This window comes from Corynebacterium sp. HMSC074C01, assembly GCF_001814605.1.
Lineage (GTDB): Bacteria > Actinomycetota > Actinomycetes > Mycobacteriales > Mycobacteriaceae > Corynebacterium.
In genome coordinates this window covers 1-89,590 of sequence record NZ_KV817279.1, presented here as the reverse complement: position 1 = coordinate 89,590, position 89,590 = coordinate 1, and the positions used below count along the sequence as shown (strand labels likewise).

Sequence of the window (89,590 nt, the reverse complement as noted above, 5' to 3'; positions counted from 1 at the left end):
AAATCAACGCACTCTAAAACCGGAAGGGCCGCTTTACTCCGATAAACCAACCTAAGCGGACGCTATCTGAATAGGCCAAAACAGGGTCAGATACGGATATAAGGTTCGCTTGTGCGGCTCTAGCCATTCCGTCGCCGATAAGAACTGGGAAAGTGGAATTCTTCGTTACGGAGGCATGGAAAAAGACTAGCGTTGTTGCTGCCCCTCGGTCTTTAATAAGGAGATCGATTAACAGGTTTCCAGCCTGAATTGTATGAAGTCCACCAGTTACTGGGCTTGCTAGAAATTCCTCCTTCGAAGGGTATAGTTTCCCGATTCCGTACCTTTTCGTATTGCGAATACGCATTGGATTCCTTAACCACTTTTTGGGGTGCGCGTTTTCTGTGTCATCTATTTATATCCTATCTTTTCCTCTTTTGGGCTAGGTATTTTTACATAGAATCTGCAACTCGTATCTGAGTCCTATACAAAATTCTGCTCCATTTTTTCAGTCTCCAAGGTGCTTCGATAGGAAATGAAGTTTCTCTACCCTTACGAACAAAGCTTTGAAGAGGGAAGCGGAGAAGCTATGCGGCGTAGAACCTTATTGTAGAATCGCCTTTATGAGGAGAAGAGACACGGAGAGATGGGGCATCAGTAAGATGTATCCATCCCCTCGCTTCTGGTCACGTAATGAAGTTGTCGATGGACTGCATACCATTCAGATCGGAAACCAGTTTCTTGACATTCTTATTCGAGACCGAGGGTCGGACACCACCCTGGTGACATTTCAACACCGTGTATCGGTTAGAACGGCCTACCCGATGCTGGTTGGTGAAAGCTTCACGCGTGAGACAAACGTGAATCTCATCGCGATTGCAGACCCTAGCGTTAGCTTGTCCAATGATGTCCGTCTAGGATGGTACCTCGGAAATCGTGCAATTGGCCATCTAAAGCCAACTCTTGTTCCCATTCTTGTGGAAGCTGTCGCAGCTTTTGAACCTCGGCGGCTTATTTTCTTTGGTACTTCGGGTGGGCGATACGCGGCTATGAATTACGCTGCAGAGTTCACTGATTCCATTGCTTTTACAGTTAATCCCCGCCTCGGATTTGGGAATCGGCAAGATGCTGATTGGTCGGTATATATGTCAGAATGCCATCGCGTCCAAGGAAGGACTCCTTATAACAGGGTGAGCGCTGAGTACGGTATTGATCTCCGCATGTCTATTCCATCAGGATCACCGTTCTATGCGGCCATGTACCATAACATTGGTGATGCCCGTTACTACGAAGCGAACCATAAACCATTTGTAGATAGCCGAGCTAGCGACTTGCGTATATTTCAGCGCCTCGATTTTGACGGGTCGGGGCATGTACCGATCCCAAGAAGCAAGCTGGTTGAGATCGTCCGTTCATTGTCCGACTTGTCATTATCGTCTGCGAGCGCTATACGCAATGCTGGCTTTCTTTGCCCAACTTAAATGCAATTAACAGTGGCTTGCTGCGCTTGGTAGGTTCAAATGCTATTGGGAACAGTGAATTAATAGTGCACTTTTCGGTTTGCAGCTATGGTTAGACGCTACGATTGCACGGCTTCCATAGCTAATCGGTTTAGACAGATTTTGTACTTTTCTCTTTTTCCGAAAGACTTGGCCCCTGGTTTGTTCGCCTCGGCTGAGTCATTCGTCGCCGCATCCAAGTGAATCAGGTCCATGCAAACAGGTATTGCGTGAATACGTATACTCATACCTAGCACTAATCATCATTGAATAGAGGGAATATGAATTCAACAACGCACGTTGCTTTTGTCGGCCTAGGTTATATCGGCCTGCCCACTGCGGTTGTTATGGCAAACTCTGGTCTTAGGGTCACAGGAGTAGACGTTAATGCTGAAAACGTTGAGAAAATTAATCGCGGCGTAGTAACGATAGTCGAACCTGGTTTGGAAGAGGAGTTAGCCAAAGCACTTTCGTCAGGAAACTTCTCTGCAACAACTGAGCAAGTCCATGCAGATGCATATATTATTGCGGTGCCCACACCATTTACCGATGACCGCAACGTGGACATGAAGTTCATTTACTCTGCAGCTGAGGCAATAGCGCCACTACTAGAAGGAAATGAGCTTGTAGTTCTAGAATCCACGTCTCCACCGCTTACGACGAAAAAAATGGCGGATCGGATACTCGAACTACGCCCCGATCTACGTGCCGATGTTTCTGAGGAAGAAGCCGACGATAAGACGCTCTTTTTTGCGCACTGCCCGGAGCGCATTCTCCCAGGAAAAGCTATGGCCGAGTTGCGTAGCAACGACAGAATTATAGGAGGCCAGTCAGCGGAAGCAACGCGCAGAGCCACAGCAATATACGCCCATTTCTGTCAGGGTGAATTGTTGCCTACCGATGACGTAACAGCCGAGATGGCAAAGCTTACCGAAAACTCCTTTAGGGATGTCAATATCGCTTTCGCAAACGAGTTATCTATCATCTCAGATAAACTTGGTATCAACGTATGGGAACTGATTGACCTTGCAAACCATCACCCAAGAGTTAACATTCTGCAACCAGGGCCAGGGGTCGGGGGACACTGTATTGCAGTCGATCCGTGGTTCATCGTTTCCGCAGCGCCAAATGAGTCTCAGCTAATCCACACCGCTAGAGTGGTTAATGATAGTAAACCGCAATGGGTTCTCGACCAAGTTAAAGAAGCTGCTCAGAGGAGTTCGTCAAGGACTATTGCCGTACTCGGACTTGCTTTTAAAGCCAACATTGATGACCTTAGGGAATCGCCCTCCTTAAGCATTGCCATAGACATTGCCCAGACTTTCCCTGGAGATGAAATCCTAGTTGTAGAGCCGAACGTAGCAGAACTCCCGCCGTCACTCGGCTGCTTCTCCAACGTCAGGCTTGCAAACGTTGATGAAGCACTTGCAACTGCGAAAGTGGTAGCACTTCTGGTCGATCATGATGAATTTAAGTCAATTGACCCAGAGGCGCTTAAGAGCAAAGAGGTGATTGATACAAAAGGGATCTGGGGCTAAGCATTTTGGCGCTCTCTCCATGGAGTTTTGGAGCGTGAATTAGTCAGTTCCGTGCTAGCATGCCCAAGGCGATGCACCGGCAACGGATAGTACAGCTCGTGGAGGCATCGTCATTGCATCACCTATTGGGCCGCAGTGGTCCCCAGAACCTTGGAACCAAGACCCGCACCGTACACTAGTCACGAATGTAACAAGATTGAGCACGAGTCATCTTACGAGCGCACCTAATCAATAATCTCTAGACTTGCCAGAAACACGCGCTGGGATCGCCCGCAAGGTCCCCGCGCCTAAGGTGCCTTGTCTGGAGTGAAATTAGATGTCGGAGAGCACAGCCCTGCAGAAAACTATGAAGCCCTCATGGGGTTTCGCCATGGCGCTCGGCGCGGCAATCGGATGGGGCGTCTAAATCTTGCCCTTCGACTGGATGTAGGAGGCAGGGCTTGCTGGTATGGTCATCGGCTTTGTCGTTGGTGGACTGATGATTGCCATCACTGGTTTGAGCTACGGCTTTAGTATTCGTGCGCTGCCGTTGACGGGTAGTGGGGTGGCTTTCGCTATGGCGACGCTTGGCCGGACTCATGCGTTTATCGCCGGGTGGACCATCTATCTGCCCGAAGTTGCGATCTGCTCGTTGTTTCATCATTGTATTCGCGTGGTTGAACTCTAAGGGCGCAGCGCTTTCGGGCCTGTTCCAGTTCTTTGCCGTAGTGTGCATGATTGTGGCGGTGGTGGTCATAGTGGCGGCGATGGTGATTTATTACGTCGACAAGCGCCCGGAGCTTGCACCAGCTTTCCCTGTCGACGTTGCGCCGGCGGCAGCGATGGCGACCATCATCGCTTTTGCCCCGTGGGCCTACGTGGGCTTTGATTCCATTCCGCAGCTAGCGGGCGCGTTCAATTTCTCGCCGAAGAAAGCGCTAGGCCTTCTGCTGTGGGGCATCATTGCGGCGACGTTGATCTACTTGGCGATGCTGCTCGCAACCTCTATCGCTGTGGGAACGCATCACGATGCTTATGAAGGGGAGGCATGGCCGCCGGCGGCAGCTATCAGCGAGGTGATGGGGCCTGCCGGTTTGGTGCTCATGGTCGTAGCTGTCAGCGCCGGAGTTCTTACTGGGTTGAACGGATTCTTCACAGCGGCAAGCCGAGTCTTGTTTACTCTTGGCCGCGCCAACCTAGTCTCGAGTCGGCTGGGTGAGCTAAATGGTAAGCAGCGCACCCCGCGCAATGCGATTGTCTTGGTGTGTGCGGTGTGCCTGGTTACCCCGTGGTTTGGGCGCGCGGCTTTGACGCGGATCGTCGACAAGTCCAGTGCTGGCATCACGGTGGCGTATTTCTATACGTGTTTCTGTGCATGGAAGATTGCCCGTACCGGGCAGGTTCCTGGGATGCCTAAGCCGATTGCGCCGAACAAGTTCTATGAGTACTTCGCGCTGGCCGGGTGCATTCTCTCCGTCGGGTTCTTGGCGCTGCTCTTTGTACCGGGCTCGCCTGGCGTGCTGGGAACGGCTCCGCTCATCGCGCTGGTGGTCTGGATTGTGCTGGGGCTGGCGTCGTGGGCCATCAAGAGCCGTCAGTTGAAGGATGTGCTGCCGGAGGAGACGGCGGCGTTGATTTTGGAATAGCCAAATGGTTGGTTGAGAACTGGATCTTGGCGAGTCTTTCAAGAAATCAGGCTGTTATCGTTGTTGCACACGCGGAGCAATGGTGATTCCGCTTTTAAAGAGCGAAAGAGGTGGTTAGCGCAATGGAAGCCGACTTTCTACGCATTGGAGCTGATGACTCAATAGGGAAGGACATACTTTCCAGGGAAAAACTCGTCGATCACGCCTGTCAGACGATACGAGATGTGCATTCGGAGGATAGCAGCGCTGTAGTTTGCGTAGTAGGTGCTTGGGGCTCCGGAAAACTTGGCTGATGGAGCGAGTGGCTCAAGAACTTGAGTCCAATGAAACGGATCCGTGGAAGATCGCTCGTTTTACCCCGTGGGCTGTTGATAGTCCAGAGGACTTAATTGGCGAATTCTATCAGTCATTAGGGGAGGCGATAGATTTAGGTGGGAATGAAAAGTTTCAGAAAATGGCTGCGCGCGGCGTGCGATTTGCAGGCTTGTTCGCTGGCATGGTCCCCGTTGCAGGCGGAGCTATCACTGCGACTTCGGACGCTGTAGCTGACTTTTTGGAGAGGCCTAGGTCGTGGAATTCACTGTTTAATGATGTCTCGGAAGTGGTCCGCGAAAAAGGATATAAAGTTCTGGTCGTTGCGGATGATATTGATAGGCTGCAAAAGTCTGAACTCTATTCTCTTCTTAAAGTTATTCGGTTGCTGGGAAGGTTCCCAGGGATCACTTTCCTGCTCTCAATGGACGCTGAAGCTATCGGGCGTGGTGTTGGGGCTGATATATCTCCTGACCCAACCGGCGCTGAGGCTCTCGGACTCCAATATTTAGAAAAATATATACAGTATCGAATTACCGTTCCGCCGCTCACTGAGTTCCAAAAAACAAAACTAATTCATTCAGTGCTCTCTTATTGTGAGGTTGGCTCGAAGTTCAAGTTCGACCTTTCAAGCTATGAGATTTACACGTTTATCCAGAATTGGCTTCGGTTGCCCATAACCATTAGGACCGCACAGCGATTTGGGCATCAGCTTCGCTCGACGTTGACACAGCTTGACCCTGTAGAAGTTAGCCTAATCGATGTTTTGAATTTGCAGCTCTTACAAACGGTCTACCCCTATGTTTACGCCCGGCTTCCCAACTATAAGAAGGTCTTAACCAACTCGGAGTGTATTGCGGAGGAGGACCAAGCGTTTTTAATAAAACGTGTGATAGAAGGGGTTCCGGGATTTAACACCTGGGTACAAAGGCGACCAAATAGGGATCGTCATCTGTCTAATCTACACAGCAGGAGATCGGAAGCGGAGGTGGTTGCTAGTGTGTTGCAGGAACTTTTTCCTGCGCTTGACAGGCTGAAGAGTGCGCAAGGGGCAGGTTCTGAAAGAATTTCTGATCACAGTCATTTCGATCGGTATTTCACACTGAGTATTGGCGGTGACGATTTTTCGGAGATCGAGGCTGAACGCGTTCTGTTCGATGCGTCGAAGGGGGAGAGCTTCGAATTCGAAGAGCTACTGAAGTGCGAAGAAGCTACTTTGCGGTATGTGATTGCAAATCGACTTGAGCTCAGCTTCAAGCGTTTAGAGCCCGAACTTAGCCCAGAAGAGTGTTCGAGTGTACTTATGGCTGCAATTCACGTACTTAGCACTCGGGGTAATTTGCTTGACCAGGGCAACAGCTGGGTTTTCTGGCTGATAGTGGATCTAATGACTACAGCCCGTCGAAAACTGGAGGAGCAATCGATATTGCGACTTTTGAAATTCGGAGAGCGTCACAAAGATGTCGGCCCACGAATTGCCCGCAGAGTCCTTGAAAAGAGTTGTGGCGATTTACCCCCTGAGATGGTTAAAGCATTTGCAGAATATGGCAAACTGCTTGTCTCTTCCCTCGTTGAAGATATGGCTAAAGGAGATCGTGCACCGATCAGAGTCTTTTGGAGGATCGATAGTTTCATTTTTCTCTATAAGCTTTGTGAGGACCGTAGAAACTTCAATTTAAGCTTTGATCCTAGAGCCGAATTTCGGAAAGCGTTCGAATCTGAAAAGTTTTCGGCGGAAGACTTCGCATCTAGGTTTGTTTCGGTAGATCCTCTAGCCGTTGCAGATAGTGGCAAAGATGAGTACAGAGTTGACACTGTTTTGATGAACTATTTTCGCGACTTCGACGATTCCTTTTTCGAGGCTCCCACCAAACGCGATGAAAGCGTGGATGCCAATACCTGGGATGAGCGCAAAGAGTTTGTTCAAGGTCGATGTGGCAAAGGAACATAAAAGAGGGAGGGACAGCAAGGAGAGTGCCTGAGGTCCGTGAAGAATATTCCCCTCCAAGCCCTTAAGTTTTAGCCCTGGGACAAAGCAAGGTTCGGTGTGTGCAAATGAGATACTGGTTTTAGCAAGAAGCATTAGACCCACTAGACTCTCCAAACGTGCCGCCCAACATTAACAAGAAGAACTATCGTCTGGCAGACATGAGCATGTCGCCAGACGAGTCGGAGCCATACCCAGACCCTGACGAAGCTGCTGAAATCATCGAGGACAGCATTGACTTGGGCGAACTCGGAACTATTGTGCATGTTCGAGAGTGGCAAGGCCCCGACAACGTAATAGAGCAGTACGCCCTCATGCTCAATGTCACCCCCGCGCATGGCGCATATACACGATGCAAGCAACTCAAGGGTGGACAAGCTAACTTTGAGCAGGTGAGGCGTACCGACACGTGGCACAGCACTGTGCACAGCCACCAATATTTCATTGACTGTGATGACTGCGAACGGCAGATTCATGAAGAACTTGCCGGGGGTAGTCAAAAAGAAAAATCCCGCCGTGTCGTTAACGGGACTTTCAAAACGCACTACTATCAAATGTTGTACAACCCGTTTGACTACCTAGACCGTTGGGAGGCAGGTAAACCATGAACGAGCAGCAAAAGCGACACTACCGTGCGCGTATGGCGGTTGCACAGTTATTCCGTTCTTTCCTCAATGAGGATGGCGAGCGTGCCCGCCTAATGGAACGTCTCGGCGTTGAAACCATGCCGGTCATTATTCCCGCATTCGGCGATACCTTGGCGTCTAATATTCGAGAAACAGCCAGCCGCCACTTCGAAGCAGGTGCGGAGCACGTCGTTGTCCCAGTTTGCTTGCCAGTTCATGACCCTGACGGTATTAAGCTCTGTGTGCTTATCATCTCAACACACGATGCTAAGACCTTCTGGCAACTGGATATGAACGAACTTCATGACAGTGTTGAAATGGCACAAGTTGTTGAAGCGCTGGACGCTAGTAAGAAATGGGAAGTTGAGGAACTCGACTCCCAGCACCAGCAAGAATTGAAGAACTTAGCGGCCTCGCTCTAGTTGGCGATAGATTGATATAGAACACCACCCGGCACCCAAATGTGAACCCCGGGACGGTGAAGTTTTAACGCTGAGGTCGGCCTCTTGCCTCGTCGAGTTATGTGCCGGAGTCGGGGCCCACCTTGCTCGTAGCCAAGGCCGAGACTCGTCCATTTGAGGTTACCCTCGTTTAGTGGACACCCTATTTGTACGGATCTTGTGTCCGTGGGAGAGGATGTTCATTGTGAGTCAACAGCGTAAGAAGTGAAGTACACGCCGGAGTACCGGCGTGAAGCCGCGAACCTGGTAATGTCGGAGCGGCCGATCGCTCATGTGGCTAAGGAGATCGGTGTTTCCGCCGGGCTTTTAGGCCGGTGGGTCAAACTCGAGCGGAACGCCGAGGAGCTTCAGATGGGATGAGTGAGGCTGATCTTCGTGCTGAGAATGCTCGCCTGCGCCGTGAGTTGGCTGAAGCCAAGATGGATAACGAGTTTTTGTCAAAAGCGACAGCCTTCTTCGCCGCAAAGCAACGCGAGCAGAAAAGTTCGAATTAATGCAGCAGGAGAAGGCGAACTACAGCATCAAGCGCATGGCACGGCTATTAAAAGTGTCTCGGTCTGGATACTACAAATGGGCCCATGCGCAGCAGAAACGGCTATCCGGCGAAGATGATCGTGCTGCATTTTACGATGATGTTGACCGTAAGATTTACCAGATTTGGAAAGACTCCGATGAGGTTTATGGTGCTCCGCGGATCACCGCAGAACTTACCGAGCACTACCAGATCGCCTTGAATCGCAAAACAGTGGCTAAACGGATGCGCATGATGGGCATTGAAGGAATTTCACCACGGGCCTTTGTTCCAGTGACAACAATTCAAGCCAAGCGTAAGTCCACACTTCCTGACTTGGTCAAGCGCATGTTTGATACTGGTGAGCTCAACCGAGTGTGGATGTCGGATATTACCTACCTGCGCACCGGCCAGGGCTGGCTGTATTTGTGCGCGGTCCGCGACGGCCATTCCCGCAGGGTGCTGGGCTGGGCTATGGATAGCGTGCAAGACACACACCTGGTCGAACGGGCCCTGCGGATGGCGCATACACTGCGCGGTGATGTTCCTGATGGGCTGGTGTTTCACGCTGACCGCGGAACGCAATTTACCAGTGAGAAGCTCTGGGAGGTCTGCAGCAGACTGGGCATTGCTCAGTCTGTGGGGCGTACTGGTGTGTGCTTCGATAACGCGATGGCCGAGTCGTTCTGGTCGACGCTAAAGACTGAATTCTACGACCGTAAGCGATGGCCTACCCGTGATGCTGCACGCAAGGCCGTTGCCTACTGGATTGAAGTCGTCTACAACCGTCGGCGCCGGCACTCTGCACTCGGAATGGTCAGCCCCGTCGACTTCGAGAACCACACCGGCGCAATCAACAGCAGAAAAGAAATAGCTGCCTAACCACTAGGTAGCTCCACTACGTGTCCACGATTTGCCGGCAACCCCAGGAGGGCTTGAAGGATTCGTGTGGACTCCAGTGCGTGGTCGCACAGTGACCATCCCCACAGTGGAACTAGCTTGTGGCGCGATGCTGTTGAACGCTATGGTGAACTTTGTACGGCGCGAAACATCGCCTGGTACCCGCTAGGGCTGTCATCCCCATCCCAGGGGAGCGAAACCTGGTCGGCTTTAGTCATGCATGGCATGGCTGGAGTCGGACCAGGTTTTTGTCGTTTTAGCCCCAGCGCAAAAAGAAAGGAAGCAAGTCAATGTCCACCAAGATTGACTACCAAAGCCTGGGACAAGACGTCCTGCGGCTGTGTGGTGGAGAAAGCAACGTCAAGACAGTCTCCCACTGCGCGACCCGCCTGCGCTTCGTACTCAACGACCGCACTAAGGCTGATGACGAGGCTATTAAGCACCTGCCCGGCATCATCACGGTTGTGGAGTCCTCCGGGCAGTTCCAGGTCGTTGTCGGCAATAACGTGCAGAAGGCCTTCGCGGGCCTGCCGGCTACGCTGCGCGACAATACGAAGAACGTTGACGAATCCGCGCAGACATCCTCGTCGGGCGCCCTAAGCAAAGTTGTCGATGTTGTCTCCGCTATCTTTGCACCGTTGCTCGGCACGATGGCCGGCGTCGGCATCTTGAAGGGCCTTTTGGCGCTCGCAGCGTCTTTCGGCTGGGTGTCAGCTACATCCACGACCTATCAGATCCTCTTCGCCGCGGGCGATGCCCTGTTCTTCTTCCTGCCAATGCTCCTCGCTGTCACCGCAGGCCGCAAGTTTGGTACGAATATCTTCACCTCGCTGACCTTGGCTGGTGCGCTGCTCTACACGCAACTGCAGGCCGTAAACCTGGGCATCATGGAGGACGGTGAGGCTGTACCGATGACACTGAAGGCCTTTGCCGCCGCCGGTCACGACGTGAACTTCTTTGGCATCCCCGTTGTTCTGCAGAACTACACGTCCACAGTCATCCCGATCATCGTCGCCGTGTGGGTGCAGTCCCTGCTGGAAAAGCGCATTGAGAAGGTTCTGCATGAGTCCATTCGGAATTTCATCGCCCCGATGCTTGTCCTGCTCATCATGGTCCCGTTGACCCTGATGACGCTTGGCCCGGCAGGCGTCGCCGTCGGCAACTTCCTCGCTGATATCCTCACCGGCGCTTTCAGTTTCTCCCCGCTGCTCGCTGGTGCCCTCGTCGCCGCCCTGTGGCAGATCATGGTCATTTTCGGCGTCCACTGGGGCATCGTCCCGGTTTTCATTAATAACCTCGCAGTCAATGGGTTCGACCCCGTCAAGTCCGCTTGCTTCCCGGCCGTCCTGTCCCAGGCTGGCGCCGCCCTCGGCGTGTTCCTGCGCCTGAAGTCCAAGCAGGACAAGGGCCTAGCGATGTCTGCCACCCTCGCTGGCATCTTCGGCATCACCGAGCCCGCCGTTTACGGCATTACCCTGCCGCGTAAGCGTCCGTTTGTCATCGCCGTTATCTCCGCGGCCTTCGGCGGTGCCCTGATCGGCGCGACCGGAACAAACGTTTACGGCACCGGCGCCCCGGGCCTGCTGACCCTTCCCATCGGCATCGACCCCTCTGGCCAGGTGCACACCATTAAGTGGCTCATCGTCGGCACCGTGCTGTCCTTTGTCCTCGCTACCATCGGAACCTACTTCTTCGGTTTCTCCAAAGAAGACCTTGTGCAGGATCGCGCCAAGGCAGATGCTGAGAAGAACGCTTCCGGTGTCACCGTCGCTGACGAATCCGGTGCAAATTATGCTGCCGATGCTGCCGTCACCCCTGATTTTGTCCCTCGTGAGCTTACTGCCCCTGTCGCTGGCAACATCATCCCGCTCGGCGAGGTTCAAGACAAGGTCTTCTCTTCCGGCTCGATGGGGGAGGGTGTGGGCTTCCTGCCCGCCGATGGCCGAATCGTCGCCCCGTGCGACGGTGTCATGAAAGTCGTCATGAAGTCCGGTCACGCCTATGGCATCCGCACCCCGGAGGGCGCTGACATCCTCATCCACTTCGGTATCGATACTGTTGGACTGGGTGGCGAGGGCTTCGAGGCCCTAGTCAAGAAGGGCGACATCGTTAAGGCTGGCGACGTCCTCGCCGAGGTCGACATGAATACCATGAGGGAGAAGGGCGTCGACACCACGACGGTCATGATTGTCACCAACTCCAATAAGTTCAACGTCGTCCGCTCCGCCGGCGGCTCGGTTGAAGAGGGGGCCGCAGTCCTGAGCGTCGAACCGCTCAGCTCCACCGATCCCGAGTCCGGAGCTGAGGCCGCACGACCGGTCCTCAACTAATCCGCATAGCGCTGGTCCTAGAGCCAGCGCAACAGCCTATCCGACCCTCAGTCGAACACCACCGTAGAAACACAAGCACAGACAAGGAACCACATCATGCAGTACTCCACGTTGCCTGACTTCCCCTCCGATTTCCTGTGGGGCGCCTCCACCTCCGCCTACCAGACGGAGGGGGCTTGGAACGAGGACGGCAAGGGCCTCTCGGTAATCGACATTCGTACCGACTTCCCTGAGGGCACCTGTGACTACACCGTCGCCACCGACACCTATCATCACGTCGAAGAGGACGTTGCTCTTTTCGCCGAGTTGGGTCTGAAGGCCTACCGTTTCTCCATCGCCTGGTCTCGCGTCATCCCGGACGGCGACGGGGAGGAAAATCGGCTTGGAATCGCCTTCTACCACCGCCTCATCGATGAGCTACTCAAGTACGGCATCGAGCCCATCATCACGATGTACCACTTTGACCTCCCGGCCGCGCTCGCGCAGAAGGGCGGTTGGTCCAGTCGGGCTACCGTAGACGCGTTCGAACGCTACGCGAAGATCCTCTTCCGCGAGTACGGCGCGAAGGTGAAGTACTGGCTCACCATTAACGAGCAGAACATGATGATCCTGCACGGCGACGCCCTGGGCACCGCCGCGCCGGGCGTCGACAACACCAAGAAGGGGGTGTACCAGCAGAATCACCACATGTTCTTAGCACAGGCGAAGGCCATGATCGCCGCGCACGAGGGCTTCCCAAACATCAAGATCGGGCCGGCCCCGAACATCTCGCCGACGTACCCGGCATCGTCGAAACCGGAGGACATCATCGTGGCCGAGGACTGGATGGCTATCCGGAACTGGCTGTACCTCGACCTCGCGGTGCGAGGCGAGTACAACGACTTGGCCTGGGCATACCTCAGGGAGCGCGGCTGGGAGCCAGAGATTGCTGACGGCGACATGGAAATCCTAAAGGCCGCGAAGCCGGACTTTGTGGCATTCAATTACTACAACTCGCAGACCGTCGCCGCCATCAAGGAGGGCGAGGCCATCAACGATGGCAAGGGCGACCAGCAGATCGCGAAGGGAGAGGCCGGCCTGTACAAGGCTGTGACCAACTCGCACCAGGAGCTTACGAGCTTCGGTTGGGGCATCGACCCGCTAGGCTTCCGCACGGTCATGCGCCGCATTTGGGACCGCTACCGACTGCCGATGATCCTCACTGAGAACGGCCTGGGCGAGTTCGATCAGCTCACCGAAGACGGCAAGGTCCACGACCAGTATCGCATCGAGTACCTGTCCAAGCACATTGAACAGATTCAGTACGCGCTCGCCGACGGCGTCCAGCTCTTCGGCTACTGTCCGTGGTCCGCCATCGACCTGGTCTCCACCCACCAGGGTGTGGCCAAGCGCTACGGCTTCATCTACGTCGACCGCACCGACAGCGATCTGCGTTCCCTCAAGCGCTACCGCAAGGATTCCTTCTTCTGGTACCAGGAACTCATTCGCGGCAATACCCTGCCGCACGCATAGCGGTGTGCGCTCCGCTTAGGATGAATAGCTATGGAAGCCACGTCCTGGAAGATCCTGCAGGTCTTCAATAACAACGTCGTGCTCGCGCACTCCCGCGAGCACGGTCAGGCGGTGTTGGTCGGCCGCGGTATCGGTTACGCGATGAGCGCCGGCGATTTCGCGGACCCTGCCAAGATCAAGGACGTGTTTGCTCCCTCCAGCTCGCAGCCAAATGAGCAGTTGGCTGCCCTGCTGGAGGAGCTTCCCGAGGAACTCCTGGCTCTCTCTCGTGAGCTTGCCGATGCCGCGGCCCTCTTCTGTGGCCTCTGTCCCACCGATTCCTTCGTCATTCTCTTGGCAGATCACATCAAGGCCGCCATTGCTCGCGCCATCGCCGGCCAGCATCTACCGAACCCCATGCAGTGGGAGGTCAAGCATCTCTATCCGCGCGAGTATGACTTCGGTAAACGAGCTCTGACCATGATTAAGCAGGCTACCGGCGTCGGTCTTGAGGACGCGGAGGCCACTTCGATTGCTCTCCACGCCGTCAACGCCCACTTCACTGGCGGCGATTCTGCCAAGTCCGACTCCTTCTCTGAGACCCTCCGCATGACAGAGTTCATGGCGAAGGTCCTCAACATCGTCGAAGTCGCCCTCAGTGACAAGGCCTCCGACGCCAGCAACCCCGCGACCACACCGAGCTCTCTCGACACGAACTCAATGGCCATGGCTCGCTTCGTCGTCCACCTGCGTTTCCTGCTCCGCCGCCTTATGGGGGAGCGTAACCGCCCGCACTCCCCAGACCCCGCCATGCTCGCAATGGCCGACTCCATGGTCGGCCAGTACCCGCAGGCCTACAAGCTCGCCGGCACCATTATCTATACCCTTGAGATGGACCTCGATACCAAATGCAGCGAGGACGAAATTCTGTATCTCACGCTCCATGTGGCGCGGTTAATGATGAAGGCGTAGACGAAGTTTCTTCTACCACCTCAAGCCGAACCAGCAAGTGCTGCAAGAGGCCCAAGACCAGCCACCAACCTTTTGCCGAGTCGTGGGCATTGTCCGGCAAGTACGCCACCTACATCCTCCTGCGCGCAGGCCATCTAGTAGCTGCGGTCCCGGATTTGGCGGCTGTTGCCCTGCCTTCATCGCCGCTTGCGCCACCGTAACAGCCGTATCTGAGTTCACTGTCTGCAGTAACGCTTCAGGAATTCCCAGAAGCGAGAGAATGTACCTCGACATTTGGTTGCAATCGGTCATGAATGGGGCAGCTCTAACTGCTGTTGCGAGTGAATCCCTGCTTGGCAATGGTCGAGCTTCTCTTTCTGAAGGCCGAGGCGAGGGCAGGGACGTTGGCATCGAGAAAATCGTGGACGGTGGCAGAGATGCTCTCCTTGTCATCGGTATCGCGAGTGACTCGGCCAACCTGCTGAATGACAACGCCGCGGAAGCTTACTGGTGCGGCCAGCACAAGAGTATCCAGCGCGGGAAGATCAATGCCTTCGCCAGCCACCTGGGACATGGCTAAAAGGACGAAATGCGGTGTTACGGCAAGCTGGTCACGGACGGCTTGCCTCTCGCTTGCCTTCTGACCGCCGTGTAGTTGCAGGACGGGGAAGGGAGCGTCGGTAAGCAGGGCGTTGAGAGCAGTGAGGTGTTCGCGTCGTTTCACCAGGACGAGGACCGTGTGGTCCTCCTGCGCTGCTTGTGTGATGACATCGGCGATGAGGCGGTTGCGGGGCTCATCCGCCGCCAGAGCGGTGTCGAGGTCGGACCAGAACAGGTAAGGGGAGTCGTACGTGAACTCGGTGTTGTGGACTACGTAATCGCGGCGTCCGGGGCGTTCGAGCTCGACGGTATGGCGGATAGGGCCGCAAATGAGGGGAAGTAGTTTATCGAGGCCGTCGGAGCGGTACGGTGTGGCGGTCATTCCGAGCATAAAGCGAACGTTGAGATGTGCGAGGACGTTGGTTAAACCCGCAGCGCCGACTCGGTGGCATTCGTCAACGATGATGTGGCCATAGCTGGAGAGAAAGTCAGTCATGGAATCGCTACGGCTGATGGACTGAGCTGTGACAATATCTATCTCTCCACTGAGCTTCTTCTTGGTGCCCGAGTATTGCCCAACCTGAACGTCTGGAAGAAACTGCTTGAGGGCTTGGCGCCATTGGGTAGCAAGCTCCCTGGATGGAACAATCACCGCAGTGGCAACTTGACGCTGGGCGATAATTGCACATGCCATGACGGTCTTTCCGGTACCGGGAGGGGCAATGAGCATTCCAGACTTGTGCTTGAGCATCTGTTTGACGGCGGAATGCTGGTAGGGGCGTAGTTCACCGGCAAATGATGCATCGATGCGCTGAGGTTTGGGCGTACGCCCGCGACGTGTGACGGTATATCCGGCAGTCTTCAAGATGTCGATGACGTCATCGAGCGTGCCACGGTCGAGCGTGAGGGCTTGGTCCTTCTCATCAAAACGTACGATGATCCGTGGAGTACCGAAAGTGGAGAACCGCTGAGCCTGCTTGATATAAAACTGTGGATTGGCAATAGCGCCTAGGTGCCGCAGGGCCGTACGAGTGGTGGCGTCGATCCCTGATAAATCGACGTGGACATGTGAATCGTGCGTGACGTGGACTTTTCCCGAGGCCTTGAGCTTCTTTAGTTCTGCGCGGGTGGGTGCCTGGGGAAGGGATGTTTCGGGATCGGGCTGAAGCGCAGCGTAGATTTTCTTGAGCTCGGAAAGCGTTGACTTATTCGTTCTTGCCAAAGCTTCGAATTGGTCTGGCAAAGGTTGAAAGTCACTGTCGACGAAGACTGTTGTGCCTTCGGATCGATGGTGGCCTGCTAATGGGAGGGCAATCAGGTTGCCGAAACCGCGGCCTTTCGCTGGCAGCGTGTCTTGGGATGGAAAGAACCGGTCGAAACTGGAGAAGTAAGAATCCGGGCTAGCTTTGGCAAGAAGTCCGATGCCAACTGAACGAGCGAGGCTGGCGGGAATGGGCTCGTCGAAGAAGAGCCAAACGTGAGCTCCGTTCCCTGATCGTGAAACCTCGATAAGCGGATCGAGGCCGTGGTCCTTGCATTCCTCTGCGTAGGCGCGGGCGGCTTGCTTGAAGTCTTCATAATCAAAATCGCAAACCAACAGCCGGCAACTGTCATCTGTACACAGCGGATAAAGGCCAACATGAAAGCGGTTGTCCCGACGCAAATGTCCTTCAATCACCTTTGGCGTCAGGGGCTTTAGGTCGGGATTTCTTCGATCATAGTAGCCATTGCTGGCCGGGTACCAGGCCTTCTTTCCCGCAGTATTTTTGGCCACTGCGTAGACATCTGTCCTTCCTGCGAAGTAATCCATGAAGAGCGCAATCTTCTCTTCCGGTGAGCGTTTATCAGAGTGAACACTCGGCGGCGGTGTGCCTGCAGCACTAGGCCGCGAAGGAGCATGACCGAGGGCCTGCAGTAATTGGGCTACCTGGGACTCCAATTCACTAACGCGAGTTTCAAGTGCTTGGAGGCGTTTCTGTTCAGTCATGGTGGGTGTTCTTTGTGCGTCGGAACTAGTTTATCGGACGGTGAGCGGCTAAGAGCCTTGTAGGCATGGCGATGTATTGCTTAGAATAATCGCACGACGAGCCGGCTACCGGAACGTTGTCGCCTGGAGCCGCGAAGGCTCCAGAGCTTTTTGGAGGGCCTCCTAGGCGCAGAGATGGAGTGCATTTTTAACAGACAAGCCTTAATTCTGGCAGGTGTGCCGGATATACGCAGCAAGTGGAGCGTTGAGGTGGCCTCTAGGCATTCGCACACAACTCGGTTGTCCTTGAGAAGAGTCTCACTGCTAGGCGAAAGACGCTTCAGGTGTAAGTGTCATGCTGGGAAAGGAGGGATTAAATTGACAAAGTCGACCGTTTCAAAACCTGACCACAGTAATACTTCTGTAACTCAGGTCCAAGATATGGATGAGGAAGACCGTCGCCGCTACGTCGAGTGCTTAGGGCGGGAAATTGCCAATTGGTCCGCGGATCTTAACCGCCGTCTAGCATGACCATTTATCCTGACGAAGGGAAAGTCTTAATCGAAGAGGAATTGGCTTGTATGCCCCTCTGCAAATCCGTGCTTCCAATCAGTTTAAAGCAAACGTAAACCGGCCTATGATTGTTGAACTGGAGGAAGTCAAGTAACGCCGTATGCCATCCGTGAGACGCCCGACAAGCTATTGGAGTCTGATGAAATACCGGTTCGCGTTGAGTATCGACGGCGGCGCCGGGGAGATGACATCGTGCCTCTTGACTGAATTGGGCTGAATAAGGCATACTCTCACACAGGGGCAGCCCTACATTACGTACAGCTGCTCGACCCTCACCGAGGCTACTGGCAGGTGGGGGTCATTTAGTTTTCTCTTGGAGCTTGCGCAGGCTTAGGCTTCGGTAGCACCGTCAAGATTTGGCAATGTTCTGCCAGATATTTGTTGAACCATGCTGTGCTCTGTCCGCCGTGAGTTAGCGTTCGTCGATACATATAGGCCACAAGGTCTGGTATCCAAAGGCACGTTTCGTCGGCTGGGCTAACCCATGCGGCGGGAATTCCTTGTGGAAGGACGTTCAACCTTCGCAAACGCTTTAGCGTGTTTCTATCTTTGTCGTTATCAGATTGGGAATACCGTTCCTCGAAAATGATTCCGTTGAGCGAAAAGTCTTGCTCGGTGATAGTGGTGATCAGCTTCTCGAGGCAGTCTTGGCGAGCGTGCTCAACATCGTGGTCCTGCTGAAGGAGCCTGACCCCCCGGAAAGTAGACGCGTCGGGGGTTTGAGGAACAGCTACTTGTGACATGAGATTTTGCGGGAGTTAGTGTTGCTTCAAGTAGTCGTAAAAGCAGGAACCGGTTTGAGACAGATGATCCTTCTTCGTTTCTAGCATTCTTCTCAAATCAGTTCGCCCGTCGAGGACACTGTATATTTCCATACCCGTAACAACCATAAACGGACTTTGCACAGAGTAGGTGTCCAACGTTGTCGAGGCGATGCCGGCCTGAGTGATCAGAAGTCCCTGCGTGACGCGGCTCCTGCGCTCTATCTTGGCCCGAAAAATATCTGCAATATCTCGGCCGCTTCTCTCTTGCTCCCATTTCACTTCAACAATAAATCCAAATCGATCTATTTGAACAAAGCCATCTATTTGCTCACCCGGCAGATTGTAGGGTCGCTCAGGATTAAGATCATGCAGATCGAAAAGGTCATATATGAGGTCTTCAAAATCTCTCCCCCGTTGCTGCGGATTATCCGCCTGATGCATATCTAGCAGACGCTGTTTCATATCCCCTAACCGCAGCCTGAACAGGCGTTTTCTTTCTCGCTGGGACTCTTCCTGCCTCCGTTCTTCTTCTATACGGGCCCTTTTCTCCATCATTTGCTGAAATGGTTGCGTAAACCTCGTCAAGCCTTCGACTGACAGCTGCGCTCTTCTAAGATTCTCAGATCTTTTTGGCTCCTCTAACCCTTCGATATCTGGAAACTCAACCATTTCCGACAAAGATAAGAGCAGATCGATGATGGTATCTCGAAGGCGATCTTCTTTTACTTGCAGAGCCTCGACGACCTTGTCGGCATTCTGTATCTTGAATCCGCTGCTAAAATCGATCAAGTGGAGCCCAGCAGTTTCGAAAGCTTCGCCCCCGAGGTGGCGAAGCAACAGTGAACGCTGCGCATTCTTGTAATACGTCGTATACGCTATAGCTTGCTTGAGCGCTTCATAAGCATGCGGATCAATCCGCTGACTTGTCCGAGGGTTTCCAAAAGTCGTCACATGAACAGGATAGATGACATCCCCACACGGCCATCAGTTAGCTAGCTTCCAAGGTTTTCATCTGGCTGCTTTTCACCGTCGGTAATATCTTTCTTGGTTCCCGTGGATTCCTTCGTGGTTACGGAAGCCTGCCAGGCCCGTGCGACCTCCCCCAGCTGGCCGTCGATGTACACACGCTGACCAACGCCGCGGCGTATCTCCATCGCATCATCATCTTCGAAGCGTGCGAGAAACGCATCCAGCGAGCCGAGGCGAGCCTCCGCGCTACGGCTGTCTTGGAAACTCCGTTGTTGAATCGAAGCCTGTCGGAAGAGGTATGTGGCTAGAACTCCTGCTCCCACACCCATGATCGCCCGCAGAATGCCACGAACAACATCTGCGCTAGATACCACGTCTTCCAAGGCCGTCCGGCCTGCAAAATAAAGCAAACCCGCGCTAATGATTGTGACAACTCCTGCTGTTGCCGTAAATCCAAGCCACAGTTTCTTAGCTTCTTCAGCCCGCTCCCTGAACATCCGTGCCATGGCATCTTCAGCCACGTATCCCGAGACAGCCTGGGTGTCTTCGATCAAATCATCGAGCTCTGCTTTTCGCGTTCGGATATGATCCAGCATCGTGTCGAGCTCGTCGTTCGCCCTCGTCTTCTGCCTGTCAATCTCAGAATTGTACTGGCTCTGGAGTGTCGTGATCTGATCGTCGATACGCTTCTTCCCGGCCTCAACGCCGTCGTTGATCTCCTCCTCGAACCTGTCAGCTACCTCGTCGATTTGCTGGCGCAGTTCGTTGAGATCTTTCTCTGCGGTCTGCTTGTTCTCTGCAATCGCAGCGGCGAGGCGCTCCCTTTCACTCTCCAGCCGCTCGACAGCTGCCTGACTCCTGTCGAGAAATCCAACGACCCGCTCACGCTCATTCGCGTCAGCCTCCTGCTGCTGTTCGATGAATTGAACCGGCCGAAATCCCGATCTGTGAAGGGTGGAGAGCAGATCGTCTGCAGCCGTGTTCGCCTTAGCAAGTTCTTCGTCATAATCAGCTTCGTCGTCCCACTTGATCGACTGCAGCTGGACCAAGATGGAGTTTAAGGCCGTCTTCAGCTCATCAAGGAGAGGGCGACTGACCAGTTCCTTGGGCACCATGCCCAGATAGAGCCTCGTAACATTGACGACCAGCTCAATCCTCCTGATGATGCTGCTAGCCAGATCGGGCAACCCTGCGTATGAGGGATCGAAGGTCTTGCTTAGCTCTGACAACCACTCATCGATGTCCCCCAGCTCCGCCCACAAGGGATGATCGTCGAACATATCGGTAGCGGTATCACTCAAATCGAACCCCTCGTTGTCACTGAATCCTTGGAATGGGCTTACGTACGACCCTAAACCAACCGGTAGAAATGTCGAACGTAAGTACTATTCTACCCTTTCGCGAGGCCCGAGCCAACCACCTACAGTCCCCGAGGGGATTCTTCCGGATTTTTGAGGGGATTCCCCCCTTCGTGCCTGACCTCTACCGAGGTTAGGCCAATAAACCGACACCGTCTCATGAGTCACGGCATGCTTGACAGGTGAATCGCGACATCGTTGACAAACCGGCATCTCAGTTTCTTTTTGTTCTGGGATGCCAGTTTCGCTTTGTCTAGAGCACTGGATGGGTCGAGCCTATTTCTGGGGGACGCATCTTGCCGGAGACGTGCGTGTGAGCGAGATGCATCAGGAGAATCAGACAAAAGGACGATGGTACCAAGGCGGTGATATGCGCAGAGATTCTGGGCACTGTGACAACAATGAGGCCTTTGCCCACTTTGCCGATGGCGAGGTTGCGGTTGGAGATGTCCGTGGTGTCAAGAATGCCCCGACTCACCTGTTAAGCATCATCCCGCACGGTAAGGGTGGGCTAAGTGTCAAGTTTGTCGCGACTCACCTATCAAGTATCAGGACTGCCTTTGCGGGAACAAGGTGGCAAAAATGTCGTAAACTCAGACAGAAATCAATATGTGTCGTGTGCGGAACCACTCCCGGAGTGTCAAAGATGTTGCCGAAAAAAATTAGGGGTCGCGGCCTCGCCTATCTTGGGCATCCAAGCGGGCGAAGGCAAACGGCAGAATGGGAATCTCCAAAACCATGACAAAGTTTGAGCATTGCCTCAACCCTTTCTTGACCTTCGCTGGTTTGCATTGATTCAGTCGTATGCCAATAGGGGGACTGTGCGACTTCTTTCAGGTAGTCCCGGGTGTCGGCAAGATGCTTGAACTTAATGGCGGTTGCGACCAGTGCGTAAAAGGAATCGGAAAATTCCTCACCGGGGGCTACGTAGCTCTCGTCGATAAAAATAATCGTGTCTTCGGGAGAGGCTTGTTGGAAGATGCGAGATAGAGAAGGGTGGAGGCGGTGGGGCAAAAGCTATACCTCAATTCACTGTAGATAAAGTGTTCGATAATAAAGCTAGTATACCTATCGCATAGAACATGCTTCTTAAGCATGAGATGCGGTGAAGGGGCAGGCTTCATGCGGGTTATAGACCGTTGGTCGCACAATTGTTCGTTCGGGAACCTCTTAGGTCTCTTTCATTGGACAGAACTCTTGCCGAACTTGGACACTCGCATATGCAAACGGAATCCGCTCCTGCTCAATGCGCAGCCTTCCTTTGATGTAAAGCAAGCGGTAGGCGCGTTGTTCTTCGGTGGTGAGGTGGGTGAGGGTGGCGGAGCCGTCGCCGGGGTCGGGGACGGCGAGGTGCTGGAATTCGGTGACGGTGGCGGGGTCCATGAGTAGTGATGTGGTGTGGGGGAAGTGGGAGCGCACGGCGTTGAGGATGGCAAAGCCGGCGGCATCGAGGTCACCCCAGTAGATGATGTCGGCTCGCTGCAACCAGCCCAGTGCCTGGAGTTGGTGGGCGGCGGTGCCGGAGCCGAGGATGGCGATGGTGGCTGGGGAGGCGTCGGCAAGCGTGGGAAGTGCTAGGAAGGTTTGTTTGTTCTCCACGATGAGCACCCGGGGCGGGGTGTCGGGGAAGAGCCTGGCTGCGTCGGTGAGGGGGATTTCGATATCGGAGAGTGCTGGTGCGTGGTTGAGGTAGCGCAGGCGCAGGCGGGCATCACTGCGGCGCAGGCCCAAGTCCGTGATGCCGAAGGGAGCAAGGAGTGTCAGGAGCAGGCGGCGGTGGGTGCCCATCCATTTGCCGTCGACGCCTTCCACCGGCACGGCGCGCTCCCATTCGCCGGAGTGGGGGTTGGCGCGCAGCCAGGTAAGACACGGTCCAAGGCAGTGTAGATCGTAGGTGCTTAAGCCCTTCCACTGGTTGTACGTGCGGCGGACGGTATGAGTGAAGTCCGGGGAGTCCGGAAAAATGGCGGCGATGTCCTGGGCGCGCTGGAGGGCCCGGTTGTAGTCGGACATCAGGCCCGCGGCGGCAGCGATGCGCGCGGCACCGGTGAGTACTACGCGTGTGGGAACGTCGTTGGTACCAAGGCCCGCGCGGGACCAATTGCGTGTTTCATAGATGACCTCTTCCTGGTGCGGCCAGCGCTGCCAGGCGCGGATGAAGTCCCTCGTGGTCTTGATATCGCGGGCGGCGGACGTAGCTGTTGGCGGGTGCAGCGGCCAGTCCAGGTTGAGCGCAGCGGGCTCGGCGAGCGCTTCGGCGAAGTGGTTGCGCAGGTACTTGGCGGCATGTCCTTGCAGGTCTTTAGGAGTCCGCATCGTCGGCGTCCTTGGGGTCGGGTTGTTGGGGGTCGTGGGTGGTGGAGGCGTCGATAAGCTTGTAGCCCGTGCGTGCCTGCGGGCGGCCGTCGATGGTGGGCTCGTCGTAACTGACCACGATGGTGCCGTCCACATAGGGCGAGAGAGTCTGGATGAGCTTGAACGGCGTGGCCAGAATCATGTGGAATCCAAAGGACGCGAAGACGGACATAGCGGTGCGGGTGAAAGTGGGGTCCGCGCGGTCAAAGGCCTCATCCAAGATGATGGACCCATAGGTGGGCACGTCCTGGTCCGGCTCCGCGAGGCGGAAGCGCAGGGCCGCGGCCAAGCAGAAAAAGACGAGCTTCTGAGCCTGGCCGCCAGAGAGCGAGGCGGAGTCCTGATAGGTGTTGGCCGTCGTGCCATCGGGGTAGCACTCGCGGCAGACAAAGCTGACGTGCCGGCGGGTATCCAAAACCACGTTGCGCCAGCGGATATCCTCCGGCTGGCTGGAACCAAGGCGGCTTAAGATCTTGTCCAAGGCGTGGTAGCGCGCAATGGCTGCCGCTGGATCATCCTCGGTGACTTCCGCCAGGCTGTGGGAGGTGGCGGCATCGAGATCCCGCTGGAATTCTTGGACCACCTGGCCGCGGGCGTCCTTGACGTCGATGCGCAGGGTGCGTTCACCGTTGAAGGGTGAGCGCTCTAGGGATTTGTTGATGTAGTTCATGCGCATCTCAATATCGCTGCGGGCGCGGCGCAGATCCGTGGCCAGGTGGGAGAGGTTGCGCACCGTTTGGCCGTTGAGTAGCTCTAGGAAGCGGGCACGGAAATCAGCCAGACGGTCCGCCCGGAGGAACTTGAGCTTCTCGATGCCCTCGCCGGCGAAGCTGGCCTGCGGCTCCAAGTCGGCGGCCTCCGCCGGCCACTCGGATAGGTAGGCGTGCAGGACGGAGACTATCTTGTCGTTGGCTTCCTCGATGCGGCGCGCGGCCGTGCGGGAGGTTGCTTGCAAACTGGCCTGGACTTCATCGCGGCGGGCATCGATGTCATCGATAGTGAGACTGCGCTTGCCTTTGTGCAGGGCTTCAACGACTGCTGTCTCAATGTCCTTGTCCGCGATGTCCGGCACGGGGCCGATGCCGCGGCGGCGAGTGGTGGAGCGATCGAGCTCGCCTTCGACGTTGCCCAGGTGTTTCTGCGCCTCGTTGAGTTTGGTGCGGGCGGCGTTGAGCTTCTGCTTGGCCTGTGCGTGCGCGGCGGCCAGCGCCTGGGCCTCCGGGGAAGAGGCGAGCGAGTCATATTGTTCTTGCAGATCACGCTTGCGGGCCTCGGCGGAGGCGGTGTCGATGTCCTGGAATGAGGTATCCAGCACCTGCTGGGCCTTATCGCGTTGGGAGCGCAGGATGTCTATCTTCCGGTTGAAGTCCTGAACACGCTTGGCCGTAGCGCGGGCGGTGGCCTTGGCTTCGGTGAGCTGGGAGCGCAGCAGTTCAATCTTGGCGGTGTTGGTGGAGCCCACCCGGTACCAGGCGGTGCCGCTAAAACGCGTGCGGTCATCCTTGATGAAGCGCGTTGAGCCGTCCTTGTCCTTGGGGCGGCTCTCCAGGCCATCGCGGGTAATGGCCGGGTTCTTGGTGACCTTTTCCAATTCCGCTACGGAGTCCACACATTCGTAGTTGAAGCGGCGCGAAATGTGGTGGCGTACCCAGCTCGCCATGGCGTGATCTTGGAACTCGAGTTTGTGGATGAGCTGCCGCGGGCTGCGCGCGGCTGCCGGTGCCGGGGCAAACTCTGGGATGGTGCGGTATTCCAAGCGCGTGCCCACGTTGCGGGAATTGACCCACTGGTTGATGGCCTCCCGTGCGGCTTCGGGCACGAGCAAGGTGGCGGCGAAATTGTGCAGCAGCTTCTGGATCACCGGCTCCCACTCGCTCTGGTGAGGGCTGATATCGATGAGCTCGCCGGCAAAGGGGAGCTCGGACTCGGCATAGCCGGTATCGCGGGCCAGTTGCGAGCGCAGCTCCACCAAGGTCTTATCGATGTTGGTTCTCCGCGAGCTGAAGGAACGCAGCTCGCTGTCCAACGTGGAGCAGGCGGTGGCGGCGTCGCGGGCGGCCACGCCGGCTTCCTGTTGTTGATTGATAAGGTCCTCGAAATCGGCCTCGAAGTCCGCGATTCGGATTTTCGCATTGGCCTGTAGTTGGGCGAAGCCATGCGGGCTGAGCTCGTAGTGATCAGTCCACTGACCGGCCGCTGCACTAAGGCGCTGGAACTCCTTCGTGCGGTGCTCAAACTCCTTTTCGGCGGTTTCTATCTTGGCCCTTAAGGTATCGAGCTCACCCGAACTGAGCTGGGAGACGGCCACTGCGGCGAGGCGCTCTGCGTCATCGAGGTGAGCAACATCGGCCTCAAGCGATGCGGCCTGAGACTGGGCTTCGGCCAATTGCGCCGAAAGGGCCCGAATGCGAACGTCCAGTTCTTCAGCCACCAAGCGGGAGCGTACAGCTGGCAGCGCCTCAGTCATGGCTTCCGCTTGTGCTTTGTCCGCCTCCGCGCCTGTGCGCTGGGAATGCAGCTGGGGCAGGGGAGCGAGCGTATCAATCTGGGCCTTGACGTCTTCGACCCTTAAGTAAGCTTGGCGCAAATCCTCAAATTGCTCGACGGCCTCATCCGTTTTCTCAAAGGTAGCCGGACGGTCCAGCATGTAGTCCCTGAAGAGCTGGTCCAAGCTGGAGAGGGACTTCGCGGATTGCGTGCGGTGGAGAAGGAGCTGGCCCTCCACATTCTTGATGCCTAGGCGTTTGCGGAAGCGGTTCGCGAACGTGGTGTAGGTCGGCGTGAAGGACGCGCCGGGGCCTTTGTACATGGCCTTAATCTTGCGGGTGTCCAGGCTGCGGGTGAGCAAGGGGCTGAGCTTGTCGATGTCCTCGTCGCCCGGCACCAGCCCATACAACTTCTTGATCTGGCTCACTGAGTTCTCACCGCCGTTGAGGCGGAAGATGGCGATGAGGGTGTGCTGCTTGCCCGCGCCGTTATCGTAGGTCAGCGCCACGACCGAGTTGGTGGCGCCCTCCCGCAAGTACTCGGGGGCGATCTCACCGGTCTGGGCGTTCTCTCGCTGCCGCCACGCGCCGCGCACATAGGAGACGAGGTTGCGCCCGTTGTGCCGCCCGAGGTCTTGTTGTGACGCCGCGTTGAATTTCACGTGACTTTGCGGAACTAGCACTGCAGACATGGCATCGAGCAACGTGGACTTGCCGGAACCCGAGCCGCCTGTAATGAGGAAGCCCTTGCGAGCTACCGGGATGGAGAAGTAGCCGTGGAAAGTGCCCCAGTTAATCAGCTGGATGCGGCTGATGCGGAATTGTCCGGGGCAGAGGGAGGTGTTCTTAGTCATCGGAGGCAACCTCCTGCTCTTGGAGCTGCTCCGGTTCCTGCTCATCCTGGTCTTCCGCCTGCGCCAGGCGGGCGTATTCATCCCGAATAGCGGAGACCGTGGAGGCGTCGAAAAGCTGGCGCAGCACCGGGGAAACCTCAAAGCGGCCCTCGGTCTCGGTGGCGCTGATGAGGGAATAGTCATTCTGTATGCGTTTCATTGCCGCGTTGAAGCGCTTGGTGAAGCCGGCCTCGTCGCGGTTATCCACCGCACGGACATAGCCGATGCTCTCCCGGAGATCCTCCACGTCCACGATGACGCGCTCGCCGGGCAGGGTGAGGCCCAGCTCCTGGCGCAGGTTCAACAAGATGGCGGTGTCGATGTGCTTAAGCTTGTCCGTGCGCAGCACCTGCGGGATGCTCAAGCTGTCTTCCTCCACCATGCGGGTGAATGCGAAGCCTTCGGTCTCATCCACGACGAGCTCCAGGAACACCTCGTGCAACCGGGCGCGTAGATTCTCCTCGTCGGAGATAATCGCCGCCCACAGTACCGGTTCCTTCTGCGCGCGAATGAGCGGGCCCTGCAGCAGCTGCACCAGGGCGCGCCGCGAATGGTAGGTCAGCGTTCCTTTATCGTGTTCCCACAGCGGCGGCTCGTGCGCGGCATCGACGCGGGGGCTGTTGACGGCGGTCACTGTAGCTCCTTAACGGTGGTGTGATCGAAATACATGGTGGGGATCTGGGCACAACGCACGGTACCGTCTTCCTCGGTCCACGTGACTGTCTCGTGTGCTTCTTTTAACGAGGGCAACGGGTGGGAATCCGCGATATGTACCAAACCCACTACGCTGGCTAGACCTTGCGTCGGGGGATAGGCCTGCAGCACCTGGCCAATAGTGCAGGGGCCGGACTTGGCGACGGCCATGCGTACCGCCTCGTGCAATTCCTCGAAGTCGATTTCTGATTCTCGCACCAGCTCATAAAGCGCCTGCGGGTCTTCCGTGCCGGGCTGGTAGGCCACTGGTGTCTCCTCCACGACTTCCCGCCCGGGGTTGGCCAGGCGGATGCGGGAGACCGAATGAATCGACATGCCGATGCGCTGCAGTGGTGTGTCCATCCGGTGAAAGGCCTTCAGTTCGGAGTTCTGTGCGGCATCAATGGCCATGCCGCGGGCCTCGCGCAGCAGCTCAATCATGCGTCGGTCCTCCGCGAATTGCTCGGAGGAGACGTAGTTGCGCAAACTGCGCGCCAGCCCGGTCATGGTCTGGTTGACCTCGAAGCTGGTTTCCTCCATATCGCGAAAGAGGCTGCGCAGCCGCTGCCTCTTGTCCGGGGCGAGCTGCTGCCCGGGCTCGCTTTCCAGAACCTCCTTGATCCATTGGTCCAACCAGGCGCTGCGCTCCCTATCCATCAGGAGGGAATAGAAGCCGCGGAAGCTGCGCCCGGCCTCCGATTCCGCAATGTGGTCCACGCCGTTGAAGATTTCCTCCAGCACTTCGCCGCGGTAGCCCTCCGGATCTAAGAGCTGTCGGCGAAGCTGGTGGTTGAGGGCCTCGAGCTCATGGCGAACCCGGGCGAAATCACTCGGCACGGCCATGGCCATGTTCAGGACGTCTTGGACGCGCTCTTCCGTCTCCGCGGAGGTGAGGCTTTCAAACTGCCCGAGGTGTGCCTTTTCGATCTCGCGGTCAATGCGATCACGTTCTGCTTCCAAGCTGGCCACGCGGCTAGCGATGTCCTCGTTGGTATCCCGTGCCAGCCTTTGCAGCGCCGAGCTGATCGATTCCACCCGTGAGGCCGTCACCGCAGTCACCGGTGCTTCCCAGCGTTCGATGGCCTCGAGTGCCGAGAGAGCATCTTCACTGGGCTCGAGCGTTTCACCGTGGGAGCTCTTGCCGGACTTTCTAATTAACCAGCCTGCCTTGACCCAGTCATTGCAGTAGTTCTGTGGCGTGCGGGGCATGGAAAACTCGCTGGCCAAAACCTCGAAATCGGTGACCATGAGCTCGTATACCTCTGCTGCTGGGCGCGCCCGAGTGCCGCGTGGGAAGTACTCCGCAATCAACGCCAGAATCACGGGCGCGTTGTCCGCAGCCAGGAGCCGGATTGCGGCGGAATCGCGCATCAGGCGTCGGAGCGAGAGGGCGCGTGCTTCAACAGACATGTCTTGATTCTGACAGGTGTGCCGGACATGCGCAGTGGAGCGGGGCTCAGATTTTCGAAGCCCTCTGCCTGGTGCATGTCCTACAGAGCACAGATCGAAATAATTACGCCCATGGAGGCGGGGCCATGAGTGAAGCTTTAGGCTGCGTCCACCTGGTCGTCTTGTACCTCAACGCGGCCCATGAAATACCGTGAATGCGACTTTTTCAAGGATTCCAGGGAAGGCGCTGAAATATGGGCGATCTCAATATCAGGATCGTCGATCGCTGCTTCGCGGCGGAGGCGTTCCTTAAGCGCTTGAGTCGAGTCCGAGAATTGTTTGATGAAAGACTCACCTGAGCGACGTTTGTAAGTGATTATGAAATCAGTCATTAATCTGTTCGCTTTCGATTGGCGGGCCAGTAAGGGCGTCTTGTAGTTTTCTCAGCGCTTTGAGGGTGTCATTGTTGTTTTCAGCAGTGTCTGCTAATTCTAACTCATAGTTTGCCATGTGCATGTAGAACTTAGCCCGGTCTCTATGTACATGTGGATCTACGGGGATGGCCCTTGATGTCGCGGTTATTGACTGCAAACCATTCTGCGCTGATTCGTACCCCTTTTCCAGACTAGTCTCCATGTTGTAGAAACGGTCAGAGATTTCGAGCAAGTTTGCCCTCAAAGATTGTAAGTCGGGGTGCGCTGGACGGTACTCGTCTTCGTAGCGAATTCGTCGGCCTGTAAGGTCTGCCAGTTTTTCAAATGTATTTGCCCATTCGGCTTGGAGCTGGGTGCGCAATTGAATCTCCACGCGACCGGTAGGTTTGCTGGTAATCCATACATGCACCGCACGGTATCCACGCTGGGGATTAGAGAGGTAGTTCTTGATGGTTACTTCCGCATTGACTTGCTTGACTAGAACCTCGATAGCCTTGGCAATATTTAGTAGGACAGAGTGAGTCGCGCCCAGATCGAAACGTACACCGGCGAAGTCTTGCATCGCCGATAAGCGGGATCCTCTGTTTAATTTGTCTGCGATGGATGACCTAGTCTTGACTCGGGCAGATTGTACTGCCTCGAAAGGCCCTCGACCGTCAGCGTCTATGGATTGAACCGCAGACGAAACGAGCTTCGTAGTTTCGTCTTTGAGCCATTCGTACCAAGCGATGATTTCTTCTTGGCAATCGGGCGGTGTACTGCGCTTTCCTACATAGAACTCCCCCAACTTATCAATTTGTGAATTTGAGAAGGGACGCTTTTTGCAAAGGAACGTGGCGTCCGTACTTGTTTCATTGCTCACTTTTAACCTTTCCCCCGAGCAGAGCACAATGAATTCAGTTGTGCTCAGCCTCTAATCTAGTAGCAATCAGTCAACCATGGGGCCGTTCTAATCGTTGTCGGGAGTGAGTCCCTGCTTTTCATCGGTATCGCGAGTGACTTGTCCAACCTGTTGAATGGCAACGCCTTGGAAGCTGACTGGGGTGGCTAGCGCAAGAGCGCCCGGTCCCGTTGTCACGTAATGTTCAGCGATTGATTTCCCAGGTCTTGACGTCCGTTGCGCAACGAGGAGAAGTCACAATCTCTCGCATTCCTGAGGAGCTCACCAGCACGGTAGCCGCCGAGCTGCTAGGTGTTTCGCGCCCAACGCTCATGAAATGGGCAAGGGACGGAAAGATAGTTACCCACAAGCGTGGAACGCATACGAGGTTCAAGCGCGAAGACGTATTGCAAATGAGGCGCCAGCGTGCCAAAGAACGTGTGATGGCGTTCCAGGAATGGCGTGCATTCGAAGAGGAGAATGCGCATTTGTTCTGAGGGGACACGTCGCCAAGCGCCCGCCCCTTTCATGCACCGTCCGTGACAAGCTCCCGCAGCGCAGTCAGCGCCTCGCGTGAGGCGGTGCCGTAGCGCTCGCGCAGGAAGTGGTGGGTGGCGTCGGGGTTGCCCAGGGAAACGGGCACGTCGCTGAGGTTGTGTAGTTCCGATTCGCCGGCGGAGGTCTTCTCCACGGACCAGAAGCTTTCCGGGCGCAGGCCCAGCTCGCCGGCGCGCTCGAGGACGCTGAAGGTGTGGGAGGCAAAGATGAGCTGCGCGCCGTGGACGTTGATGTCGGGCTCGCGGAAGGCGTGGATGATGAAATCGAGAAGAGCTGGGCGCAGGGCGGAATCTAGTTCATCGGCAACCAGAATCCCGCCGCGGCGCAGGGGGTCCAGCACCAGGGGAGCGGTGGCCATCCAGTTCTGCGTGCCGCCGGATTCATCGGTCAGCTTCAGCTCGTAGAAGGAATCATCGGTCTTGTGTTCCACGATGATGGCGTGCAGCAGGGATTCAATCTCCGCATCGGAGTAGGCGCTGAACTCGTCGGGGCGGCGGAGCCGTGCGCTACTGCGGCTGAGCGCGTCGATGACCGGGCGCATCTGGCGGAAGACGTGTTCCGGGATGCGGTCTTGGTTGAGGCGTACGGAGTGGATTCCGGCATCGGCCGCGCGAAGTAGGGCGGCAGCCTCATGCAGGTGCAGCTTGCCGGTGCGGATGAGGCCGGTGATGCGGGAGGCGGTGCTCATCGCGGTATGCCCGTGCGGCAGGTAGGCCACGTCGTACACTAGGGCGCGGGCCAGCGGGGCTAGCACAGGGTGCCCGTCGCGCAGGCCGGCGGAGAGGATCAGCTCGGTGTCTGTTACGGGGCCGAGCTTGGCGATGTCCCCCTTATCCATAAAGGAACGCGTCCACTGCACCTCCTCACCGCGGGTGCGCACGAAGCAGGGGCTCCACCTGGTCGAGGGCACGCGGCTGAGCCACTCGGCATGCACGCCGGTAAAGCTCCACTGGAAGCCGTAGAGATAGCGCACGCCGTCAAGCTCGAACTCCAGCTCAAAAGTGCTAGGCAAGCGCTGCGTTTTGGGGTCGAGGCGGTACGGGGCGTGGGGGAGTTGGTTGGGTGGGGCGTCGGCAAGCCAGGCGGTGGCAGAGGATTCGATAGCAAGCAGGGCGAAAGCGAGGGCGTTGAGGACGCTGCTCTTTCCGGAGGCGGTGGGGCCGATTAGGACGGTGATGGGATCGCTGACCTGCTCCCAACCTTCCTCCGGCGCGGTGGAGTGCTGCCAATGGTGGTACAGCGAAAGCGTCTGCGTGGCGCGGATGCTGCGGAAGTTGGACACGCTAAAGGAAAGGAGCCTCATGCTCGCAAGACTACAAGCTCACCACATAAATCGGGCCTAAGTTCTGGCGCTGAGATTCGTTTTCCTCCCATGCCTTAACCCAGTGGACGCTGGTAGCGTTTTAGTACACACCGCAAAAGCAATCACAGGAGGCCACATCCTATGCACGGGGATACTACTGAGCTGCTCGTGTGTCTCGGGTTGGTGGTTGTCATGGTTCTCTACTGGACCTATTACATCCGGAGCGTGCGAACAACTCCCAGATCAGAAAGATGGTACGACACAGCCGATGCGGAAGGCGCCGAAAGTGATGGCGTGCTCTTTATTTATCCCTATGGCACGCTAATTATGGGCGCTGCCGGTGCCACAGGGCTGGTCGCAAATATGAACCTCCCAGAGCCCGCCGAAACGGTGCTGCTTGTTCCGATCATGGCAGCTTTCGTCATCGGAGTGATTGGGTTTACTGGAGCGATTGGGATACCGCTTCCGTGGCCTTTTGTTCCGCGTTGGGTCGTGGACATCCGCAAGGCAAAGCGTGCTCGAAGGCGTGAGCGCAGGCAAGCCAGAAAGATGAAAAAGAAGGAATAAGCCTGGCAGCTTACCCAGCGTCTAGAGCCCAGCCCGGCCAAAAGTGAGCAGGGCGGAAGACGCTGCTGAAGTTCAGGCAGCGATTTCAGGGGCCTAAATTGCCGTTTTCCGGGCCTGCCGATTAATGTTGCTGGGAGCGGATTCGCTGTTTGCATCGTGCGCTGGTTGAGTACTGGTGTTCTTAGCAGGCAGGGATACGCGGGGCTATAGCTCAGTCGGTTAGAGCTACGGACTCATAATCCGTTGGTCCCGGGTTCGAGCCCCGGTGGCCCCACTTTTGCTCAGCACCCGATACGATGACCACCATGAGCGTTGTCGAAATGGACCCATTGATCGAGTCGCTGTACTACTGGTCCGACATCATTGGTGTCCTCCTCATGGGCATGATTGGCGGCACCATGGCCCGCCAGCGTGGCTATGACATCGTGGGTTTCTTCTTTATCGCGATGTTCTCCTCCCTCGGCGGCGGCATGATCCGTGACGTGCTCATCAACCGCGGCACCGTCGCCGCGATGAGCCAGCCGGAGTACCTCTACCTGGCGTTTACCGGTGCCATTATTGCCCGCTTCGTCTACTTCAAGGGCAAGACATGGGACTACGTGCAGTCCCATGGGGATGCGGTGGTCTCGGCGCTGTGGGCGTCGACAGGCGCGCTCAAGGCCATCGCCTATGGCCTGCCGCTGATTCCCTGCATCATGATGGGCGTCTTCACTGCCACGGGCGGATCCATGATTCGTGATATCGCTATGGGGCGCGAGCCAGCCGTCTTCGGGGATAACACTCCCACCGTGATCCCCGCGGTGGCCTGTGCCCTGGTGGTGCTGGGTGCGGACTCCGCCGGATACTTGGCCTGGGGAGTCATCCTGGGCCCCATCGTCTCCTTCGTGATGACAATGCTGGGTATTTGGGCCGGGTGGCGCGTGCCCGCCCGCCAGGAGTGGGCGCCGGTCAATGACACCGCGGCCTACGTCATGGTGATGGCGCGCAAGGCGGAGAGTAAGGGCAGGGCCGTGGGGCGTCGCCTAGAGCCCACCAAACTCCGCTCCTGGCGCCACAACCAAATGGAAAAGGCACTGCAGCGCCGTATTGAGCGCGAAGTGCGCGCCGGCAAGCGACGTGCGGAAGCGGCTATCGACGCCAACGAGTTCCTCGACTCCTTCAATGAGGAAGTCGCGGAGATGTCGGAGCTGATGGAGCCCGCCGCCGCGGAGGTGGAAACCTCCGACTTCGGCGTGGATTTAAGCGGTGACTCCTATGAAACCCCGAGCGCTGATGAGCCCTCACCGCGCGAGCTTCTGGACCGCATTTTGGCCGATGACCAGCTCACCGATGAACTGGTGGAAAGGCTCATGCGCCGCTATGAAAAGAGGGATGAATAGATCCTCTAAAGTATGGGTGAAAGCGAGGTGATGAACGCGTGACGTCGAGGCGTTCTTTTCTGGGCCTGCTGGGGATGCTAGCGGTGTCGGGGGCAGTGGCACCCACGGTGGTGGGCTGCGCCTCGGAGCCCGGCAGCGTTGATACCTCAGGCTTAGACCTCATCACCACTGATATTTCTGAGCCGCAGCGCACCCTCATTCCGGCTGATTCCAACGATGTGCCGGGGCAGACCATCATCAACCTGGTGTATTCCGGATTGATGTATTTGGATGAAGATGGTGATACCCACTATGACATGGCGGAATCCATCACGCAGGTCGATGACACCACCTATGACGTGGTGATCCGTGAGGACGCAATATTCTCCGATGGATCCAACGTCACCGCTAAGGACTTCGTCGAAACATGGAACACCGCGGTAAGCCAGTCGCTGCTCTCGGCACACCATTTTGAACCGATTCTGGGCTTTCATGACGGCAAGAAAACCATGCGCGGTCTGACAGTCACGGGGCAGAAGTCCTTCCGCATTGAGCTCTCACGCCCCACGGCGGGGTTCTTGGAGAGGCTGGGTTATTCGGTCTTTTTCCCCATGCGCTCCGAAGACCAAGACAAGTTGAGCGAGCGCGGAATGGAGCCCATCGGCAGCGGACCGTACATGCTGGCCTCTTGGGAGCGTGAGAAGGCAGTGACCCTCGTGCCAAACCCGCGCTATACAGGCCCGCGCACCCCGCAGAATGAGGGCATTAAGTTCGTTGTCTACTCCTCGGAGGAGCAGGCTTATAAGGATCTCGTCGAAGGCCGGCTGGACGTGCTCACGCGCATCCCGTCGGAGAAACTCGGCAGCTTCGAAAAGGAACTGGGGGAGCGTGCGCTGACTACGCCAGGTGGCTCCATCATGGAAATCACCATCCCCGCCAATGACGCGAATTTCCGCGGTGAGGCGGGGCGCCTGCGCCGCCGCGCTTTGTCCATGGCGGTGGACCGAGAAGAAATTGCTCGGGACGTCTTCCACGACAGGGTGCTTCCTGCTACTAGCTTCGTCGCGCCGCTCTTTGGATCCGCCCCGCCCGTCCCGGAGGGAGCCGACGTGCTGACCTACCAGCCGGACAAGGCCCGCGAGCTGTGGGAAGAAGCCGAAAAGCTGAAGCCCTTCGAAGGCACATTCAGCATTGGCTATAACGCCGATGGCGGCCACAAGACGTGGATTGACGCGGTGGCGAAACAGCTGACGGATGCCCTCGGTATTCCCGCGGAGGGCCAAGAGTTCGCGACCTTGAAGGAGCTGCGCAAAGAGGTTACTGCCCGCCACATCACAGGGGCCTTCCGCACGATCTGGCAGGCGGAGTTCCCGGAGGAATCGACCTTCTTGGTTCCCTTGTATGCCTCTTTCTCCTCAGAAAACGAGTCCGGCTTTAGCAGCCGTGAATACGATAAGTTGCTGGAAAAGGCTGGCCAGGTACAAGACCACGAGGAAGCCCAGAAGTACTACACCGAAGCGCAGAGCTTGCTGCTGGAAAAGATGCCGGCCATCCCGCTGTGGACCACGAAGGCTTATACCGCTTACGGCGCAGACATCGTCCCCGCCGGCTTCACGTGGAAGCCCACCCCGAACTACTATCTCATCCACCGCGCTTAAGACTCCAAGGGTTCTGTCAGGCTGAAAGAGTAACCTCGGCGGAATGCTGAAGTACTACATGTTCGCCATCTGGCAGGCCATCGTAGATCATGGTTTGCCGCTGTTGGGAATGCTTCTGTTGGGCATTCTCATCCCGCGTATCGGCCGGCTGGCTGTGCGGGTTATTGAGTCCCGTCTGGATGAGAATCAAGAATCCACCAAAGCGCGCCTAGCCCTCGCCGGGGCGCTGGTGTACGTGGCGCAGGCGGTGGCATACTTCCTGCTTGTACTGGCTGCGCTGTCCAACCTTGGGGTGCCGCCCCTTGGCGCGGCGATTCCGGCAACCGTCGTCTCGGCCGCCGTCGGTTTCGGTGCGCAGTCCATCATCGGTGATTTCCTCGCGGGCTTCTTTATCCTGTCGGAAAAGCAGTTCGGTGTGGGTGACTACGTCAGCTTCGACGGTGTGACGGGCGTGGAAGGCACCGTTGTATCGCTGACTCTGCGTACGACGACTGTGCGCACGCCCACCGGCGAAGTCGTCATGGTGCCCAATGGTTCTGCGGGCGTGGTCACGAACTTCTCCCAAGAGTGGTCCCGTGCGGTGGTGGATATTGCCATCCCGGTCCACGAGGGCGAGTCCTTGCCGGAGATCACCGAACAGGTGGAAAAGATTTCACAGCACGCGCTTGATACCCCGGATATCCGCGCGGATGTGGCCGGCGAGCTCGACGTCCTGCCCGCGACCGGGCTTACAGCGCCCACTGCGGCTGGCCAACCCTGGCAGGTGCAGTACCGCGTCTTGGTGCAGGTGAACCCCGCCCGCCAGTGGGCGGTGGAGCGCGCTATCCGCTCAGCCCTGCTGTCCTCCTTCTGGGATCTATATAAGATGCCCACGGCAGAGGGCTTGCCGGGCGATGCCCCGCAGGTGCTTGACGACGCCCCCGATACCAACACCCTTGATGCCAGCACCCCCACCACCGTCATGCCGGCGACAGGGGCCGCTTCGACCTCGCAGCACAGCGCGACGTCGGATAGCGCGGCTGAGGCGCAGACGGAGGTCATCGCCACGGAAGCTGTGGCCGATGCCGCTGAGGAGCCGCAGGAGAACATGGATGACGGCCCCGGCCGTCCGGCGTATTCGGCCGAACCCGAGGAGGAAGAGGAGGACGACTATCAGCGCGGCATCTGGCGCGCAGATAAGCCGGGGAACAAGTGGCAGTACTTCTGGACACTCGGCGGGCGCGTGCGTGCCTCTACCACGGGGCTCATCGCAGGCCTCGGCGTGGTGGGCCTGCTGCTGCTTTCCTCCGCTAATCCGGATGGGGTGGATGCTGGGTGGCTTTCGCCTTCGCGCTGGATGGGGGATTCAGAAGCAGCTTCCGAGTCCGCGGAACCGTCTGAGCCATCGGTTGCGCCGAACACCACGCCGCAGGGCGCACCGTCTACTGATTCCACGGACCAAGAACCGACGGATGCCGGTGAAGCGGTGACGCCGACCGATAGAACTCCGGACAGTGAGGCCACGTATGTGCCGGCGGATCCGCAAACTCCTGAATCCCAAGCTCCGGTCGAGGAACAGTACTCCGAAACGGCCGCACCAACCGTGAATGAGCAGCCCACCGCGAACGCCACGGAGGGTGCTGCGGAGCCTTCAACCTTGATGTAGGTCCTGCAAAGCCCGGCAGAGTTGGGAGAGTGTTGCCGAGAGACAGCAATACAGTGCTGTTCTCAGGGGCAGCGCTGAGGATGTGCTGCCGGGAAACGCTTGGAGAGGGCGCATAAGAGATATGAGTGATAGGGAAGTGCAGCGGCGCAATGCGCTACACCTTGTGTATCGCCATGGCGGGGGCATCCGTTAACGAAGTATTGGCCGGGGGCATTCCAGCTCCATCTCGATGCGCAATTTCCTGCGGGGAAGAACCGCGGGATATAACTTAGGTTTATGACCAAGTTCTCTCGCGCGGTTCTCGCCGCCTCTGTCTCTGTTTCTCTCTGTCTTTCCGCCGTTGTTCCCGCACAGGCGGAGACCGCCGCCCCGGGGGTTGAGGCTCCTGCCAGTGACTCTTCTGCTGCTGATGCTGGTGCCGATCTGTCTTCTGATCAGGATGCTGCATCTTCTAGCCAGGATGCTGAATCCTCTGACCAGAGCTCTGACTCTTCCAGCGCGGAAGATGACGCCGAATTTCAGCAGTCTTCCCAGGGTGAAAAGATTGCTCTTGGCGTGGGCATTTCCGCAGCCATCCTCGCAGCTATTGCGGGTGGCGTGTACTGGGCCGTGCAGCAGCGCATCATCCCGAATCCGCTTCCGGGCGTGATTCCGTCGCCGCCGGCACCGCAGCCCGCACCGGCACCTGCTCCGGCCCCACAGCCTGCGCCGGCTCCCGCACCCGCACCGAAACCAGCTCCAGCACCGGCTCCCGCCCCGAAGCCTGCACCAGCGCCTGCTCCCGCACCGGCGCCGAAGCCGGCACCGGCGTCCTTCACCCGCTGCGCTGATGTGTGGAACGCGCTGGGCCGCCCCATCTATGCGGGTGAGCCGGGTTTCCGCTCCAAGTTCGACCGCGATGGTGATGGCGTAGGCTGTGAGCGCGATCCTCGTTAAGCCCCGTTAAGCTGGAGCGCATGAGCGCTTTTTCTTCTCTTGAGTCCTGGCCAGTCGATACCGTTGCCGCCGCCTTGCTGCACCGCGGCGAGGTGGTAGACCAGCTGGGGGATACCTCCCGCCGCTTCCCGGTGGCCTCCGTGACCAAGCTGGTGGCCGCCTATGGGGTGATGGTGGCCGTGGAAGAAGGGGCAGTGGAGTTGGACCAGCCCGCGGGTCCGGAAGGCTCCACGTTGCGCCATCTTTTAGCTCATGCCTCGGGTGTGGGCTTTGATTCTCGCGAGCCGCAGAAACCCGTAGGGGAACGCCGCATCTACTCCTCGGCCGGCTATGAGTGGGCTGCCGAAGAGGTGGAGAAGGCCACCGAGATTCCCTTCGCCGAGTACCTCACTGAGGGCGTGTGCACCCCGCTGGGGATGCGGGCCACCTCCATGGAGGGCTCAGCCGGACACGGACTGGTCTCCACTGTGGAGGACCTCGCTGCCTTTGCTGCCGAGGTATCTTCGCCCAGCCTGCTCGATCCGTCGACTGTGGAGGAGATGCGCAGCGTTCAGTTCCCCGGACTGCGGGGTATTGTGCCCGGCTATGGCAGCTTCAAGGACTGCACGTGGGGGCTGGGTTTTGAAATCCACGGCGAGAAGCAGCAGTGGATGGGTGGCTTGCCTGCCGATGCCGTGGGGCACTTCGGCATGAGCGGTACCTACCTGTGGGTGGCTGGTGACTGGGCCATGGTTGCGCTCACTGACCGTGATTTCGGCGAGTGGTGTAAGCCGCTGTGGGCAGAGAGCAACACGGCCATCTGGCAGGAGTGCCAGGCGCGCTAGTCACGATTGCGCGGCAACGTTGAAGCTCGTCGCACCTGGCCACGCATGCGGCGACGGGGGTAGCAGGGGTGACTGTGGCGACAACGCGCGCGTGTTGCGCGCGTTTTCTTCTGTGGCTTAAGTGATTGGTGGGGCGAATTTTCGGATGGAAGTCTCAAGTTCTTGTTGAGACTGTGGGGGGCTTAAGTGCAGGTTGAGGGTTGTTGTGGCCCAAGTGGCGGGGGAAAATTGTGGGCACACAACGACGCACCGCGTGGCCACATACTGAGGCCGCACCAGGCGGTGTTCGCGCCTCGGCGCGAGTGACGTGATGAAGACAAGTTCGTAGGGGAAGACGAAGCTCGTCTTGCGTCGGCGTATGCCGGCGTGCCATCACTCGCACGTCAAAGGAGTTTAAGGAGTGAATCAACGCGTTCACCCGCAGCTAGCCGGTGCCGCCGCGCCGGCCGCTTCAGCCACCCCACTTGGCAGCCCGGCGGATAGTTGGCCCAACCGCGCCTGCGGTGAGGTCTGCACTGCCGTGCTGGAGATTTCAGGCATGCCGCGCAGCCTGCGCCCTGCCATCGAGCGCGCCATGGCGCGCTGTATTCGCAGTGAAAGCGAATTCATTGTGCCCGGCGATGATCCACTCACCGCCCAATGGTGCACCCGCTGGCGCCGCGATTCAGTATGGGATCCGATGAGCGGCCGCGCTCTCGGTAGCGCGGCCGCCGCCAACGCCGGTTGCGCCGGAATCGGCTGCCAGCAAGTGCTCACCGGAACGCCCAGCGAATTAGAAGCGCTGGGCCGCGCGGTCGAGATGCTGGCGGGGGAGTATGGGTTTCGGGGCGTCGTCAAGCGTGCGGTCTAAGCCCTAGTCCTCGAAGGGATCGAAGATGCGCTCCGGCAGGTCCGCCACGGAGTCAATGATGCGCGTCGGGCGGAAAGGATAGCGCTCGATGATGCGGTCATCGCTGATACCTGAGCGCACCAGGATGCTGCGCATGCCGGCCTCCAGACCAGACTTGACGTCGGTATCCATGCGGTCACCGATCATGACGGTATTCTCCGAGTGCGCGCCGATGTTGTTCAACGCACTGCGCATCATGACCGGGTTCGGCTTGCCCACGTAGTAGGGCTCGCGGTTGGTAGCTGCGGTGATGAGTGCTGCGACTGCACCCGTGGCCGGGAGTACGCCCTGCGGTGCCGGGCCCGTAACATCCGGGTTTGTGGCAATGAACCGCGCGCCGTTGCGGATGAGATTGATAGCCGTGGTGATGGCTTCAAAAGAATAAGTGCGGGTCTCACCCAAGACCACGAAGTCCGCGTCACGGTCATTGAGAATCCAACCGGCCTCGTGCAGCGCGGTGGTCAGGCCAGACTCGCCCACGACATAAGCCGTGGACAGCCCCGCTTGGTTGGAGAGGAAGGCCGCCGTGGCCGTCGCCGAGGTCCAGATGCGCTCCGCCGGGATGTCCAGGCCGGTGTTCTTCAGACGTGCGGACAGGTCCCGAGGGGTGGACATCGAGTTGTTGGTCAGCACCATGTACTCGATGTTGTTATCCTTCAGCGCCTGGATGAATTTATCCGCGCCGGGAATCATCTCCCCTTCTTTGATGAGGACGCCGTCCATGTCCGAAAGATAAGAAATCACGAGTGTTCCTCCAAGTACTCGGCAAGCTCGCCCACCGTGGTGACGGAGAGCATGGTTTCTTCGTTGAGGCGGACCCCGCAGGCTTCCTCGAGGCGCACGGCTAATTCGATGCGCTCGAGTGATTCAACCCCCAGGTCCTCCAAATTCGCTTCGCGCTCCAGGCCTTCCTCCACGCCGGTCACCTTAGTGATGAGGCGGGTGAGCTCGCTGTATGCGTCCCCGGCGGGTGCAGAGTCCTGCTCTTCTGCCGGTGTGGAGCCGAAGCGGGCTTGGAGTTGCGCTGAAAGGTCATTAGCCATGGGGCCCAGTCTAGTATTGAAATGTCATGGTTATTCGAGCACGTTCCTCCGCCATCGCCCGCAGCTGGTCGCGCCGGGCCCGCCCCCGCATGCGCGCTGTCGAGCATACCGTCCACAACGAGCTGCATGATCTCACGACAGAGCCGGGCCTGACTGGGGTGACTGACTCCGGTTTCGTGGATAACGACGGCGTGCGCGTGGCGTGGTATGAGGTGGGCCCGCAGGATGCGGAGGTCACCGCGGTCTTCATCCATGGCTACTGCCTGTCGGCTGAGAGCTTCTACTCCCAGGTCAACGACGTGCGCAACAACTACCCATCGGTGCGCTGCTTGCTTGTCGACGTCCGCGGCCACGGCCAATCCACCCACGTCGCCCCCGCGCAGTGCACGGTTCGGGGCGCGGCCGATGATGTGCTGGCCGTCATTGCCGAGCGCGCCGCCGAGGGGCCCTTGGTGCTCCTCGGGCATTCGATGGGCGGGATGATTGCGCTGAATCTTTTGCGCCGCGCACCGCGGGATGTCTTTGAGCGCGTCGAGGGAATGGCGCTGGTGGCCACCTCGATGCAGCGCTTTGCAGCCGAGGGCGTGGCGCGTGTCTTGGAATCGAAGACGCTGGGCATGGTCTACCGCGCCTGCCTGAAGCTGCCGAATCGGCTCAACCGCGTGCGCTTCGAGGCAGCGGCACTCATCGCCCCGGCCTTTGCAGCGTTGCTGCAGGGCTTCCCGCAGATGGACAAGCTGCAGTTCCACGTGGCGATGCTGCTGGATACCCCGATGTCGAGTTACGCGGGCTTCTTCGATGACTTGGTGGAGCACTCCGAATTTGGTGCTACGGCCCGGTTGCGCAGCGTGCCGGGGGAGATCGTGGTGGGCGAGCATGACATTGTGACCCCGCACCGCCAATCAGAGGTCATTGCCCGCCACTGGCCGGACTCCACCCTGACCGTCATCGACGGCGCCGGCCACATGGTCATCTTGGAAGAGCCCAGCGAGGTCTCCAAGGCTTTGGGCCGGGTCCTCGATCGCGTGCTCGGCAGCTAGTCCTCGCTGCTGGTGGCTGCTGGGCCTTGTATTAGCGTTGACTGGGCCTCCTGTGGTGGTCGAACTGCCCGTCCTGCCAAAGTTATAGGCTCTGATTCAAGATCTGGGCAGAACTTTGGCAACAACGACAGTTGGCTCCTGGACTTAAAGCAAGAAGAATGCCCCTCCTGCCCGAGGTGGGGCAGAAGGGGCTGGAGGGCTTGGGGCTTTGACGCTCTAAGCCTTATTCCTCGTCAGACTTAGTCCTCATCGGAGGACGTGGAGGTGGTGGCCGTCGGGTCATCGAGCTTCAGCTCGCGAGCTGCCTTCTCCACGGTGCTGCGCTCCACCTTGCCCTCGCGGGCCAGGCCCTCGAGAACGCCGACGACGATGGACTCGGCGTCGGTGTTGAAGTAGCGGCGGGCGCCCTCGCGGGTATCAGAGAAGCCGAAGCCGTCTGCGCCTAGGACGATGTAGTCACCCGGGACGTAGGGGCGGATCTGCTCCTGCAGGTCCGTGGCGAAGTCGGAGACACCGACGAACGGTCCCTCGAAGCCCTTGAGCTGGGAGGTGGCGAATGCCTCGGTCGGCTCAACGCCCTTGCGCAGTGCTTCCTGGTTGCGGGCGGCGCCGTCGCGAGCCAGCTTGACCCAGGAAGTGACGGAGAACAGCGAAGCCTTGACGTCGTAGTTCTCAGCCAGGATTTCCTGTGCGCGCAGGGCCTCGTACATGCCCACACCGGAAGCCAGGATGTTGGCCGGGATGGAGCCGGACTCGGCGGTGTTGTAGTGGTAGATGCCCTTGTGCAGGCCCTCGACGTCGAGGTTCTCCGGCTCGGCAGGCTGCTTGACCGGCTCGTTGTACACGGTGATGTAGTACATGATCGGCTCGTTGTCCTCGCCGTACATGCGCTCGATACCGCGCGGAACCAGGTGGGCAATCTCGTAGCCGAAGGCCGGGTCGTAGACCTCCACGGCCGGGTTGGTCGACGCCAAGATCGGGGAGTGGCCGTCCATGTGCTGCAGGCCCTCACCGGTCAGGGTGGTGCGGCCGGCGGTCGCACCAATGATGAAGCCGCGGCCCAGCTGGTCGCCGGCAGCCCAGAAGGCATCGCCGGTGCGCTGGAAGCCGAACATCGAGTAGAAGATGTACAGCGGAATCATCGCCTCGCCCTGGGTGGCGTAGGACGTCGCTGCTGCGGTGAAGGACGCTGCAGCACCAGCCTCAGAAATACCCTCGTGCAGAATCTGGCCGTCGGCAGCCTCGCGGTAGGAGAGCATGAGGTCATGATCCACCGGGACGTAGTTCTGGCCGCGCGGGTTCCAGATCTTGAGAGTCGGGAACCAGGAGTCCATACCGAAGGTGCGGGCCTCATCCGGAATGATCGGAACGACGCGCTTGCCCAGCTCCTTGTCACGCATGAGCTCCTTGAAGGTACGCACCAGAGCCATGGTCGTGGCAACGTCCTGCTTGCCGGAACCCTTGCGAACCGAGCGTAGCTTGGACAGATCCGGGGCGGTGAGAGTCTCGAAGTTCTCACGGCGCTCCGGCAGGAAGCCGCCCAGCTCTTTACGACGCTCCAGCATGTACTTGATCTCCGGAGCATCCTTGCCCGGGTGGTAGTACGGCGGCAGGTACGGATCTGCCTCGAGCTGCTCGTCGCTGATCGGGATGCCCTGCTTATCGCGGAAAAGCTTCAGATCCTCCAGCGTCAGCTTCTTCATCTGGTGGGTCGCATTGCGGCCCTCGAAGTTGTGGCCCAAGCCGTAGCCCTTAATGGTGTGGGCCAGGATGACCGTCGGGCGGCCGGTGCCTGCGTAGCTCAGCGCCTTGTCGTATGCGGCGTAGATCTTGCGGTAGTCGTGGCCGCCGCGGCGCAGTGCCCAAATCTCATCATCGGACATGTCCTCCACCAGCTTGAGCGTGCGCTCATCGCGGCCGAAGAAGTGCTCGCGCACGTAGGCGCCGTCGTTAGCCTTGAAGGTCTGGTAGTCACCATCAGACGTGGTGTTCATGATGTTGACCAGGGCGCCGTCCTTATCGGCTTCCAGCAGCTTGTCCCAGCCGCGGCCCCAGACAATCTTGATGACGGACCAGCCGGCACCGCGGAAGAAGGACTCCAGCTCCTGAATGATCTGGGTGTTACCGCGCACCGGGCCGTCGAGACGCTGCAGGTTGCAGTTGACCACGAAGGTCAGGTTATCCAGCTCGTAGAGGGAGGCCATCTGCAGCAGACCGCGGGACTCCGGCTCATCCATCTCACCGTCACCCAGGAAGGCCCACACGTGCTGCTTGGAGGTGTCCTTAATTCCGCGCTTCTCCAGGTACTTGTTGAAGCGTGCCTGGTAGATGGCGTTGATGGGGCCAAGGCCCATGGACACAGTGGGGAATTCCCAGAAGTCCGGCATCAGACGCGGGTGCGGGTAAGAAGGCAGGCCATTGCCCTCACCGCGGGAGTGCTCTTGGCGGAAGCCATCGAGGTCCTCCTCGCTCAGGCGGCCCTCCATGAAGGCGCGGGCGTAGACACCCGGGGAAGCGTGACCCTGGAAGAAGACCTGGTCACCGCCGGAGGGATCATCCTTGCCCTTGAAGAAGTGGTTCAGGCCCACCTCGTACAGCGGGGCAGCGCCCGCGTAAGTAGAGATGTGTCCGCCGACGCCGATACCCGGGCGCTGTGCGCGGTGCACCATGATGGCCGCGTTCCAGCGGATCCAGCGGCGGTAGCGCTTCTCCAACTCCTCATCGCCCGGAAACTCCGGCTCCAGGGAGGTGGGGATGGTGTTGACAAAATCCGAGGACGTCAGGGACGGCAACGGCACGCGCTTTGCGGTAGCGCGCTCGAGAAGACGCAGCATGAGGTAGCGTGCGCGCTCCGGATCGGAAGAATCGAGAAGACCGTCGAGGGAGTCCATCCACTCGCGGGTCTCCTCTGGGTCGGAGTCATGCAGGTATGCTGCCACGCCATCGCGAACGATGGGGAAGTTGGAGTCGCCGTTGTGGGCGTCCAAGTCGGCCATTAAATCCTCCTGGTTCGTAGTACAAAGATCTTTCTCTAGGATACGCGCCCCTTTCAAGGTGGGTCACTCGGAGGCCCCCACGGGTGGTTTTATGGGGGAAAATGTCCACCTCTGGGCAAGATCGGGGGCGGTTCGACGCGAAAAAGTGCACCGTAGACGTTAAAATACTCTGCATGACATCAACGACTTCATCGGAAGGAACTCAGCGAGTGACGGGATTTGCAGCCAAGCTCGGTATCGAGGAGGGCCAGATTGCCCTGGAACTTGGCTGGGACGAGGACTGTGACTCCACGATTTCTGAGTCCATCGAGGACGTGTTGGGGGAGGACTTCCTCGAGGAGGAGACCGACGAGCTGTGTGACCTTGTGCTGCTGTGGTGGCGCGCGGAGGACGGCGACTTGGTCGATGGGCTGGTGGATGCCACCCGTCCCCTGGGTGATTCCGGCCGCATCTGGCTGCTGACCCCGGGCGCTGGAAAGCCGGGCAACCTGGAGCCGGGTGAGATCTCCGAATCCGCACAGCTGGCCGGCCTCGTACAGACCAAGGCCGAGCGCCTCGGCGAGTGGCAGGGTTCGTGCCTTGTGGCCCGTGGCTACACCAAGAAGCCCTAAGGAATAATCGCAGGATATACCTGCTCAGGCGACATTCGCAGCGGCGAATCATACCCCGATTTGTTGCTGCGGGTGCCTATGGGCTAATCTTGTTCGAGCACACCAAGTGCACTGCGGCTTTAGCTCAGCTGGAAGAGCAACTGGTTTACACCCAGTAGGTCGGGGGTTCGATCCCCTCAGGCCGCACAAAATGAAACCCCTTTCCGTTAAGCCGGAGAGGGGTTTCGTCGTGCTCGGAGGGCGCCCGCGGGTGCTCTAGGGCGAAGGCCGCTTTGGTGGTCGGTGCAGATGAGGACTGCTCCGGCTGCTTTGAGTCGGGTGTGTTGGCGTTCGGGGGGGTGGTCAGGGTTTAACCCTAGCGAACACTTGGTATGGTTCCGGAATTAGTGTTTGGTTAGGGTATACCTCAAAAGTGAAGCTTCCTAGAACAATAGCCGAACGATGTAATCCGGGTGGGGGAGAAGACTAACCACACAAACCCGCGCTAAAACAGCAAACATGTATTGAGGAGGATGGCATTGATGCGTAAACAGAAAAGCGCGGCTTACTGGTGGAGCGTTACTGTCGTTGTAGTGCTGTTCATCGCAACGCTTGTAATCAATTATCTAGCAGGACTAAGTGCTGATGAATCATACTTTGGAGCACATTGGTGGCATCGTCTGGCGTGGGTTACGCCACTGTTGTTCTTGGCTTCTTTGATTTGGGCCTGGTTCGAGCACAGGAAGGTGCATCGGTATCCGCATTGACCCGTATTTAGTAGCGTCGGGCGTGAATGAGAAGGAAGCCTTTGCGCTTGGGCGAAAGATGCTTTTTGCTCTAGTGGGGAGTGTCGATCGGGCCTAACCTCCCCCCCGACGCGTCTACTTTCCGGGGTCAGGCCCATGTCTTCGTCCCAGTTGAGAAGGCAGTTCTCAGCGGTGCAGCCAGCGGCTTCAAGAATACTGTCGGAAATCTCGGTTTCGGTCGCTTCTCGCGTCCGTGTAATCGCGTTCATGATCGTCCCCTTTGGGGGCCGAGGCTAGTAGCGCTCCTGACCGCGCTCACGGATCCTCTCGTAGAAGTCCGGCTTGGCGGAGCCATAGCGTGAGCGGGAGCGGCGCGAAGGCTGCGTGGCAGCCGCAGGCGTCGTAGCATCAGAGTGCTCGCCGGAAGGCTCCTCGTGCTCAGAGATATCGGCGTCCGCGGCCGCATCGGGGGAGCCGGCGCCTGTGCCAATAGCTGCCGCAGTGGCCTCAGCCATCAGGGCTTCCTCCTCGCGGGCGCGTCGGCGCTCCCGAATCTCTGACCACACGAAGTACGCGAAGCCCAGCGGCGCCATCACGCCGAAGGCGATCCACTGGTAGCCGTAGGAGAGGTGATTGCCGCGGTCCAGCTTCGGCACCGGCAGCGCATTCAGCTCACCGGGTTGCTCGGGGGAGAGTTGGAGGTAGTCGTGGGCGAGGGGGACGTCGACAAGCTCTGCTATCTGCTCCGTATTGATGGAGTAGACCTGGGTGTATCCCTGCTCCTCAATGGGGGAGGAGGAGTGCTCGCGCTCGTTGTAGCGCGCCATGCCCACGATGGTGACTTTGTCGTTGGGGGCCGGATCGATTTGGGGCACGGAATTGCCCTCATCCGTGGGCACCCAGCCGCGGTTGACCAGGAAGGTCTCACCGGATTCGGTTTCAAAGGGGACCAGTGACTGGAAGCCCGGGGCGGACTCCACCGGGCGCAGACGCAAGAGGACCTCATCCTCCGGAAGGTAGTGGCCGGTCAGCTCCGCGCGTTCCCACTCCTTGTGCAAGGAGCCATCCTCAGCAAAGACCTCGGTGACCGGCTGGGGCTCGGCCTCATAGGCTTCCTCAATGAGGTGGTTGCGCTCCACAATCTGGTCGTCTTTATTCAGCTGCCATGGTGCCAGCACCGTGAAAGAGAAATAGGAAAAGGCGACGACGAAGATGAGAAAGAGCACCCACCCAGGCTTGAGGAATGTCTTGAGCATGATGATCAGTCTAGTAGCCGCAAAAAATTATCTAGCCGTGGTTCGTCTTAATCCACTCGAGTAGGCCCGGAACGGCGGCATCAATCTCCTCGCGGGTGCGGGCGAAATCCTCTTCCGTGCCGTAGAAAGGATCCTCCACACTGGCATCTTCCGGGGAGCTCGGATCGAAGCTGCGCATGAGGCGCACCTTCTCCTGCGGAATGCCGCGATCCAAAAGGGCATCGCGGTGGCCGGCGTCCATGGCCACGAAGAGGTCTGCGTCCATGTGCTCTTCGCCCAGTTGGGCAGCCTGGTGGCCGGCACCATCGTGGCCGCCGCGGCGCAGCTCAGCGACGGCGCGCTCATCCGCGCCCTGGCCCACGTGCCAGCCACCGAGGCCGCAGGAGTCCACGCGGGCGAGGAGATCGAGCATGTCAGTCTCCATGGCATCGCGGGTAATGATTTCCGCCATGGGTGAGCGGCAAATGTTGCCCGTGCACACGAAGACGATGTGGAGCTGGTTGTCGTTCTCCGGAGGCGTCATGCAAAGTCTCCTTAAGCTAGAGGGGTGCGCTGGCGAACGAAAGCTAGGATATAGCAGCGACGCGACTGACGTGAAACCTCAAGCCGTATAAGGAGCAAACGAGATGGCAGAACGAACGACCGTTGGCGAGATCCGCCGCGTGATCCACGAGGCCTACCCGCCGCAGCTGGCCGAGCCCTGGGATGCCGTTGGCCTGGTGTGCGGTGACCCCACGGACGAGGTGAATACCGTGGCCTTTGCCTTGGACTGCACCCAGGAGGTGGCAGACAAGGCCGTGGAACTCGGCGCGCAGATGCTCGTGGTGCATCACCCGCTGCTTCTGCGCGGGGTGACTTCGGTGGCAGCGGATACACCGAAGGGCAAGGTCATCCACACGCTGATTCGCAACGGCGTGGCCCTGTTGGCCGCGCACACCAACGCGGATAAAGCCCGCCCGGGTGTCAACGACAAGTTGGCTGAGCTCGTAGGGATCAAGCCCGGCCGCCCCATCGTCCCGGTGGAGCCCTATGAGAATCTCGATGAGGCCTTGGGGTTAGGGCGCGTGGGCGAGCTGGAGGAGCCGGTGACGCTGCGCGAATTCACCCAGCGGGTGGCCGATGCCCTTCCGGAAACTGAATGGGGAGTACGCGCGGCCGGCGACCCGGAGCGCATGGTGAAGAAAGTGGCCGTCTCCAGCGGCTCGGGGGATTCCTTCCTGGACCAGGCGGCCGCGCTCGGCGTGGACGTCTATGTCACCTCCGATTTGCGCCACCACCCGGTAGATGAGCACCTGCGCGCCGCGCACCTGGCTAAGCCGGAGGGCCCAGCCGTGGTGGATACCGCTCACTGGGCCAGCGAGTTTCCCTGGACTGCCCAGGCGCGCGATATTGTGGAGGACGCATTGCGCGTGAACACCGAGATCATCGATGTCCGCACCGACCCATGGACGATTTCTGCGCATAAGGAGAACTAAATGAAACTGCCACAGGACCTGCAGAACATCCTGCTGGAGCTGGCCACCCTCGAACGCTCCCAGGCACACGGTGGAACTCCCACCATCCCGGAGCAAGAGGAATACGAGAAGGCTCAGGCTGCACACGCCCGGCTTGTCGACGCCTCCGGCTCCGCCCAGCTCGCCGTCGATGACATGGAGATGGAAATCCTGCGCATTCAGGCTGATGAGCGTAAGCTGCGCCAGCGCGAGCGCGATGACAAGGCACAGCTTGGCGCCGCGACCGATCCGGAGACCCGCAAGGACCTTGAGCACGATCTCTACGCGGCTAAGTCTCGCATTGCGGATCTCATGAGCGAGCTGCAGGAAGCCCACAACGAAATCCACGCACTGCGCGCCAACCTGGACGTCCACGGCGCGAAGGTCTCCGATTCTGAGCGCAAGCTCGAAGTGCTCAAGCGTGCGGCCGAGGCTGCCCAAGAGGCCGCGGCGAACCGCCCGGACCCGCAGGTGCGCATCGGCGAGCTGCGCGAGCAGCTGCCCGCGGATGTCTTGGAAGAATACGAGACCGTGCGTGAAGAAAACGGTGTGGGTGCCGCTGCTTTCACCGGGCGCGGTTGCGGCGGTTGCTTCATCATTCTGCCGCCGGCCGAGCAGAACGCGGTGCGCAACGCGGCGGCCGACGAACTTCCGCAGTGCTCTGATTGCGGCTCCTACCTGGTGCGCTCGGCCTCATGAAGCTAGTCATCTTTGCTGATGGCGGCTCCCGCGGCAACCCCGGGATAGCCGGTTCTGGCACGGCGGTCTACAACGAGGACCGTTCGCAGCTGCTCAAGGAAATCGCCTACGTCGTGGGCCAGAAGTCCACCAATAACGTGGCCGAATACCACGGCTTGCTGCGTGGCCTTGAGGCAGCGGTGGAACTGGGCGCAGACGAGGTGGAGTTCTACATGGACTCCAAGCTCGTGGTGGAGCAGATGAACGGGCGCTGGAAAATCAAGCACCCGGACATGCAGAAACTCGCCATCGAGGCACGCCGCCTGCTCAACCAGATTCCGCGCTTTAGCCTCGAGTGGGTCCCGCGCGCCAAGAACTCGGTGGCCGATGAGCTTTCCAACGTGGCCATGGATGCCGCCGCGAAGGGCGAGCCCGTGGGTGTCGTAGGCGGCTCGGATAACGCGCCTGAGCCTGCAGCCGCTGGCACTGCGGCTGAGTCGGAGGCCGGAGACGAAGAGACGTCGCCAAGCACGGCGTCCTCAACCTCGGCTGACTGGCGCTCCGAATGTGGCCCGGCCACCCGCTTCATCCTGCTGCGCCACGGGCAGACGGCGATGTCCGCCGCCAAGCAGTACTCCGGGCGCGCAAACCCCGAGCTCACCGAGCTGGGCAAGAAGCAAGCGCTCGCCGCCGCCCAAGCCTTGGCCGATACCCACATCGATGCCGTGGTGTGCTCGCCGCTGCGCCGCTGCCAGCAGACGGCCGCGGCCGTGGTGGAGGGCCGTGACCTGCGCGTGGAAACCGTCGAGGACCTTATCGAGGTGGACTTTGGGCGCTGGGAAGGCAAGACCTTCGCCGAAGCCGATGCCGCTGACCCCGAGCTCCACGCGCGCTGGCTGAAAGATACCTCCGTGGCCTGCCCGGGAGGGGAGTCCCTGCGCGCCGTGCACCGCCGTGTCAGTGCTGCGCGCCGCAAGCTGCAGCAGCGCTACGAGGGGCAGACCGTTCTCGTGGTCTCCCACGTCAACCCCATCAAGTCCTTCGTGCGCCAGGCCCTCGATTCCGGACCGCAAACCCCCAACCACCTGTTCCTGGAACTAGCTTCTGTGAGCGAGGTCGAATTCTTCGACGGCGGCAGCACCCTGCACCGTTTCAACGATGTGGGGCATCTGGGCGCGCTGCGATAAACTAACAGGCGCGAATGAGCCGACCGGGCAAACGCGTTCCGTCGAACCGGTCCCGTTATGGGACTAGGCGCGGGCCGAGGAAAGTCCGGACTCCATAGAGCACGGTGGTTGCTAACAGCAACCCGGGGTGACCCGCGGGAAAGTGCAACAGAGAGTAGACCGCCGCGTGCCTCCACTGCGTTTCGGCGCGGCGTGGGGCACGCGGTAAGGGTGAAAGGGTGCGGTAAGAGCGCACCAGCACCGTCAGTGATGGCGGTGGCTGGGTAAACCCCACTGGGAGCAAGGCATCACGGCCCGCCACGCTAGCGGGCCCGATCAGGCGTTAGTAGGTTGCTCGCCGAAGCCTGAAGGTAGCTGCTTGAGCCAACTGGCAACGGTTGGCCTGGATGGATGTTTGCCACCGCGCTGCGTGCGCGGCACAGAATCCGGCTTATAGGTTGGCTCATTCGCGCCCTACACTTTTATTTTTTTGGAACAATGGGGCGGCATGAAACTATATGCCGCGCCCCTGGACTTTCGGCCCATCGCTGAGGAGTTTTCCGTTCCGACCGACTTTCCAAAGGAAGTCGCCGCCCAAGCAGCGTCCGCGCAGGACTGCTATGCCGAGCAGCGCCGCGACGCCCGGGACATCCCCCTGGTGACCATCGATCCGGCCGGCTCCAAGGACTTGGACCAGGCCGTCTTCATTGAGGCGCGCGAGGGCGGTTACCGCGTGCTTTATGCCATCGCCGATGTTGCCGCTTTTATCGAACCGGGCTCCGCGCTGGAGACCGAGTCCCTGAAGCGCGGCCAGACCATCTACTTGCCGGATGAACCGGCGCGGTTGCACCCGGCGGAGCTCTCGGAGGACAGTGCTTCGCTGCTTGCCGACGTTGACCGGCCCGCCGTCCTCTGGACCTTCGACCTCGACACTGCGGGTGAGGTGGAGGACTTCTCGGTGGAGCGCGCACTCGTGCGCAGCCGCGCCCGGCTGGACTATGACCAGGTCCACGCGGACTTGGAGAATGGCACTTTGCATTCCTCGATCGCCTTGCTGCCGGAGGTGGGAAAGCTGCGCCAGGCTTCTTCACTACGCCGCGAGGCGATCAACTTGCGCATTCCCTCGCAGCGCGTATCCGAAAGCAGCGATGGGGAGAAAGGCCACTACGAGCTGGTCATGGAGCCGCGGCATGAGGTGATGGATTATAACTCGGAGATTTCCCTGCTCACCGGAATGTGCGCGGGGAGGCTGATGGAATCACGTGGAGTTGGTTTCCTGCGCACCCTATCGGCGGCAACCCCGGAGGCCGAGGCAACTTTTCGCTTGGAAGCGGAGGCCCTGGGCTTCGAGCTGAGGGAGCGCAGCATCTCGGAATTCCTCCATTCCGTGGATGCGGATTCACCGCGCGGGATGGCCGTGATGCGTGAGGCCCAGCGGCTTTTGCGCGGCGCGGACTACGTGTGGCTGGAGGATGGCCAGGCGGACGTGCACGCGGGAATCGGCGGCTACTATGCGCACGTGACCGCCCCGCTGCGGAGGCTTGTGGACCGCTTCGCCACGGAGGTCTGCTTAGCACTCAGCGGCGGCTACGAGGTTCCGCAGTGGGTGCGCGAGCGCGCTGGGGATGTCATTTCCACAATGCGCTCGACATCGCAGCTGGCCTCCCAGGTGGATAAGGCCTGTTTGAACCTGACGGAGGCGACGGTCCTGGAGCCGTGGGTTGGCACCAACTTCGAAGCTGTCGTGGTTGATGGTGGGATAAAGCGCGAGAAAGCACGGCTCTTCGTGCTAGACCCACCGGTGATGGGGCAGGCCGTGGGCCACCCGGAGACCGGCAAAGAAACGATGGTGTCCTTGGTTAAGTCCGACGTTGAGGAGCGCGATGTGCTTTTTGCGTGGCCGGCGGACTAGTCCTCGGTGATTGCTGGGCTTCCGGCAGTAAGCGGGACGACAAGAAGGCCGTCCTCGGCCAAGTCGGCCGCGAAGTTTGTGGCCTTGGCACTTGGCACGTAGGCGATGACCGCGGAGGAAGTGCCGGCGTGAGCAGAGCGTGAGGCGACGGCACCGCGGGCGGTGGCCAGCTGCGCGAGCTTCTCTGCGGAGTTGAAACCATAGACGGTGGCCAAGGCAGACTGCGACTGCGTGAGAAGTGGGAAAAGCTCGGTGCCGCGGCGGGAGCGCAAAGCACGAGCAATGCCTTCGGCGCGCTCAGTTTCCTCCGAGTAGAAGGTCAGCCATGCCGTGGCTTGGGCGATGGTCGGCTGGTTCTCGGTGCCGTGCACCTTGTGGACCGCAGCCAGCCACTCGAGGACGCGCTGGGGCGCATCCGGCAACAAACGCAGCGACGGCGTGCCGAAGGCGCGGCAGGCGGCGTCGATGAAACGCTCGCGGGCGCGAATCTCCGTCACGGCCTCAGCGGAATCAGCATCCCCTGGCACGGCCAAGGCGAAAGCCGCAATGTCCTTGTTGATCATGTGGGGCGCCTGGGTCACGGAGCCGTCGGCGTAGTCGATGATGGTGATGGACTCACCTGCGCCGCGCAGGGCAGCGGAGTGGCGAGCGCGCAGTGCGGGGAATCGCGCGAAGGTGCCAACGGCTTGGGAACAGACCTCTGCGATGCGGGCACGCAGCGGGGCGTCATGCAGATCATCCGCGGTGCCGAGCAACGCCAAAGCGGTGGCGATGTCGATGGCTGCGGCGGCACCGAGACCGGTTGAATCGGGGATATCGTTGACCACGGTGATATCGGCACCAGCTGTTTCGCGGGTAAGGAGCTGGCGGTTGATCATGGTGTAGATGATGCCGCCGAGGCGCGCAGCGATGGCCCCTTCGGGTGCAGGGGGGTCGATGGGCTGGCCTTCGGAATCGACGCTGGGCTGCTGCTGCGCGGCAAGAGCAGAAACCTGTTCGAGGGAAATCTGGTCTTCAACGGTTTCGCCGTTGGTGTGCTCTAGGCGAACCTTGACCAGTCCGTCGCTGCGGGGGCTGACAGCTGTTGCCGCGCGGATATCGGCGAGTCCCATGATGGCGATGCCGTCGTAGTGGTCGATGTGCTCGCCGATGAGTGCCCAAGTGGCGGGGGCGCTGGCGACATGCGCGGAGTCAGCACCCACGTTTTCGCGGTGTGCGGCGCGAACGCGGTCGACGGCCGGGGTCGAAGGGGCAGTCCACAGGGGCATCGGGAAGGTTCTCCTTTGCTGGTGGCGATGTCCTGCCTAAAAGTAAAAGCAGGACTAAGTGACCTATCTATTCTAACGGGCGTTGCCTGCAGGCGGTCTGTAGTGTGGGGTGCACTGAATGAGAGCTTAAAAGAATGGAGAAGATTATGGCTGAAGCCGACAACAAGTGGTTCTATGACCCGTCAACCGGTGAAGTATCCCAGGGCAAGGTGTCTGGTTGGGAGAACCGCATGGGGCCTTATGATTCCCGCGAGGAGGCCGAGCGCGCCATTGAAATCGCGCAAGCTCGTACCGCTGCTGCTGATGCTGAGGACGCCGCCGAGGACGATTACTAAGCACCATACTGCGAAGTCCTAACAGGCCAATGTTGAAGCCTGCTTGAGAATTCCGCTAATAGCAACGGCCCACACCACCGCATAGGCGTGAAGGTGTGGGCCGCTTCTGATCGCTGCCTTGCAACACGGGAAGGCTAGCGGAGCAAAACCAGCCGGCTAGCGCAGCTTCTTGCGCAGCGGCTTGAACGCAGACTTGATGGCCTTGAAGCTATCCGAGTAGGCATTGAGTGTTTCCAACCCGATGACGCGCTCACGCTGGTAGAGAAGGCCGTAACCGAAGGTGTCTTCACCGCGTCGGCGTGCGGTTTCTGCCAACTCGAGCAACTTATCGCGAGAGGTTACAGAATCCTGGAAGTCACCCAAGACTGATTGCATATGCTTGCAGGCCTTGTAGAGGTTCTTCGTCTTCAACGTGGTGGCGGATCCAGCAGCTTCCGCGGCATAGCGCAGCTTCTTTGCTGCCTTGCGCATGTCGTGGAAGTACTCTTCACGCTCATGCAGCGTCAGCTCGGTGTTATCCCAGTTGGAGACGGCCTTCTTGTGGCGCTTGACCAACTTGTCATAAGCCTGCTTCAGGTGCAGAGCCATCACCGTATCGAGATCGTGGGGCTCGTCTTCCGAATCCGGCTTGGCGTGCTTCGGCTCGTAGTCCTTTGCTGCCTCGTGAGCCTCAGCGGGCTCTGGGGATGCCGTATCGATAGTTGCAGCATCTTCCGCCCCGCTATCTGCAGACGTGCTATCTGCGTCAGCGGATGCGTCCTCCCCGGCAACCGGTGGATTGGCAAGGAAAGCATCCAGCGCATCGAGCAGAGCCAAGTACTGGTCGGAATCAAGTGCAGCGATAACGCGACGATGCGCACGGCGGTAGGCGCGGCCCATGTCGTGAGCAATGTGCTCGCGGGTAGCTTCATCGAGAACATCGGAGTCCTCTGACGCGAGGAGGTTCTGCCAGCGTTCTTCCACAACCTCGGCGTCACGGGCGACGCCCAGCATGGCCGCAAGTTCCTTCAGATCTGACTCAATGCGCTCGATTTCGGGGCCCACCACAATGCCGTGGAAGGTCTGCAAGTGGCTGCGCAATTCACGGGTAGCCACGCGCATCTGGTGCACCGAATCCCATTCATCACGGCGAACGCGCGGATCAAACTCGACGAGTTTGTCTCGGTTGGCCTTCAACGCCTCCACGACTGCCGCCGCGGGTGAGCCCGGCTCCACGTTTGATGCAGCAAGCGCTGGGGGAAGCTCGACGTTGTTGATGGAATCTCCCAATGCAGACTTCAGCTTGGACGGCGAGGAGGAAACCCGAGCCCCAGAACTGATCAGTAGGGATGTGGCATGCCGTAGCAGTTTGCTGCCTGCTTTAGTACCCGGCAGTTCCCCGGCAAGCTCTACTTCCCACTCACGCCACGTGCTCTGGGAGCCGCCCGGCAGGAAGGAGAATGCGGTGACATGGTCATCGCAGAACTCAGCAACTGGCTGCTCATCCGCGTCAACGAGAAGTAATTCGGTGCGGTTGTTATCCACCTGGGCGATGGGCTCAAGTGGCTGGTTGCGGACCACTGAGCGGACCTGGTGGAGCAATTCATCCGGAACCTCGTACTTGCCGTCGACGGGCTCACCCAGTTCCGCGCGGATTTCAGTTCGTCCCTGCGCGCCGGGAATCTTGATGTGCCATCCATCGTCATTTCCACCGGTGCGTCGCCGCAGCGTGATCTTCGCATGGGTAAGGCGGAGATCCTTGGTGTCGTAGTAAATCGCGGACAACGAGTGGTGGCGGGTTTCTGCAACACGGGCGACCTCATCGATGTGGGTGAGATCCGGCATGGGGGTGGTCTCATCCACAGCGAACTTGGCTTCGATTTCAAGGAACGTCTTTGGAGACATGTACACACCTTCGTCGGGGGAGCGAAATTATAAAAGAGGAGGAATCAAACCTCAGTACTGCCTTCTAGGTTACCTGGCTATTAGCGTAAAATGTGCCAGCTGATGATCGCCTCTAGCGGGTGAGTTGGCGGCGTCCTTTAAGCCCCGAGGAGTCACCTCCCAAGTGAGACTTTTCTGCAGCTGATGCGCCGGCAGTCATTCCCGTGTGGCTTCGTACAGCCAAGGACATTGTGCGTGCATTCGGGAAGAACCTATCGGTCACTGCTTCTGCTTTGCGTCGGCGTTCTTCCACGGCTGATAGCGATTGCTGTGCCAGGGCTACTTCGTCTTGTCGTGCGTTGCAGCCGCGTGATGCCGAGCCTTTCGCTTCAGCTTCGTGAGACTCCAGCGTCGCGTTTGCTTCCTCTAAGAGCTCGCCGATGCGGGTGGCATAAGACAGGATGAAGCTTCGGCGAAAGGAAGCTACATTGCCATGCTGACGCGCGCTTTCGGCGTGCTCACCGTGGTGCATGTGCCATTCGCACTGCCGCAGGAGTGAAGCGAAAAGTTCGGTGACGTGGCGGACGTCCTCCTCAGCGCCAATGACGGCGACGATCCCTTTGTGGTGAAGCTGGAGGGCAGTGCATCCGTTCCTATCCGCGATGACGCTGAGGAGCGTGGTCTTGTGGTTGATATAGGGCGCGTTGATATGGATTCGGGTGGACACCACAGTGCCCGAGGAGTCGGTGAGTGTCCCTTCCAGGCGGTGCCGCTGTTGAAGGCTCTGGGCTTTGGCGATGAGCGCGCTGGCTTCTTCTTCGTAAGGGGTGGATTCTGCTTTTCGCAGAAGATGAGTGATTTTGTCGCGGATTCTATTCTCCTTGCTGCCGCGGGATGTCTGAGAGTTCTTTCTTTGTGCTGCCAACACATCAACGTCCCGAAGGGGCGGCAGGAAGCTGATTGCTTCAATAAGTTGCATGAGGTCATCAGCAGACATGGTCATTGAGGCAGGCGGAGTGATGCTCAACCATTCCTTGCGCAGCGCAGTGGAACTAATCTGTGCGGGAACATGAGGGGCGGCGCGATAAATGAGTGGGTGGCAAAAGCTACCCACGACGTGGAGCAGGTCCTTAGGCGACCATCCTTGCTGGGCTGCTTGGCTAATGAGCTCGATTCCTCGTTGACTCAGGGTTGCGTGGTGTGTGTTCATGGCTGTTCCTCATCATTCTTTATGGGTACATCTGTTCGGTTGTGGGGCCATTCAAGCACGTGATGCAGACAGGGGTCGGAAGAGTCGAAAAAATTTGCCCCCGAGATACTCTTGCCAACTGGGCTAACAATTCGCAGTGCGGGGGCAAAAGAAGAAACTTTCTCCGTGGCTTCGGCGCGCGGCGGTAGGGTTTAAAGCATGAACAGCCAACACGAATTCGTCCTTCGTACAGTTGAAGAACGCGATATCCGCTTCATTCGCCTCTGGTTCACTGACATCTTGGGGGCGCTGAAATCGGTGGTAATGAGCCCCTCAGAGTTGGAATCCGCCTTCGAGGAAGGTGTTGGCTTCGACGGCTCTTCCGTGGAAGGGTTCTCCCGCATTTCGGAGGCGGACACCATCGCAATGCCGGACCCTTCAACTTTCCAGATCATGCCCTTTGACAAGGAGGAACCCGAGCTCCTTTCGGCGCGCATGTTCTGCGACATTACCCAGCCCGATGGGCAACCTTCCTTGGTGGACCCGCGTCACATCTTGCGCCGTCAGGTCACCGAGGCGGCCAATGAAGGATTCACGTGTAAAGCTTCTCCTGAGATTGAGTTTTATCTCCTTGAAGACGCCCGCGATATCAACAAGCTCATTGCCACTGATAACGGAGGCTATTTCGACCAAGCCACGCACGATAATGCTCCAAGCTTCCGGCGCCGGTCGATGTACGCGCTGGAATCCATGGGAATCGCCACAGAATTTAGCCACCATGAAACGTCACCTGGCCAGCAGGAGATCGATCTGCGTCATGCTGACGTGCTGTCCATGGCAGACCACATCATGACGTTCCGCTATCTCATCAAAGAGGTCGCCTCACAGCAGGGCGTGCACGCGACATTCATGCCCAAGCCTTTTGAGAATCGCTCGGGCTCGGGCATGCATACCCACTTGAGCCTTTTCGAGGGAGACTCCAACGCCTTCCATGACCCTGATGATGAGATTTCTCTGTCCAGCACAGGGCGGCAGTTCATCGCCGGCATTCTCGAGCACGCAGTGGAGATGACGGCGATCACCAATCAGTGGACCAACTCCTATAAGCGCCTGATGTTTGGCAGCGAGGCCCCAGGGTCAGTGACGTGGGGAATTTCTAATCGCTCTGCGCTGGTGCGAGTGCCCACTTACCGTCTTTCCAAGGAAATGTCGCGCCGAGTTGAAATCCGCTCGCTGGATTCAGCGATGAACCCCTACCTGGGATACGCGGTGCTCCTTGCCGCTGGTTTGCGTGGAATCAGAGAAGGCTATGAGCTAGGGGACCCTGCTGAGGATGACGTCCACCAGCTGACCCGCCGCGAACGCCGTGCGATGGGGTATAAGGATCTGCCCAGCAGCCTGGACCAAGCCCTCCGAGAATTCGAGCGCTCCGAGTTTATGGCGGAGGTCTTGGGCGAGCACGTCTTTGAGTACTTCCTGCGCTCAAAGTGGGACGAGTGGCATGAGTACCAGCAGCAAATCACCGCATTCGAATTGCGCAACAACCTGAACTTCTAGGAGAAGCATGCGTCCAGCATCAGTACCGTCCCCAGCTACTCTTGGTCTGACCCGGCCCACTGCTGCGGAGGATCTGTCCAAGCTCGGGTGGGACAATCCGGAGTCCCTTGAGCTGCTGTGGACATTGGCCGGTGCCGGTGATCCCGATATGGCCCTCAACACGCTGATGAGGATCGTCGAGGGAGCGCCTGAGATTGGCCCGGCGATGCGCGAGGACGAAACATTTCGGGTGCGGCTCATCGCCCTGCTGGGTGGCTCCTCGGCGTTCGGTGATCATCTCGCTGCGAATCCAGAAACCTGGCAAGAACTGCAGCGGCCATTGCCGACGCCTACCGAAATGCTGCACACACTACTCACAGAGGTCGAGGCGGAACCTGCGACATACGTTGAGCAACCAGGCCAGCCTGACACCGCCAGCCCCGACCTGACGTCTCCCGGCACCTACCGGGCAGCACCGGGGGACCACAAAGCATCGCTCAAAGTGGCCTACCGGACGCTGATGATGCGCATTGCCGCCCATGACCTCGCAGGTACTTTCCACTCGCGCAAGGGGCAGTCACGCCCACAGCCGCGAGTAGGTTTCCGGGAAGTCACCAGGCTGACGACGGCCCTCGCAGATGCCGCCTTGACGGCAGCACTCGCCGGTGCGGTCCGGGTGGTCTATGGGGACGAGGCACTCGATGCGCAGCTGGCCGTCATCGCGATGGGCAAGTGCGGCGCGGGCGAATTGAACTACATCTCCGACGTGGACGTGATCTTCGTGGGCTCGGAGGCCACGCCACGGATTACCCGTCTAGCATCAGAATTCAACCGGATTGGCTCAGCCTGCTTCTTCGAGGTTGACGCCAACCTGCGCCCGGAAGGCAAGTCCGGCGCCTTGGTCCGAACTCTGGATTCGCACGTGGCCTATTACAAGCGGTGGGCAGAAACCTGGGAGTTCCAAGCGCTGCTGAAGGCACGGCCGCAAACCGGCTATTTGCCCTTGGGTAAGGACTACCTGGAACAGATCGGGCCGATGGTGTGGACTGCATCGCAGCGGGAGTCCTTCGTGGAAGACGTTCAAGCTATGCGCCGCCGCGTGCTGGATAATGTCCCAGAGGAGATGCGCCTTCGCGAGCTTAAGCTGGGGGAGGGCGGTCTGCGTGACGTGGAATTCGCCGTCCAGTTGTTGCAGTTGGTACATGGACGCTCGGATGAATCGCTGCGCACGCTTGCCACGGTCGATGCACTCGCAGCATTGGTGCGCGCCGGGTATGTGGGACGTGAAGACGGCACCCAGCTTATCGAGGCCTACGAATTTTTGCGTTTGCTTGAGCACCGCCTCCAGCTGGAGCGCTTCCGCCGGACTCATACGCTGCCGGAGAAAGACGACAGCTCAGCGCTTACATGGCTGGCTATCAATGCAGGATTCCACCCGCAGGGGCACCAGTCGGCAGCGGACCGGATGAATATCCAACTGCGGAAGATTCGACTGCTTATCTCTGAGCTCCACTCGCGTTTGTTCTACCGCCCGCTGCTCAATTCCGTGGCCTCGATGTCGGCGGACGAACTCAAACTCTCCCGCGAAGCGGCACTTCTGCAGCTGGCGGCGTTGGGCTATCGCCACCCGGACCGCGCCTTCGAGCATCTCACCTCCCTGGCAGCGGGGCAGTCGCGCAAGGCCCGCATTCAGGCCATCCTGCTTCCAACGCTGATGGAGTGGCTCTCCAACACCGCTGACCCAGACATGGGCCTGTTGAATTACCGCAAGCTTTCTGAGGCAGCTTATGACCGGACGTGGTTCTTGCGCATGCTTCGCGACGAAGGCGTTGTCGGCCAGCGCCTCATGAAGATTTTGGGCACCTCGCCTTTCACATCGGAGCTGATTATTCGCGCGCCGGACGTCGTCAAGCAGCTCTCCGATGGCGCGGCAGGGCCCAAGCTGTTGGAAACCAAGCCCGAGCAAGTGTCCTCTGCCTTGATTAATTCCACCAAGCGCCACGCTGATCCGGACAAGGCCGTGTCGGTCGCTAGAGCCCTTCGCCGCGTAGAGCTGGCGCGGATCGCCGCTGCCGATTTGCTGGGCTTCCTGCCGGTTCAACAGGTGTGCTTTGAACTGTCCACCATCTGGAATGCTGTGCTGGAGGCCGCGCTGCGTGCCGAGGTCAGAGCATGGAGGCTGGGCAATGACGATGCCGAACCACCAGCCCGCATCGCCGTGATTGGTATGGGCCGGCTCGGAGGCATGGAGCTGGGCTTTGGCTCCGACGCCGATGTCATCGTGGTGGCGGAGCCAACCGGAGAAAACGCCGAGGAGGAAGCACTGCCCTGGGCCATCGGCATCATTGAGAAGCTGCGCCGCCGTCTGGCAAAACCTTCCGGGGATCCGCCCTTGGACGTGGACTTGGGTTTGCGGCCCGAGGGGCGCTCAGGAGCAGTTGTGCGCTCGATCGAATCCTATGAGCGCTATTACTCGCAGTGGGGCGAGCCTTGGGAGATGCAGGCTTTGCTCCGCGCGGCCTTCGTGGCGGGGGATGAGGAAGTCGGTACACGTTTCCTCAGCATGGTGGATGCTTTCCGCTACCCGCCGAAGGGCGTGAGCGAGAAGACCATTCGTGATATCCGCCGAATGAAGGCGCGCGTTGATAACGAGCGCCTCCCGCGCGGCGCCGACCGCAATACCCACACCAAGCTGGGGCGCGGCGGACTGACGGATATCGAATGGACCGTCCAGCTGCTTCAGATGATGCATGCCCACGAGGTTCCGGCACTGCATGATCCGTCCACGCTGCGGGTGCTGGATGCCCTCGAGGACAATGAGGTTATCCCTGTCGAGCAAGTACAGGAGCTGCGGGAGGCCTGGCTCTTGGCCACCGATGCCCGCAATGCGCTGGTGCTGGTGCGCGGCAAGCGCGTGGACCAGCTTCCGGCACCGGGCCCGCAGCTGGCGCAGGTGGCCGGCGCGGCCGGGTGGGAACCTGAGCGCAATCAGCAATTCTTGGAGCACTACCTCAAGGTGACCCGGCACGCGCGGAAAATCGTGGATGAGGTGTTCTGGGGTGAGGCAGAGTCCTTCGAGCATGACTAGCAGAAGGCAGTTGCTTTGCCCCTGACCCGCACCCTGAGCTCACCCGGATCTTTCCCTGACTTTGGAGCGAGCCCCTGTTCTATCAGGGGAGCAGCCGATAGCCTTAGGTGGCAGTGAACAAACATAGTTCCCACGCCTCGAAAAGGAGTTACGCAATGAGCCTTAACCTGTCCCTCGACTTGAACGATGCCACTCTTGCTGATCTCGACGCCTTCCTCTCCGCCGCCCGCGCCGCAGGGTGCGACCCCGCCGCCGCGCTGAGCGTGGAGGGGACGGTGATGCGGTTGGACGTCGACAAGCCCCGCGTTACCCCTACGGAGCCGAAGCCTGAGGCCCCGCGCCGCACCAGCCTGGATCGCTCCGTGGCGGAGTCCACCATCCGCTCCATCATCGATGCTCTGTCCGAGCGCCTCGATTCACCGCACCCGCCGCACGGAAATTCTTTTGGCACCTTTGGCCCCCGCGCGGATTAAGCCGCGAATGTGAGAGAAGTCTAGACTTATGGCCGTGAAGTCCAAGCAGATTATCGCGGTATGGGTCCTCGTGGTGGTAGCAGTCATCACCGCTGTTGGCGCGGGCTGGTGGGCTACAGAGCGGCACCAGGTGCCGGAGGGGGCGCTGACGGTGGAGCAGGTGGTCAACGGCGGTGTCCCGCAGGATCCGTCGGCAGGCGCCGAGCTTGACCCGGCTGAAAATGATCGCATTGTCTCGCTGGCGGAAGCACTAGGGATTCCATCGGAGTCAGTGCCGCGCGGACTCCTGTCGGTGGCGTCGGATAGGTACCGCTCCCGTCAGATGCTTGAGGCGGATCTGGAGAAGGCCGTGGAGGCGGGCGCCATCACGAAGGATGATGCGAAGGGCGTGCTTGCCGCCTTTGATGCCGGTGTCGTCGCCCCAGTGGATGGCCCTATTTTTGTGGAGTCCACCCCAGCCGAATAAGCCTGGTGAACCCCACCGGTTGAGCTTGTTGGTACGGAGCCCACAGGGACTGGCAGGTGATGCGCAGTCAATGAGGATCTGTCTGGCAGCCGCGGCTCTTAAGCTCACACGCACAGATAACGAAACGATAAAGGTTGGTGCGTTGAGGTGGAGAAACGACGAAAACTACGCGAGCTGCTCAGGACCGCAGTGGGAGTGAGCATCGCCATTCTCGTCCCCATCGGCGGTGGGCTCGGGGTCTTTGAAGTGGCCAATGGGCTGCCCCTTGAGGCGCCGTTGAGTGCCTTGGCCTTTCAGTAGTCCAGCCCTGTGCTAACCCACCTGCACGATTCTGGCGTGCGGTCCTTCCTCCTCGCCCCGGCTGCGCAGGATGTGGGTGATGAGAACCCCCACGATGCCAATGCACCACACCCCAAAGACCGCCCAGGCGGCGAGCCGGAAATCATGGAAGGGGTAGTCGGGCCCGTTGCCCAAGTGGTCCAACACCATACCGACGAGCTGGGCGCCGATGACCGTGGCGATGAAGCCGCCCATGTTTCCCAGCCCCGTCGCCGTGGCGACGACGCGGCGATCCAGGTTTTCGCGGACAATGTCGAATCCATAATTTGCCACCGGTGTGCACAGGGCCACCAGGCTGATGAGGATGAACAGTGAGAGGTAGCTGCCGCCGAAGAGGAAGAACAGGACCCATACCGCGCAGTGGATAGCCACAAACCCTAAGGCGAGCCACGGACGGAAACCCCTGGCCCGGGACGATAACCTGCCGTGCAGGGGGCCAATCAGCACCATGAACACGCTAAACCACGTCAGGACCCAGCCGGCGCTAGTCTTAGAAAAATCCATGCCCGCGGTCATCAAGGGCACTCCCCACAGCATGACAAACACGTTGGTGGCTCCCAGACCAATCCAGTGAATGAAAAACGCCTGCCAGGCCACAGGAGAACGGAAAACGGTGGATAGCAGCGCTGCTGTGCTTTCCGGCTTCGCGTTAGGTTTTTCCTTCGGCTTGGGCACGATGCCCAGTGATTCAGGGGAATCCGCAACCGCCACCGCGGCCGCGACGGCGATGAGAATACCCACCGCACCCAAGGTAACGAAGGCCATGGTCCATCCGCCCCACCCCAGCAGCATGGCAAAAGGTAAGGCGGACATGAACTGACCTAGCTGCCCCAGCGAGGAGGTGACCTGGGTGAACATGGGGGTGCGGTGCAGCGGGAACCAATAAGGCAGGATGCGCATCACCGACAAGAAGGCGGTGGCATCACCCGCGCCGATGAGCAGGCGGGCGGCAATGGCTACCCAGTAATTGCTAGTAAAACCGAGAAGCACCTGGCCGAGTCCCATGATGGCGGAACCGATGACGAGCAGGCGCCGGGGGCCGAATTTATCGATGAGCATGCCGGTAGGGATCTGCGCCAGTGAATAGATACCCAATTGCACAGAGGTGAAAACAGCAATGCGCGCGGCATCTACCTCGAAGCGGTCGATGGCCTCGAGCCCCGCTACGCCAAAAGATGTGCGGCCGGTAATCGCCACGATGTAAACCAACACCGCAGCTACCCACACGGAGAGAGCCTTAGTGGTAATTACATTGCGAGGATGAGGAACCGACATGGCTGATACTTTACGCGGCACCAACTAAGATGCAGGGGGTGAAGTACATTTCGACCCGCGATACCGACCGCCAGCCCGCCTCCTTTACGGACATTCTCCTCGGAGGTCTGGCCCCTGATGGCGGCCTCTACCTGCCGGAAACTTACCCCCGCATTGATGACGCCACCCTTACCCAGTGGCGCCAGACCTTGGCTGAGGGCGGCTACGCGGCCCTGGCCGCGGAGGTGCTCAAGCTCTTCGTGGACGATATTCCTGCAGAGGACCTCGAGGGGATTGCCCAGCGCGCCTACACCTACCCGAAGTTTGACCACGAGGAGATCGTCCCCGTCAGCGAGCTGGGGGAGGGCCTTTACATCGGCCACCTCTCTGAGGGGCCGACGGCCGCCTTCAAGGACATGGCCATGCAGATGTTGGGCGAGCTCTTCGAATACGAGCTGGCACGTCGCGGCGAAACCCTCAACATCCTAGGCGCTACCTCGGGTGACACCGGTTCCTCGGCGGAGTACGCGATGCGCGGGCGCAAGGGCATCCGCGTCTTTATGCTGACCCCAGCCGGGCGCATGACGCCCTTCCAGCAGGCCCAGATGTTTGGGCTGGATGACCCGAATATCTGCAATATCGCCCTCGATGGAGTCTTTGATGACTGCCAGGACGTGGTCAAGGCGGTATCTGCCGACGCTAACTTCAAGGCAGAAAACCGTATCGGTGCGGTCAACTCTATTAACTGGGCCCGCCTCATGGCGCAGGTGGTCTACTACATCAACTGCTATCTCAAGGTCACCACGGAAAACACGGAGAAGGTCTCCTTCAGCGTGCCCACCGGCAACTTTGGTGATATCTGCGCGGGCCACATCGCCCGCCAGATGGGCCTGCCCATCGACCGCCTCATCGTCGCGACCAATGAAAACGACGTGCTCGATGAGTTCTTCCGCACCGGCAGCTACCGCCCGCGCTCCTCGGAGCAAACCCACAAGACGTCTTCGCCGTCGATGGATATTTCCCGCGCCTCCAACTTTGAGCGCTTCGCTTTCGATCTGCTGGGCCGCGATGCCGCGCAGATTAAGGAGCTTTTCGGGACGAAGGTGAAGGAAGGCGGGTTCAACGTCGACAAGCAGGCGCTCGACGCCGCCCACACCGAGTACGGTTTCCTGTCTGGTTCCTCCACCCACGCGGACCGCCTGGCCACCATCAAGGATGTCCACGAGCGCTACAACGTGCTGGTGGATCCGCACACGGCCGACGGCATCAAGGTCGCCCGCGCGGTACAGGATGAGTACGGCGTTGACACGCCCATCGTGTGCCTCGAGACCGCCCTGCCAGTGAAGTTTGCGGAGACCATCGCGGAGGCCATCGGCAGCGAACCAGAGGTGCCTGAGCGTTTCGCCGGCATCTTGGAAGCCGAGCGCCACGTTACCGATCTGCCCAATGATGCCGCGGCGGTGAAGGACTACATCACGCAGTACATCAAGAGCACGGAGGTTTAAACAATGGGACAGGAACAATTCTCAGGACCCGAGTATTTCACTGAATTTGACCCAGAGAAGTTCATCCGTGACATGAAGCAGGTCGCGGAGATGGAGAAGGAAAATAAGGAGAACAAGGCGGACTCGGGTGAGGCTGCAGCAGAAGAGGATGCCTAGGTTTCTCCTCACGGGGGTGCTCAGCACAGCAGCTCTAGTGGTAGCTGGGTGCACGGTGCAGACGGGCGTTGACGCTGTTCCCGAGGCTGCTTCGCATACCTCCGAGGACACCACGATTGAGCCGCCCCCGCCGGAGATTCACACGCCGGGTGCGTCCCCGGTGCCCCCGGGCGCCGCACTGGATATCTCTGGCATGCAGCCCGTTCCCGGCGAAGCCTTCGACTTCAACCTGTGCACGGTGGCGTGGAGCTTCGTGCTTGACGACGGCCGCACCATCGCCGTCACCGCCTCCCATTGCGGTGAGCCAGGGGATACGGTGTGGGCGGGTGCCGCGGACGGGGAATTCATTTACCCGGCCGAGCCTGTGGGCAGCATCATCTACTCCGACCTTAGCGCGCCGGACACGCACCAGCTGGATTTCGCTTTGGTGGAGATCACGCGGCAGGCGGAGTTTCATGTCCCCCAGGACATGCCCACCAGCGTGGTCGCCGCGGGGCAGGAGGAGCTCCCCGATGAAGTGTGCAAGCTGGGGCGCATTACCGGTGAGACCTGCGGCCCGCTTACTCACGGCGAGGGACACGGGAAACTCCAGTTTGGTGACCGCACAGTGGATACCGTCTCCGCGCGCGCCCAAGTCTGCTCCACGCACGGCGATTCGGGCGCTCCGGTCTTTGGCGCGCCGGGCAGCCCCTTTGAAGGGGTAATCGTCGGTGTCCTTTCGGGAACGACGGAAGCAGCCGCGGGTGGTGAGGGCTGTGCGCACGGTTCGGAGGCAGAGATGTCCTTTACTTCTGCGGCGGATATTGAGGCGCTCCTTCCGGAGATTCTGGCACAGGTTTAAGCGCTAAGATGAAACCCATGCCTACTCCTGATTTCATTGTGTCCCTGCGTGAGAAAATCGGTCACGAGCAGCTCTTTTTGCCCAGCGTGACCGCGGTTATCGTGCGGGCGGTTCCTACCGGTTCTGCGATATGGGAGCTGCCTTCAGTGCTGCTTGCCCAGCGTGCCGATAATGGCACGTGGGCTCCCATCTCCGGTATCTGTGAGCCGGGTGAGGAGGTCACGGCGACTGCACTGCGTGAGGTCAAAGAGGAAATTGGCCTCGATGGTCGCATCGAAGCGCTCCTCGGCGTGGGCCAGGTGGGCCCAGTAGTCTGCCCCAATGGGGATAAGTGTCTCTACATGGATACCTCCATCCGGGTCTCCGTGCCGGATGATGCGGAGCCGGTTATCTCCGATGAGGAGAACCTAGCCGCGCAGTGGTTCTCTGTGGCGCAGATGCCGACGTCCGTCAGCGCCCGCAACCGCATGATCATCGGGGATGCAGTGGCGCAGATGAAACACCCGCAGGGCTTCCGACCGCGGATGGGGTACGTTAAGCGTTCGTCTTAATCAGGCTTTCTCCATGAGCGTTGATGTGAGGGCACTAGATCTAAGTGGCGGATCGATGCGCCAGCCCTCAATCCTGCGGCAAAAGAGTTTCTCCGCGCCGGGTAACATGCACAACTATGGCTCCCAAAATGAAGGACTACTTCAACGCTGACACGGCACAAAAACTCGGCGCACAGCTTGGAATTGACGGCGAAAAATACGCCGCATGGATCGCGCCACGCGTCGAGGATCTGGAGATTCTGGACCGCGTGACCGTGTTCGCGCAGGGGCTTCGGGAACAGCTTGGCGGGGATTATGTAGGGGTGATTGGAGGGATCATCGATAAGCTTGGGCCCGAGCTTGCGGAGGGGGAAGGCTACTTCAACCATGCATTTCATCTGTGGCCGGTGAGCCGCTTCATCGAGCTGTACGGGATAGATGAGCCGGAGGTTTCTTTAGACGCAATTGAGGCGCTCACGAGGGTGTTCACCGGTGAGTTCGCGGTGCGTCCCTTCTTGGAGCGCTACCCGGAGCTGACCATGTCCCGGGTGCATCAGTGGGCTGGTTCCGACAGCCACAACGTGCGTCGCCTGGCTTCCGAGGGCATCCGTCCGCGTCTGCCATGGGCGAAGGTGCACGCGCCGTTTGTGGAGGACCCCTCGCCGATCCTTCCGGTCCTGGACCGGCTGTACGACGATGCGTCGCTGTTCGTGCGCAAGTCCGTAGCCAATAACCTCAACGATATTGGCCGCACGCACCCCGAGTTGGCGCTTGCCACCGCGTCGCGTTGGGCAGATAGCGGATCGTCGCACGCAGCGTGGGTGGTGGAACAGGGGTTGCGTGGGCTGATCAAGCGCGGCAATAGGGAGGCCCTGGAGCTTGTTGGCTTTTCTCCGTCCACCGCCGTCACCGCCACCCGCCCCGAGTTCCCTCACACTGTGGCCATTGGTGAAAAGGCGACTCTTTCAACGACACTCACCAACACCGGCGATGCGCCCGCACATGTGCTTGCAGAGTATCGCGTGCACTTTCTGAAAAAGAACGGCACCCGACAACCCAGCGTGTTCCGCCTCGGCAAATACACGCTTGAACCGGGTGAAACCCGAGTGGTGACCAAGACGCACCCGTTTCGGATCACCAGCACGCGCACCTACTACCCGGGCATGCAGGGACTCAGCCTGGTGATTAACGGCCGCGAAGGCGAGCACGTGGAATTTGAGCTCACCCAATAGCGCAGGTCTTGCCGCGTCATTCAGATTGTGAATGCGCTCCATTCGGCGATGCAGTCCCCGGAGCTGCCTTTTCTGCATGCGAGGACGCAGCCCGCAAAGGGGTGAGAGTGTTGGAGTTGCCGCAAAATATCATCAGAAACGCATGAAATGGGTTGAGGTTGGTGCCCGTGCCCGATAGCTTCGGGGTCATGATTTCACGCACGCTGAAGAAAGTAACCACTGCAACTGCGTTCGTCGCCCTCGCCGGCGGCGTTCTGGGTGCCGGTACTGCCGGTGCGCAAGAGATGTCCTCCGCCGACTCTGTGAAGACCAGCCAGATTCAGGAACTGAGCTCGCGTCTGTTCGGTGACTCCTTCTCCTCCTCGAAGGATTCGGAAGCACCGGAAGGCTCTGGCTTGATTGAGAAGTACGAGGACGTTGACGGCCTGCAGGACAAGCTGCCGGCTGATGAGGCTAAGAAGGTTCTCATCGGGACCTTCACCGCAAAGAAGAACCCGGAGATCTCCGTGACCTTCAATGACGACGGAACGCTGACCTTCAACGATGGCTGCAACTCCGGTGGCGGCAGCTACAAGCTGGACCAGACCGATGCCGTCGTGGTGGAGAACCTGAACTCCACGATGCGTGCCTGTGCCCCGGAGGAGATGGCTGATGCCGATGCACTCAACGCCATCCTTTCCGCAAAGCCAGTGGTCATCCCCGTAGAGGGCAACACCTTTGCGCTGGGCAGCCAGGGCCAGGTCATTCAGTTTGAGAAGGCTGAAAACTAAGGTTCCTTCAACGCAGAGACAGAGCGCGGCGGAGCTAGTTCGTGATTGGGCTAGCTCCGCTTCCTTGTGCGCGCCGTCCTTCGATGAGCCAGCTTATGAAGCGGCAGGAACAGGCAGACCAGTGCGCGATGAGGAGTACCGGGATGCTGAGCGCGATGACGTCGAGAAGCTCCGAGCCATTCACCAGCGCTACCTGGTGCCCGCCCATGCTGACCGTTCCCGGTGGGAAGGTGCACGCCCACCAGGCAGGAGAGTAATCCACCCAGCGCGCCACGTTGGGGTAGAAGGTGAACATGGCATAGAGCGCGAGGGGAATGGCGATCGCCATGGCGGTGAGCCCGTAGTAGACAGAGAAAGTGCCGGGGTAGAGGATCTGCATCGCGGTAGTGGATTGGCCCACCACGCCCAGCGGAACCCAGGCCGTCGCGGAGTTGGCACCGGTGAGATTGACTTTGCCGTGCCAAGCAGCCCAATACACACGGATAAAGACGGGGACCGCGGTGGAGATCGACATGACAAAGAGCACTGTGCCCATGACGTGGTAGGCATGTCCGTAATCCAAGGCGAGGAAGCCGGCTACGGAGGAGGAAATCATGGGCCCGACCAGCGGCAGGCCCCAGGTAAAGCGCGGCTGGCCGTCGAAGCGGGTGAGCTGAATAGCCCACGTGATAACGGTGACGGGGCCGCCTATCCAGAAGCCCACGAGGCGGAAGGCTCCGATATCCGTCAATCCCGACAGCGCCGCGCCGAGCGCCAGGATGCCGATGAAATACATGGACCACTCAGCCATGGAGGTTCGCGCAAAGCTGGGCTGGCGGTATACCGCGAAACCAACTGTCAGCACGAGGAGGATGACGCAGGACAGTGCCGCGAAAACAGCGGAGGCTGTCAGCATGCCTTCCTCAACGAGTAGCCGGGAGACGATGGAGGTGCCCATGAGGCTGCCGCCCCACGCGGGGCCGGGTGGTGGCAAGTGGCGGAATTTGTCAGTCACAGCTGGCATGGTAGCTGTAGTGCCCGCCTACTGTCCCGTTGCTGTGCTGAACTTTGCGGAACCGGCACACCTGTGTGATGGGCAACCCGCACCTAGCTTTTGCTCGTTTCAACGATTTTGCTCTCAGTGCCACGGAACCTTGGTAGGGCTACAGGTTTACATTAGGTCCTACAGGCGCAGCTGAGCGTTGAGCCTGTAGGACCGGCATGTACCACGTCACAGCGGCTGCCAGGATGGCTATTGAGCAAGCACTCCATACGAGAAACTCATCAGGGGTAAACCACCAGGCGGCCACGGCGAGTGCGCCGAGTGCGAACCACAAGACAGGGATGAAGGGGCTAGGTGCCTCCGCCCACGGTTCTTGGGGAAACCGGCTACGTGCTTCAGTTCGGATGCGCCGGGGAGTTTTTCGGGAAAGCGCCCAAACGCAGCCGACAACAAACGCCAGTCCTGCACCGGCGATGAGTAGATCCCCTTTCACGCCGCCGAACATAAACACACCGACGGCGAACGCTAAAGCCGCGCGTTCGGACAGCGTCGGGGGGAACTTTTGGGTCGGATCTACGTCTGGGTAAATGCTCCTGAAGATATCTGTGCGGGGGTGGCTGTGCATGCTGTTTTCTCCCGTTTGGTTGATGTGTTGACAAATCTGTTAATTTAGGTCAGGATTACCTAACCAAGGTAAGCCTAGCCCATAGCCCTATCTGGATGAAACAAGGTTCTCAACATGATTCGCAATCTCTGGCGCTCAGCATGCGGTGTGATGATCGCAGCTCCCCTCGCTCTCGGCGCCGTTCCATTTCTTAACACTGTCCCGGTAGCCCACGCAGAGACTTCCTGCACGTGGTACTGGGGGATCAAGCAATCCTTCCGAAGCTACATCAAGGGCAATATCGCCCGCGGTGGCTGGGGCGCCAGCGGCATCGGCTTTAGCGGTGATGAAAAAGGCAACGGCGCGTTTGTGTTCCAAGCCAGCACGCCCACTGCCTCAGGCGGTATTGTCACGATTCCCTTCCAAGGCACGTTGAACTTCACGGGACATGACGGAGTTCTCGACATGACAATGTCGGATTTCAAGGTCATCGCCTCCGGCGACCAAGCAAAAATCACGGTCGACTACGTTTCCTATGAACTGAACCGAAGTGACTACACCCGCGGTGCCCAGATTAAGGGTGACGACGAGGTCATCGCCACCATTAGTCTGCAAGAGCCCGTCAAGGACAGCGGCACGGCAGTGAACCTAGCAGGATCCACGTCCCTTAGTGCCGGGGGCGTCAAACTTTTCACGGGCTTCTATGAGCAGGGCGAAGAACTCGATCCTTCCTCAGGCACCATTGCATTGGACGGATCCTGTTCTGGCTCCGGCGGCGCAGGCAGCGATGGATCTGGCTCGAAACGCCAGCTGAACTCCATTACCGGAAACTTTACGGGCTTCAACAAGGAAGCCATGGCTATGTTGTCCGAAACCAACGACACCATGAACGGTATCACCACGTTTATGGGCAATACACAGTCCTTCTTGGACGAGTTGGACTCATTCAAGAAGCGGGGCAACACTACCTCGGGGGCATCCGGGGCGTCGGCTAGCACGTCGTCTGGAACCTCCACCTCTGGTAGCACCACTACTTCGGACTTAAGCGGCAACGGCCTTCCAGAAACAGCGGCAGCTGGCAGCGGAAACAGTGGTGGAGCATCAACGGCTAGCGGGTCGAACTCCGGCGCTACGGGTGCGACGGGCTCGGTTGCAGCAGCGTCTGGAGCATCCGGTGCAGCCAACGAAACGTGCCAAGCCACCGGTGTTACCCAAGCGACGGCGCAATGGGGAGTGAAGAAATCATTCCAGTCCTATATCACCGGCTCCATTGCGCAAGGAAAATGGCAGCTCTCGGGCGTCGGCTATAGCAACGGTCGATTCCAGTTTTCCGGGAACTCCGGCGCAGTCAAGGACGGCGCGGGTTCCGTGCGCTACGGCGGAAGCATCCAGTTCACCGGCCACCACGGCAAGCTCGACCTCAATATTGCGAACCTAGAAATCTCCTTCAACGGTAAAACCGGAAAACTAATCGGCGATGTGCGCTCCTCCAACATGGAAGGCGAGAAGAAGGACTTCGGACGCACCGCCATCGCCGACCTGAATTTCACGTCTCTGGATGTGGGAACAGATGCCGTATCGGGCGAAGCAACAGTATCCCTGACTGACGTTGGCTCCAAGGCCTTTGCCGAATTTTACGAGCCTGGAACCCAGCTGGATCCGTTAAGTTTCAACGCCAGCCTGGGCGGAAACGCCGATTGCAACGACACTGTTGGCGGCACTAGTGGTGGCAGCTCGTCCAGTGCGGGAGACAGTGCCGGCTCCGGGTCGAAGGGCAGTGGCGGTGTCAACTCCGAAGCAGTAGACAACGCGCTGGCCAGTGATTCGTCGCAGGGCTATGAAGATGGTTCAAAGAAATTCCAGATCAAGTCCGCGGGCTCCGCGAACGGCACCACCGATGACCCAGTTACCTACCTCCTCCTGTTCATCGCCGGGCTCATTATCGCCGGAGGCTCCACCAGCCGCCTCATTATGAACAACTCCTAGAAAGATCACCGTGAAACTTCTCCTACGTTTCCTTATCCCGCTTCTGTGCATCGTGGGATTGACTGCCTGTGGCGTGCAAGGAAGCTATACAGACCAGCTACCGGACCCGCAGGACCTTTCCGACCCGCGCTCCTTCGAAGGCGTTACTGAGGTCAGTGACTTCGCCGATATCGAGCCCGTAAGCACTAAAGTCCAGCCCGTACTTCCGGTGGAACTTACTGACGCTGATGGTTATGACGTCACCGTCACGGATGTCTCGCGGATTCTGGCGCTGGATATTTATGGGACCTATACCAAAACGCTGAGCGGCTTGGGGCTTGCGGACAACATCGTTGGCCGCACCGTCTCTTCCACTGAACCGAATCTGGCGGATCGTCCCGTCGTGACTGAAGGCGGCCACAATATCAATGTTGAAGCAGTCCTGGAGCTTAATCCGACGCTCGTTATTGTGGACCACTCCATTGGACCCCGTGATGCGATCGATCAGATCCGTGAAGCAGGTGTGACAACTGTGGTCATGGAACCGCAGCGGACCATTGACTCGGTGGGCGAAGACATCATCACGCTGGGTGAAACCGTCGGGCTTCCGGACGAGGCCCGCAAGTTATCAGAGCGCTCCATCAAGGAAATTGATGAGTCGAAGGAAGCCATTAAGACCATTGCCCCCGAGGAGCCAATGCGTATGGCCTTCCTCTACGCCCGTGGGAACGGTGGCGTGTTCTTCATCATGGGGGAGGGGACCGGCGCCCAAGACCTCATCGAAGGAATTGGGGGCATCGACCTCGCTGCGGAGAACAACCTTTCTTATGCCGAACCTGCTAACGCAGAAGCGCTGGCCCGCATCAACCCAGAGGTGATCATCATGATGACCGATGGTTTGAAATCCACTGGCGGAGTCGGCGGGCTACTGGAACGTCCTGGTGTGGCTCAGACCATTGCTGGTCAAAAGCATCGCATCGTCACCATTCCTGACGGCCAGTCCCTGGCCTTCGGCCCCATGACCGGTCAGACATTGGTCAAACTCGCAAAGGCTGTATATGACCCAGACAATGCATAGCGACGTCTTCACACGACGCCGCACTCAGCGGATATCGGTATTCGTATCCTTAGTGGTGCTTGCTGTTCTAGCGGGACTCATCTCGATCGCCCTCGGACAGTATTACGTTGCACTTTCTGATCTGTTCCCGATTCTGGCTTTGGGGCCGGGGCAAGAGTCCCTCACAGCCAGCGTGGTATGGAATATTCGCCTGCCGCGCTTGGTCTTGGGGCTCTTCGTAGGCGCCGCTCTAGGCGTTGCCGGCACGTTGATGCAGGCCATCTTTGCCAATCCTCTGGCGGAGCCATCCATCATCGGAGTGACCTCCGGTGCAGGTGTTGGGGCGTCTGTAGCGATCGTCTTCAACCTCACCTTCGTGGGAACTTTCACTGTGCCAGCGCTGGCTTTCTTGAGCGCACTTTTAGTTACCTTCATCATCTACCAACTTGCACGCCATAACGGTCGCGTCACGGTGGTTCACCTGATCCTCACGGGCATCGCCATTAATGCAGTGTGCAATGCAATCATCTCCTTCATGGTGTACCTAACACCGACTGCCAACCGGGAAGCCATCATCTTTTGGCAGATGGGTTCCTTCAACGGCTCGCAGTGGAAGCACGTATGGGTTGTTCTTCCCATCGTTCTTATCGGTATAGCAGTAGCCCTGCGTTTGGGCAGGCAACTTGACATTCTTGCGCTGGGTGAACGCGCTGCTGTGCACACTGGCGTAGATGTGTCTGTGTTGCGCATTGTGGCAATTGTGGCGTCCGCAGTGCTTACCGCAGCAGCTGTGTCCTTCGCCGGCCTCATCGGCTTTGTTGGGCTCATCGTTCCCCACTTGTTGCGCAGCATCGTAGGACCGCAAAATCATATCCTCATTCCTGCATCCGCCCTGGGCGGCGCGGTGCTAATCGGCTTTGCGGATGTGGCCGCACGAACCTTGATTCCCTTTGCGGACCTCCCAATCGGTATTTTTACCGCCTTAGTTGGCGGACCGACCTTCTTCATCCTGTTGCGCCGCATGATGCGAAAGGGGGTGCACTGATGCTGAACGTGGACAACCTCACCGTCCAAGTCGACGGGGCTACCCTCGTTGACAGCGTGACCTTTAATGCCCGACCAGGCGAGGTTACCGGACTAATTGGCCCGAATGGTGCGGGGAAGTCAACTGTCCTTGGCGCGATCGCGGGTGATATCGACTTCTCCGGTGAAATCAGTGTCGGCGGTTTGTCGCCGAAGACCTCGCCCCGTGAGCTCGCACGCAAACGTGCGGTGATGCTTCAGGATGTCTCGGTGTCCTTTGAATTTCTGGTACGCGATGTTGTCGCGATGGGCCGCCGCCCTTGGCGCGGAACGCCCCACGCCGAACTTGACGAGCAGTTTATCGAAGCCGCCCTTGAAACAGCTGGAGCCGCGCATCTCGCCGGACGCGATATCAGCACGCTTTCCGGTGGTGAACGTGCGCGGGTGGCCTTTGCCCGTGTTCTTGCACAAAATACTCCAATAATCCTGCTGGATGAACCGACAGCGGCCCTCGATATCCGCCACCAAGAACAGTTACTGGGTTCTGTGAAAGCCCTAGCCCGCGAGGCAGGAGTAACCGCACTCGTGGTGCTCCATGACCTGAACGCGGCAGCCGCATATTGCGATCACATCGTGTGCGTCTCATGCGGGGGGATCGCAGCTCAAGGGCGCGTGGCGGAGGTTTTCACCGGTCCCATCTTGTCAGAGGTGTACGGCTGGCCGATCTCCGTCAACGGGCTGCAGGTACAACCACAGCGTGCCACGCCCACAATCAATTCACTTTTCTCGCATCAACTGGAGGACTTCCATGTTTAAAAAAATCCTGGTGACCGCTATCGCAGCGACGGCGATTACTGTGCCGCAGGCAACCGCGGCAGAAGCAGAATCATGCACCATCGAATCCGGCACTATCAACTGGGGTGTTAAGCACTCCTGGCGTTCCTACATTAAGGGGCGAATCGCTAAGGGTGACTGGGAGACGACCGGAACGGTGAAGGAGGACGGCGATCCGACGGGCAGCGATTTCACCTTCGGCTTCGAAGTCGATCCCGCGACGTCCACAGTCTCTGTGGACGAGGCCGGCAATGTCACTGCATCGAAGATCAAGGCTAAAGACTCTTCGATTACGTTCACTGGCCACCACGGAGCGCTGTACTCCAAGATGACCAACCCATTCGTGCAGACCGAAGGTGATAAGGCCCAGCTCGGCTCCGGCTACGAGGCCTACTTTGTTGAAGGCAAACACATGACGCAGTACACCCCGGAGGACCGCGTTGAGGCCAACAAGCGCACAGGTGAAGGGGCGTTCGGGAACGGTAAGGCACAGTGGAGTAAGGACGGGGATACCCTTACGCTTTCTGCTTCCGACGTTATGTACGAGCGGCAGCCCGGAACGAACGATTCTGGTGATGTTGAGGGCGTCGACTACCTGTTCATGGGCATGTACGGTTCCGACTACAACCCGGAGGTGGATAGTGCGCAGGTAACCCTCAAGGTCGCCCCGGGCTGTGGACAGAAGAAGGAAGAAGAAAAGGATTCTTCGGAGGGCGAGAAGCCGCAGAACCCGTCGGACAGCGAGCAGCCGAAGCCCCAGACGCCTTCGGAAGATAAGAACCTTAGCTCGGGTGAGAACTCCTCTTCTAGCTCGAAGGTCACCAACTTCTGGAACTATTTCCTAGGCATTGCGACTGTTGGCAGCATGATCGCAATTCTGTGGCAAGCATTTGTTAAGTCCGGTGCTTTTAACAGTGCGCGTGTTTTCTTTCAGCGATAAACCCTAAGACACACTGCTGACAGTTCAAGAACGACGTAACGGGTGTGGGGTGCCGATGAGAATTGGTGCCCCACACCCACGTCAGCCTAATCCCCTTAATTTTCGATTTTGAGTTTTTCTAACCTCAACTGATTTGTAGTTTTTCTAAATAACACCGTGGAGAAGAACAGTGACTACCACTCTCAATAAACCTTTGTCCGTTGCGTTGCGTGAGGCGACTGCGCGTGCGCATGAGCATGCGGAGAATTCGGCATTCATGCAGCGCCTGTTGTCAGGGGAGCTCAATAAGTCAGCCGTGGCTGATTTGGCCGGCCAACTGTGGTTTGTATATGGAGCTCTCGAGAACGCCGTTCGCAGCGTGGCGACTACTCCCATTGCCGGTGCGGTAGCGGATCCGCGGTTGGAACGTCGTCAAGCACTGGAAGCAGATCTGAAAGTGCTAGTCGGCGAAAACTGGCGTGAGGAGATTCGCATTCTTCCAGCGACGAGGACCTATAGCGCGCGCTTAGAAGAAATAGTGGGCAAGCCAGTAGAAGTGGTAGCCCATCACTACGTGCGCTATCTCGGTGATATTTCCGGTGGGCAGGTGATTGCAGCGCGCCTGGGAGCCCATTACGGAGTACCTCCTGAGGCACTGAACTTCTATGACTTCACGTCGATTGGAAAAATCCCACCTTATCGTGCGGGATACCGCGAGCGCGTGGATAGCCTGGAGCTTACCGTTGAACAGCGTGAAGTCATGCTCTCGGAGGCCGAGCGGGCTTTCAACTTTAATTCGGGTATCTTTGCTGAATTAGGGCGCCTCTATTAGCCGGCGGAACACTCGCCTGCGTGGCCGGTAGCCCCTGTAGTTAGTTTCAGAAGCTGCGCCATTGGGCTCTCGCGTGCCGGGCTCAACATGACACAACCCACGGAATCCGTGAAGGAAACCGTGGGTTGTGTCTTGTCGGAGGGTGCTAAAAGAAGGGGTCAGATACCCACATATCCTTTAGCAGTCGTAGTACATCTCAAATTCCTGCGGGGTCGGGCGCAGGCGGACCGGTGCGATCTCGTTCTCACGTTTGTAGTTGATGTAGGTCTCGATGAGATCCTCGGAGAAGACATCGCCCTCGGTGAGGAACTCGTTGTCTTCCTCAAGTGCTGCGATGGAGGCCTCCAGGGAGGTCGGTGCCTGCGGGATGGAGGCGGCCTCTGCCGGCGGCAGCTCGTAGAGGTCCTTATCCACCGGAGCGTGCGGCTCAATGCGGTTCTTGATGCCATCGAGGCCCGCCATCATCATGGCAGCGAAGCCAAAGTAGGGGTTGCCCGACGGATCCGGCGCACGGAACTCGATGCGCTTGGCCTTCGGGTTGGAACCGGTAATCGGAATACGGATAGCAGCCGAGCGGTTGCGCTGCGAGTACACCAGGTTGATCGGAGCCTCGAATCCCGGAACCAGGCGGTGGTAGGAGTTCAACGTCGGGTTCGTGAACGCCAGCACAGCCGGTGCGTGGGCCAGGATGCCGCCGATGTAGTAGCGAGCCATGTCGGACAGACCGGCGTAGCCGGCCTCATCGTGGAAGAGCGGCTTGCCGTCCTGCCACAGGGACATGTGGGCGTGCATACCGGAACCATTATCGCCGGCCAGCGGCTTCGGCATGAAGGTTACGGACTTCCCGAACTGCTCCGCGGTGTTCTTGATGATGTACTTGAAGGTCTGAATATCATCAGCCGCGTGCAGCAGGGAGTTGAAGCGGTAGTTAATCTCGTTCTGGCCGCTTCCCACCTCGTGGTGGAAGCGCTCGATAACAAAGCCTGCCTTCTGTAGCTGCTCCACCATGGCGTCGCGGACTTCGCCGTGCTTGTCGACGGGTGCCGTAGGGAAGTAGCCGCCCTTCACGCGAGTCTTGAAACCGGTGTTCGGGGTGCCATCGAAGTTGGTCTCAGAACCGCGGTTCCACCAGCCCTCATCGGTATCAACCTCGTAGAAGCCGTTGTGTACGTCGGTGCCGTAGCGAACAGAGTCGAAGATATAGAACTCAGCCTCGGCGCCGAAGTTACAGGTATCTGCGATACCGGTGGAGGCGAGGTACTCCTCAGCCTTGCGGGCGATGTTGCGCGGGTCGCGGCTGAAAGGCTCCAGGGTGAACGGGTCGTGGACGAAGAACTTGATGTTCAGTGTCTTCGCGGTACGGAAAGGATCCACAAAGGCAGTCTTCGGATCCGGCAACAGCGTCATATCGGACTCATCGATGGTGGTGAATCCGCGGATGGAAGAACCATCAAAAGCGAGGCCTTCGGCGGCTGCATCTTCAGTAAATTCCTCGGCCGGAATAGAGAAGTGGTGCTCAGTGCCGGGGACGTCCGTAAACCGGATGTCAACGAACTTGACGTCCTCTTCCTTGATGAATGCGATGACGTCCTGGATTGTCTCAAAGGACACGGTGGTCTCCTGTTGGTTGACGTGTAGTACTCCCGACTAGTTTACAGGTATTGGCTTCGTTACCGGGGTGTCTGGGGCACCTAGAGGTAAATTTTCTGCTTCGCGGAGCCGACAGCTAGATTGGTGAGCATGGCAGATAACAACGACGGCTTTGAGCACGGGCAGTGGCCTGGGCAAACATTGGGCTTGCCTAAGGAGGGCTCAGGCGCTCTGGCTTCTGTAATGCGGCGCACTTTTGGCGTCCTCATTGACTGGATTTTGGCGATGATCATCGCCAACCTTCTCGAACTCGTTACGGATTCGCTCGGCGGTCCAGCTTTCTTGGGCTACGCCGTGTGGGTGGTCATGGGCATCGTGTGCGGTTGGCTCTTCGCCCGCACTCCGGGAATGGCCATTCTCGGCATGGGCGTGGCGCGTCTCGACGTGCCGGGCACTTCTGTCGGTTTGTGGCGGGCGGCGGTCCGTACGCTGTTGACCGCTGTGCTTTTCCCCGCAGCGATGGTTGATGCCGACGGCCGTGGCCTCCACGACCGCGCCACCGGCACCGCCGTCATCATGGTCTAAAGCTTGGTCAGCGCTAGCCGGTCGTATCCACCACAGATGCCCCACAAATGGTTCCCCTGAAAAGGTTTGTTTGGGGGCAAGCAAACCTTCTTCATAACGCTAGATGGTTTACTTGGGGTCAAGTAAACCATCTGAGTAGAACCATCTGACGAAACCTGGTCACGAAGGCTAGGACGGTCCTAAAGCAACGAAGAACCGCAAGGTAAAGAAGGGGTCCCTTCCGAGAATCTCGGGAGGGACCCCTTCTTGTGTGGAACAAGGTAGCTTATTTGCCGCCCTTGCGCTCCTGCATGCGGCGCATGCGGCGGTTCATGCCCGCCATGTTCTGAGCCTGTCGGGGCATCGGGCCCTTGGGCAGACCCGGGGTGGTGCCCGGAAGATCATCCATGGCCTCGATGCGGCGAATGTTCTCGTAGGTTTCGTTCTTGTTGTAGTTGCGCGGCAGCTTCATGATGTGGGTGCGCAGCTTGGACACCGGAACCTCATCCTCGCCATTGCCCACGAAGACCTCGTACACCGGCACGCCGCCAGCCAGGCGGTCGACGCGCTTCTTCAAACGGTTGAGAGTAGGGGCGACGCGCTTGCGGTCACCCTCGACGACGAAAATGACGCCCGAGTTACCAATCACGCGGTGAACCAGATCCTGCTGGCGGGTCGCAGCCACGCCCGGCTTAACCTTCCACACCACACCAACGGTGTTGCGTAGCTGCTGCTCCAAAGCCCAACCGGCGACACCAGGTTGGTCTTCCACCTTCTTGTACATGTCGCGCTCAAGGCGGCGGGTGAACAGGAACATGGCGAGCATCGCGCCAAGACCCAAGCCAATGATGAGCATGAACCACTGGCCGTTGAAGAGCATGCCGATAAGGAAGAAGAGCAAGCCCATGCCCAAGAACGCAGCCAGCATGATGGGGATGAGAGCCTTGTCCTGCTTGCGCTGCATGTTGAACGCTTGCCACATCTGTGACCAGTTCTGCTTGCGCTGGGCGCGCTTTGCTGCGCGCTCCTGCTTCTTCGCTTCCTTCAGCGATGCCTTGTCGTCGTTAGCCATGGCTCCTACTTTAGAGGTCAGAGGGTCAAAAAGAGAATCGAACTAGCGAATAGTGGACGCCGCAGAGTTCGGGTTCGCTGCACCAGTCGGGGTCTTAACCATGCGCGTGGTCACCGGAGTTTCCTCGGAGGGGCCGTACTTCTCCAGAAGCGTGGAGGCCTCCTGGGCGGTAGCACCCTGGGAAGTCTCAGCCAAGTGCTTCAGGTTCTCCGGAAGCTCAAGCCCGCGGGCTTCCATGGCCTGCACGTAGAGGCGGCCAGCGCGGTAGGAGGAGCGGACCAGCGGGCCGGACATGACGCCGCCGAAGCCGAGCTCCTTGGCCAGCTTGGAGTGCTCCACGAATTCCTCCGGGCGCACCCAGCGCTCGATCGGGTGGAAGCGCGGGCCGGGGCGCAGGTACTGGGTGATCGTGATGATGTCGCAGCCTGCCGAGCGCAGGTCGCGCAGTGCTTCCTCAATCTCCTCGGCGGTTTCGCCCATGCCCAGGATGAGGTTGGACTTGGTGATCAAACCGAAGTCGTGGGCCTGGCGGATGACGTCGAGTGAACGCTCATAGCGGAAGGCCGGGCGAATGCGCTTGAAGATGCGCGGTACCGTCTCCAGGTTGTGGGCGAAGACCTCAGGGCGGGCTTCAAAAACCTCTTGGAGCAAATCCGGCTTACCGGAGAAATCCGGGGTGAGGTTCTCCACGCCGGTGTGTGGGTTGAGCTCATGAATCTTGCGCACCACCTCGGCGTAGAGCCAGGCACCCTCGTCGGGCAGATCATCGCGGGTCACGCCGGTGATGGTGGTGTAGTTGAGATCCATCTCCTGGATGTTCTCGGCGACGCGGCGCGGCTCGTCGCGGTCCAGTTCCGCTGGCTTACCGGTAGCGATATCGCAGAAATCACAGCGGCGAGTGCACTTGTCGCCGCCGATGAGGAAGGTAGCCTCGCGCGATTCCCAGCACTCATGAATATTGGGGCAGCCAGCCTCCTGGCACACAGTGTGCAGAGAAGCACCAGACACGCGAGATTTCATGTCCTCATAACCAGGGCCGGTGCGAACCTGGTTGCGGATCCAGCGTGGCTTCTGTTCGATGGGCGACTCCGCATTTTTCTTCTCAATGCGGAGCATCTTGCGTCCTTCAGGCTTAACAGTCACGGAACCTCACTTTACGCGTTAGAGTTAGCTCTTCCTAATACAAGTCCTGCGAGAGCCGGGTTTATTCCACCGAGGGTATCTTCTATTTTCCTTCAGCTGCTTTGCGGGCTTGGCGCGCCTTCTCGTTGGCCACCTTGATGGGATCAGGCGCCGAAGCAAAGGTGTGGTCGGCCACGGTAAGTTCGCCGGAAAGGGCTTTGAGGAGGGCGTCGAGAAGCGGCGCTTCCGCTTCCTGAATGGTGACCTCGCGGCCAAGCTCTAGCGAGAGGGTTGACACGTCGGCATCGTCGATGCCGCAGGCGACGATGTGCTCGTAGTATTCCAGGGTATTGGTGCAATTGAGGGCGAGGCCGTGCATGGTCACGCCGCGGGTAATGCGGATGCCCAGGGCGCCTAGTTTGCGGTCGCGCTTCGGAGCGGCCGGATCGGCGGCGCGGGTGGTGGAGGGGACCCACACGCCAGAGCGGCCATCGATGCGCCCGGCGGTGCTCACGCCGAGTTCACGGACGGCCTGGATGATGGCTTCCTCGAGGCGGCGGACGTAGTCAACGACGTCGACCGGCTCCGCCAGCTTGATAATGGGGTAGACCACCAGCTGGCCCTCACCGTGCCAGGTGATGCGCCCGCCGCGGTCAACGTCAATGACCGGCAGGCCATTATCGGGCATATCTTCCGGCTGGGTGCGCTTGCCGGCGGTGTAGACGTTGGGGTGCTCCACTACGAGGATGACATCCCCCTGCGTGCCCGCCGCCCGCGCCGCGGCGAGCTCGGCCTGCAGATCCCATGCTTCTTGGTAACCCATGCGGCCCAAGCGGCGGATCTCCAGTGGCTCGTCAGAAGCGCGGATGGAGCGGTCGGCGGGAAAGAAAGGTTCGCGGGGAGCAGTCATGAACCCAATCCTAAACCCCGCGATAAATCAGCCCGAAAGGGGCTGAGTGTGCGCTGCTCAAGCGTTGTTTTAGTCAACGCCGTTGGCGGAGGCGTATTCGTCGGCGGTCATCAGCTCGCCGACCTCAGAGACCTCGACCTCGAAGAGCCAGCCCTCACCGAAGGGATCGTTGTTGATGATTGCGTAGTCATCGTGCACGGCCTCGTTGACGGCGGTCACGGTGCCGGTGACAGGCGAGTAGAGGTCAGACACGGACTTGGTGGACTCCACCTCGCCGCAGGTCTCGCCGTGCTCGACGGTATCGCCCACGGCCGGCAGCTCGGCGAAGACGACTTCACCCAGGCGGTCAGTGGCCACGGAGGTGATGCCGATGCGGACGGTGGAACCAACGACGGAGTCAGCGGTGGCGTTGATCCACTCGTGGTCCTCGGAGTAGGAGAAATCGGAAGGAAGGTTAGCCATGAGAAGAGGTGTCCTTTCGGTAGTTGACTTCAGTAGTGGAGTTTACTTATCGCGCTTGTAGAAGGGCAGCGCGGAAACCTCGAAGGGGTAGCGCTTGCCGCGGATATCCACCTCGACGGCCGCACCCGGCTCGAGGCCAGCTGCGGTATCGATGAGCGCGAGTGCCACAGGGTGCCCCAGGGTGGGGGAGGGCTGGCCGGAGGTCACCGTGCCTACCTTGTTCTCACCCACGTAGACCTCGGAGCCCGCACGGGCCGCGCGGCGCTGGGAAGAGACCAATCCGGTGATAACGGCCTGCGGGCCTTCCTCAGCGCGCTGGCGCAGCACCTCAGAGCCCACGAAGTCCTGCTCCTTCTTGGCAAAGGCGCGGGACATCCCGGCTTCTACCGGGGTGATATCGCGGGTGAGCTCATTGCCGTAGAGCGGCATGCCCGCCTCCAAGCGCAGGGAGTCGCGCGCTGCCAAGCCGCAGGGCTTAATACCGTATTCCTCGCCGGCCTTGAGCAGCTCTTCCCACAGCTCCGGGGCATCGGAGTTGTAGACGATGAGCTCGAATCCGTCCTCGCCGGTGTAGCCGGTGCGGCAGATAAACGCGTACTTGCGGGCCACCTTGCCGGTCATCGCAGCGTAATAGGGCAGGTCCATCACGGCCTGCTGCTTGGTGTCCTCCACCAGCGGGACGAGGATCTCCAGCGCCTTCGGGCCTTGGACAGCAATCATGGCCACATCGCGGGACTCGTTCTTCAGGTCCACGTCGAAGCCCTCAGCGCGCTCGTTGAGGGCCTCCCACACGGTGTCGGCGTTGCCGGCATTGGGCACGACCAGGAACTTGGTTTCTTCCAGGCGGTAGGTGATGAGGTCATCCATGATGCCGCCATCCTCAGCACAGATCATGGAGTACTTCGCCTTGCCCTCCTTGAGAGGCACCAGGTTGGAAATGAAGCAGTAGGAGAGGAACTCGGCGGCGTCTGGGCCGTTGACCCAGATTTCACCCATGTGGGACAGGTCGAAGAGGCCCGCGGCATTACGCACCGCGCGGTGCTCCTCAAGCTCGTTGTCATACTTCAGCGGCATTTCCCACGGCCCAAAGGGCGTGAAGGTAGCGCCGAGTTTCTCGTGCTCAGCGTGCAGCGGGGAGTGCAGGTAGTCAGTCATTGATTAAACCTCCTGGTTCTCGTCGGTGTAGTCAAAGGCCTCTGGCGGCGGGCAGGTGCACACCAGGTTGCGGTCACCGTAGGCCTCGTCGATGCGGCGTACCGGCGGGAAATACTTATTAGCGCGCAGGGAGGTCACCGGGTAGGCGGCCTGCTGGCGGCTAAAGGCAAAGTTCCACTCGTCGGCGGCGACGGACTCGGCGTTGAACGGTGCATGGTGGATGACGGAGTCCTCGTAGGCCACCTGGCCGTCGATAATCTCCTGGATTTCGGCGCGGATGGAGCGCATAGCCTCGATGAAGCGGTCCAGCTCACCCAGGTCCTCGGACTCGGTGGGCTCCACCATGAGGGTGCCGGCGACCGGGAAGGACAGGGTCGGCGCGTGGAAGCCGTAGTCCACAAGGCGCTTGGCCACATCGGCGGCGGTGACGCCGGAGGCGTCGGTCAGCGCGCGCAGGTCAAAGATGCATTCGTGCGCCACCAGGCCGGCATTGCCCGTGTACAGAACCGGGAAGGAATCCTTGAGGTTCTGCGCCAGGTAGTTCGCGCCGAGGATGGCGTGGCTCGTGGCTTCCGTGAGCCCTTGCGCGCCCACCATGGCCAGGTAGGACCAGGAGATTGGCAGCACGCCGGCTGAGCCGTAGCGCGATGCGGTGGACGGCACGCCGGTTCCCTCCACGGCCGGCTGCGCCGGGTCCAGCTGGGGATCGTTGGCATCCGTCGGCAAGAAGGGCACCAAGTGCTTGGCGACGCCCACCGGGCCCACACCCGGGCCACCTCCGCCGTGCGGGATGGTGAAGGTCTTGTGCAGGTTGAGGTGGGAAACATCGCCACCAAAGACGCCCGGGCGGGCCCAACCAGCCAGCGCGTTCATGTTCGCGCCGTCGATGTAGACCTGGCCGCCGGCTGCGTGGACCTTGTCGCAGACCTCGCGCACCTCGGGGTCGAAGACACCGTGGGTGGAGGGGTAGGTAATCATGATGCCGGCGACGTGCTCGCCGTGCTGCTTGAGCTTGGCGTCGAGGTCGGCGACGTCAATGGAGCCGTCGTCAGCGGTCTTGACCACGACGACGCGCAGGTTGGCCAGGGTCGCCGAGGCCGCGTTGGTGCCGTGCGCGGAGGCCGGAATGAGGATGACATCGCGGCCGTGATCGCCATTGGCAACGTGGTAGCGGCGGATGGCCAGCAGGCCGGCCAGCTCACCCTGGGAGCCGGCGTTGGGCTGGATGGAAACCTGGGCGTAGCCGGTGATTTCCGCGAGCCAGGACTCGAGCTCGTCGATCAGCGCGCGCCAACCAGCGGTGGTCTCTTCCGGGGCATACGGGTGGATGCCCGCGAACTCCGGCCAGGAGATGGGCTCCATGGCGGAGGTGGGGTTGAGTTTCATCGTGCACGAGCCCAGCGGGATCATCGTGCGGTCGAGGGCCAAGTCCTTATCCGCCAGGGTGCGCAGGTAGCGCAGCATCTGGGTCTCGGAGTGGAGGGAGTTGAAGATCTCGTGCTGCAGCGGAGCCTCGGAGCGCTGCACGGAGGACGGAATCTCGAAGGAGCCAGACGCGGCTGGCTCGGAATCAGCGGAGTCTGCGGCGCCGAAGGCAGCGGCCAGGGTGTTGACATCCTCGTTGGTGGCGGACTCGCCGAAGGAGACCGAGACCTTGTCCGTGCCGATGGCGCGCACCAGGTAGCCCTGCTCCTGCAGCTGAGCCTTGATGGCGGCGGCAGCCACGCCTGTGACAGTCACGGTGTCGAAGAAGTCACGGGAGATAATTTCCTTGCCCGCGTCGGTGACTGCTGCAGCGAAAGCAGAAGCGCGGTCGTGCACACGCTGCGCAATCTCCTGCAGCCCCTGCGGGCCGTGGTAGACGGCATACATGGAGGCCACATTGGCCAAGAGGGCCTGCGCGGTACAGATATTGGAGGTCGCGCGCTCGCGACGGATATGCTGCTCGCGGGTCTGCAGGGCCAGACGGTAAGCGGGGCGGCCGGCGGCGTCCTTGGACACGCCCACGATGCGGCCCGGAAGCTGGCGCTTGAGCTTATCCGTGACGGACATGAAGGCCGCGTGCGGACCACCAAAGAAGAGCGGGACGCCGAAGCGCTGCGAGGAGCCGAGGACGATGTCTGCGCCCATCGAACCAGGTGCTTCCAGAAGGAGCAGCGACAGCGGGTCAGCCACGACGGCAGCCAGGGCGCCGCGGGTGTGCAGCTCCTCGATGGCAGCGCGCGGGTCGACGATATCGCCTTCGGTTCCGGTGTAGGCCAGAACTGCGCCAACGAGGTCTTCGCCGACGATGCCATCGCGGACATCAGCAATCTCGACCTCCAGCTCGATGGCTCGGGCACGCTCGGCGGCCACGGCGAGAGCCTGCGGGTGCAGGCGCGAATCCAACAGCACGCGGCGGCCCTTCTTCACCGCGCGGGCCATCAGACCCACGGCTTCGGCGGTGGCGGAGGCTTCGTCGAGAAGCGAGGCGTTCGCGATGGGCAGTCCGGTGAGGGACTCAATCATGGTCTGGAAGTTCAGCAGTGCCTCGAGGCGGCCCTGCGAGATCTCCGGCTGGTAGGGCGTGTAGGCGGTGTACCAGCCGGCATCCTCCAGCAGCCCGCGGCGAATGACCGCCGGGGTGAGGGTATCGGAGTAACCCTGGCCATAGAAGGACTTCAGCACGACGTTCTGGGAGGCGTACTCGCGCAGCTTCGCCTGCGCATCATCTTCGCTCAAAGCCTCCGGGAGGTTCAGCGCTTCGGTAGCGCGGATGGAGGTCGGCAGGGCGGCATCGACCAGCGCGTCTATGCTGTCATAGCCCACTGCCTTGAGCATCGTCTCACGCTCAGCTGCATCGGGGCCGAGGTGACGAGAGATGAAATCCATATGGTGAATCTCCTTCGTGGCGATAGTTTGTGTGACCTAAACTGCCCACAAGTATAAGGCGTATGCCATGACATTAACCCCGGTTACCCCTTAAAGCGGAGGCGCAGCGCCACGGCAGTCAGCGCCGCGACAGCGAGTCCAATGATGAAGGCGGTGGAATAGCCTGTGACAGGGCCCAAAAGCGAGAGAATGAAGGGGGCAAAGAAGCCCAGATAGGTCAGCGAATAAAACACCCCCGTTGCTGCCCCAAGCTCCGCCGGGTGCGCGATGGCTTGGGTTTCCGCGAGACCGCTGAGCATGCCAATTCCATAGGAGCTGCCCATGATGATGGCCGCGAGAGGCAGAAGGAAAACTGCCCAGTTATATTCCGCCGCGGCGAGGATGACGAGGCACAGGGCCATGCCTATAGCGGCTAGCACCATGCCGTGGAATGCCGTGACGCGAATGCGGCCCGCAAGCTGTTGGATTACCACGCCGCTGCCCATGGTGAGTAGGGCACACAGGCCAGCGATGAGAATGGGGTGGCGCAAGTGCTCGCTGAGCTGCGCGGGCAGGAAGACGAAGGCGGTGGTGGCGGAGCCGAAGACCCACGGTGCATAGGCCACGACCGGTAGGTAGCGGGGGCTAAGCAGGCTGGTGGGGATTAAAGAACGGCGCGATGAAGCCGTTTGGGCAGATCTCTGTTCTGGCACGGTCCACACGAGGGGGACCACGACGAGCGCTAGGCCGATGTGCAAGAGATAGGGAAGGACGGTGGGCCAGGGGAGGAACTCTGCGGCGATACCGGCAACGCCAGGTGCTGACGCGAAGCCAGCTGACAAAGCAATGGAAGAACGCTTCGCACCAACGCTGAGGTGGGTGCTGAGCTCCTTGATCCACGCAGCGCCGGAAGACATAGCGAAACCCACGGCGGCGCCAGCACACAAGCGGCCGATCAACAAGGGGAGAAAGGCGCCGCCTGCACCGCCAAGGAAGACCAAGGAACCAGTGGTGGTGATGAGGACGGCCGGGCGCATGATGGCGCGGCGGCCCAGCGAATCGGAAAGTGGGCCGCCGATGAAGAGAGCCACCATGATGCCGAGGGCATAAATGCCGAAGAGGAAGGTCGTCTGCAGAACTCCCAGCTCGGTGGTGACTTGGTAGACCACGACCATCGGTGCGAAGAGATTAGCGCCGCAGGCGACGAGAAACATGCCGAGTGCGACGCGGAACCACTTCTGAGAAATCATGCGGCACAGTCTAGTGCGCTGAATCACAGTGGTCAGGTCTTGGTGGCAAGACGCTTAAAGAAAACGCGCCAAACTGCCAAAGTTAGCGCCTGAAAACCGGGGCAATAGTTTTGGCAGATAGGGCAGTTGCGGCGCCACTGAGCGATGTCACCGAGCTGTGTTTGCGGGGGTGGAGGAAAGCCGGGTGGAAAACGACGAAGCTCCCCCGCCACAGTGGCGGGGGAGCAGGCCTCTTAAGACTTGGAGTCTTGTTAAGCCTTAGAGGTCAAGGTCGGCTTCGAAATCTGCGGTTTCGAGGCGGTCCTTGATGGTCGTGACGAAGCGACCAGCGTCGGCACCGTCGACCACCTGGTGGTCGTAGGTGAACGGCAGGTAGCACATCTGGCGGATGGCGATGGCGTCCTGGCCATCCTCGGTGACGACAACCGCGCGCTTGGTGATAGCGGCGGTGCCCAGGATGCCAGCCTGCGGCGGAACCAGAATCGGGGTATCCAGCAGGGCGCCCTCGGAGCCGATGTTGGTCACAGTGAAGGTTGCGCCGGTCAGATCGTTCGGCTTGAGCTTGTTGTTGCGTGCCTTGTCAGCCAGCTCGGCGATCTTCTGGGCAATCTCCGGCAGAGTCAGATCTTGCGCCTTGTGGATGACCGGGGTTAGCAGGCCGCGCGGAGTATCCACGGCGATGGCCACGTTGACGTCAGCGTGGTAGGTCATCTCCTTGGTCTCCGGGTTGTAGGAAGCGTTGACGTTCGGGTGGGATACCAGAGCCTCAACAGTTGCCTTCACGATGAACGGCAGGAAGGAGAGGTTGGCCTCGTACTTATCAATGAACGCCTGCTTGGACTGCTTGCGCATATCCCAGATGGCGGTCATATCGACTTCCTGGACGTGGGTCAGCTGAGCGGAAATCTGGAGGGCCTCAACCATCTTGGACGCCGTGATCTCGCGGATACGGTTGACCTTCTGGGTGGTGCCGATGAGCTCCTGCTTCTCCGGATCCACGGACTTGGTGGACCAGCGAGCACGCGGGTTGCTGGAGGATGCGCTAGCGGAGGAAGCCGGAGCTTCACCCTCGCCAGCAGCGGCCAAGACGTCCTGCTTGCGGATGCGGCCGCCGACGCCAGTGCCAGAGACAGTGGAGAGGTCCACGCCGTGCTTTTCAGCCAGCTTGCGCACCAGCGGGGTGACGTACGGGACGTTATCGCCGTTGTTGACCTTGGTGGAAGTCTCGGATGCCTTCGGCTCCGAGGGCTGGGAAGCAGCAGGCTTCTCTTCGGCCTTCGGCTCTTCCTTCTTCTCTTCGGCCTTGGGCTCTTCCTTCTTTTCTTC

General features: G+C 59.3%; 71 protein-coding genes, 2 tRNA genes, 1 other RNA gene and 1 pseudogene. 46 read left to right on the top strand and 29 right to left on the bottom strand.

Annotated features, from left to right (window positions below):
* Positions 1–602: 602 nt before the first annotated feature.
* From HMPREF2978_RS13035 to HMPREF2978_RS06535, 11 genes and pseudogenes are all read left to right on the top strand, one after another.
* Positions 603–1,460 (top strand): hypothetical protein, encoded by an 858-nt coding sequence (locus HMPREF2978_RS13035; RefSeq protein WP_143342276.1) that lies wholly within the window; start codon positions 603–605, stop codon positions 1,458–1,460.
* 299 nt (positions 1,461–1,759) lie between these two features.
* Positions 1,760–3,016, top strand: coding sequence for a UDP-N-acetyl-D-mannosamine dehydrogenase (wecC, locus tag HMPREF2978_RS06585; RefSeq protein ID WP_070744723.1), 1,257 nt, complete (start codon positions 1,760–1,762; stop codon positions 3,014–3,016).
* A gap of 448 nt (positions 3,017–3,464) precedes the next feature.
* Positions 3,465–3,683 carry a hypothetical protein gene (locus HMPREF2978_RS13465; RefSeq protein ID WP_070744721.1) on the top strand — a complete coding sequence of 73 codons (219 nt, stop codon included), beginning with the start codon at positions 3,465–3,467 and terminating at the stop codon, positions 3,681–3,683.
* Positions 3,673–4,641, top strand: coding sequence for an APC family permease (locus HMPREF2978_RS06575; protein ID WP_070744719.1), 969 nt, complete (start codon positions 3,673–3,675; stop codon positions 4,639–4,641). Before HMPREF2978_RS13465 ends, HMPREF2978_RS06575 begins: the two co-directional genes overlap by 11 nt.
* A gap of 292 nt (positions 4,642–4,933) precedes the next feature.
* Positions 4,934–6,904 (top strand): KAP family P-loop NTPase fold protein, encoded by a 1,971-nt coding sequence (locus tag HMPREF2978_RS06570; RefSeq protein ID WP_070744717.1) that lies wholly within the window; start codon positions 4,934–4,936, stop codon positions 6,902–6,904.
* Positions 6,905–7,059: 155 nt separating this feature from the next.
* Positions 7,060–7,548 carry a hypothetical protein gene (locus HMPREF2978_RS06565; RefSeq protein ID WP_070744715.1) on the top strand — a complete coding sequence of 163 codons (489 nt, stop codon included), beginning with the start codon at positions 7,060–7,062 and terminating at the stop codon, positions 7,546–7,548.
* The gene (locus tag HMPREF2978_RS06560; RefSeq protein ID WP_070744714.1) at positions 7,545–7,988 is read left to right on the top strand and encodes a hypothetical protein; all 444 of its coding nucleotides are present in this window, start codon (positions 7,545–7,547) and stop codon (positions 7,986–7,988) included. Before HMPREF2978_RS06565 ends, HMPREF2978_RS06560 begins: the two co-directional genes overlap by 4 nt.
* A 243-nt stretch (positions 7,989–8,231) precedes the next feature.
* Positions 8,232–9,420, top strand: a pseudogene (locus tag HMPREF2978_RS06550) (IS3 family transposase).
* A gap of 308 nt (positions 9,421–9,728) precedes the next feature.
* Positions 9,729–11,768 carry a beta-glucoside-specific PTS transporter subunit IIABC gene (locus tag HMPREF2978_RS06545; protein WP_070744710.1) on the top strand — a complete coding sequence of 680 codons (2,040 nt, stop codon included), beginning with the start codon at positions 9,729–9,731 and terminating at the stop codon, positions 11,766–11,768.
* Positions 11,769–11,864: 96 nt separating this feature from the next.
* Positions 11,865–13,280 carry a glycoside hydrolase family 1 protein gene (locus HMPREF2978_RS06540; RefSeq protein ID WP_070744708.1) on the top strand — a complete coding sequence of 472 codons (1,416 nt, stop codon included), beginning with the start codon at positions 11,865–11,867 and terminating at the stop codon, positions 13,278–13,280.
* Positions 13,281–13,310: 30 nt separating this feature from the next.
* Positions 13,311–14,231 (top strand): PRD domain-containing protein, encoded by a 921-nt coding sequence (locus HMPREF2978_RS06535; RefSeq protein WP_070744706.1) that lies wholly within the window; start codon positions 13,311–13,313, stop codon positions 14,229–14,231.
* A gap of 304 nt (positions 14,232–14,535) precedes the next feature.
* Here HMPREF2978_RS06535 and HMPREF2978_RS06530 read toward each other — a convergent pair whose 3' ends face one another.
* From HMPREF2978_RS06530 to HMPREF2978_RS06485, 9 genes are all read right to left on the bottom strand, one after another.
* Positions 14,536–16,797: a DEAD/DEAH box helicase gene (locus tag HMPREF2978_RS06530; RefSeq protein WP_070744704.1), complete on the bottom strand. Its 2,262-nt coding sequence runs from the start codon at positions 16,795–16,797 to the stop codon at positions 14,536–14,538.
* 1,310 nt (positions 16,798–18,107) lie between these two features.
* Positions 18,108–19,064 (bottom strand): hypothetical protein, encoded by a 957-nt coding sequence (locus tag HMPREF2978_RS06520; protein ID WP_070744700.1) that lies wholly within the window; start codon positions 19,062–19,064, stop codon positions 18,108–18,110.
* Positions 19,065–19,105: 41 nt separating this feature from the next.
* Positions 19,106–20,383, bottom strand: a complete 1,278-nt coding sequence (locus tag HMPREF2978_RS06515) for an AAA family ATPase (protein ID WP_070744699.1) — start codon at positions 20,381–20,383, stop codon at positions 19,106–19,108.
* 1,227 nt (positions 20,384–21,610) lie between these two features.
* Positions 21,611–22,756, bottom strand: coding sequence for a DUF3322 domain-containing protein (locus HMPREF2978_RS06510; protein WP_070744697.1), 1,146 nt, complete (start codon positions 22,754–22,756; stop codon positions 21,611–21,613).
* Complete coding sequence (locus tag HMPREF2978_RS06505; RefSeq protein ID WP_070744695.1) at positions 22,743–26,135, bottom strand: ATP-binding protein; 3,393 nt, start codon at positions 26,133–26,135, stop codon at positions 22,743–22,745. The genes HMPREF2978_RS06510 and HMPREF2978_RS06505 overlap by 14 nt, the downstream gene beginning before the upstream one ends.
* Positions 26,128–26,808, bottom strand: a complete 681-nt coding sequence (locus HMPREF2978_RS06500) for a DUF4194 domain-containing protein (protein ID WP_070525427.1) — start codon at positions 26,806–26,808, stop codon at positions 26,128–26,130. Before HMPREF2978_RS06500 ends, HMPREF2978_RS06505 begins: the two co-directional genes overlap by 8 nt.
* Positions 26,805–28,277, bottom strand: a complete 1,473-nt coding sequence (locus tag HMPREF2978_RS06495) for a DUF3375 domain-containing protein (protein ID WP_070744693.1) — start codon at positions 28,275–28,277, stop codon at positions 26,805–26,807. The genes HMPREF2978_RS06500 and HMPREF2978_RS06495 overlap by 4 nt, the downstream gene beginning before the upstream one ends.
* A 137-nt stretch (positions 28,278–28,414) precedes the next feature.
* Positions 28,415–28,648 carry a hypothetical protein gene (locus HMPREF2978_RS06490; protein WP_070525423.1) on the bottom strand — a complete coding sequence of 78 codons (234 nt, stop codon included), beginning with the start codon at positions 28,646–28,648 and terminating at the stop codon, positions 28,415–28,417.
* Positions 28,641–29,552 (bottom strand): RelA/SpoT domain-containing protein, encoded by a 912-nt coding sequence (locus tag HMPREF2978_RS06485; RefSeq protein WP_168162396.1) that lies wholly within the window; start codon positions 29,550–29,552, stop codon positions 28,641–28,643. Before HMPREF2978_RS06485 ends, HMPREF2978_RS06490 begins: the two co-directional genes overlap by 8 nt.
* Before the next feature lie 209 nt (positions 29,553–29,761).
* On the opposite strand from HMPREF2978_RS06485, the gene HMPREF2978_RS13510 reads away from it, so the two are divergent.
* Positions 29,762–30,067 (top strand): helix-turn-helix domain-containing protein, encoded by a 306-nt coding sequence (locus HMPREF2978_RS13510; protein WP_371326362.1) that lies wholly within the window; start codon positions 29,762–29,764, stop codon positions 30,065–30,067.
* Between the two features lie 29 nt (positions 30,068–30,096).
* Here HMPREF2978_RS13510 and HMPREF2978_RS06475 read toward each other — a convergent pair whose 3' ends face one another.
* Positions 30,097–31,431, bottom strand: coding sequence for an AAA family ATPase (locus tag HMPREF2978_RS06475; protein ID WP_070744689.1), 1,335 nt, complete (start codon positions 31,429–31,431; stop codon positions 30,097–30,099).
* Positions 31,432–31,623: 192 nt separating this feature from the next.
* Between HMPREF2978_RS06475 and HMPREF2978_RS06470 the strand changes: the two genes are divergently transcribed.
* The 8 genes from HMPREF2978_RS06470 (at position 31,624) to HMPREF2978_RS06435 (ending at position 39,269) form a co-directional block, all read left to right on the top strand.
* Complete coding sequence (locus tag HMPREF2978_RS06470) at positions 31,624–31,998, top strand: hypothetical protein (protein WP_246818736.1); 375 nt, start codon at positions 31,624–31,626, stop codon at positions 31,996–31,998.
* A gap of 200 nt (positions 31,999–32,198) precedes the next feature.
* Positions 32,199–32,272, top strand: a tRNA-Ile gene (locus HMPREF2978_RS06465).
* A gap of 31 nt (positions 32,273–32,303) precedes the next feature.
* On the top strand, positions 32,304–33,377 hold the full coding sequence (locus HMPREF2978_RS06460; protein ID WP_070744725.1) for a trimeric intracellular cation channel family protein: 1,074 nt from the start codon (positions 32,304–32,306) through the stop codon (positions 33,375–33,377).
* A gap of 38 nt (positions 33,378–33,415) precedes the next feature.
* The gene (locus tag HMPREF2978_RS06455; RefSeq protein WP_083316506.1) at positions 33,416–35,014 is read left to right on the top strand and encodes an ABC transporter substrate-binding protein; all 1,599 of its coding nucleotides are present in this window, start codon (positions 33,416–33,418) and stop codon (positions 35,012–35,014) included.
* A 43-nt stretch (positions 35,015–35,057) separates the two neighbouring features.
* Positions 35,058–36,659, top strand: coding sequence for a mechanosensitive ion channel domain-containing protein (locus HMPREF2978_RS06450; protein ID WP_070447504.1), 1,602 nt, complete (start codon positions 35,058–35,060; stop codon positions 36,657–36,659).
* A gap of 276 nt (positions 36,660–36,935) precedes the next feature.
* A complete protein-coding gene (locus HMPREF2978_RS06445; protein WP_070744685.1) occupies positions 36,936–37,595 on the top strand; it encodes an excalibur calcium-binding domain-containing protein in 660 nt (219 codons plus the stop codon).
* A gap of 20 nt (positions 37,596–37,615) precedes the next feature.
* On the top strand, positions 37,616–38,419 hold the full coding sequence (locus tag HMPREF2978_RS06440) for a serine hydrolase domain-containing protein (protein ID WP_070447498.1): 804 nt from the start codon (positions 37,616–37,618) through the stop codon (positions 38,417–38,419).
* A gap of 400 nt (positions 38,420–38,819) precedes the next feature.
* Positions 38,820–39,269: a hypothetical protein gene (locus HMPREF2978_RS06435; RefSeq protein ID WP_070744683.1), complete on the top strand. Its 450-nt coding sequence runs from the start codon at positions 38,820–38,822 to the stop codon at positions 39,267–39,269.
* Positions 39,270–39,272: 3 nt separating this feature from the next.
* Here HMPREF2978_RS06435 and HMPREF2978_RS06430 read toward each other — a convergent pair whose 3' ends face one another.
* Positions 39,273–40,052, bottom strand: a complete 780-nt coding sequence (locus HMPREF2978_RS06430) for an HAD-IIA family hydrolase (protein ID WP_070447492.1) — start codon at positions 40,050–40,052, stop codon at positions 39,273–39,275.
* Positions 40,049–40,351, bottom strand: coding sequence for an acyl carrier protein (locus HMPREF2978_RS06425; RefSeq protein WP_070447489.1), 303 nt, complete (start codon positions 40,349–40,351; stop codon positions 40,049–40,051). Before HMPREF2978_RS06425 ends, HMPREF2978_RS06430 begins: the two co-directional genes overlap by 4 nt.
* Positions 40,352–40,377: 26 nt before the next feature.
* Between HMPREF2978_RS06425 and HMPREF2978_RS06420 the strand changes: the two genes are divergently transcribed.
* Positions 40,378–41,391: an alpha/beta fold hydrolase gene (locus tag HMPREF2978_RS06420; RefSeq protein ID WP_070447487.1), complete on the top strand. Its 1,014-nt coding sequence runs from the start codon at positions 40,378–40,380 to the stop codon at positions 41,389–41,391.
* Positions 41,392–41,630: 239 nt separating this feature from the next.
* On the opposite strand, the gene aceE is transcribed toward HMPREF2978_RS06420, so the two are convergent.
* Complete coding sequence (aceE, locus tag HMPREF2978_RS06415) at positions 41,631–44,387, bottom strand: pyruvate dehydrogenase (acetyl-transferring), homodimeric type (RefSeq protein ID WP_070447484.1); 2,757 nt, start codon at positions 44,385–44,387, stop codon at positions 41,631–41,633.
* Positions 44,388–44,560: 173 nt separating this feature from the next.
* On the opposite strand from aceE, the gene HMPREF2978_RS06410 reads away from it, so the two are divergent.
* Entirely contained in the window at positions 44,561–44,998 is a 438-nt protein-coding gene (locus tag HMPREF2978_RS06410; protein ID WP_046647091.1) for a DUF3052 domain-containing protein, read from the top strand.
* A 113-nt stretch (positions 44,999–45,111) separates the two neighbouring features.
* Positions 45,112–45,184: transfer RNA gene (locus tag HMPREF2978_RS06405), tRNA-Val, on the top strand.
* Between the two features lie 832 nt (positions 45,185–46,016).
* Here HMPREF2978_RS06405 and HMPREF2978_RS06400 read toward each other — a convergent pair.
* The gene (locus tag HMPREF2978_RS06400; protein WP_070744681.1) at positions 46,017–46,979 is read right to left on the bottom strand and encodes an SURF1 family cytochrome oxidase biogenesis protein; all 963 of its coding nucleotides are present in this window, start codon (positions 46,977–46,979) and stop codon (positions 46,017–46,019) included.
* Between the two features lie 31 nt (positions 46,980–47,010).
* Positions 47,011–47,502, bottom strand: coding sequence for a low molecular weight protein-tyrosine-phosphatase (locus HMPREF2978_RS06395; protein WP_070526507.1), 492 nt, complete (start codon positions 47,500–47,502; stop codon positions 47,011–47,013).
* A gap of 103 nt (positions 47,503–47,605) precedes the next feature.
* Here HMPREF2978_RS06395 and HMPREF2978_RS06390 point away from each other — a divergent pair, with 103 nt between their 5' ends.
* From HMPREF2978_RS06390 to HMPREF2978_RS06370, 5 genes are all read left to right on the top strand, one after another.
* Positions 47,606–48,454, top strand: coding sequence for a Nif3-like dinuclear metal center hexameric protein (locus tag HMPREF2978_RS06390; RefSeq protein WP_070526509.1), 849 nt, complete (start codon positions 47,606–47,608; stop codon positions 48,452–48,454).
* The gene (locus tag HMPREF2978_RS06385) at positions 48,455–49,171 is read left to right on the top strand and encodes a zinc ribbon domain-containing protein (RefSeq protein WP_070526512.1); all 717 of its coding nucleotides are present in this window, start codon (positions 48,455–48,457) and stop codon (positions 49,169–49,171) included.
* Positions 49,168–50,337, top strand: coding sequence for a bifunctional RNase H/acid phosphatase (locus HMPREF2978_RS06380; RefSeq protein ID WP_070526515.1), 1,170 nt, complete (start codon positions 49,168–49,170; stop codon positions 50,335–50,337). The genes HMPREF2978_RS06385 and HMPREF2978_RS06380 overlap by 4 nt, the downstream gene beginning before the upstream one ends.
* 15 nt (positions 50,338–50,352) lie before the next feature.
* An RNA gene (gene rnpB, locus HMPREF2978_RS06375) (RNase P RNA component class A) lies at positions 50,353–50,786 on the top strand.
* Positions 50,787–50,824: 38 nt separating this feature from the next.
* Positions 50,825–52,228 (top strand): RNB domain-containing ribonuclease, encoded by a 1,404-nt coding sequence (locus HMPREF2978_RS06370; protein ID WP_070744680.1) that lies wholly within the window; start codon positions 50,825–50,827, stop codon positions 52,226–52,228.
* Here HMPREF2978_RS06370 and HMPREF2978_RS06365 read toward each other — a convergent pair.
* Positions 52,225–53,496 (bottom strand): galactokinase family protein, encoded by a 1,272-nt coding sequence (locus HMPREF2978_RS06365; protein ID WP_070526521.1) that lies wholly within the window; start codon positions 53,494–53,496, stop codon positions 52,225–52,227. The two genes, HMPREF2978_RS06370 and HMPREF2978_RS06365, sit on opposite strands and share 4 nt — an antisense overlap.
* Before the next feature lie 146 nt (positions 53,497–53,642).
* Between HMPREF2978_RS06365 and HMPREF2978_RS06360 the strand changes: the two genes are divergently transcribed.
* On the top strand, positions 53,643–53,831 hold the full coding sequence (locus HMPREF2978_RS06360; protein WP_012715171.1) for a hypothetical protein: 189 nt from the start codon (positions 53,643–53,645) through the stop codon (positions 53,829–53,831).
* A 156-nt stretch (positions 53,832–53,987) separates the two neighbouring features.
* Here the strand turns inward: HMPREF2978_RS06360 and HMPREF2978_RS06355 are convergent, their stop codons facing one another.
* Both HMPREF2978_RS06355 and HMPREF2978_RS06350 read right to left on the bottom strand, forming a co-directional pair.
* Positions 53,988–55,715 (bottom strand): CYTH and CHAD domain-containing protein, encoded by a 1,728-nt coding sequence (locus HMPREF2978_RS06355; protein ID WP_070526524.1) that lies wholly within the window; start codon positions 55,713–55,715, stop codon positions 53,988–53,990.
* A 112-nt stretch (positions 55,716–55,827) separates the two neighbouring features.
* Positions 55,828–56,904 (bottom strand): DUF2786 domain-containing protein, encoded by a 1,077-nt coding sequence (locus HMPREF2978_RS06350; RefSeq protein ID WP_070744678.1) that lies wholly within the window; start codon positions 56,902–56,904, stop codon positions 55,828–55,830.
* 198 nt (positions 56,905–57,102) lie between these two features.
* Here HMPREF2978_RS06350 and HMPREF2978_RS06345 point away from each other — a divergent pair, with 198 nt between their 5' ends.
* The 4 genes from HMPREF2978_RS06345 (at position 57,103) to HMPREF2978_RS06330 (ending at position 62,446) form a co-directional block, all read left to right on the top strand.
* Positions 57,103–58,440, top strand: a complete 1,338-nt coding sequence (locus HMPREF2978_RS06345) for a glutamine synthetase family protein (protein WP_070526530.1) — start codon at positions 57,103–57,105, stop codon at positions 58,438–58,440.
* Positions 58,441–58,447: 7 nt separating this feature from the next.
* The gene (locus HMPREF2978_RS06340; RefSeq protein WP_070526533.1) at positions 58,448–61,507 is read left to right on the top strand and encodes a bifunctional [glutamine synthetase] adenylyltransferase/[glutamine synthetase]-adenylyl-L-tyrosine phosphorylase; all 3,060 of its coding nucleotides are present in this window, start codon (positions 58,448–58,450) and stop codon (positions 61,505–61,507) included.
* Positions 61,508–61,662: 155 nt separating this feature from the next.
* A complete protein-coding gene (locus tag HMPREF2978_RS06335) occupies positions 61,663–61,980 on the top strand; it encodes a hypothetical protein (protein WP_070744676.1) in 318 nt (105 codons plus the stop codon).
* A gap of 28 nt (positions 61,981–62,008) precedes the next feature.
* Positions 62,009–62,446, top strand: a complete 438-nt coding sequence (locus tag HMPREF2978_RS06330; protein ID WP_070744674.1) for a hypothetical protein — start codon at positions 62,009–62,011, stop codon at positions 62,444–62,446.
* Between the two features lie 312 nt (positions 62,447–62,758).
* Here HMPREF2978_RS06330 and HMPREF2978_RS06325 read toward each other — a convergent pair whose 3' ends face one another.
* Positions 62,759–64,060, bottom strand: a complete 1,302-nt coding sequence (locus HMPREF2978_RS06325; protein WP_070744672.1) for an MFS transporter — start codon at positions 64,058–64,060, stop codon at positions 62,759–62,761.
* 38 nt (positions 64,061–64,098) lie between these two features.
* On the opposite strand from HMPREF2978_RS06325, the gene thrC reads away from it, so the two are divergent.
* From thrC to HMPREF2978_RS06300, 6 genes are all read left to right on the top strand, one after another.
* On the top strand, positions 64,099–65,544 hold the full coding sequence (thrC, locus tag HMPREF2978_RS06320) for a threonine synthase (RefSeq protein WP_070744670.1): 1,446 nt from the start codon (positions 64,099–64,101) through the stop codon (positions 65,542–65,544).
* Between the two features lie 3 nt (positions 65,545–65,547).
* Positions 65,548–65,700, top strand: a complete 153-nt coding sequence (locus HMPREF2978_RS13240) for a hypothetical protein (protein WP_168162404.1) — start codon at positions 65,548–65,550, stop codon at positions 65,698–65,700.
* Positions 65,693–66,541, top strand: a complete 849-nt coding sequence (locus HMPREF2978_RS06315) for a trypsin-like serine protease (protein WP_070744668.1) — start codon at positions 65,693–65,695, stop codon at positions 66,539–66,541. The genes HMPREF2978_RS13240 and HMPREF2978_RS06315 overlap by 8 nt, the downstream gene beginning before the upstream one ends.
* A 17-nt stretch (positions 66,542–66,558) precedes the next feature.
* A complete protein-coding gene (locus tag HMPREF2978_RS06310; protein WP_070526551.1) occupies positions 66,559–67,092 on the top strand; it encodes an NUDIX hydrolase in 534 nt (177 codons plus the stop codon).
* Between the two features lie 116 nt (positions 67,093–67,208).
* Positions 67,209–68,303, top strand: coding sequence for a DNA alkylation repair protein (locus HMPREF2978_RS06305; protein WP_070526554.1), 1,095 nt, complete (start codon positions 67,209–67,211; stop codon positions 68,301–68,303).
* Positions 68,304–68,491: 188 nt separating this feature from the next.
* Entirely contained in the window at positions 68,492–69,073 is a 582-nt protein-coding gene (locus tag HMPREF2978_RS06300) for an META domain-containing protein (protein ID WP_246818735.1), read from the top strand.
* Between the two features lie 34 nt (positions 69,074–69,107).
* On the opposite strand, the gene HMPREF2978_RS06295 is transcribed toward HMPREF2978_RS06300, so the two are convergent.
* On the bottom strand, positions 69,108–70,076 hold the full coding sequence (locus HMPREF2978_RS06295; protein ID WP_083298982.1) for an SLAC1 family transporter: 969 nt from the start codon (positions 70,074–70,076) through the stop codon (positions 69,108–69,110).
* A 718-nt stretch (positions 70,077–70,794) separates the two neighbouring features.
* Here HMPREF2978_RS06295 and HMPREF2978_RS06285 point away from each other — a divergent pair.
* The 6 genes from HMPREF2978_RS06285 (at position 70,795) to HMPREF2978_RS06260 (ending at position 77,289) form a co-directional block, all read left to right on the top strand.
* A complete protein-coding gene (locus HMPREF2978_RS06285) occupies positions 70,795–72,645 on the top strand; it encodes an HtaA domain-containing protein (protein ID WP_070744666.1) in 1,851 nt (616 codons plus the stop codon).
* A gap of 10 nt (positions 72,646–72,655) precedes the next feature.
* A complete protein-coding gene (locus HMPREF2978_RS06280) occupies positions 72,656–73,702 on the top strand; it encodes a heme/hemin ABC transporter substrate-binding protein (protein ID WP_070526568.1) in 1,047 nt (348 codons plus the stop codon).
* Positions 73,683–74,726: a FecCD family ABC transporter permease gene (locus HMPREF2978_RS06275; protein ID WP_070526571.1), complete on the top strand. Its 1,044-nt coding sequence runs from the start codon at positions 73,683–73,685 to the stop codon at positions 74,724–74,726. The genes HMPREF2978_RS06280 and HMPREF2978_RS06275 overlap by 20 nt, the downstream gene beginning before the upstream one ends.
* The gene (locus HMPREF2978_RS06270) at positions 74,726–75,520 is read left to right on the top strand and encodes an ABC transporter ATP-binding protein (protein WP_070526572.1); all 795 of its coding nucleotides are present in this window, start codon (positions 74,726–74,728) and stop codon (positions 75,518–75,520) included. The genes HMPREF2978_RS06275 and HMPREF2978_RS06270 overlap by 1 nt, the downstream gene beginning before the upstream one ends.
* Complete coding sequence (locus HMPREF2978_RS06265) at positions 75,513–76,478, top strand: HtaA domain-containing protein (RefSeq protein ID WP_070744664.1); 966 nt, start codon at positions 75,513–75,515, stop codon at positions 76,476–76,478. The genes HMPREF2978_RS06270 and HMPREF2978_RS06265 overlap by 8 nt, the downstream gene beginning before the upstream one ends.
* Positions 76,479–76,647: 169 nt before the next feature.
* Positions 76,648–77,289 carry a biliverdin-producing heme oxygenase gene (locus HMPREF2978_RS06260; RefSeq protein WP_070744662.1) on the top strand — a complete coding sequence of 214 codons (642 nt, stop codon included), beginning with the start codon at positions 76,648–76,650 and terminating at the stop codon, positions 77,287–77,289.
* Positions 77,290–77,466: 177 nt separating this feature from the next.
* Here HMPREF2978_RS06260 and glnA read toward each other — a convergent pair whose 3' ends face one another.
* Positions 77,467–78,900, bottom strand: coding sequence for a type I glutamate--ammonia ligase (gene glnA / locus HMPREF2978_RS06255; RefSeq protein WP_070526582.1), 1,434 nt, complete (start codon positions 78,898–78,900; stop codon positions 77,467–77,469).
* Positions 78,901–79,029: 129 nt separating this feature from the next.
* Between glnA and HMPREF2978_RS06250 the strand changes: the two genes are divergently transcribed.
* On the top strand, positions 79,030–79,464 hold the full coding sequence (locus tag HMPREF2978_RS06250; RefSeq protein WP_070744660.1) for an RDD family protein: 435 nt from the start codon (positions 79,030–79,032) through the stop codon (positions 79,462–79,464).
* A gap of 265 nt (positions 79,465–79,729) precedes the next feature.
* Here HMPREF2978_RS06250 and HMPREF2978_RS06245 read toward each other — a convergent pair whose 3' ends face one another.
* The 8 genes from HMPREF2978_RS06245 to sucB all read right to left on the bottom strand — a co-directional run.
* Positions 79,730–80,515, bottom strand: coding sequence for a DUF4191 domain-containing protein (locus HMPREF2978_RS06245; protein WP_070526587.1), 786 nt, complete (start codon positions 80,513–80,515; stop codon positions 79,730–79,732).
* 42 nt (positions 80,516–80,557) lie between these two features.
* Complete coding sequence (lipA, locus tag HMPREF2978_RS06240; protein WP_070526590.1) at positions 80,558–81,631, bottom strand: lipoyl synthase; 1,074 nt, start codon at positions 81,629–81,631, stop codon at positions 80,558–80,560.
* 109 nt (positions 81,632–81,740) lie between these two features.
* Complete coding sequence (lipB, locus tag HMPREF2978_RS06235) at positions 81,741–82,547, bottom strand: lipoyl(octanoyl) transferase LipB (RefSeq protein ID WP_070526593.1); 807 nt, start codon at positions 82,545–82,547, stop codon at positions 81,741–81,743.
* Between the two features lie 69 nt (positions 82,548–82,616).
* Positions 82,617–83,009 carry a glycine cleavage system protein GcvH gene (gcvH, locus tag HMPREF2978_RS06230; RefSeq protein ID WP_070744658.1) on the bottom strand — a complete coding sequence of 131 codons (393 nt, stop codon included), beginning with the start codon at positions 83,007–83,009 and terminating at the stop codon, positions 82,617–82,619.
* A gap of 42 nt (positions 83,010–83,051) precedes the next feature.
* Positions 83,052–84,164 (bottom strand): glycine cleavage system aminomethyltransferase GcvT, encoded by a 1,113-nt coding sequence (gene gcvT / locus HMPREF2978_RS06225; RefSeq protein WP_070526600.1) that lies wholly within the window; start codon positions 84,162–84,164, stop codon positions 83,052–83,054.
* Between the two features lie 3 nt (positions 84,165–84,167).
* Positions 84,168–87,035 (bottom strand): aminomethyl-transferring glycine dehydrogenase, encoded by a 2,868-nt coding sequence (gene gcvP / locus HMPREF2978_RS06220; protein ID WP_070744656.1) that lies wholly within the window; start codon positions 87,033–87,035, stop codon positions 84,168–84,170.
* A gap of 83 nt (positions 87,036–87,118) precedes the next feature.
* Positions 87,119–88,264 carry an MFS transporter gene (locus HMPREF2978_RS06215; RefSeq protein ID WP_070526606.1) on the bottom strand — a complete coding sequence of 382 codons (1,146 nt, stop codon included), beginning with the start codon at positions 88,262–88,264 and terminating at the stop codon, positions 87,119–87,121.
* A 258-nt stretch (positions 88,265–88,522) separates the two neighbouring features.
* The coding region (sucB, locus tag HMPREF2978_RS06210) for a 2-oxoglutarate dehydrogenase, E2 component, dihydrolipoamide succinyltransferase (protein WP_070744654.1) at positions 88,523–89,590 on the bottom strand (1,068 nt) is incomplete at its 5' end.

What these genes read in the sequence shown, in the direction of transcription:
- HMPREF2978_RS13035 (WP_143342276.1), top strand. Translation starts at nt 603, where the DNA reads ATGAGGAGAAGAGACACGGAGAGATGGGGCATCAGTAAGATGTATCCA.
- wecC (WP_070744723.1), top strand. Translation starts at nt 1,760, where the DNA reads ATGAATTCAACAACGCACGTTGCTTTTGTCGGCCTAGGTTATATCGGC.
- HMPREF2978_RS13465 (WP_070744721.1), top strand. Translation starts at nt 3,465, where the DNA reads ATGGTCATCGGCTTTGTCGTTGGTGGACTGATGATTGCCATCACTGGT.
- HMPREF2978_RS06570 (WP_070744717.1), top strand. Translation starts at nt 4,934, where the DNA reads ATGGAGCGAGTGGCTCAAGAACTTGAGTCCAATGAAACGGATCCGTGG.
- HMPREF2978_RS06560 (WP_070744714.1), top strand. Translation starts at nt 7,545, where the DNA reads ATGAACGAGCAGCAAAAGCGACACTACCGTGCGCGTATGGCGGTTGCA.
- HMPREF2978_RS06545 (WP_070744710.1), top strand. Translation starts at nt 9,729, where the DNA reads ATGTCCACCAAGATTGACTACCAAAGCCTGGGACAAGACGTCCTGCGG.
- HMPREF2978_RS06540 (WP_070744708.1), top strand. Translation starts at nt 11,865, where the DNA reads ATGCAGTACTCCACGTTGCCTGACTTCCCCTCCGATTTCCTGTGGGGC.
- HMPREF2978_RS06535 (WP_070744706.1), top strand. Translation starts at nt 13,311, where the DNA reads ATGGAAGCCACGTCCTGGAAGATCCTGCAGGTCTTCAATAACAACGTC.
- HMPREF2978_RS06530 (WP_070744704.1), bottom strand. Translation starts at nt 16,797, where the DNA reads ATGACTGAACAGAAACGCCTCCAAGCACTTGAAACTCGCGTTAGTGAA.
- HMPREF2978_RS06510 (WP_070744697.1), bottom strand. Translation starts at nt 22,756, where the DNA reads ATGCGGACTCCTAAAGACCTGCAAGGACATGCCGCCAAGTACCTGCGC.
- HMPREF2978_RS06505 (WP_070744695.1), bottom strand. Translation starts at nt 26,135, where the DNA reads ATGACTAAGAACACCTCCCTCTGCCCCGGACAATTCCGCATCAGCCGC.
- HMPREF2978_RS06495 (WP_070744693.1), bottom strand. Translation starts at nt 28,277, where the DNA reads ATGTCTGTTGAAGCACGCGCCCTCTCGCTCCGACGCCTGATGCGCGAT.
- HMPREF2978_RS06490 (WP_070525423.1), bottom strand. Translation starts at nt 28,648, where the DNA reads ATGACTGATTTCATAATCACTTACAAACGTCGCTCAGGTGAGTCTTTC.
- HMPREF2978_RS06475 (WP_070744689.1), bottom strand. Translation starts at nt 31,431, where the DNA reads ATGAGGCTCCTTTCCTTTAGCGTGTCCAACTTCCGCAGCATCCGCGCC.
- HMPREF2978_RS06470 (WP_246818736.1), top strand. Translation starts at nt 31,624, where the DNA reads ATGGTTCTCTACTGGACCTATTACATCCGGAGCGTGCGAACAACTCCC.
- HMPREF2978_RS06460 (WP_070744725.1), top strand. Translation starts at nt 32,304, where the DNA reads ATGAGCGTTGTCGAAATGGACCCATTGATCGAGTCGCTGTACTACTGG.
- HMPREF2978_RS06450 (WP_070447504.1), top strand. Translation starts at nt 35,058, where the DNA reads ATGCTGAAGTACTACATGTTCGCCATCTGGCAGGCCATCGTAGATCAT.
- HMPREF2978_RS06445 (WP_070744685.1), top strand. Translation starts at nt 36,936, where the DNA reads ATGACCAAGTTCTCTCGCGCGGTTCTCGCCGCCTCTGTCTCTGTTTCT.
- HMPREF2978_RS06440 (WP_070447498.1), top strand. Translation starts at nt 37,616, where the DNA reads ATGAGCGCTTTTTCTTCTCTTGAGTCCTGGCCAGTCGATACCGTTGCC.
- HMPREF2978_RS06425 (WP_070447489.1), bottom strand. Translation starts at nt 40,351, where the DNA reads ATGGCTAATGACCTTTCAGCGCAACTCCAAGCCCGCTTCGGCTCCACA.
- HMPREF2978_RS06420 (WP_070447487.1), top strand. Translation starts at nt 40,378, where the DNA reads ATGGTTATTCGAGCACGTTCCTCCGCCATCGCCCGCAGCTGGTCGCGC.
- aceE (WP_070447484.1), bottom strand. Translation starts at nt 44,387, where the DNA reads ATGGCCGACTTGGACGCCCACAACGGCGACTCCAACTTCCCCATCGTT.
- HMPREF2978_RS06410 (WP_046647091.1), top strand. Translation starts at nt 44,561, where the DNA reads ATGACATCAACGACTTCATCGGAAGGAACTCAGCGAGTGACGGGATTT.
- HMPREF2978_RS06400 (WP_070744681.1), bottom strand. Translation starts at nt 46,979, where the DNA reads ATGCTCAAGACATTCCTCAAGCCTGGGTGGGTGCTCTTTCTCATCTTC.
- HMPREF2978_RS06395 (WP_070526507.1), bottom strand. Translation starts at nt 47,502, where the DNA reads ATGACGCCTCCGGAGAACGACAACCAGCTCCACATCGTCTTCGTGTGC.
- HMPREF2978_RS06390 (WP_070526509.1), top strand. Translation starts at nt 47,606, where the DNA reads ATGGCAGAACGAACGACCGTTGGCGAGATCCGCCGCGTGATCCACGAG.
- HMPREF2978_RS06385 (WP_070526512.1), top strand. Translation starts at nt 48,455, where the DNA reads ATGAAACTGCCACAGGACCTGCAGAACATCCTGCTGGAGCTGGCCACC.
- HMPREF2978_RS06380 (WP_070526515.1), top strand. Translation starts at nt 49,168, where the DNA reads ATGAAGCTAGTCATCTTTGCTGATGGCGGCTCCCGCGGCAACCCCGGG.
- HMPREF2978_RS06370 (WP_070744680.1), top strand. Translation starts at nt 50,825, where the DNA reads ATGAAACTATATGCCGCGCCCCTGGACTTTCGGCCCATCGCTGAGGAG.
- HMPREF2978_RS06365 (WP_070526521.1), bottom strand. Translation starts at nt 53,496, where the DNA reads ATGCCCCTGTGGACTGCCCCTTCGACCCCGGCCGTCGACCGCGTTCGC.
- HMPREF2978_RS06360 (WP_012715171.1), top strand. Translation starts at nt 53,643, where the DNA reads ATGGCTGAAGCCGACAACAAGTGGTTCTATGACCCGTCAACCGGTGAA.
- HMPREF2978_RS06355 (WP_070526524.1), bottom strand. Translation starts at nt 55,715, where the DNA reads ATGTCTCCAAAGACGTTCCTTGAAATCGAAGCCAAGTTCGCTGTGGAT.
- HMPREF2978_RS06350 (WP_070744678.1), bottom strand. Translation starts at nt 56,904, where the DNA reads ATGAACACACACCACGCAACCCTGAGTCAACGAGGAATCGAGCTCATT.
- HMPREF2978_RS06345 (WP_070526530.1), top strand. Translation starts at nt 57,103, where the DNA reads ATGAACAGCCAACACGAATTCGTCCTTCGTACAGTTGAAGAACGCGAT.
- HMPREF2978_RS06340 (WP_070526533.1), top strand. Translation starts at nt 58,448, where the DNA reads ATGCGTCCAGCATCAGTACCGTCCCCAGCTACTCTTGGTCTGACCCGG.
- HMPREF2978_RS06335 (WP_070744676.1), top strand. Translation starts at nt 61,663, where the DNA reads ATGAGCCTTAACCTGTCCCTCGACTTGAACGATGCCACTCTTGCTGAT.
- HMPREF2978_RS06330 (WP_070744674.1), top strand. Translation starts at nt 62,009, where the DNA reads ATGGCCGTGAAGTCCAAGCAGATTATCGCGGTATGGGTCCTCGTGGTG.
- HMPREF2978_RS06325 (WP_070744672.1), bottom strand. Translation starts at nt 64,060, where the DNA reads ATGTCGGTTCCTCATCCTCGCAATGTAATTACCACTAAGGCTCTCTCC.
- HMPREF2978_RS13240 (WP_168162404.1), top strand. Translation starts at nt 65,548, where the DNA reads ATGGGACAGGAACAATTCTCAGGACCCGAGTATTTCACTGAATTTGAC.
- HMPREF2978_RS06315 (WP_070744668.1), top strand. Translation starts at nt 65,693, where the DNA reads ATGCCTAGGTTTCTCCTCACGGGGGTGCTCAGCACAGCAGCTCTAGTG.
- HMPREF2978_RS06310 (WP_070526551.1), top strand. Translation starts at nt 66,559, where the DNA reads ATGCCTACTCCTGATTTCATTGTGTCCCTGCGTGAGAAAATCGGTCAC.
- HMPREF2978_RS06305 (WP_070526554.1), top strand. Translation starts at nt 67,209, where the DNA reads ATGGCTCCCAAAATGAAGGACTACTTCAACGCTGACACGGCACAAAAA.
- HMPREF2978_RS06300 (WP_246818735.1), top strand. Translation starts at nt 68,492, where the DNA reads ATGATTTCACGCACGCTGAAGAAAGTAACCACTGCAACTGCGTTCGTC.
- HMPREF2978_RS06295 (WP_083298982.1), bottom strand. Translation starts at nt 70,076, where the DNA reads ATGCCAGCTGTGACTGACAAATTCCGCCACTTGCCACCACCCGGCCCC.
- HMPREF2978_RS06285 (WP_070744666.1), top strand. Translation starts at nt 70,795, where the DNA reads ATGATTCGCAATCTCTGGCGCTCAGCATGCGGTGTGATGATCGCAGCT.
- HMPREF2978_RS06275 (WP_070526571.1), top strand. Translation starts at nt 73,683, where the DNA reads ATGACCCAGACAATGCATAGCGACGTCTTCACACGACGCCGCACTCAG.
- HMPREF2978_RS06270 (WP_070526572.1), top strand. Translation starts at nt 74,726, where the DNA reads ATGCTGAACGTGGACAACCTCACCGTCCAAGTCGACGGGGCTACCCTC.
- HMPREF2978_RS06265 (WP_070744664.1), top strand. Translation starts at nt 75,513, where the DNA reads ATGTTTAAAAAAATCCTGGTGACCGCTATCGCAGCGACGGCGATTACT.
- HMPREF2978_RS06250 (WP_070744660.1), top strand. Translation starts at nt 79,030, where the DNA reads ATGGCAGATAACAACGACGGCTTTGAGCACGGGCAGTGGCCTGGGCAA.
- HMPREF2978_RS06245 (WP_070526587.1), bottom strand. Translation starts at nt 80,515, where the DNA reads ATGGCTAACGACGACAAGGCATCGCTGAAGGAAGCGAAGAAGCAGGAG.
- lipA (WP_070526590.1), bottom strand. Translation starts at nt 81,631, where the DNA reads ATGCTCCGCATTGAGAAGAAAAATGCGGAGTCGCCCATCGAACAGAAG.
- lipB (WP_070526593.1), bottom strand. Translation starts at nt 82,547, where the DNA reads ATGACTGCTCCCCGCGAACCTTTCTTTCCCGCCGACCGCTCCATCCGC.
- gcvH (WP_070744658.1), bottom strand. Translation starts at nt 83,009, where the DNA reads ATGGCTAACCTTCCTTCCGATTTCTCCTACTCCGAGGACCACGAGTGG.
- gcvT (WP_070526600.1), bottom strand. Translation starts at nt 84,164, where the DNA reads ATGACTGACTACCTGCACTCCCCGCTGCACGCTGAGCACGAGAAACTC.
- gcvP (WP_070744656.1), bottom strand. Translation starts at nt 87,035, where the DNA reads ATGGATTTCATCTCTCGTCACCTCGGCCCCGATGCAGCTGAGCGTGAG.
- HMPREF2978_RS06215 (WP_070526606.1), bottom strand. Translation starts at nt 88,264, where the DNA reads ATGATTTCTCAGAAGTGGTTCCGCGTCGCACTCGGCATGTTTCTCGTC.